The sequence below is a fragment of the Geobacter sp. DSM 9736 genome, assembly GCF_900187405.1.
In the GTDB taxonomy this organism is placed as follows: Bacteria; Desulfobacterota; Desulfuromonadia; order Geobacterales; family Geobacteraceae; genus DSM-9736.
The window spans coordinates 1,609,551-1,724,893 of sequence record NZ_LT896716.1; the positions used below are offsets into that span (position 1 = coordinate 1,609,551).

Here is a 115,343-nt window from a genome sequence, read left to right on the forward strand (position 1 = left end):
GGCACGACTGCAGGCGATGACGTCGATGAAAGCGGCGCAGGAGCGGGAGGAAGTTTCCGCGCCTACACCAGCAGCCGCACACCATCTTCCGGCAACAGAAACCACCGCACCGGCACCGGCGGCTTTTGATAGTTCGCTGAAAACACATATTCTGGCAAGTGGGATAAACCAGGCCTTTCGGCATCCGGCCGAAGGGCCTGCCGCACCCTCTGCGGCATCGGAAGCTGCCGGACCTGAATCTCGTCAATTACCTTCTCTCCTTCCGCTTCTTATCCGGCAGAATAATTATCTCTAGAAAAATTATTAGTTAACGATAAGATGTGGAGATTCCCGTTAAGGAGGTCCTATGCCCCCCGATGAAACCACTAAAATCAACCCGTGGCAGATGGTACTCGCGCAGATCGAAAAAGCGGAAAAGCACCTGGATTGCAGTCTGGACATGCTGGAGAAGCTGCGGCATCCGGAACGGGCCTTGCTCGTATCGGTCCCCGTGCGGATGGACGACGGCAGGATCAGGGTGTTCAAAGGATTCCGGGTCCAGCACAGCACGGTGCGCGGTCCTGCTAAAGGGGGAATCAGGTACCACCCAAGTGTCGACCTGGACGAGGTCACCGCGCTGGCAGCGTGGATGACATGGAAGTGCGCGGTTATGAACATCCCGTTCGGAGGCGCCAAAGGTGGGGTGGAATGCGATCCCGCCGAGCTTTCTCCGGGAGAGCTTGAACGGCTGACACGGCGCTACACTGCCGAGATCTTGAGCTTCATCGGGCCGGACAGGGACATACCCGCTCCCGATGTCAACACCAATTCCCAGGTAATGGCATGGCTGATGGACACATATTCGATGCAGATCGGTCACGTAGTGCCGGGGGTGGTCACCGGGAAACCCCTTGCTATCGGCGGCTCAGAGGGGCGAAGTGAGGCAACGGGGCTTGGCGTGGTGTATATGGTGCTGGAAGCCGCACGCAAATTGGGAATGGATCTATCGCATGCAACGGCAGCCGTTCAGGGCTTCGGCAACGTAGGCAGTTCCGCCGCACGCAACCTTTTTCGTGAAGGGGTCAAACTGATAGCGGTCAGCGAGAAGAACGGAGGGTGCTACTCACCCCACGGCCTGGACCCGTTCCAGCTTCAGAAGCACTACGCCGAGACCGGCACTCTTCATGGCTTTCCCGGCTCCGACCCTATCGGCAACGATGATCTGCTTGCACTTCCCTGCGACATTCTGGTGCCGGCTGCCCTTGAAAATGTCATACACCGGGAGAATGCGGGACAGGTAAAAGCGCGGATGATAGCCGAAGGAGCTAACGGCCCCGTCACGCCCATCGCTGACGAAATTCTCCGGGAGAAGGGGGTCTTCATCATACCCGACATCCTTGCCAATGCGGGAGGAGTAACCGTTTCCTACTTCGAATGGGTTCAGGACCTGCAGAATTACTTCTGGGACGAAGCGGAAATAAACAAGCGGCTGCGGCAGATCATGACTGCATCATTCAAGAAAGTCATGGCGATAGCCGAGGAGAAAGATGTTGATAACAGGACTGCGGCTCAGATCCTCGGGATCGGACGGGTTCTGGAAGCAGCCCAGTTACGTGGTCTCTACCCCTGAATCGATCTGAGATGAACGAAAGGACAAACTGTGAAGAATCGCCTTTTCCTGCTTTTGGTACCCATCCTCGCCACATTGACCGGATGTGCTGCTCTCGAAGATAGCCATGTAATGCCGGAACGTGAAGTCTGGCAGATGCATCCCGCAGGCAATCCTCCCTCGAACCGTGCAGAGCGGGTGGCAGTGGAAGTTGCCCGGAACGGACGGCAGCCGGTGAAAAATAGCGGCATAAAGGGATATTTCGAGAACGAGGAACGTGGCTGCGCCGTCATTGCCGTCGAGGAGGCCGTGCTCGACCAGAAGAATGTCGTGAAGATGACCCGCTACCTGGTCCGGGACAATCGCATCCAGGGAGAATCGTACCCCTCCTACATAACTCCGGTAGATAAAACACGGGAAGGGTTTGCCCGGGAGGTCGCCCATCAGGCACGGGACGGGAGGCAGCCCGACATCCCTCTTCTTTACGAGAGCAAGTACAGCTACTCGCCACGGTACGACGGGTTCTGCTCCGTCACCGTTCAGGAGTACGATATCCAGCGAAATCCCGTGGCTACCTACACCTTCGACGTCTGCGAAAACTAGCGGTTATTCAACAACCCGTTTCTTCAAAAGCTTGTTCAGCCGGGGAGAATATTTCTACCCAGGACTGCAAGCATTTCCTCGTGAATGATCGAGTTTGAGGCGACTATCCGGTGATTGTAAATTGAATAGGTTTCGCCCGAATAGCCAGTCACCTCTCCACCCGCCTCTTTCACCAGGAGCTGTCCTGCAGCCACATCCCAGGGCTTCAGCTTGCACTCCCAGTACCCGTCCAGCCTCCCGGCAGCGACATAGGCGAGATCGAGGGCAGCGGCCCCTGCCCGACGGATGCCTCTCGCCTCCATGTGAAAGTTGACGAAATTCTCAAAATTGTTTTCGTTTTCCCGTGTGCGGTCATAGGGGAAACCCGTGGCCAGAAGAGTGTTCCGGATCGGTCCCCTGCCGGAGACCGAGATGCGGCTGCCGTTAAGAAAAGCCCCCTCCCCCTGTATGACCGTAAAGAGCTCGTCCATCATCGGGTGGTATATGACACCCATCCCGACAGTTCCCTCGATCTCCAGCGCGATGGAGACGCAGAACCAGGGAAAGCCGTGGGCGTAGTTGGTGGTGCCGTCCAGAGGATCTATGATCCACTTGTAAGCTGACTGCTGTGCCTGATGGCCGCTCTCCTCCGCAAGGATATCGTGATCCGGGAAGCTGCGGCTGATCCGCTCCGTGATAAGCGAATCGCACATCCGGTCCACCTCGGTGACGAGATCCGTCGCTCCCTTGAAGACAATATCGTGCTCCAGCCAGAGCCTCTGCCGCTGGAGCCCCCCCGCCTCCCGAGCCGCATCAATAGCGACTTCCAGATACTGCTGCATTATTCCTCCCGCAATCATTCGATCAGGTGTTTGTCTAGTGCCGGCAAGCACAGACACCAGTTTGCAGATAGCATGCTCGCCCCATTTTGCCTATTCAAAAAAAAATTGCGACTTCATACAAATACCATCACGACAGGTTCTCGAAGCCAAAGCATTTGCAGCGCCAACAAAAGAAGGCCGCTCATACTTTGATCTGAGCGGCCTTCTTTTGCTGAAGCGTAGTGCGTGCTACAACTGCCCGAGGTTGCTGAACTCCCGCCATTCCAGGTAATACTTGGGGCGCAGGACGAAGTCGTAGAGGTTCTCCATGATGTTGAAGTGCTTTTTCTCCTCCTCTGCCAACTTCAGCAGCAGAGACCGGTTATCCGGGTCCAGCTCCTTTTCTGCGAGTCCTTCGTAGAGCCGGACGCTCTCCGCTTCGATCTCCTTGGCATGCTCGTAGGCATTCAGGTCTTCCTTTATCTCCCTGAGGAACTGGTCTCCCTTGAGGTCAGCAAAGACATTCCTGGCATCTTCGAGAACAGTGGTATCAGCCATCACCGCCCCTGTACCCGCCTGAATATCCTTCACCACATCGTAGTGTTTCTGCTCGTCCGCGGCAAGACGGGAAAATATGGCTTTGAATCCCCCGATACTCGTGCTCGCCGCCAGCTTTTCATAGTATGCCTTCCCGTCCATCTCCATCTTCAATGCAAATTCGAAAAGGTCCATATTCCCTCCCCTGCTTCCTGGTAACTGTTGAGAAATTCTACCAGAACAGCCCGGTCTTGCAATGAGAGGGCTACAGCTTCTTATGGCAGCTCAGACAACTGACGCCGGTATCGTTCCAATTGACCGGTATGCCGAAGTGACATGCGATGTTGGCGCAGTTGCCCGCATTCCAGGTTGCTGTGGAAAGAAGCTTCTTGCTGGTGTCGAAAGCAGTCGCGCCGTTTTTGTAGTTCCCGCCGTTACGCCTCCACTCCTGGCCTGTATAGCTCGCAAAACTGGTCGGCCTGAGCTGCGCCTTGGATACAATTGCAATATTCGCGAAACTGACCTCCACCACGCCGTTGACGTGCCTGCCCCGGTTATTGATCCGCGCCGTCTCGGAATAAGAGCTGTGACAGCCTGCGCAGGCGGTGTTCCGGTCGTTGCGGGGATATGTCACTGTAGCGTTGTGGCAGGTATGGCAGTTTATTGTAGTTGCCTGAGAGGAGACGCCGTGGCTTACGTTGCCGCTGCTTCCCGGTTCAAGCCGACCACCTTTGCCGGTGTAGATATCTTCCGGATGAATGCCGACGACGTGTACGGCATGAGCCGCTGACCCTGGAATGACGCTGTTGGGCGAATTGCCGTGACAGCAGGCGCATCTATCACCCGTGAATGCTCCACCGTACCATTCGGGAGTAGAAGCGTAGGCCAGATCGGGGAGGTAGCCGTTACTGTGGCAGTAGAGGTTGAGGCATTCGACCCTGCTGCCGGGAATGGAATCCGCCGTAGTCCCCCCGGCTACGCCGGCTACCCCTGCAGTCGTAATGCCGGCGCTGTTTCTGCTGCGAAGCAGGCTCACACCCTGCCCTGCGACCGCAGGACGGAAATCGAGCAGCACTTGTCCGTTTCCGTGATTGCCGTTGGCTACTGGATGGCAGTTGCTGCATCCGAACTCGTATCTGCCGGTGATGTCATCCCCGAAGGATCGGTTTGCGGTGTATCCGTAGAAGAGGGGCCTCGTCCCCGAGAGATGCTTGGCGTGGGCGCCCTTCAGCTTGTTCGTCGGATGACACATGTCGCAGTGGCGGGCCTCCCCCCACTGCACAGGAACACCGGAATGGCAGGCCACGTTGGTACAGGTTCTGTTGTTCCCCCACTGCGCCGCTCCCCCTGCCTTGGCGGGGTTGAAGTTCACGTCGATGGATCCGTCCAGATGGCTGCTGGAACCGATGCGTATGGAAGTGCCGGTCGTAGTGGTGAGGGTGTGGCAGGTGTCGCAAGTGGAGGCTCCGCTGGTGCCGACATGGTAGAAGTGGCTGTTGGATGTGGCCCCACCGACACCGACACTGGCATAGTTCGGCTCGCCGGCGACGCTTGTGAAGGCCGCCCCGTCGGCTACCGTCCGTGCGCCATGGCATCCCTTGCAATCGTCGATCGGGGCCCCGGCGCTCCATGTTCCGGGATCGGTGAAACGGCCTTTCCCGTCACTGTGGCAGTAGAAGCTGCTGCATGCTGCGCTTCGTCCTGCCCTGCTGCCGGAATAGTCAACGAACTTGTTGACATGCAGCATCCTGTCCTTTATCGACCCCTCTGCCGCCACGGTCTTTGCATGACACTCGGCACAGCCGAAGTTGGTGCCGAGATAGCCGGAGTTGTCGGTATGGGCGGTATGCCTTCCCGAAAGGGTGCGACTCGCGGCGTTACCATGGCATCCCGTGCAGTCGGAAGCGAGCGGACCGCTCCCCCATGTGACGGTCCGGTATGTGGGCAAGCTCTTGCCGTCGCTGTGGCAGTACGTGGCGGTGCACTGGCCGAACTGGTTGTTTAGGCTCGGCAGGTAGTCGTCTACAGGTCCGCTGTAGGCCCCCCCGGGAACATTCTGCGGATCTCTAAGCTGCATGATCAAAGGACGTCTGCCGGCGCTCGTGGCATGGGCAAACCTGGCGCCGGAGGTGTGGTCAGCGTGGCACTTGCGGCACTGGGTCACCCCGCTGTAATATGTTTCGTGACGGGAGTGACTACCATCGGCCCCCCCGGCGTACCCGGGAGCCGTCCCTGCAGGAGGAGCCCCGTGACACTTGTCGCAGTCGTTGTCGTTCGGGTCTACGTAGCGAAAAGGAGAGCTTCCCCAGAGAGGAGTATCCGATTCGAAGTGGCAATTGACGTTACTGCAACTGCCCGGAATGGGGAGGGCTGTCTGGTTCCTGAAGGCAACCTCAAGGCCCCCGACTTTATAGCGGCCTCCGGCAGGAGATTCGTTGACGCTCGCCCTGAAACTGATCCTGCCGTCGAGATGCCCGGTGGTATACCCGGCAGCGTCATGACAAACCGCACAGTTGCTGATGGCAGCCCCGGCAGGCTGATGAGTCCGGTGATTGCCCCTGAACGCTCCTGTATGAGGGTCCCGGATCTGACTGTCCAGTGGAGGCATGTCGTGGCACGAAGCGCACGTCATAGCGTATTGAGGCGCAGCTACACTGGAAACGGGCAGAAGTGAGCCCATCAGCAGCACCCCCCCCAGCAGTATCCTCGATGTCATCACGTTATTGATCACGGTGTGTCTCCATCGCCCAAATTCCGATTTAATGCCGCTACGACACCGGCCGTTCCGTCTACCACGGGGTCTTCGTGTTCCACATCTGATCGGCTGAGTTGTTCTCATGACAGGTGAAAGTCTTGTTGTTGTACCAGTCGGCGTTTTCGCCAACGTGGGCCGAATAGCTTCCCGGCTTCCTGCCTGAACCGTACCCCGTTTCGCGGTAACTCCCTGACGTGACGGGATTGGTATTGGCAACCATCCTGCCGCGATGTTTAGAATCCAGACAGTTAGTGACCATAAGCCGCGGGAGGCTTGCATTATGCGGAGCATGACACTTGGAACAGGAATAGCTGTGCTGCGCCGTCGCGTTGGCCGTCTTCCACCCCTTGACCGACTCGTGAACCCGGTCCTTGCTCTTCCAGACGTGGTTCGTGCCGTTGGTCAGCTGCTGCTTCGGATGACACCTGAGGCAGAGCCCGGCAAATTGTTCCTGCGTTTCCACGATTTTGTACGAAGTGGAGTTCATGGCGGTGTTTCCTCCGGGACCGAAGGTGTTCTGGTCAATCCTGTAGGAGTTCATAGCGGCCTTCTGTGCATCGAGCTTCGCCTGGCTCCTGGTGGGTCCCTCGTATTCCCCGGTATACCCGATGGCCCCTATGGCTACGTAGTTCTGGTTATCAGCCGGCGAAACATCTTCCTTGTAGGGAGAAGATAGCCATGTCCCCTTGAGGAGCGGCACCGCATATCCCTGATTGGCACCGAGGGAAGGGCTCACGCCATGCGGGTCGTGGCAGGGGGTACAGAGACCGCCGACGGCATGAGATGAAGTTCCCGACAGAGCCGTCGAAGCTCCGAAATGTCCGCCGTAGTTGGGCGTGGCCTTGTACCCGTAACGGCTCTGTCGTGGGAAGGTGCCGGAGCCGAACCGGGGGGTATCCATGTATCCGAGGATCTGTTGTACGGCTCCGAAGGTGGAGTTGTATCCCCACGGTGTTATTCCGGCAGTGGCATTGAGATGGCAGTCGAAGCAGAGGCCGGCGCCGGGATTGTAAAGGTTGTGGTCAGCAGCGGAGCCGCCGGCCATGGGCTTGTAGGTCATGGAATACCCGCCCTTTCCGGCCGCGGTATCCTTGAGGATTCCGCCGTTGACGGTGGCGCTGGCATAACTGGTGGTCGTTCCATCGATGGAGGAACCGTGCGAGTTGTGGCAATCGAAACAGAGAACGGAGGCGGACCCGTTTCGGCTGTCGGTCCATTTCTCGCTCGTGTCCCAACCGCCGTGGTTGGCTACGGCGTTTCCATGGGCAGAGAAAGCCTTGACCACAGTGTTTTTACGAGAGATGCTCGCACTGCTGTATTTTCCCCAGCGGGTAGTGCCGGTGTTGCCGTAGCGGGCGGCAATGCTGTTGCCGTCCCATGCATAGTGCTTCGGCGTCTTCCCGTCGCCGAAAGGGGTCGTACCGTTTGCTGCATCGCTGTGACAACCGAGGCAATGGGTATTGAGTTTGGCTATTTCGGCCCGCGTGCCGTTGGCGACATACCGGATTGTAGTGCTCCCTACTGCATAGCTGGAGGGCCGGACGCCACCGGTGTAGACCACCAGATCCACGGCAGCTCCGGCGGTACGCTGATGGTAGGAGGAATTGATGGTTCCGTCGCTGTTGGCCTCCCAGTGGCACTGGTAGCAGTGCTCGTTGGTAAGCGTCACCCCCTGCACGTGGTGGGAGTTTCCGCCGAACTGGGGCGAAATGGCGGCACGGCTTCCCTGTGCTCCGGCATGGCAGCCGAGGCAGGGAAGAGAGTAGTCGATGCTTCCTCCCCAGACAGCGTCCCTGCCGCCGTGGCAGGTGATGTTGCGGCACGTCCCGTACGGACCGGAGCCGGCGGCATGACTCCCGGCAGAGTAGGTGGTACCGGCAAGGGTGCCGTCGAAAGCGATGTCGATGGTCTGGTCGGCATGCTTGACGGATCCGCTACCCGCGCCAGCGTGGCAGGTGCCGCATGCATAGGAATTCGCGTGTGTCGAGTGGCTTCCCGTGGCGGCAGGGTCAGTGGCCATGTTTTTGTGACAGCCGCCGCACCCTGGGCTGGGGCCTCCCCATACGGGAGACCTGAAGCCGGAGGGGGCGCCGATGCCGCCGGCCCCCTGGACATTGCTGTGGCAGTACACGTTGGTGCACGACCCGAAGGAGGCGCTGGGAGCCGTATCTCCCGTGGTGCCGCTGGAGATGTTCCGGTATAGCGCAGAGGGACCGAAACGACGATCAGCGGTATCGAGTCGCCACTCCACGCTTCCATTTACGTGATAGTTGTTAACCTTCTCCCCGTGGCATGCGGCACACGCCATGGCGAGTCCGCCCGGTCCGGTCCCGGCATGCCGGGAATGGGACCCTGTTGTTGCGTACGTCGCTCCCGTCACCCCGTGACAGGTGCCGCAGGCCACCTCGCCGTAGCCCATCTCCCAATTCGGTTTGGTGTTGCTCCCTCCTGCCATCGGCGGCTTAGTGGAGGTTCCCCCGCCGTGGCAATATACGTTGACGCAGGTATTGAGGAGGGCAGGATTGGTGGTCCGTCGCATTACGGTTCCGGCGTTGGACGAAACGTACCTGTTGTTGATTATGGTGGAGTAGCCATAGAAGGTGCCGGTGGTTACCCTCCCGCCGTAGGCTTTGAAGCCGATCTCTAACGTATAGCCGGGCATCGTCGGGTCGTAGTTGTCATGGCAGACATAGCAGTTCCCGTCGATGCTCGGGTTGAGCTGGTGGGCGTTATGGGCTCCCGCATTACCGGGTGAAAGCGCCTTCAGCTCCGGCTTGGTCATGCTCGCCATGTCGACGGGAGGGCGGCCGTGGCAGGTGAAGCACCCGTCAACGACGCCGTTCACGTGGAGCGAGGGGTTGTTGAATGTGATTCCGTCGGAGTTGAGGTTGTTGTGGCAGTCCTTGCAATCGGCAGGAGCCTTGTTGTAGTGGACGTATCCCGGCCCCGGCGAACAAGGGGGGTACGAATGACATTTGGAGCAATCTCCGGCAGTACCGTCCAGGAGCACGTCGTTCCACTTCGGAGCTCCCGCAGTTCCGAGACTTCCCCCCTCGTCGACGCAGCCGCCGTATGCTCCCTTCCCGGTATTGGAGTCCATGCCTGCGCCGTGGCACCAGAGGTTGTTGCACGTGCGGGTCGAGTAGTCGTACCAGGGTCTGCTAGTGTACCCGTAGAATATGCCTGCAGAAGCAACCTGATCGAACCCTACCTCTGCAGGGAGAGCCGAATCGATGTGCTGCGGGGTATACGGCCCTCCCGGCTCGATGTGACACTCACTGCACTTCAGAGAACTTGCATACGCGTAAGGTGAGGCTTTAACATGCTGGTCGTGAGACCCTACATGCGGCTCAGTCTTGCCGGTAGGGCTTCCGGGACCACGGGTGTCGTAGAAGGCACTGGTTGCCGCAGATCCGTGGCATTTATCGCAAAGCGGCAGCTGCGATTCGGGCTCCCACCTGACGACGTCACGGCCGTGACAGTTGCTCGCACTGCAGGTACCGTAGCTGCCTGACCCCGGTACCACTTCGGTACCCCTTGAATACCGGGTATTGGCGGCAAGCCCGCCGAAGAGAAAATCTATTCGCTGGTTTCCGTGCCTGTTTGCATTGGCATCACCGCCATTGCCGTGGCAAATGCGGCAGTCGAATTGGGTCACCGGATCTTTAGCATGCTGGCGGTGGGCACCGGTGGGGCTGGCGCTGACTGCCATGTCGTCGTGACAGCCTCCGCAATCGGCAGTATCTCCCCAGCGCGGGGAAGCGTAATAGGTTGGACCGCCGGTGCCGTTGGCGGATTGGACGTTACTGTGGCAATAGAGGTTCGTACAGGTGCCGTAGCCGGCAGGGTCACCGGGAGCGAGGCGGCCGGTGGTGCCGCTGTTGCTTCCGTTATAGGCCGCAGTCGAGGATATTGCCGACAGATTCCACTCGACCTGACCGTTGATGTGGAGGGTGCTGGTGGAATAGTTGGAATAGGTCCCGTGGCAGGTCCCACACTTGATTCCGTCGCTTTCGGCGTCGGTCCCGGCATGCTTTCGGTGACTGCCGGAAGCGGGAGGGGTATCGCCGGTGGCATCGTGGCATGTCCCGCATGTTTTCTGGCTTATGCCGATCCAGGATGGTATCGAATTCGTGCCGCCGCTCCCCGGCCAGCCGTGGCAATAAACATTGCAAGTAGTGGTATTCGGCACCTTCACAAGTGTTGTTCCCGGAGCAGCAGACCAGAGGTAGCCGTTGCTAAGGACATCGGTGCCGGTGAAAAGCGTGCCGTTGGTGACGCTGTTGTTAAATCCGGGAAAGTTGGCACCGTTGATGATGAAGCCCATCTCGATGAGCCCGTTGCGTCTGGGGGTGGAAGTGGATGCATGGTTTCCGTTAGCGTGGCAGGTGGCGCACCCCATGTGGTCGCTGTGCCTGGCATGGGCCCCCGCATTCGGGGCATAGGAGCCAAGGGCATTGGTGGGGGGGAAGGCCAGGTTGCTGAAAGAGGTCGGTGGATTTCCGTGACAGTCGCTGCACTGGCCTCCCACAGCCTTGAAACCTATGCTGTGAGGGTGGCAGACCATGCAGTCCTTACCGTTGTTGTGGTCCTTCCAGGCAGTCTTTCCGGCACTGTACTGGTGGAAGCGTGTCTTGTGGTGACAGACCTCGCATATGTTACTGGAGGTAGTCCCACCCCGCAGGTCGTTACCCAGCATGCCAGTCGCAACATTGGTGGCAGCCGTAATGACGGTGAACACAACAGGACGCTCCCCGGTCGGGGTCTGGATGGCGGAAGACACTTTCTTGATATTGGTGGTTCTCCCCTTGCTGTGGCATGTGGCGCAGGTATAGTCGGTACCCCAGGTGCCGTATTTGAGCTGCCCGAGGGTGAGGCTGCTGTGTAGGAGTTCGGAGCTGTCGTTGACCATCGCCGTGACGGGAACGTCAGTCGTGACCGTTGGATGACCCGACGAAGTCACGCGAATCGAGAGGGAGTTAGTCGCCCCCTGGACAGCCGAGGGTTTGGCTGTCATCGTCAGGGTGGTGGTTGCTCCGTTTCCGTTGGGGGAGAGGTTCATCGTTGAGCTTGCGAGTACCGAGGGTATTATGAAACTGCCGGCATTTTCAGTACCGACAAGGGAGAGAGCAAAGGTCGCGGGAGAGCAGGCCCCGGTATCATTATTTGTTACCGATACCGTATATTCCGCCTGACCGCCGCTCTTGACGAACTGGCCGCTGGGCATCACGACTATGGAGGGAGTATTGTTGCAGACGTTGGGGATCGTCGGGATGGCCGAACTGGTGGTGCCCCTGCTTACGTTGTTCACCGTGTCGGTAGCACACACACGGTAGCCGTAGTGCTGGCCGGGGGACAGGCCGTTTTCGGTCGCGCTCAGGCCGCTACCCTGGTAGACCTGCACTCCCGAAGAACAGTTGGCCGGAGCCGGCGCATTGGCGATGCCGCGTACGACAGTGTACGCCCTCGACGCGTGAAGCCCGCTTGAGTCGGACGCAGGGGTCCAGGAAAGCTGTATCTGGCCAGTGACGCTGCCGGGACTCGCTGTAATGATCGGATTCCCGGGGGCCTCTCCATCAAGCGTAATCGTTGCGCCACTTGTGTCTTGAAGAAGGAGACCGTACTTCCCCTTCACATGCGTGACTGCAGTAACCCGTCCGGTAACTGGTATAACCGTAGTCACGCCCTCCTTCGGAGTCATCCTGACATAGCACTCGGTGGTGGTCGTTCCGGCAATGAGCCCCGACGTACTGATCCGCCAGTCGTCGCCGATGCTCGGTGCGGTAAGTTCGCCGTAAAGCCTACCGCTGACCCGGTCCACGATTTCGAGTCTGGCTATCTTTTTCGATACCCCCGCCGGGAGGAGGCTCACCGTCACGGTGTTGATCGTATCGTCGCTCCCACCATTGATCCTGACGCCGAATGCATCGAGACGCGTGGCAGTGCCCCCGGATGGGAGCACAATGTTGGGGGGTTCAGAAGATCCGTTGGTGACGGTGGTGGTGGGAACTATGTTGATGGTAGCGGAGGAGATATCCCAGTTGGAATCGACCGTAACGCTCCCGCCGACAGACGTGACTAGTCCTGTAAGGATTACGTTGGTCTGTGGATTCTGGTTTATGTCGTATGCCACGAGGTAACGGCGCAGCGTTCCGTTGACAGTCTCGGAAAGCCCCGAGATGGTAGCGCTGTTGCCGATGAACGTACCTGAACCCAGAAATGTGTCGGCAGGGTCCAGTTCGCCAAGCGTACCGGCATCTGAATACAGCTTTACAGCCGCTACGTTGCCGGCCGTGGTGGTGGGTCCGCCTGTCACGGTCACGCTTGAAATGGTCTGCACCCCCATGGGGGCGGACAAAGTGAAGCTGTCGACAACGTTCCCGGTGGACCCGGCAAGGACGTCGCTGCCTATTACTATGGAACCGTCCCCGATGTTTATGCCGGTAGACATCTCGGCGGTTTCTTCCACCACCAGATTCGAGTCGACCGCACCACCGAGGCCTATGCCGCAGCTCGACCTGCTGACCCCGATCTGGATTCCAAGGCGGGACCCGGCCGGAACGTCCTGGAATGTCTGCCCCGCCAGTGAAATTGTAGCCGTCCTGTAGGTGGAAGTGTTGTACCTGGTGGAGACAGGGGAATTCACCCTGGTGCCGTCCGGCTTCACGTAGAACATGGTAAGGGTGAAGGTCCCACCCCCGCTGACCGAACACCGCGCCCTCATCTTGAAGGAAACCCCCTTCACCTGCGACTGTTTGGTGGCGTATCCGGGACCATTGAAGTAGAGCGTCAGGAATTTAGGATTAGCAGCGCCGGAATAGTGGTATGTACCGGTAGATACACTCGTGCAGGTATGGGAGGGGAAATTGAGGAGCCCCACTAGGCTCGTCCCTGCGGAATTGGTGACGGAGCTTGTTATGCAGGCCGAGTTGGTGATGGAGGGTCCTCCTGTTTCAGGGCGGACGAGTGGCGTGCCGGTATCCCAGTCTGCTGCATATTTCCGTGATACAGCCGTTCCCGCGCCGTATATGGTAGGCATGCTCGACGAAGTGCTCCTCACGTTGGTGACGGCAACGCCGCTGTTAACGGTGAAGTAGGAGTCGTCGACTATGCGCCCCCCTATCGTAGTGAGAGTCGCGGCGTTGCCAGCTATGGAAAAGGTGATGAAGTACCTCTGCGGGACGGCGGAAAGTGCCTGCGGCGCTGAAAGCGCATAAGCTGAGCCGTTCGGCTGCGTGAAATTGAATGGTCCCCCGATCTGCATGTCGCTGGCGACGTCGAAGAGGCCGTTGTTGTTGGTGTCCTTGTAAACGCTGTACGATACGTCTGCGAGGTTCTGGTTGCTGCCGATCTTATCCAGTTTTCCCCCTGTCCAGGTTGCATTGGTGTTTGAATAGAGGTCAAAGCGGAGCATCGCCACATGCCCCTCTCCCAGCAACACGGAACTAAGCGCTCCGCCGTTATAGTCAGCCAGATTTGTCACGGTGACGGTGTTGATGGCTGAGGCTGCCTCCGTAACGGTAAAATAGGAATAGGTCGTGGAGCGCCCCCAATAGAGTCGTGCTTCCGAATTTGTGCTTGTCATCCTGCACGAAATCATGACCTTGAGTCGGTGATTCGCAGGAATGGTCCGGGCCGATTGATCCCCGAAGGTGAGCGAAAGGGGGGCAGCGCTGTATGAGTGGGATTCGTCCGTCCCGGTAGTGGACCAGAGAAGTACACCGTTGCCCGCAGCACCGGATGGATCATAGGAATAGACATCGGCTTTCCAGTAGATGGGATTGGATGTCCCGTGATTGTCGCGGGTGCCGATTCTAAGTGACGGAGCGGACAAGGTTTGGGAGGTGGCATAGGCAGGACCGTACACCGTCATCAACCGCTGCCAACTGGTGGACGAAACGGCCGTGACGTACCTTTCGGTGTTGTAGGTGCCGGTCCGCATGGAGATCATGCCGTTGCGGCGAACCTCATCATCCGTATAGCCGTCTACACCAAGATACTGTGGGGAGCTGTCGAGGGTGAAGTAATAGGTATTGGTCGCAGAATCCGAAACAAGCGGCGCAAGCCATACGAGAGACAGTGTGAGAAGCAGCGTGCATGACAGGGTGAGACATAGCCTGCCTCGCCAGCCCATCGCTTTCATATGTTTTTCAATCCGTTTTCCCATGGAAACCTCACTTCGACAGGGTGCTCATTGCATAGCAGCATGCATTCGCTTCGCACCCGATACGCGCGTAATGCCTTGCTGTGGCTTAAACCGGAGGGACTACCAAACCACGCGAGAATGCACAATCCATACCCTTAAAATAAAATAGTCTAATGTATTGATTTAAATATAAAATACAATAATAAAAATTATTAAATGTATCGGCGATCCAGCTATCTCGACGGCTGAATCGCGCAGAACGAGCTAGCGCGGATGTATGAGACTGGGCGAGGGGTTGGCAACATGCCGGAGGCGGCGAAGTGGTATCTGCGCCATGGTCGAGGCCCCCCCTGAGAATGCTCATTGAGAAGTTGCGGGGGGGAGTTTCTTGAGTATAGTATTGAGTGTAACTAATTAATCAAGAGGGAGAGTGTGCGATGAAACGCCTTATGACGCTCGCGATGGCGGTACTGCTATCAGGAGGAATCGCGGAGGGACAGGAAACACTCCAACAAAAGGCACAGAAGCTCTTCAAGCCCATACCACAGAAACCGGCAATCAAAAAGGGTGACGCAGAGGAAACTAAACTCCGGCTCGGGAAAATGCTTTTCTTCGAGCCGCGGCTTTCGGCATCGTTTCTCATCAGCTGCAACACCTGCCATAACATGGGGCTCGGCGGCGCCGACCTTCAGGAGACTTCGGTGGGACACGGATGGCAGAAGGGACCGCGGAACGCCCCGACTGTATTCAATGCAGTCTTCAATACAACACAGTTCTGGGACGGGAGGGCGAAGGACCTGGCCGAACAGGCTAAGGGGCCGATCCAGGCGTCGGTGGAGATGAACAACAAGCCGGAGCAGGTCGTGGCGACCCTAAAGAGCATACCAGATTATGCGGCGCTCTTTCAGCAAGCATTTCCGAAGGAACAGGACCCGGTGACGTTCGACAACATGGCTGCCGCCATCGAGACATTCGAAGCGACCCTTCTGACGCCGGACAGCAGATTCGACAAATTCCTGCGCGGTAAAAAGGATGCGCTCGATTCGATGGAACAGAAAGGCCTCGCCCTTTTCATGGAGAAAGGCTGCGCCGGCTGCCATAACGGCATCAACCTCGGCGGGAACGCGTACTTTCCCTTCGGCGTAATCGAGAAGCCCGGAGCTGATATCCTGCCGCCGGGAGATCCAGGGAGATTCAAGGTGACAAATACGGAGAAGGATCGATACGTCTTCAAGTCCCCTCCCCTGCGGAACGTTGCACTCACCCCACCCTACTTCCATTCCGGCAAGGTGTGGAAACTTCAGGACGCTGTTACGCTGATGGGATCGGCCCAGCTTGGAGTGAAGCTTCAGCCTGGAGAGGCTGATGCGATAGCCTATTTCCTCAAGACGCTCACGGGATTGCAGCCAAAGGTCGAGTACCCGATCCTGCCTGCCAACTCGCCGACGACGCCGCTCCCGCAGATTCAGTAATACGGGAGTGAAGTCATGGTTGTCTCGGCGGCTGCCGGTCCGGACTAATGGAGAGAGCGGTTAATCCTTCACCAGTTCTACCAGCGTCGCCCCCCATCCACCGGCATCCTCACCGGCAAGCCGGAAGGAAGCGACCAGATGTGACCGGGAGAGTGCCGCGTGGACCGTACGGCGGAGAGTTCCCGTACCTTTGCCGTGAATGATCCGCACGGAAAAGATGCTTCTGGCCCGGCAGGCGGTGATATACTCGTGCACCAGATCCGTCACCTCCTGCGGCCGGAAGGTATGAAGATCCAGAACACCGTCTATGGGCATGACGAACGCATCCTGATCCATTCCATAGTCTCCTCAATGTGTGCTGCATGGTAGCGTGCAGAACCGCCCATTGCAACCCCTTCCGCCGTATCGGGAGCAGATACACCCGGCGGAAGCGAAATAGCCAGCCAAGATATTCGCGGAAGCAGACCCCTTCCTGTTTTTTACGGTATCGGAATGACACTTTTCTTGACAATGAAACCTACTTAACACTATAGTAGGCGGAATTTTTGATCGGACGGGACCACTCGAGGATTTTCAGCCGTGCGAAAGTACATTTTCCTGTTCCTGCTACTGGGATGGTCGGCCGGCGCCTCCGCTTTCGTCTACGAGGCATACAACGGCAACGTGGAGTTCGATCACCGTTTTCACCGCGACAAATTCGCGTGCAAGGAATGCCACAGCGGCCCGCCGGGACATATGGAATTCGACCGGGAGTCCGCTCATACCTTCTGCATCGGCTGCCACGAGCGCAAAAAGGCGGGTCCCATCAAGCACTGCGCCGAGTGTCATAAAGTATCTTGAGAATCTCCCGCTTCCGCGGGTTGTCTGCTATATCCTAACCGAACATACACACCAAGGAGGGAAACAATGAAGGGAATAAAACGTTTCTGGTTCATGGCCATGCTCTGTATGTCCCTGACCATGCCAGCTCTTTCGGGAGCGGCGGAAGCTCCGGCAGCGAAGCCGGCTCCGGCAGCGAAACCGGCAGTCGTCCTGACCAGCCAGGATTGCGCCAAGTGCCACACCAGCGAGCCTGCCGACATTGCAGCTGCCGGGGCGAAGCATAAAAACGTCGGATGTACCGACTGCCACACCGGCCATCGTCCGTCATCGAAGAACAACATCCCGCAGTGCAGCATGTGCCATAGCGGCTCCCCCCACTACAAGCTCCCGAGCTGCAACGGATGCCACAAGAACCCGCACCGTCCTCTTGAAATCCAGTTCGGCAATAAGGTCACCGATCCGTGCCTCACCTGCCATACCGAACAGATCAAGCAGCTTAAGGCTAATCCGAGCAAGCACACAGCTCTTTTCTGCTCCACCTGCCATAACGTTCACGGAAAGATCCCGGCCTGCACACAGTGCCATAAGCCGCACCATCCGCAGCAGACTGCGGCCGAGTGCAAGAAGTGCCATAAGGCACATCAGCCTACGGCAGTTACCTACGGCAGCGACTTGCCCAACAAGGACTGCATGGGATGCCACAAGAAGGCGTACGACCTGTTGGCTGCAACAGCCACAAAGCACAAGTCCGTTCCCTGTGTGAGCTGCCATAAGGCCAAGCACAAAATGATACCGAAATGCCAGGATTGCCACGGCACCCCCCACGCTGCCAGCATGATGAGCAAGTTCAGCAAATGCGGCGACTGCCACAGCACCGCCCACGACCTCAATCGCTTCGAGCAGAAGGCAGCTCCTGCCGCCCCTGCCCAGGGCAAAAAGAAGAAGTAATTAATCTAAAGCGCACGACGGGAGGCCTGCAGGCGCGAGTTTGCAGGCCTCTTTTATTTCATCGCCTCCTCACCTGCCGGCTCTTGACAATTCACCCCCCTGCATTACCCTTAGCAATGCTTCGCAATAGCTACAATTTTCGGAGGAACAATGATCGGAACCGAGATCCCTCTCACATGGAATACCACGCCTCTCTATCCCTCGCCGCAGTCACCGGAGCTTGAAAAGGCCTTTGCCGATGCAGCGGCAGCAGCAGGAGCGTTCCGGGAGAAATATGCTTCGCGAATCACCCGACTGGATGCAACTGGCCTGCTGGCTGCTCTACAGGAATACGAACGGCTCCAGGAGACAGTAGCGAAGCCACAGCTCTACGCCTACCTTCTGTTTGCAGCCGATTCCGAAGACAGCTTCAACAAGAAGCTTTCCCAGCGCGCATCTGAGTTCGGGAACCTGATGACCCGGGAGCTCCTCTTTTTCGACCTTGAGATAATGGAGATCTCCGAAACGGAATTTGCAGCTCTCTTAGCCGATGGGTGCCTTGAAAATTACAGTTATTTCCTGGAGAGCGTCAGGAAGTTCCGCCCTCACACCCTGTCGGAGCGAGAAGAACAACTTCTCAAGCTGAAGAGCATGACAGGGACGGAGACACTGACGCGGCTATTCGACGAACTTTCCGCTTCCTTCCGGTATCGGATGGAGATGGAAGGCGAGGAGCGGGATTTTACAGGGGAAGAGTTGCTCGGGCTACTCCACCACCAGGATCCAGGAGTGCGGGAGCGCTCATTTTCGGTCTTCCTCCGGCGGCACGAGGAAAACGGCATCACCTTCGGCACCATTCTCAACACCATCGCCCTCGACCACGCAAACGAGCTTGAACTCCGCAACTACCGCCACCCGATGGAACCCACCAACATCGGAAACGATCTGCCTGAAGAGATCGTGAACCGGCTGATGTCGGTATCAGAAGATAATTATCCGCTTGCACGAGAATATTTCCTGCTTAAGGCAGATCTCCTCAAACTGCCGAGACTTAAAAATACCGACATCTATGCACCCGTAGCTCAAACCGACCGTCGCTTCACATTCGACGAATCGCGGAAACTCGTACTTGCCGCGTATGACCTGTTCAACCCTGAATTTCGAGAAATAATAGAGCGTTTTTTCACCGAAGGCAGGATCGACGCAATGCCGCGGACAGGAAAGTCGGGAGGGGCGTTCTGCATGGGCATGACTCCGTCGCTTTCCCCTTACGTGCTACTGAACTTCACGGGCAATCTCCGGGATGTGGCCACCATGGCCCATGAGCTCGGCCACGGTCTTCACTTCGTCCTCGCCCAGGAACAGACCATGCTCAATTATCACGCCCCTCTGCCGCTGGCGGAAACCGCTTCCGTTTTCGGGGAGATGCTGCTGACCCGCTACCTTCTTGAAAAAGAGGCTGACAAAAGCATCAAGATAGCCCTGCTGTGCGCCAAGATCGAAGACATCATCGCAACCACCTTCCGGCAGAATGTGCTAACACGGTTCGAGGAAAGGGTTCACCTGGAACGCAAGGAGGGGCTTCTCACTTCCGAGCGGATATGTGAGCTCTGGTGGGAGGAAAACGGAAAGCTGTATGGAAATTCGGTGGACATGATAGAACCCTACCGCTGGGGATGGAGCTATATCTCCCACTTCATCCACACGCGATTCTACTGCTACTCCTATACTTTCGCCGAACTGCTAGTCCTGTCGCTCTACCGTAGCTACTTGGAGCAGGGAGCCGCCTTCATCCCTACCTATCAGGGTATCCTGCGAAGCGGCAACTCGCGTTCCCCTGCCGAAACCCTCCAACCTGCCGGCATCGACCTGGCAGATCACGCATTCTGGCAGAAAGGTTATGACTTTCTCAAGGACCTGATTTCGCAGCTCAGACAGCTCCTTTAAAGAATTCTTGGCACAGGGGCGGCGGCTAAGTCAACGATCTGACTCAAGCCGCCGTTATCCTCCTGTTGAACAATTTTGACACCCATCAGTATCGCGCCCCTTCTGAAGCCGATCTTCACGGAATTCGCCCACCTGCACCGGATCCGGTCCGATGGACACACCAGCCTCCCTCCAGGGCACACAAGTTGCTTTCACTCAGACGATGCCGTTCTGCAGCCGTCATTGGCCAGCAATCGGCTCAAGCACTTTCGTTTCCCACAGAGGAGGAAACATGAGGCTCATCAGCCTTTCCATTGCTTTTGTACTGCTGGCTTGCGGATGTGCGTCCCAGCTTCCCGTGCCGCAAAACCATCCGCTCACCTTCCAGAAAAAACTCCGCTCTGCTCACCACTGGGACGTCATTGCAGACGATGTCGCCGACCGGACCCGTGCTTCGTTACCGCCATCTGAACGCGGGCCAAACGGCAAGCCGCTCTACATAGCGGCACCGCCTGAAAACACCCCATTCAACAGGGCATTCCACAACTTTCTCGTGACACGCATGGTTAATCGGGGCATCCCTGTAAGCAGCAGCAGGGATAACGCTCGAGAGATCCGGTACGAGATCCAACTCGTCCGCCATAACAGCAGCCGCTACACACATATTCCTGGCACACTGACAGCCCTTGCAGCCGGGGTTTCCGTCATACGGGGTCTTTCAGATGCAGGATCCTGGGCTATACCTGGTGCTCTTGGGGCCGCGGGGCTGGCCGACTTCGGCTCAGGCCACTTTGCCGGCTGGCCGACCGCAACGGAGCTCATCATCACCACATCGATCACGGAAGGCTCCACCTATATGCTTCGCAAAACGGATGTGTACTACATATATGACGCCGACACGGATCTTTTCGTGGAGGCGCTGGAAAGGCCGGTCAAACAATGGCAGATAGTCGGAAAATAATCGCGCTTCTGGCCCTCGCTGCCCTGTTCGGCACCTCCGGCTGCTCAGTCCTTCCACCAGTCGAATTCGATCCGGCAGTGAACCGTAATGCCGCTGACCGGCTCGTTCCCGCTACCCATCAAGCGGTGGATCGGTTGCTGACATCCTTTATCCCCGGAACAAGTCTGGCCGCTAACCGACCTGTAATCGTCGCGACTCTCGTCAACAATGATGATCTGAATGGTTCACGGTTCGGAAGACTTCTGTCGGAACAGATCGGAACGCGGCTGACACAAAAGGGATATCCAGTTATAGAACTGAAACTGCGGGAGGCAATCTTCATGAGACAGCTGGAGGGGGAACTGCTCCTATCTCGTAACGTACAGGACGTATCTCTCAATCACAGCGCGCAGGCTGTGCTGGTAGGGACCTACACGGAGGCGCGGGGCTTCGTGTACGTGACGATGAAGATCGTGGAACCGGGCGAGAATAAAACCATAGCGGCACATGATTATGCACTGCCCCTAGACAGGACGGTCAGATCGATGCTGACCAAGTACTGAGGAAGGTAAGGCTGCAGGTTGTGGCATTGAAATGCGAGAACTGAAATAGCAGCGCGATCAACCCAGAGTGAAATATATTGTGGCTCCCCGGTCGGTTTCCCCTTCCGCCCAGACCCGCCCGCCATGCCTCTGAACGACGCGCTGCACGATTGCCAGTCCGAGACCCGGCCCGGAGAGCTCCTCGGAAGGATGGATACGCTGGAAAGGTTTAAAAAGTTTCGTGGCAAACTTCGGGTCGAACCCCACTCCGTTGTCGCGGACGAAGTACACGGTTTTCCCTTCATTGCGTGCTATTCCGAACTCAATGCGAGCGTTTTTTTTATGAGATGTGCATTTCCAGGCGTTTCCCACAAGATGTTCCACGACCAGCTTCAGGAGCCCGGGATCTCCCTTCACTACTATTCCGGGAGCGACAGAAATATTGGCTTTCCGGTCCGGAGCGGCTGCTTGCAGCTCTGCTGCCACCGACTGCACCATAGCCGCGAGGTCGACATCCTGGCATATCATGGCACGTCGGCTGATCTGGCTCAGGTTGAGCAGTGCGTCGATGATCTGCTTCAAGTCCCGGCACGTCTTCCCGATCCGTTCCGCATAGAGCTTCCCCTGATCATCAAGTCGGTCAAGGTACTCATCGATAAGAATGTTGCTGAATCCCTGCAATCGTGAAATCGGACCTCGCAGGTCATGGGAAACGGCATCGCAGAAGTCGTCCAGCTCCTTTTTCGCAGCTTCCAGTGAGGCGCCACGCTGGATGATTCGGAATTCCAGCTCGGCGTTGAGCCTTCTGGCCTCCTCCTCTGCTGTACGACGCTCCGTGATATCCTCAGCGATCCCTAAGAAACCTGAAATGGAACCCCCGGGACCTTGCACCGGAGTCAGGTCTAACTGCTTCCAACGATTCGTCCCCTCATTCCTGCACGGGATCTCGCCCCGCCAGGGACTACCACTACTGATGGATCTGGAAATGCTCCTGAAAAGATCGGAAAAGCGGTCCCCTGCCTCGACGGATGCGATGTCACGCCCTGCCGTTTCTGCCTCACTGCAGCAGGCGAGACTGTAATAGCGTGAATTAGCGAAGCGAATGGTGCCATCCGGTCCCGTCAGCACTATCCCATGTGCTCCCTGCTGCAACGCCAGGGTAAGGAGGCTTCCCTGCTGCAGCTTGTCTTCCTGCCGAACCGAAGCGTGGCATGCATCCAGTGCCGCAGTAATACGTTCCGGGTCAGCGGGCTTTGGAAGATAATGCCGAACACCCATTTCCATAGCAGACAATATAAATTCGGAATCCATGCAACGCGTCACAACCACTACCGGCACCGCGCCATCTTTAGCCCTGATTTGACGCAACATCTCGAGACCGCCAAGAACGGGAAGGTCGAGTTCCGTAATGACAAGATCGGGCTTCGTCTCTTCAAAGATACGTAGCCCCTCTTGCCCGTTCTCCGCAACATGAAGAAGGTATCCCATCCGGCTCAGGAGCTTTGCAGTCTGAGCAAAGACAGCCGGATCGTTCTCAATATAGAGGAGCGAGTATTTGGTTTTTGACTCGGGTCTCTTCATCTTGGGTCGCCTGGAGAATTATCCTACGCCATTGTAGATCAGCGATCATGAGTCAGCACATTGCATACCAGAACTACCATGCGCCGCAGAACACCCTCAACGTGCTTCAGCAGCGGATCGAGCGACCATCCCCGCATTGCATGATTCACCGAAGACGGTGATCCAGTGATCAGTTCATCACTTCGCTTGTTCAAAAATCGGCTTGTTGTTTAGCCAGTCGTGAAACCGGATGGATGCTCTTCCCAGGAAGGGGGGGAGTGGAGAGACGCGGTAATTCCGGTGAAGACTTAAACTGCTGCATTTGACAGCTACCGCTCCTGATCGTTCCTCCGGCAGACCGGTGAGCCTTTTCCCGAGGAAACGATCTGGAGGCAGTACCTGTAACAACCTTATTTCAACTTCATCAATGAAACCTTACCATCATCGAGATCATATTTCGCGCCTACGATCTTGACCTTGCCTTCCTTCACCAATTGCTTTAGAACGGCAGACTGCTTGGTCAGGCTTTCAGCGACGAGCACAACGTTATCGTCAATTGCCGTTTCGACCATTTCCGATTTGCTCCTGCCTGCGGCTTCTTTTTTAGCCTGCTTCACCGCAGGTGCAATTTTTTTCACAATCTCGCCGATATTTCCTTCCGGCTTTCCTTTGGCATCCACCGCCGCGGTGACGGCTCCACAGCGTTCATGCCCCAATACGACGATGAGCGGAGAATTTAGATGCTCGGCAGCATATTCGATGCTGCCGAGAACGACCGGGTCCGGTACATTGCCTGCGACACGCACCACGAAGAGCTCGCCTAGCCCCTTATCGAAGATGATCTCTGGAGGAACGCGGGAATCCGAGCAGGAGAGCACGATGGCGTACGGCTGCTGACCTTTCGCGAGGCTTTCCCTGGCTTTTAGATCACACAGTTTCTGTCCTGTCATCTGGTTCTCGATGTACCGCTTGTTGCCCTCCATCAATCTCTGAAGAGCTTCATCCGCGGATATACCTGCCGCTCCTGCAGCAAATGCGAGCGCTCCTGCTGAAAACAAAAAACCAGCTGTTATTCCGAGAGCTTTGGCTGCCTGACCCATAACTCCTCCTTTGTAAAATTTGAGAACTATTATTAACATTTTCAAACTTTAGATGTCAATACGTTTTCTTCTTAACATTATTATCTGATCCGCACCCGCAGGCGCCCTGCCAGGTCGTCGATGAACTGGCGCGCTCCTCGGCCGCTTCGACGGCCTCCGTGCAATGCCCATCGTATCGCCTCTCGGCGCAGTTCTTCAAACGGTACAGGCAGGTTCAACGAACGGGCGTACTTCTCGACGATGGAAAGAAATGTCTCCTGGTCGAAGGTCGAAATCCCCAGTGTCAGCCCGAAGCGGTCCGAGAGCGCGAGCTTTTCTGAAACCGCCTCTTCAGGATGAATCTCTCCTCCCCCGATATTGTCCGACATCGGCTCAGGGAGTAGATGGCGCCGGTTCGAGGTGGCATAAATCAGAACATTCTCCGGCCGCTCTTCCAAGCCGCCATCGAGAAGGGTCTTCAAACCGCGGTAATCTTCGCCTTCACCGAACGAAAGGTCGTCGCAGAAAAGGATGAAGCTATAATCCTGCCCCCTGAGCCCCTTCAGAATTGCCGGCAGGCTCAGAAGATCCCACCGCTGTACCTCGATGAACCGCAGACCGCGAGGGCCGAACATCTTCAGCAGTGCCTTTACGCAGGACGATTTGCCATTTCCCCGCTCTCCCCAGAGAAGTACATTGTTGGCAGGATACCCGGCAACGAACTGCTCGGTGTTCCTGACCAGTTCGTCGCGAATGTGATCAATGCCTACCAGGTCATCCATCTGGACAAGATGGGGGTGCTCCACAGGCACCAAATACCCCGAGACTCCCTTACGTTCCCACCGAAAGGCCCAGTACTCGGCAAATGTAATCGCGAGATCCGGAGCTTGGGGGAAGAGCTGTTCCATGATCTTCTCCCCCCGGCTTACAAGGCGCTCCAGGTGCCCGGCTACTTCCAGCAACCCGGCGAGTGCAATCGACGTCTCTGTCTGCTGCCCCTCGGGCATCAGCGGACCTTCTCCTTCGCTTTCTTGAAAGCTGCCTCGCTTCCAGCAGAATACGAACGGGGCTGAAGCTTGGCAATCTCCTCCTTCACCTCTTTTATGCGGTCAGTAGTGAGTGGGTGGGACGAGAAAAACTTCGTGAGCAGGTTCGGGTCCTGATGATTCATCTTGTCGAGCTTCTCGAAGAACTTCACGATTCCCTGGGGGTTGTATCCCGCCTTGTGCATGGTTTCAACGGCAAGGAAATCCGACTGGCTCTCCATCCCCCGGCTGTATGCAAGGGAGCCCGCCTTCCCGAAAAGGGATGTGGCCAGCTGCGTCAGGAGTCCGGGGTTCTGCCCGAGCACCAGCTGCAGGAGCAGAGTGTACCCGTACTGCTGCGTGAGCTGTCTTGTTGCATGGCGGGCGACTACATGGTTTATCTCGTGGGCAACCACTCCCGCGAGCTCGTCTTCAGTGTCAGCAGCCTTAAGGAGGCCGCTCTGGACGTAGATGTGGCCGCCGGGTACGGCAAAGGCGTTGACGCTGTCCTCCTGCACGACCTTGAATGTATAGTCGAATTTGACCTCGCGCGCTCCGGACAGCAGCTTTTTCCCCAGCGAATCAACGTAGGCCTGGACCTCAGGGTCCTTCACCAGTGTGTACTGCTTCTCGATCTCGCCGGCGAACTTGTCGCCGAGCTGCTTCTCCTGGTCGATGGAGATCAGGTTGAATCCCTGGATGTTGGACTTGCTGACAGCGCAGCCGGAACCGATTCCAGCCACCATCAGCACGCCCAACATCATAAGCATTCGCCACTGTTTCATGGGTCACCTCGTCATGTCTTTCAGTCCTGTTTCAGGGAGCACTCGCGCTCCCATGCGCCATAGCCGTCGCCGGAAATATTCCAGAAGGATTCGATCCGCGATTCGTAGTATGCAGCCTCCGAACACTCAGACTCTATTTTCTCCATGCAGGAAGCGGCAATCCAGCCACGGCGGTGAAGAAACCGGTAGAATTCCCTTATCCCCTCCAGATGGCGGCCGAGTTCCGTCATGTTAGGCTCCAAGGTTGAGACAATATACCAGTTACCCGCGAACTGCCGCACTGTCCCGAGCACCTCGGTGAACAGATTCAGCTGTTTGATAGACACAAGAAAATCGCGCACGAAATAGTCGGCGCTTCCGGCAAGTTCGGTGGCACGCGAGGGAGAAAGGCCATCATCTAGGAGCTGATCGTAAAAATTACGGAGCAGTTCCTTGCACAGACCATCCACACGCAGCTCGTCGTCCAGGGTTCCCAGGGCGAAATCGCCCTTCTCTATTTTTAGTTCTGCCGCCACCACTCCCCCTATACCATGCCAGGATGATGCTCCCAGTCGTCGCTCACCTGTTCAGACGTGGATCCAGTGCGTCACGAATTCCCTCGCCGACGAGATTGTAGGATAAGACCGTCACCAGAATGGCCAACCCCGGAAACAGGGAAAGCCACCACGCGAACTCGATATAGTCCTTCCCAGAGGTAAGGATATTACCCCAACTCGGATCGGGAGGCTGTACGCCGATACCTAAAAACGAAAGGGCCGATTCCGTCAGTATCGCCCCCGCCACTCCAAGGCTGGCGGAAACGAGCACCGGAGACATGGCGTTGGGGAGAATATGCCGGAAGATGATCCGGAAATCGGAGGCACCCAGCGCCCGGGCCGCATGCACATAGTCCCGTTCGCGAAGCGACAGGACCTCAGCACGAACGAGCCGCGCAACCCCCATCCACCCCGTAAATCCTATGATCATCATTATATACCAGATGGATGGCTCAAGCATGGCGATGACCGCCAGGATCAGAAAAAATGTGGGAAAGCAGAGCATGATGTCCACGAGCCGCATCATGATTGAGTCGATCCATCCCCCGTAATATCCTGACACGAGTCCAATCACCGTACCGATGACCACCGCAATCCCGACAGCGACGAATCCGACCTTCAGCGAGATGCGGGCTCCGTACACCACACGGGTAAAGACATCGCGTCCCAGTTCATCGGTACCGAACCAATGGTCGGTCGACGGGGGAAGCAGAACGTGGTAGGCATCGATCGCTCCGGGATGATAGGGAGTTATGAATGGTGCGAGAAAGGAAATAAGGAACAGGAGCAGTATGACCACAGCCCCTGCCACGGCAAAGCGGTTGCGGCGGAACCTCTGCCAGTAGATGGCCAAAAGGCTGCCGGGACGCGAGGTATCCTGCTTCACTCGGATCTCCCCCTCATTTCTGTCCATGCCTGATTCTAGGATCGGCAAGAGCATAGCAAAGATCCGCCAGCAGGTTTCCGATCAGGGTCAGGAACGCGCCGATTACCAAAATTCCCATCACGAGAGGATAGTCCCGCGCCATGACCCCCTGGTAAAAGAGCTGCCCCATCCCGGGGATGGCAAAGATCGTCTCGAAGATGACGCTTCCCCCGATGAGAGCCGGCAGGGAAAAACCCAGCAGGGTAATCACCGGCAGCAGCGCGTTTCGCAGGGCGTGGCGGTAGATCACTGCCCGCTCCGAGAGGCCTTTGGCCCTGGCCGTGGTTATGTAGTCCTGGCGGATAACCTCCAGCATGTTCGAACGCATGTACCGGGAAAGCCCAGCGAGGCTCCCGAAGGTCGCGACCCCAATGGGCATCACCAGGTGCTTCGCCTGGTCCCACAACTGCGCCCCCCACGACAGCTTCTCGTATCCGAGGGAGTGTAGCCCCGATATCGGGAGCCAGCCGAGCTTGACGCCGAACAGGTACATCAGGAGGAGTGCCAGCCAGAAAGTCGGAACTGCGAAGCCGATGAATACAAAAACGGTGATTCCTTTGTCGGCCCAGGTATCGCGGTGGGTCGCGGCATAGATGCCGATGGGAATGGCCAGCGCGAATTCGAGGATCAGCGCGATGATGTTGAGGCGAAGCGTTACCGGGATCCGTTCCTTGATCTTGTCGATCACCGGCCTGTTGTCGGGAGCGAAAGAGCGGCCGAAATCGAGCTTAGCCATCTTTCCGAGCCACGTTAGATACTGGACATGGAGCGGCTTGTCGAGGCCGTAGAACTTCCTCAGCCGCTCACGGCTCTCCGCAGAAACCTTCGGGCTCATATCGAGCTGCATCTCGACCGGAGCCCCCGGTGCGAGATGGATCACGGTGAAGGTGATAAGCGTAATGCCGATCAGGAGCGGACCCAAGGTCAGCAGTCGTCTCATAAGATAGGAAAGCATCAGTATACCTGCTCCGCCTTCGGAACGTACCACTTGATGATGTTGTGCGTCAGCCCCTGGGGCGCCGGCTCAATCCCCCGGATGCGAGCGCTGACAGCGGGAAGAGCATCCGGCACATACAGAAAAGTATAGGGTTGATCGTAGGCGAGTATGTCCTGGATCCGCCAGTAACAGCGCCGGCGCTCCTCCTGGTCGAAGGTGCCGCGCCCCTTTTCGATGAGGCGGTCAACCTCAGAGTTTCGGTACCCGATGAAGTTCAGCTCCTTCGGCCCCGTCTTGCTCGAATGCCATACATCGAAGATATCCGGATCCTGGCCCAGGGTCCATCCTAGCAGGATCGCATCGAAATCTCGCTTGTCTATAAAGTTCGAAATAAGTGAGGCCCACTCGATAACCCGGATCTTCACGTCAATGCCCACCACCCTCAGGCGCTGCTGGATGATCTGTGCCGCCTTGAGCCGCTGCTCGTTCCCCTGGTTCGTAAGAATTGTGAACTGTAGCGGCCTTCCATCTTTTACAAGGACCCCCTGGGCATTTTTGCTGGTCCAGCCGGCTTCGGCCAGCAGCCGCATCGCCCGCTGCGGGTTGTAATCGAAGTCCCTGATGTCGGGCTTCCAGGCCCAGGTCCCTGGTTTGTAGGGACCTCTGGCCACCTGCCCCATTCCGAGCAGGACGCCGTGGACAATTTCATCCTTGTTTATCGCCGAAGTAACGGCCTGCCTCACGCGGCGATCGGCGAAAAGGGGATTCTTCAGATTATACCCGAGGTAGGCGTAGGAAAAAGCGGGGTAGCGATACTTGTTGAAACGTGAGCGGAATTCGGCCGTGTCGGTCTGGCGGGAGTACTGCACGGGAGAAAGCCCCATCATGTCCACTCCCCCGGCCTTGAGCTCCATGTACATGGTGGAAGTATCGGGGATGATGCGGTAGACGATCCGGGAAAGGAATGGCGCCCCCTCAAAATACTCGTTGAACGATTCGAGCGTCAGCTTCTGCCCCGGCACCCACTCCTTAAAAACATACGGACCGGTGCCCACAGGCTTTCTGGACAACTCGCTTTTCGTTATGTCCTTCCCTTCGAGCAGGTGAGCAGGAAGAACTGCTGCACCCCATGAGGCAAGGGCAGGAGCGAAAGGTTTGACGTAAGTGACGCGGATTGTGTATGAATCGGGCGCTTCGACCGATTTTACCTGCTTGAAATCTTCTGCGTATGCCGTAGGTGTCGCGGGGTCAACGGTGACACGATAGGTATACATGACGTCGCGCGAAGTAAAATCCTTCCCGTCGTGCCACTTTACCCCCTTACGAAGCCGAAAAGTGATGACAAGGCCGTCTGCAGAGATATTCCATGTCTCGGCCAGGTCTCCGACCAGCTTCAGATCCTTGTCGTACTTGACGAGTCCGTTGAAGACATAGCCGGCAACATCGTGAGAGGCGCTGTCTGATGCAAGAAGGGGGATGAGATTGGAAGGTTCTCCGATGGAGCCGAGAACGAGGGCGTCACCATGGGCGGGGGGGCCGGCAACCCGGCGGACGGGGGGAGAGGATGTCTCTGTCCGTGTGCACGCCACGAGAAGTGCCAGCATCAGAAACAAACAGACAATCCGTCCTTCCCTCATTTGTCACTTGTCTCCGCCTTGATTTTCCGGATTTTCTCGGCCAGATCCTTCCGGTCAGGATCGAGCTTGAGTGCCTTTTTGTACAGAGGGAGCGCCTTGCGGTGATTTTCAACGGCAGCGTACGCATCGGCCAGATGGGCGATGACGGTGGCATCGTCCTCAAGCAGCTCGACCGCCCGCTCCAGTTGCACTATGGCCTCGTTGTAACGTTTGAGCTTATAGTAGACCCAGCCGAGGCTATCGAGGATGAAGCCGTCGTTGGGACGAAGGCTCACCGCCTTCCTGATGTACTGAAGGGCCTCCTCCAGATTGGTTCCCATTTCGGCATAGGTATAGCCGAGGTAGTTGAGAGCTTGCGCGTCGTCGGGAACCAGTTGGATCACCTTCTTCATGCGAAGGATCGACTCGTCACGCTTCCCAAGCTTGTCATAAAGGATGCCTATGCGGAAAAGCAGTCTCGATTCACTGGGGAATCGGCCCTCTACGCTCCGGAGAGTCTTGAGGCCCTCTTCATACTTCTCCATCGACTCATAGAGGCCAGAGAGGAGCAGGTACGGCTCGACCCGCGCCGGGTTTGAAGCTATCGCCTTCTCCAGGAGCGCAATCCCCTTCTGCGGCTCCCCCTTCTCCTTATAGATGAAGGATATCTGACCTAGCGCGTCGAAATAGTTGAAAGCGGTTTCCGGTATGCGGGAAAAGTGCTCCAGAGCATTATCAAGGTCACCTTTTTCTTCATAAGCAGTGCCGAGGTAGAAGCGGATCTGCTGGGCTTCCGGCTCCAGCTTCAGTATCTCGCTGAACTCGCGGATGGCATCATCGAAGCGTTCGAGCTCGAGATATATGAGGCCGATCTTGCGCCGGGCGTCCATGCCTCCTTCCCCTTTTCCCATCTGCCCCTGAAGAAGGGAGAGGGCCTCCTGAAGGCGGTTTTGCTGGATGTAGAGCTGGACCAGGTGCTGCTGGACGTTTGTATTGCTCGGGTTTACTTCTAGAAGGTTCTTGTAGGCGGCAATGGCGTCATCGTATCGCCCCTGCACCTCCATTGTAATGGCGAGGTCGATCAGGGCCTGCTCGAAATCAGGTTTCAACTCCACAGCCTTCCGGTAATACTGAACCGCTTCCAGAGGGAGCTTCATCTGATCGTACGTCTTGCCGAGATAGTAGTAGCCGATTGCAGAATCCGGCACCGCAGCGACGAGTTCCTTCAGCGTATTGACCGCCTCTCCATACTCGAAGAGCTTCACGTATGAGATCGCCAGGTGCATGTACAACTCCTCTTTGGAGGGGTCCAGTTCCTTGGCTTTCCGGTAATAGACGATTGCTTCCTTATCCCGTTTGAGCCCCGCAAGAAGGTTTCCGGCGAGGGTGTAGGCTTTCAGATTCTTCGGATCGAGACTCACCGTCGTTTCGGCCTCTCTCAAAGCATCCTCGATCCTGTTCATCTTCAAGTATATCCCAGCAGCAGCAAGATGAAGGTGAGGAGCGTCGGAATCTGCCTGGATCGCAGCCTGCAGCAGCGCGAGTGCACCCTCGTTATCACCTTCCAAATTGTGCAGCCGGGATTGAGCATAGAGATACATGTTCCTCGAATCCACTATATCGACCGACGGACCGGCAGAAGCGCTTCTTGTTTGTTGAGGACCTGATGCACAGGCAGCAAGCAGTTCGAGCGCGGAGAGTCCGGCCACGATGGATACTAGAATCTTCATGAGGGTCCTTGAGAACGGAAAAAAATACCAGCCGCCCCGAAAGAATTGCCAAAGGCAATTCCTTCTGCACGCCCGGTCACTGACGTTTGCCCAAAAGCGATATACCGTTGTTTTAGAAGGAGTTCCGGCACCTGAAAAGCTAGCATAAAACAGCTGCACGGTCAAATATTTATCTCTTGCGGAGACAGCCGTTTATGATATGGTCTTTGTACGCCAATCATGCGGGCAAGGCGGCATAATGAACCAGGCGATGATCAAAGCCCTTCTCCGGACACAGGCCTACCCTGAGCCTACCCGTTCCGTGCAGTTGATTCAGACTCACGTCTCTTTCCTCTTTCTCACCGACGAGCATGTCTACAAGATAAAGAAGCCGGTCGACTTCGGCTTCCTCAACTTTACCACCCTCGACCGGCGGCGGTTCTATTGTGGAGAGGAAGTCAGGCTGAACCGGCGTCTCTGCCCCGATATCTACTTGGGGGTCGTCGAAGTACGTGATTCGCCGGAGGGCCCCACAGTGGGGGGGAGCGGGGCTGTGATAGACTATGCGGTAAAGATGAAAAGGCTCCCGGCGGAAAGGATGCTGGATCGTCTGATAGAGACGGGTAAGGTTTCAGAAGAGGACATGAGGCGGATCGGACATGTGATCGGCGCCTTCCACCTTAGAGCGGAGCGCAGCCCTAATATCGGGGAGTACGGAACAGTTGCCGCAATACGGCGCAATTGGCAGGAAAACTTCGAGCAGCTTGCCCCTTTTACAGGAGAAACGGTGAGCCGGGAGGACCTGCGTCTCATCCGGGATTGGGTGGAGCAATACCTCGACGAGCAGATGGAGCTTTTCCAGGCACGGGTGGCGGGCGGCTTCATCAGGGACTGCGACGGCGACATCCACCTCGAAAATATCTGCCTCACCGATCAGGTCAACATCTTTGACTGCATCGAATTCAACGATCGCTTCCGCTACTCCGACACCGCCGCCGACATGGCGTTCCTCGTGATGGACCTGGAATTTCATGGAAGGTCCGACCTTGTTACTCCCCTCGTCCAGGAATATACCGCCACCACAGGTGATCCGGACTTGATGCGACTGCTCGGATTCTATTCGACATATCGCGCGGTGGTGCGGGGAAAAGTAGAAAGTTTCCGGCTCAGGGATCCTCAGATTCCCGGCGAAGAAAAGGAAGCTGCGCGAAGGAAGGCGGCCAAATATCTCCATCTTGCCCGCAATTACGTACTCAGAAGCCGCCTGCCACTCACACTTTTCGTTACCTGCGGGATAACGGGAACCGGCAAGAGCACGGTGGCCGCTGCACTGGCAACGGAATTGGACCTGGAAATTTTTACGTCGGATATCGTACGTAAACAGCTGGCGGGGATGCCTGAAGTCCGGCATGTTTACTCCCAGTATGGAGATGGCATTTATACCGAAGCGTTTACCGAGTCCACCTACCGGCAACTGATGCACCTTGGAAAAGAAGCCCTTGCACGGGGTCGGAGCGTTCTCATCGATGCAACCTTCCGCCGCAAATCTGACAGGAGCATCTTCAGAGCAGTGGCTGGGCAATCCGGGGCCAGGTTCTTCATCATCCACACTTCATGCCCGGAAGACACGGCTCGACAGCGGCTCGATGAGAGGGCTGAAAAGAAAGGGGGCGTGTCGGACGGACGCTGGGAGATCTATCACCTGCAACGACAGGAATTCGAGCCCCCCGGAGCAGATGAAGCAAACCTTATTTTTATCGATACAACGTTACCGATTGATGATATTCTTAAGCACATTCTTCGGGAGACGGGGCTCGTATGACGCAACGCCGCACCCTTAAAAAACGCCTCCTACGCCGGATGTGCCTGACAGAATCGTGGGTGATCTTCTTCATTCTCGGCATCATCATGATGAACTACCCTTTCATCACCATCTTCAACAAGCCTTTCCTGATATTCGACATACCTCTCCTTTTCCTCTACTTCTCCATCGGCTGGCTGGTGTCGATACTTGTCATCTACTTCTTCACCCGCGCGATAGGCTTCTGCGAAAACGACCGGAAGCAAAGAGGAGACCAGCTTTGAAGCTGGGGATCGAACTGGTTGTAGGGGTTTCACTCCTCTACATATTCCTCCTCTTCCTCGTAGCCTACTATGCCGACCGGAAACGGGAACTGGGGCGGAGCATCATAAGCAATCCCCATATATATTCCCTTTCCATCGCGGTCTACGCGACCTCCTGGACCTTCTACGGCAGCGTCGGCAAAGCTGCCACCACCGGGCTAGACTACCTGCTCATCTATCTGGGACCCTCACTGGCAGCATTCTCCTGGTGGTTTCTGCTGCGCAAGATCGTCCGGATAAGCAAGGAAAACAACATAACCTCCATTGCCGACTTCATCAGTTCCAGGTACGGGAAGTCGCAGTGGCTGGGGGCGCTCGTCACCATAATAGCGATCCTTGGGATCATGCCCTACATCGCACTTCAGCTCAAGGCGGTCTCGACCACTTTCGACATAATCTGCGGATATCCAGCTCTGCAACTCGAGGCCCACGGTGCACCCGCAGTCACTCCCCATTCGGATTTCTTCACGGCCCTGATTCTCGCAATATTCGGCGTCATCTTCGGTGCAAGGCACCTGGTCTCCTCTGAAAGACACGAAGGGCTTGTGGCAGCCATTGCAGTGGAATCGGTTGTAAAACTCGCCACGTTTCTGATCGTCGGCTTCTTCGTCACCTTCGTCATGTTTGACGGCTTCACCGACATCTTCTCAAGGATACAGGAGCGGGGGGACCTCATCGTCCGCCTCACCACAATAGGTCAGAACGTCGACGACTCCTTCGTCAGCTGGTTCACGATGCTGTTTCTCTCGATGGGAGCGGTTATGCTTCTCCCCAGACAGTTTCATATAATGGTCATCGAGAATTCGGATGAGGAGCATATCAAGGAAGCAATGTGGCTCTTCCCGGCTTACCTCTTCCTCATCAATCTGTTTGTGATGCCCATCGCACTCGGCGGAATCATCTACTCGGGAGGGAGCCACGGCGCCGATTACTTCGTTCTCAACCTCCCTCTCAACACCGGCCACCGCTGGCTCGCCCTCCTCACCTTCCTGGGGGGCTTCTCGGCGGCGGCGGGGATGGTAATGGTGGAATCCATAGCAATCTCCACCATGCTCATGAATCATCTCCTCATGCCCATCGTAGTAAAACTGAAACCACGGGCGTGGTTCCCCCTGCTTCTCATAAACCTGAAACGTTTCGGTATTTTTCTCGTCGTTTTCCTCGGCTACCTCTACCACAGGATCGTGGGCGAGACATACATGCTGGTAAACATGGGGCTCATTTCATTTGCCGCTGCTGCCCAGTTCGGACCCGCCTTGGCCGGGAGCCTCTACTGGCGGCGGGGAAACAAGGCCGGCGCGATCACCGGGATATTCCTCGGCTTCCTAGCCTGGTTCTATACGCTCCTCATCCCCTCCCTCATCAGTTCAGGTTGGTGGCCCAGCAAAATCCTCGACCATGGGCCTTTCGGAATCGAGCTCCTGCGCCCCACGGCACTCTTCGGACTCACCGGCTTCGACATCTGGACCCATTCCCTATTCTGGAGCATGTTGTTCAATATCGGAGGGTATCTCGCCTGCTCGATTCTGCTGGAACAGGATGATACGGAGCGGGAGCAGGCAAAGAAGTTCATCGACGTATTCGATCCCCAGAAAAACGGGATTGCATGGGAGACGAAGCGGCTCTCAAAACCTATTACCATCATGCAGTTCGTAACCCTGATGTCGAAGTTCATAGGCGAGGCTCAGGCTCACGCCGCCATAGCCGACTACCTCGGTGACAGGGAGATCGACGAAAAAGGGAGCGTTTCTGAGTTCGAACTCCCCAAACTGAAGCGATTCATCGAAAAATCTCTGGCAGCTTCGGTGGGCGCAGCGGCAGCAGGAGCAATAGTTGAAAGCTATCTCTCCGACCTCGGCTCGAAGATGGAATCGGTCTACGACATCTTCAGCACCGTTCGCTCGTCCCTGGCGGAAAGCCGCGAGGCTCTATACGTACGGCTGCGGGCATCGGAGATCATGAGCAGGACCACGGATCTCCAGACCATCATGGACGATCTTCTCGGCCTTCTCTTGAACGAGTTCAAGTTCGACCTTGCGATCATCCGTCTCATAAACAAGGAGGGAATTCTCACTGTGCAGAGCTACCGGGGAAGCGAAGCCCGGAGCATTACCGAGAGCGACTGGCTGCCAGAGATAGACACCTACATAGGGGAGGCATTCCTCTCCAACAAGCCGCAATTCATAAACGACACGGCAAACATCACCAAGCCCCGCTCCCGCGAGATCATGGAGAAGGAGGGGATCAAGTCCTTTGCCCATATCCCCATCGCAAGCGAAGGATCTCCCCCGACCGGGGTGCTTTCGGTATTTTCGAAGACAATCATCGGCTTCTTCACCGAGCCCTTCATCAGGCTCCTCGGAAGTCTCGCGGGACAGCTCGCCCAAGCCGTGAAAATCGACTCCGAAATGAAGGCGCGAGAACAGGAACGGCAGCAGAAGGAAAAGGCACTGCTGGAAAAGGCACGGGTGCTGCGGGACATGGAGCTGGCAAAACAGATACAGCTATCGTTACTGCCGGCCTCCCCTCCGGAACTGCAAGGCATGCAGTTGGCCAGCACCTGCGTGCCCGCTACTCATGTGGGGGGAGATTACTACGACTTCTTCCAGCGCGGCACTACTGTACTGGATGCCGTCATTGCCGATGTCTCGGGGCATAGCGTGGGAGCCGCTCTCATAATGGTCGAAACCCGAAGCGTCCTTCGAGCCCAGTTCCGCTTCACCGACAGCACGAGCGACATCCTCGCCGTCCTGAACAACCTTCTTTACGAGGATCTGACGAGGGCGGAGCTTTTCATCAGCATGTTCTACATCAAGTATGACGTAAGCACCCACGTCCTCACCTATTCGAGCGCCGGCCATAACCAGCCGATCCTCTTCCGACACGGACAGCTCGCCTGCAGCGAACTTGACGCGGAGGGACTTATCCTCGGAATCAAGAAGGATGTCGTTTTCGAGGAGAAGACTATCCGGCTGCAAAAAGGAGATGTGCTCGTGATCTATACGGACGGCATCACGGAGGCACAGAACGAAACAGGGGAACTTTTCGGCTCCACGCGGCTCTGCGAGATCATTTCGAAGGTTCACGATCAGCACCCGGATGTGGTTATCAACCGAATACTTTCGGAGGTAACCAGCTTCTGCAGCGGGCATCCGCTTGAAGACGACATCTCGCTTGTGGTGATGCGGATCGTCTGACGCCGTCCTGGAAGGAAGTGGTTGTGCCGGATGAGATATTGCTATATAAAAAGAATTGTGAGTAATTTTGAATTCATACGTACAGGAGCAACCCCATGAACCTGACACTGGAAAATAAGCACGAGATCATGGTTATCTTCGTGAAGGAAGAGCGGCTCGACGCACATAACTCGGGAGAGCTGAAAACAGAAATGCAGCGGCTGTTCGCCGAGGGAAAGAAGAATGTACTCGTGGACCTGAAAGATGTGCGTTTTATAGACAGCTCCGGACTCGGAGTTCTCGTATCTGGATTTAAGAACGCTATATCGCATCAGGGGAACCTGAAGCTGTCGGCACTGCAGCCCCAGGTGAAGTCGATGTTCGAACTGACAAGACTGCACCGCGTATTCGAGATTTTTCCATCCACGCAGGAAGCGCTCGAAAACTTCTAGCGGAGAGACGCATGGACAAGAACGAAATCGAAGTCGACATCAAGGTCCCGAACCAGACCCGCTATCTGAGCCTAATCGGGCGTATCGGCGAGGATGTCGTGAAGGAACTCGACCGTTACACGGGAGACCGGGAGACGCTCGCCTATCACATCAACCTGGTTCTTACAGAAGCCATGGTAAATGCGATCAAATACGCCAATGCGGACGACCCCGACAAAATGGTGCACATCTATATCAACATCAGCGACAGCGAGCTCGTAATCAAGGTCTTCGACAACGGGCAGGGGTTCGACATCAACTCGATTCCGAAACCGAATTTTCAAAAACTGGAAGACCGCGGGCGGGGCATTTTCATCATCAAGTCCTTCATGGACTCGGTCAAATACAGCAAGATCTGCGACGGAAATGTACTGGAAATGTCGAAAAAGCTGCACTAGCGGCGATTTATACCTTCCGTCCCCCGTGCGCATGCCGGTACGACCACCAAACCATCACCGCTCCTACGATCACCATCGGCAGGCTCAATAGCTGCCCCATGGAAAACCTTTCCACGACGAACCCGAGTTGCATGTCAGGCTCCCTGAAGAATTCGACGAAAAATCGAAAAAGCCCGTAGAATGCCAGAAAGAGCCAGGATAGAACTCCATACGGCGGGTTCTTCCGCATCACAAGCCACAAAATGGTGAACAGCACCACACCTTCCAGCAACGCCTCATAAAGCTGGGAAGGGTGGCGCGGCACGCCCCCTCCACCAGGAAAGACGACGCCCCAAGGCACGTCTGTAGCCCTGCCGTACAATTCCCCGTTGATGAAATTGCCGATCCTACCGAGGCCAAGGCCAATGGGCCCCGCCATGGCACAGAGATCGGCGACGGCAAAAAAAGCGACCTTCTTCTTTCGGGTGTACCAGAGGGTGGCGAGGATGGCGCCAGCGAGTCCCCCATGGAACGACATTCCTCCCTCCCATATGGCGAACACTTTGAGCGGATTCGCAAGGTAGAAGGCAAGGTTGTAGAAGAGAATATATCCGGTCCGTCCCCCGAGAATTACCCCGAGAGCACCCGTAAAGAGATAATCGGCCACATCCTCGCGGCTCAGGGGGAGCCCACGTCGCTTCGCCCCTGCCGAAATTATGAAGTAGGCAGCAATGAATCCTATGATGTACATGAGCCCGTACCAGCGAAACTCAAGAGGGCCGAGGCGAAGGAATACGGGATCGATATCTGGATACGCCATTGCTGCAGTTACCTCCTGATAAAGATGAGTGGGGGACTCTCAGGACGAAAGCCGCGTTACGGTAGCAGCAATCATCCAGTGTGTCAATCTCCCCCAGGTACTGCAGAGCTGGGCAGGACATACGGCTCCACGGCCTCCGTCACCGTCTGCTGAAGTTACAATCATACAACTAACTGCCTTGCCAGGAGGGCTGTAGGCACCCCTCGGCTGTATATCAAATATTTCCTCAAGCTCCCTTGGCGTGATCCGATACAGTTTCACAGGTGCAGCTTTCCGCACCACCTCTTATGAGGCCGCTCTTTAAACGCTCTGGAATTCAGGTATGTGACGTTGCGACGAGCCTGACGACTTTATGTTGAAAAGCTCCGGGTCCGGATGCGGTGTGCGCCCCAAGGGGTGCCTTAAGCATCTTCCCGGACTATGCTTGACGATGGGTCAGCATCTCTCGCCGGCACTACGGAAACCCCGGAGCATGCGGATTGATGCCGCACATCCTCCCTACCTCGCAGCATCAATTCAAAAAGCCCGAAGGCTCATTTGCCTTCGGGCTTTCTTTATTGCCGAACATCAGCAAGGACTGGTGTTATCGGCGCAGGTCCTCGGGAACCCTCACTTTGGTAGCTGCCGCATCGAGAAGATCCAGCTTTCCCCTGAGGCCGAGCACCTGTTTTTCGATGTTCCTGATGGAATGTTGCAATGTCAGGTACTCCCGGCGCGACATTCTCCCCGAATCCGCGAGTTGCTTCCGGGTATCGGTCAGCAGGGATTCAGCAGCCTTGAGATCAGTCCGGATCGAAACGAACTCGTTTCTCCAGGCGGCTCCCTCACGGTCGCCGAAGACTTTTTTCTCTTCCTGCCGCAAAGCAGGCACCTGCTCATGGCTTTCAGACTGAGGCAGCGGCGCACCGGCATCGGAAGAGGCAAGCACTGGAGAAGCCGGAGGCGAAACATATCCCACTCCAAAAGTTTTCGCCCTTTTCCTGTACTTGGCAGGTATGCGCCCCGGGTCCTCCGTAAAATTGATGGTCCCATGGTCGTCCACCCACCGGTATGTCTCTGCGCATGCCGAACCAGCCCAGAGAAGAGCCGCTGCGACCACTGCAAATCTGAACGCCCTTCCGAACCTTGCGTTTGAATCCGCCGCTACCCCGGAGGCCATTGAAGGCTCCTTCCTCCAAGCAGGTGGAAGTGGATGTGGAATACTGACTGTCCCGCCCCGGCATTGTTGTTGTTGACGATCCTGAAGCCCTCTTCGGCAACACCCTTCTCCCTGGCCAGACGTGCCGCAACCGTAAAAACCCGTCCGATAAGCCCTTCATGCTCTTGGCGCATATCGAGCGAGTTCACTATGTGCTGCCGGGGAATCACCAGCAGATGAACCGGCGCAACCGGGGAGATATCCTCGATCGCAATGACCAGATCGTCTTCGTATACTTTCTTTGCCGGGATCTCACCGCTAATTATCTTGCAGAAAATACAGTTGTCCATTCGGCTCCTCCTTCAAAATTGTCGATGTTATTCACTACCGGCACGCTGGAGCCAAATGAGGAACTCCCTGTTCCCCTTCGGTCCTAGAATGGGTGATTCCACGACACCCTTCACCTCCAACCCCAGCTCAACAGCCAGCTCCCGAACCTCTTCGATCACCCTGCGGTGCTGGGCGGAATCCCGGACGACTCCTCCCTTACCTACCTCGCCGCGTCCGACTTCGAACTGGGGCTTGATTAGGGCTACGATACAGCCCTCGCCGCCGATCAGAGGAAGAAGTGCCGGAAGAATCTTGTTCAAGGAGATAAAAGAAGCATCCACCACCGCCATATCCGGGAGTTCGTGAAGCCGGTCGGGCGTCAGATATCGAATATTCGTCTTTTCGAGATTCACTACCCGCTGGTCCTGGCGAAGCTTCCATGCCAGCTGCCCGTAACCCACATCCACCGCATATACCTTACCCGCTCCCCGCTGCAACAGACAATCTGTAAAACCGCCGGTGGAAGCTCCGACATCGATGACTGTCCTTCCGGTAACGTCGAGCCTGAAGTCGTTGAGAGCCTTTTCAAGCTTCAACCCTCCCCTGCTGACGTAAGGGAGGATCTCCCCTTTTATCCTTATGTCCGCATCTGGTGCGACCGCAGCCCCCGCTTTTTCGGCACGGTGATCGTTTACGACGACGAGCCCAGCCATGATAAGCGCCCGTGCACGTTCGCGAGACTGAACCAGTCCTCGATCAACAAGCACCTTGTCTAGCCGCTGTTTTCCTATTGTCATATCGTATCCGGGTGTTGGGCCACCTGAGTCTGGCGATATTCATAGAGCTTACTGTCGCTGAGGAGCTGCAAGCGAACGATCAAACTTCAACCGCAGGGCAGTCATGACCTCATCGGCGCGCTATGGTAGCCCGAATGCCCATGCTAATCAAGATTTTCATAGTGGAGCAAACATTCAGAGGTCGCCGGCTTCGTCATCGCTTAACATCGCAGTTGACAGAATTCAGCTCCGAAATTAAAGTGGGACATTTTCATTCTCATATCAGGGAAAATGCATAATCTGCGGAAGAGAGGCAATGGAGCATGGCGGCGAAGGGTAGGAAAAAACTCCTTTTTGTTGTGGTTGTTGTATCGCTCGTGATTGCCGGCTTCGGTATCGGCCTTCGCCTGTGGCGCAGCGAACGGATCACACCGACTACCGACTACCTGAAGCTGCTGACCCAGGTAATGGCGTTCGTCAAGAAAAACTACGTAGAGCCGGTGGAGGACAAGAAGCTGGTCGAGAGCGCCGTGACCGGAATGCTTGCTTCCCTCGATCCGCACAGTGCCTACCTTCCCCCCGACTCGTTCAAAGAGATGAAAGTCGAGATGTCGGGCTCCTTCGGCGGCCTCGGCATCGAGATCAGCATGAAAGACGGAAAACTTACCATCATTTCCCCCATCGAGGATACCCCTGCTTTCCGGGCGGGGCTCAAACCGGGCGACCATATCTACCGGATCGACGGCAAGGATACTCATGGAATGAGCATCACGAAAGCAGTGAGCCTCATGCGTGGAACAAAAGGAACGAAGGTCACCCTTACCATTGTAAGGGAAGGAGCGCCCAGGCCGCTCGTGGTCCCTCTCGTGCGTGACATCATCCTGGTGAAGAGCCTCAAATCACGATCACTGGAGCCGGGCTTCGGCTACATAAGGATCTCCCAATTCCAGGAACGGACAGGAGAGGACTTCGCAAAAGCGCTTGAAACGTTACGGCAACAAAACGGTACTTTGCGGGGGCTGATCATAGACCTTCGCAACAATCCGGGAGGCCTTCTCGACCAGGCGGTGAAGGTAGCAGACAGATTCATCGGGGAAGGGTTCAGCAACGGCGTTGTCGTCTACACGAAAGGACGGGAGAGCTATTCGCAGAACAGCCTCAGCGCCAATGTCGGAGAGAAGGAACCATACTATCCTATTGTAGTGCTTATCAACGGCGGCAGCGCCAGCGCCTCGGAAATCCTCGCCGGCGCTCTCCAGGACCACAAACGCGCCGTCATCATGGGAACCCAGAGTTTCGGAAAAGGCTCCGTACAGTCGGTAATGCCGCTTCGAAACGGAGGTGCGCTGAAACTCACCACTGCCCGTTACTATACACCGAGCGGCCGCTCGATTCAGGCAAAAGGAATAGTTCCTGACGTTGTGGTAGCGCGCCTCGACCTCAAAAACGTTCAGAAGAAAGATGAACCGGACATACGCGAAAAGGACCTGAACAACCATATGTCCGAAGGAGCTGCAACTCCCGCTCCGCCCGCGGAGGAGGCGCCTGTAAAGAACCTCAAGAACCTGGAGCTGGGAAATGATTACCAGATGCTTCGAGCGCTGGAACTCCTCCACGGGCTCGACGCTATGAACCGCCTCAATCTGAAGAAGCAGTGATCAGACAGTTCAACAACGTGTTCAGAAAAGAACCATCCTCCCATTGAATTACATTTTCAATCCGATGTGACACTTCCCCCGTACGCCCCTGCAGTTGGGGCGTCTTCAACTTTTTCCATCAACAATACTGGTTGTTGGTATCGTCCTTGTAACAGGAAGTAAACAAACGCTACTTCCCGAGCACGAGGTCAATCATGGCACAGAGATATCTTGACCCTTCCGAACATCACCCACAATGCTCCTTTCGCCTTGTGTCGCTGGTACGGCGTCACTGCGGTCGGAAGACCACTACCTTCATGGCTGTAGCGATAGATGACAACATGGAAACCCTCAGGTTTTTCCAGGAAAATGTCCAAGAGGTCATCCATAACGTAAAACGGATGAAGGAACTGGAAGCAAACGAGCGCCATACGGCACATGCGAAGCGCGGGCTCCAGGAGTAGACCGCGCTATTAATAGGGGAAGGCCACCTCCTCCTTTCCCTATCTTTTTTTTGATGAAAGGCCGGGAAGATTTCCCGGCCTTTCTGTTTATCCGGAAAACCTGGAACACTTTCTTTCCTCATGTTACAGTGAGCGCCATGATCGCCCCGGCTCCCTCGGAAAATCACCCCCACTGCAACATTCTGGTCATTCTCGGCCCCACGGCCTCCGGTAAAACGAGGCTTGGTGTCCAACTGGCCCGCACTTTCAAAGGAGAGATCATCTCCGCTGATTCACGGCAGGTGTATCGGGGTCTCGACCTGGGTGCGGGAAAGGACCTGGGAGAATATGGGGAGATTCCCTATCACCTCATCGACATTGTCGACCCGGGGACCGAGTTCAACGTCTTCGAGTTTCAACGCCGGTTCCTTGAGGCTTTCGAAAACATACGCGAAAGGGGCCTCCTGCCGGTACTTGTCGGAGGCAGCGGCCTCTACCTGGAAGCAGTCCTGAACGGCTACCGGATGGTGGAAGTCCCTGAAAACGAGAAGCTTCGGAGGGAACTGGCGGAACTTTCCATGGAAAAGCTCGCGGAGCGTCTGCGGAGCACGGGTCAGCGTCTTCACAATACCACGGACCTCATCGACCGTGCACGGTTGGTTAGGGCCATAGAAATAGCGACACACGATCCGCACACCCTGCCCCGTTCCCTTGGACTTCACCCGATAACGTTCGGAATTCACTGGGATCGTGGTGTCCTGCGAGAACGCATCACCACTAGGCTTAGAGAACGAATGGCCGCCGGTCTCATCACGGAAGTGGAAACGCTTCTGGCTTCGGGGGTAAGCCATGAAACGCTTGACTTCCTCGGGCTTGAATACCGGTTCATAGCTCGTCATCTACGTGGAGAATTGAACAGGAACGACCTCTTCCAGAAACTGAACAGCGCTATCCATGACTTCGCGAAGCGCCAGGAAACCTGGTTCCGCCGCATGGAACGAAACGGCACCGCCATCCACTGGCTTTCGGGAGGAGACGATCTGCTGGACCAGGCGCTGCAAGTCCTGCAAAGAATGGGGAACATAAATGCCTGAAGCAGGTCGTGCATCCAACGGCCACCGTCTGGAACGTTACCAGGCAACCCGCGGGATACGGGGCCCATGGAACCTGGAAGGCACTGCCGCCACCGGCTTTGACGGAGTGGTGGCTATCCCTGCCCTCGCGGAAAGCAAGTATCTTTTTGACACACTCTCATCACTCGCGGGGAACCCTCCCGATATACTTAACAGATTCCTTGTAATGGTTGTAGTCAACCATCGGGCCGATGCTCCCCTCGGCGACAGGGAAGATAACAGAATAACCCTGGAACGGCTGCGTAAAGGAGACCACGGGGGAATCCCGAATCTCGCGTGGGTGGACGCCTGCTGCAGGGGGAAAGAGCTTCCGGAAAAGCGCGGAGGAGTCGGGATGGCACGAAAACTCGGCTTCGACCTCGCCTTCTGCCGGCTCAACCTTGACCAGGACCCGATCCTAATCGCCCTGGATGGCGACACCATCGTCCGCCCCGATTATCTGCCGGCTGTCCTGGACCACTTCATGGCATCGCCCTACGGGGGCGCCGTCATCCCCTTTCGGCATCAGGAAACCGACATGCCGCAGCGACAACTGGCCATCCACCGATATGAGCTGTTCCTGCGCGCCTACGTTCTCGGGCTTTCCCTCGCCGGCTCCCCTTATGCCTTCCATACAGTCGGCAGCGCAATGGCATGCAGGCTATCCGCCTATCTTAAAGTAGGAGGCATGAACGTCCGTAATGCAGGGGAAGATTTCTATTTCCTCCAGCAGCTTTACAGGACAGCAGGAATATCAGAGGTCAAGGGCACGGTCGTCTACCCCTCCCCCCGCCCCTCCCATCGCGTCCCGTTCGGCACGGGACGCAGCGTTGCGCGTCTTCTGTCGGAAGAGCAGGATGCCGTCCGTTTCTACCCCGCACCCTGCTTCCGGATACTGGCCGGGTGGCTGTCGCTGGTTGAAGGGCATCCGGATGCCCCGGGTGATCTCCTCATGAGACGTGCGGCGAAAATTTCCCCGGATTTGCCCCATTATCTCGATGGAATCGATTTTCCCGAGACTTGGAAGCGGCTGCAACGTAATCACCCGACTCAGCAATTTCTCCTGAATGCTTTTCACGGCTGGTTCGACGGGTTGCGGACAATGAAGCTCATACATTATCTCACAGCCGGCCCATTCCTCCGCTGCGAGCCGGAATGTGCACTTCCCGATCTGTTCCGATGGGCGGGCCTTCCCCCGGTCTCGGGTATACAGGACCAGCTTGCCATCCTGCGCAGCCACCAGCTGGGAAAGCTCGACGTTCCACTGGTACCACCTGTCATGGTCTGTAGCCATGTTTGCCCTTGAGGAACGTCCCTGTTTGTGGAATAGTTAACCAGCGTCACCACTCAACCCTGGGAACGAAGCGAGCGATGTATCAGGAATTTTACGGCTTCAAGGAAAAACCGTTCACCATTACCCCGAACCCGCGTTTTATCTTCCTCAGCAAGCATCACCGTGAAGCCTTTGCGCATCTGCTCTACGGTATAGATCAGCATGCAGGATTCATCGGACTGATCGGCGAGGTAGGCTCGGGGAAGACGACGGTGCTGCGCGCGCTTCTGAACCAGCTCGCCGATGATCGTTACAGGACCGCCTTCATCTTCAATCCGTGCCTCTCCGCCCATGAGCTCCTACGCTCCATAAACAAGGAATACGGCATTCGGGGCGAGGGCTTGAGCATCGCTGAACTGCACGAGGAGCTCAACAGGTTTCTACTGACTGAAAATGCCGCTGGTCGGACTGTGGTGCTCGTAATCGACGAGGCCCAGAACCTGGAAAGCCAGGTCCTGGAGCAGATACGCCTGATCTCGAACCTCGAGACCGAAACCGACAAACTGATCCAGATCATTCTCGCAGGGCAACCCGAGCTTGGGTCCCTCCTGGAACAGCCCAGGCTGCGGCAGCTTGCCCAGCGAATCTCCGTAAGGTATCAGCTTCTCCCGATGGACCAGGAAGACACTGGAGCCTATATCGCTCACCGGCTGGAAGTTGCCGGTGGCTGGCGGGCGGCCGAATTCGCCCCCCGGGCGGTGAAACTCATCTATAACTACACCAAGGGATTGCCGCGCCTCATCAACATCGCATGCGACCGCGCCCTTCTCATCGGCTTCACCGAAGAGAGCAGGACGATCACCCCGGCTATTGCCGCCGAAGCGATCCGGGAGCTCACCCGGAGCAGCTCAGGTATGCGCCTGCCACGAGGCAGAAAGCTCGCGGGACTCCTGTTTCTCCTCCTCCTGACTGGTGCCGTGTGGTACGCCGGAACGCGAATCGAATCGGGCAAGGCATCCTCTTCCGAGCATGAGCGATCTCCTGCGGCTACAAGAGATGCAGCCCTGCCTGCATCCTTTGTTTCGGCGCAACAAGCAAAGTCGGAACAGTCGAGCGCGATAGCCGCATTCAACGTACTCGCTGCACTATGGCAGGCTCCCCCCGTCATCGGGTTCACCGGAGGCATCGACTCCAGGACTCTTGAAAAGCTGTCCGCGGAGCGAGGTTTGAGCGTCCTGTACTTTACGGGAAACATCGAGCGCCTCCTGAGTTACGACGCGCCGGCACTTCTGCAGGTTTCGGTGCCGGGACTAAAGGAAGGCCGCTTCGTTGCAGTTGCAGCACTTGGGAAGGGCATGGTGCGACTGGAAGGCACAGGAGGTCCCGTTACCGTAACAAAGGAGCAACTACAAAACCTGTGGAAGGGGCAGGCCTACCTGCTCTGGAAAAACGTCTCGGGAGTACCCCTTCTTCCTTCTGCCGGGACACGGAGCGGAGGAATCATGCGCCTCCAGGCGCTGCTTCGGAACGCAGGCGCCTACACCGGCCCCCATACAGGTGTGTACGACGCGCCTACCACTGCTGCCGTGAAGGCCTTTCAGAAAACGCAGGGGATAACGGTGGACGGAAAAGCGGGAGCCGAAACACTTCTTTTCCTTCACCGCGCTGCGGGGTATCCTCAACCACGTCTGCAGAAGGGAGCACGCGAAACATCATGAGCTCCATCCTCAAGGCTTTGAAGAAACTGGAACAGGAGAAATCGACCCGTAAACCGCACATGCCGGACCTTGCGGGAGCGGTCCTGAAAGGGGAACGCCCGGCAGGGCCCCGTCGATGGCTTATTCCCGTAGCCATGTCCATGGTTGCCGTAGCAGCTGCTGCCGTGACCTACTTCGTAATGAAACATATCCCGGCTCCACTCACGCAGCCCGCGACCATCGCTGTTGCGGTGCCGTCTGCCGCGCCTTCTCCTGAGGCGGCAGGCGTACTGCATGCCGTTCCCGCTCCGCCGGATAAATCTCTGGCCGTTCCCCCGTTACCGGCAAAATCAGAGAAAGTACCTCCTCGTGCGGCCAAGGCAACGACACATCTCGTAACCGACTCTCTGAAAACGGGATTAAAGCCTGCAGCTCCGGAACCTTTTGCAACACGCCCCCGGGAAGGTGTCACCATGCAGGAGCCGGCGCAAACCATTTCGGTTGCAGCGACGCCACAGAAGAGTGATGACTCCCCCAGCATCAGGATAAGCGGCATAGCCTGGCAGAAGGACAGCTCAAGCAGGTATGCCGTGGTAAATGGAAGGGCCGTGGGAGAAGGCGCCATTGTAGAAGGTGCGAAGGTAGAGGAGATATTGCCGGACAAGGTCCGCTTCTCCAGCGGAAGCGGAACGTTCGAGGTCCATCTCGGCCCGCCCGGCACTTAGAGGCGGTCAACTTTTCACACAACCTGCCCGCCGCCTTGACATCCCAGCTCGCAACACCTATTCTCGACCGATGGAAGATTTGCCGCAGAATGAACAGGCGTGGGAAGATCTCTGCAAGCGCTGCGGACGCTGCTGCTTCGAGAAGATAGAGGATGATACCGGCGCCATCTTCTTCACCTCCACTCCCTGCCGCTACCTTGATGTCGTCACGCGGCACTGCAGAATTTACGACAAGCGGTTCGCCGTAAACCCGGAATGCGTCAAGCTCACCCCAGAACTGGCGGCCACCCTCCTTTGGCTTCACGACGGTTGCGGCTACCGGAACGGCCGCAAGAAGTGGAAGGGAAAAGGGAAGCGTAACCGGAAGGAGAAAAGATGACCGAGGAAGAAGCGAAGCACCCCAAACTTACACTAATCAAGGGAGGCGTGCCTACGACACATGAATTCCTTCAACTGCCGATCCCGGAGAAGATAGGATTGCTGCGCCACCAGCCTGCAAGGAAACGGCTTGAACTTCTACTGTCCGACCCGGACGCGAAGCAGGTGGCAGCACTCATGCAGCCTCAGGAGATTTACTGGCTCGTGAAGGAACTGGGGGAAAACGATGCGGCCGAACTGCTGGAACTGGCCACTGCGGCCCAGTACTCCTTCATGATCGACATGGAGGTATGGGAAGAGTCAGCGCTTCGGACCGACGTTCTTCTCAAGTGGCTCGGCTACCTGATGGAGGCAGGAGAGGACCGCCTTCTCGCGCAGCTCTCCAGCCTCGACCTGGAGCTAATCCTCTTGCTCCTAAAACGCGAAATTGCGGTCGGAGGAGGAATGGGAGACCTGGTCAACGATGAAATCCGTCTCGCCGACTGGGACCACAGTTTCGACGGCATTTACCATATCAGCTTTCTTCGCTCCGACACCGCCCGGGTGGTCGGAACGCTTCTCGACATCATCTACCGCCACGACCAGCCGCTCTACCTCTCCCTCATGACCGGAGTGCAGAACGAGGTCGAAACGGAGCTGGAAGAACTCTGCTACCAGTTCCGTACCGGCCGTATGGCCGATGCCGGTTTTCCGAGCAGGGAAGAAGCCGTGGCCATTTACGCGCTCTTAAACCCGGATCATTTTGTAGCGGCGGAGGACAAGCTTCTTGTAAACGAAGATGGTGCAGAAAATCTTCCCGAACCACTAGCAACCGGAGACACACTGCTCCAGAGGGCGCTGGTCCGGGTGCGGTCTTCGGAACTGTTGCGGGAGCTGAACTATCTCATCAACAATGCTCTCGTGGCGGAGCAGGCATCGTTCGCAGACGGAGCGGCAATCGAGGCGGTGTCTCGCCGGGTATACGGCTACCTCAACATCTCCCTCGAATACTTCGCCGCAGATGATGAGAAAAGAGCGGGAACCATCCTTGTCGGCGAGCGGCTGAAGAGGCTCTTCCAACTTGGCCACAGCATCGTAGTCAGGCTCGGGAAACGTGCGGGCACCCTCTCCAGCGACAATTACGCTACCAACAAGGCGATCCTGGGCCTCCGGGAGAAGATGCCGCGCTTCTACCGCGGGCTCGATCCGGATCTGGTCGACGGCTACCGGGAATTCGAAAGCATGTCCGACGTGAGGATCATGGACGAATTCCTTCGAAAGCTTGAAGTGTAGCGGCTACTGGCCTATAATTCATCATGCTCGGGCGCCCGCCCCTCCAGAGCTTGAGTTTTTATCCCAGAGGCTGTATACAGCGCCGGAGTTTTCTGCTATCCTCCAGGCGATGGAATCTGCCCGGCCCTCTCAAGAAATGCCGGAAATGACCGATTAAAGGCTTACTGTTCGACTTTTTATTCCATACCTACCCGGAGGTGACGTGTTATGACAGATGAAGAAAAAGGAACGGGGATCGGAACGGTGGTACTCTCGTTTTTCACGGGAGCGGCACTCGGAATCGGGCTGGCCTTGCTATACGCGCAGACCCGCGATGAGAACGGCGACGCCGAATGTGAAGAAGGGCCCCTCTTCATCTGATACCGGTTGCACCTCTTTTGCATCATCCGTAGCGAGAGGAAACGATCCTCTCGCTACCACGTTCCCTTCATGCATTTCCCACACAGCCTCCCTTGCGAAGCCGCACAGCCAGCTCATCCATCGATCCCCATTTTTCCTTTTCCTTTGCCATGCCTTGGTCACTGCTGCATAATGAGGCATTTCGCCAGGAGTCGTCCATGGAATATGGTTTCATAGCAGTCGGCATCGTCATCGGAGCCTGCGCAGTCTGGCTTGCACTTAGGAAAAATGGCAAAGAGCAATTGGATAAAGGGAAGCTCTTAATGCAGGCCGAACTGGCGATGGTAGCCGAGCGCCTGCAGGGGAAGGAAGAGCAGCTCTCCCAGGCGAGAGGGGCATGCGAGGGCCAGGCTGCTGAACTTATCCAGCTCCGCCATGATCTGAAAAACGAATCGGACCGTCGCGCAGCTGCCGAGGAGAAATGCCTTCGCATTCCCGATCTGCTGAAAGCCCTTCAGAACCGTGATGAGCAGGTGGAGCTGAAGTCACGGGAAATCTCGGAACTGAAGACACAGGTAGCCGAGCTTTCGACGGTCCTCGCCAAGGAGCGGAAAGGGGCCGCAGAAAAACTCGCCCTTCTCGACGAAGCTCATCACAAGCTTTCCGACGCTTTCAAGGCCCTCTCTGCTGAGGCACTACGGTGCAACAACCAGTCGTTCCTGGAACTCGCCCATGCATCCCTTGAAAAATTTCAGGAAAACGCTAAAGGGGACCTGGAACGCCGGCAACAGGCCATAGACCAGTTGGTGAAGCCGGTCAGGGAATCACTGGAAAAGGTAGATGGAAAAATCCAGGAACTGGAGAAGGTCCGTTCTTCAGCTTACGCCACACTGACCGAGCAGTTGAAATCTCTATCGGTGACCCAGTCCCAGCTGCAGGCCGAGACTGCGAATCTCGTTCAGGCGCTGAGGACCCCGACGGTGCGGGGACGGTGGGGAGAGATCCAGTTGAAGCGGGTTGTAGAGATCGCCGGAATGGTACCGTACTGCGATTTCGTCGAGCAGGAAAGCGCCTCCGGGGACGACTGCAGGCTGCGCCCCGATATGGTTATCAAGCTTCCCAACGGCAAGAATATCGTGGTCGATTCGAAAGCTCCCCTGCAAGCCTATCTGGAATCGCTGGAAGCGTCAGAAAGCGACCTGAAGGTTTTCAAGCTCAAGGAACATGCGCGGCACATAAAGATGCACCTGACCAAACTGGGGGGCAAATCGTACTGGGAACAGTTTCAGCCGACCCCGGAGTTCGTTGTGCTTTTCCTTCCCGGCGAAACCTTCTTCAGCGCAGCACTGGAGCAGAACCCCGGCCTCATCGAATTCGGAGTCGAGCAGAAGGTCATCATCTCCACCCCCACCACCCTCATCGCGCTTCTGCGCGCCGTAGCTTACGGATGGCGCCAGGAGCAGATCGCAGCAAACGCACAGCAGATCAGTGAACTGGGCAAGGTGCTTTACGAACGCATCGCCACTCTGGCCGGCCACTTCACCGATATGCGGAAAGGCCTCGATCGGGCAGTGGAATCGTACAACAAGGCTGTCGGAACAATGGAGTCCCGTGTTCTGGTAACCGCCCGGAGGTTCAAAGAACTCGGTGCATCCACGGGTAAGGACATCGAAGTCGTCGAGGCCATAGACAAGGCTGTCCGAACCCTGGAGAGTGAAACTCAGGTGTAACCCAGCGCCATTTTTCCACTTGCATACCCTGTTTATCGATGATATAAGGTTTACTCTCGAATGCCGAAGTGGTGGAATTGGTAGACACGCAAGATTCAGGTTCTTGTGCGGGCAACCGTGTGCTGGTTCGAGTCCAGTCTTCGGCACCATAAAGCAGTTGAAATCACGTCCTAACCTTCAAGGTTCAGGGCGTTTTTTCGTTTCAGCCCCCTCCCCCCACTCCCTTTTCCTGTATTTCCCTTGATGTTGCCATAAGAGAGACCCAGAGGCCCCGCAGCTTGCCGAGCAAAAGACTTGTGCGCCAGGAGGCGGCCCCCCAGGATTGAGAATCAGGCGTGGTTGATTGTCCTGTGATGGGAGGTAGAATTTTATTAGTACAAACCATTCCGATGGGTTCATATGGGACCGCTTGCCCGCCCCAGTCTTCTACGGATTCTGCCGTTTCTAGCCATTGCACTGCTTTCGGGTGCTCTGGCTGCATGCGCTGCCTTCGAAGATCTGAGAAACAGGGCTTCACTCCTCGCCGGGTCACTCACCGGCTTCAAATGCCTCGTGGCATCGGTTGGCCCGTGCTTCCCCTGCGGCATCAAGGCATCCGACATTACCATGTGCTCCACGTCAGGGATACCACTGTTCCAGGCAAAGGAGCTACGTACACAGGTCAATCTGCTCCGTTACCTGCACGGGAACACCAGACCCGGTGACCTCTTCGATACCCTTTACGGTGATCAGGTAAAGCTGACCCTGCTCCGGAATGAACGGGGAGAGTGGGAGTTCCCCCGGATTCCTACTCCGCAGAGAATCCGCAGTTCCGGACAAGAGGGTAAAGCTTTTCCCCGCCGGTTGTTGTTCACGAACGTCACCATCCTGATCAAAACAGCGACAGGAGAGTCAATGAGCTTCTACAAGAGCGTGGAAGCCGAAGTTGGTCCCGGCAGAGAATCCGTACGGCTGAAGCTCTCGGGAATGAACAAGTCGGCGACGATAACGTTCACCAGAGGAGCAGTCAAACAGTACGAACTGCAGGCGGACAACTTCTCGACGGCACTCCTTGCGCCGGTATCTACCTCCCCTCTCCCCTTCGAAAAACTCGTGGTAGACGGCAATCTGAAAGTCGCCACGAGTGACGATAAAAACTTCGCCATCGAAGGGAGCGGCAAGGTCACGGCCCGAGGCCTCAGCTGCCCGGTCGTATCTTCCGGAACGATAGATGCCTTGAGCCTCCCCTTTGACCTGAAGGGTAATCTTACCGGCTCCGGAATCGAGAGCCTGGCCGCAAAAATCAGCTTGGGAGGTGAAACCGCCATTGTCAGGGGGAGCATGCGGGGATGGAAAGAACCGGTGGTGGATCTGACGGTGGCCTTTCAGAATTTCTCCTATGACAGGGCAATCTCTGCCTTACCCCCATCACTTCATCCGGACCTGCCGGTTATCAGGCTCTCCGGCAGTATGACGGGGACGTTCAGGATGCATCTGGACACGGCGAATCCCGACAGCCTGGACTACAGCTACTCCGGCCGCACAGACCGGCTGGAGATCCTGGACCTGGGACAGGAGATCGACATCAATCGCCTCAGGGGCCCTTTCCTCCACAACGTAAGGATAAGGCCGGGAAAACAAACCACGATACTGCTCAGCCCGGCTAACCCGTATTTCACGCCCTACCATAATATCCCTTTCTCCCTCAAAAGCGCGGTGATGGCGACGGAGGATTCGGGTTTCTTTTCCCACAGGGGGTTCAGCACACGGCATATCAGGGGCTCGTTGATTGATAACCTGAAAGCCGGCAAGGTCGTGCGTGGCGCCAGTACCATCTCCATGCAGCTGGCAAAAAATCTTTTCCTGTCGACTGAAAGGACGTTGAGCCGCAAACTGGAGGAGGCGCTCATCACCGTGGCCCTCGAGCAGAACCTCGACAAGAAGCGGATAATGGAAATCTACCTGAACATTATCGAGTGGGGGGACGGCATTTACGGCATAGGCCAGGCCTCGCACTACTATTTCGGCAAGAGCCCTTTCGAGCTGTCACCGGTGGAGTCGGCCTTTCTCGCATCCATAATAGCCCGTCCGAGAAACTGGCGCCCGGATCCTCTTCCCAGGTTGGGCCAGGGGTGGCGAAACTACCTACAGGTCATTCTCTTCAAGATGTACCAGATGGGAGGGGCAGATTTTGAAGATCTGCTCTACGCAGGGGTTTTTGAATCGAGCACTGATGGGCTGAGCGAAAGAAACTGGGGCAGGCCGTGAACGGAAAAGTACAAAAACCCGCCCCTACAGCTCTTTTATCCCGCCATACCTCCCATTTTTGTACAGAGCGGACTCGAAAAACCATGCGGCCGGGATAAGCTGGAAGAATGGATATACGACAGGCTTTCCAGATAGAGCCGGAAACATCGTCGCTGCAGTACTGAAAGCTTCCTTGTAACTTCAGGAAGGCTCATGATTTTGTCCGGGAACAGGTCGTAGGATCAACATGTTTTCGTAGAGTCACCTATGATGATCGAGCACCCCGCCATATACCCGCTGACCGAAAACAACGAACTTCTGCTGAAAAACGTCCGTCCCCCTCGATGGGAAAACCCGGAGCCGGCGCCGATGTACAATCTCGTGGTGATCGGGGCTGGAACGGCCGGCCTCGTTACCGCCGCCGGAGCCGCAGGACTCGGAGCAAAAGTGGCGCTGATCGAACGCGATCTCCTGGGGGGTGACTGCCTCAACGTCGGCTGCGTCCCCTCCAAAGGTTTGATTCGTGCCGCCCGGGCAATGCATGATGTCGCCACTGCCGGTGAGTTTTCGATCACTGGGGGAGAGCGCGCCACCAACGATTTTGCCGCGGCAATGGAACGCATGCGGCGAATAAGGGCGGGAATAAGCCCCCATGACTCAGCCTCCCGATTCAGGGACGAACTTGGGGTAGATGTCTTTTTTGGTGAAGGCAGTTTTACAAGCCGGGATACTGTCGAGGTCGGGGGGAGATCACTGCGTTTCAGAAAAGCCGCTGTCTGTACGGGGGCGCGGGCGGCAGCCTCCCCCATCCCCGGCATGGCGGAAATCGGTTACCTCACCAACGAAACGGTCTTCTCCCTGACCGAACTGCCCGCAAGGCTTGCCGTCATCGGGACAGGGCCCATCGGATGCGAGCTAGCCCAGGCCTTCGCCCGGTTGGGGAGCAACGTTACCATGATCGGGCACCAGAGTGACCACATCCTCCCCCGTGAGGACCGCGACGCCGCAAAAGTCGTCCAGAGGGCCTTTCTCCGGGAAGGAATCGAGCTCTGCCTTCCAGCCCAGGTTCTTCGCGTCGGGCAAAAGGAGGGGGGCAAGGTTCTGACCATTGAAACAGAAGAGCGGACGGCCGATATCGTCGTCGATGAAATTCTGGTAGGGATCGGACGTGTCCCCAACACGGAAGGGCTCAATCTTGAGGCAGCCGGCATCGCCTTCGACCCCACGCGTGGTGTCACGGTAAACGAGAGGCTGCAGACTTCCAACCCGCGGGTGTACGCTGCCGGCGACATCTGCTTTCCCTACAAGTTCACCCACACGGCGGACGCACTGGCTCGCATCCTGATTGCGAATGCCCTCTTCATGGGGAGGCGTAAGATCTCCGCACTGGTTGTGCCCTGGTGTACCTATACCGATCCGGAAGTGGCCCACGTGGGAATGTATGAGAAGGAGGCGAAAGACAAGGGGCTCGACGTGATGACCCTTACCGTCCCGCTGGCCGATGTGGATCGGGCACTTCTGGATGGAGAGACGGAAGGCTTCGCCAGAGTGCACATCAAAAAAGGAACGGACAGGATACTTGGCGCCACTATCGTTGCCCGTCATGCGGGAGAGATGATCAACGAGATTTCTTTGGCAATGACTGCCGGGCTGGGTCTTGCAGCCATCGGGAGAACCATCCACCCCTATCCCACCCAGGCTGAAGCAATCAAAAAGCTCGCCGACGCTTACAGCAGGACCCGCCTCACCCCTTTTGTCCGCAAACTGTTCCGTGGCTGGCTGAAAATCATGAGATCAGGAGGGTAAGAGGTATGAACAAAAGGATTGCTCTATGCTTCACGTTCTGCATGCTCTTTCTGGGGGGCCTGGCAACAGGATTAATCCATGCCTGGGGTTCCGAGCCATCATCGGGCGGACGGACGACCACCGAAAAAGCCACCTTCGCGGGAGGATGCTTCTGGTGCATGGAGGTCCCTTTCAACAAGCTCGACGGGGTACTCTCGGTGACGTCCGGCTATACAGGCGGTCACAGGAAAAACCCTACATATGAAGAGGTCTCGGCGGGAGGGACCGGCCATGCAGAGGCGGTGCAGATAGTATACGACCCGTCAAAGGTCAGGTACGAGAAGCTCCTCGAAATCTTCTGGCACAACATAGATCCGACGGCAAAGGACCGCCAGTTCTGCGACATCGGAAACCAGTACCGCTCCGCAATTTTCTACCATGGGGAGAAGCAGCGACAACTGGCTGTGAAATCGAGAGATGAGCTGGCGAGGACGAAGCCTTTCAAGGAACCCATCATCACAGAAATAACGCAGGCCTCCGAGTTCTACCCTGCCGAGGAATACCACCAGCACTACTACAAGAAGAATCCGATCCGCTATAAGTTCTACCGGACGACGTGCGGCCGCGATAAACGATTGAAAGAGCTATGGGGGAGCAAGGCGGGGCATTGATCCTTTGGTGATATCGAGGGTGAGAAGATGAGCTCCGGAACCAGCAGGTGGATGTGATTGGACGTTACTCTGCATAGTTGGGGACTCGCAGGGCCAAAGCGTTTCTTCGCCTCGAAGAGCCAGGACTGCCACCGGCGCCTGTCCTTAGGGAACCCTTTTTGTGGCACCGATGGGTGATGTGCTATACCTGACCAGGAACGTATTGTCGGTTTGCTCGTGCCATGCTTACAGACTCGCTTTTAGGGGAGAAATGCAACTTTAAAGGTGAAATACGTGGCAATAATTCCTTTATTCTGCATAAATTCAATTAGTTGCCGTGGTCCGACCCGATGCGGGTCGGCTGCGCTTCGGAGGAATTCAAGGTACACCTTACTTGATCCCCCGTCCACCTTCAACAACACCCCCGATTCCGGCCCATACCCTCTCTACTTACCCCCTCGTCTTCTTCCTCGCCTCCAAACGCGCCTTCGTCATACGCTCCCGCAAGCCCCCTTCCTTCAGGAAAGCCTGCTCCAGCTGCTTCAGCTGCCTATCAAGCAAGTAGTTCGTCTGGTGAATCAGGCAAATGATTATGTTGGCCACAATCTCAGGGGGGCGGGTTTCCACAAAGGACTTATAGGTCTCATAGGACTCATGGGTCCCATGGGACTGTTCTCTCCCCAATCTTCGGACATACTGCGCCTCTCTGCTCTCTTTGTCCCAAAGATTCGCGCCCCGTGTCCTCAGGAAATCCCAATAATCCGCCAGCAGCTCTTCAAGGCTCGCCCGCGCTACGTTGGTCAGCTTTATCTCGGTTTCCTTCGAGGTAGCAGAAGCCATGCTCCCTTCGATGATGTTCTGCTTGCCGGACCGCGCAGCCTGGACCATCTGGTCATGGGTGCGTGAGCGACGGTCGACGAATCGCTCGCAGAAGGACACGGTGGCGTCGTATACAATCTCCGCCTTCCGGTAGGAGAGCAGTTTCTGGTAGCCGCCATGCGGCGGGATGAAACCTTCGGTCATTGAAAGTCTCCTCCTGGAAGGACTATAAAACCGAGCCGAACGCCCCCTGCTTTCTCCGCCGGCCTCGGTGGCTACCGTCGAGGTGCGTATCCAGAGGAAACAGCCCATTCGGACCGGGCATCTTTTCAGTTGTGGATGAAAACTCCGCTTCGTAGCACTGCATGAGCATGTCGAAAGCAGCTCGGTTATCATCATCAATGGGGACGATCCTGATCATCTTTCCTCCTGTTCTGCACCGGAAACAAAAAGCCGCCCTCCCTCACGGAACAAGCGGCTGATGTAGGCCCTCCATCTCAAGTCGAAACTATGCAGTTAATACTCCCAAACAGATGCAGGGTCAACAGAAGAAATATGCGGACCGTGTACATACTTGGGAGCGAAACGAATTGTCCCGGACAACCCAAAAATAAAGCGCCCCGGTTTCTGGAAACGCTCTGCATTCATATTCAGTTTTCTCGTCTAGATATCAGAACATGAGCCACGGCAGTCCCATATGTCGTAACAGAAACTCGGTGTTTGCTTCAAACGCAAGCGACATTCACCAGATTCGTCGACATCACGATCAGGGCCTTCTGCTCATTCTGCCGAGCACTTCGGCTAGGTCGCTCACGCGATACGGCTTTGTAACAGCTTGTAGGAGGTCAACAGCAAGAACGATCGCAGTTTTTACACTGGTTCCACTCAAAACGAAGGACGCAGAGTCTTCTATGATACGCTTAACGGATGTGACCTTCTTGACCGGCTGGCTCAGCGGCATGACTAAAGACAAACAGAGCCGCGACAAACAGTAAAGTTCTTGTTTGCATCCTGTTCCTTTATTGAAATAAGGGGTAAATTGCCTGATTCGGCAGATAACTTCAAGAAGAGTTTTTCTTGTGGCAGGAGCTGGAACCGTTGACACAGTGCTGGTAACAACGGGAGAGATAAGTGAGCAATACGCTTGCAATAACAGCCGCAGGTTCAAGAATTCACAGGCAGCTCGATCCTGAACTCCGCTCCTTCATCTGTATTACGCACGGTCAGCCTCCCCCCCATCTGAGTCTCGATCATGTTCTTCGACATGTAGAGCCCGATCCCGGTTCCCTGGAGACCCTTTGTGCTGAAATAGGGTTCGAAAATCATCTCGATGACGTTATCTGGAATGCCTCCCGCATTGTCCCGTATGGTAATCACCGCCGTCCTCCTCTCCACTGTCGAAGAGACAACCAGCCTTTTGCACTCGATGCTGCGTTCGGAGAAGGCATCCCGGGCATTGTGGAGAATGCTGAGAATTGCCTGGCAGAACTCGTTGAAGTACCCGGAAATCTCGACATCATCAGATGTTGCGATTTCCAGTTCTATCCGGCACTCCCTGAAGCCGTCCCGCACCAGGGAAACCGTCAGGTCCACCGCCTCCTTAACGCTGAACCTTGATTTTTCAGTGTTAGGTCTGAAGAAGTTACGGAAATCGTCGATTGTCCGCGACATGTAGTTGATCACCTTCATCGCTTCGTCCGTACTTTCCTGGAGGAGGTCCCTGCGGAGGTGTCCCGTCTCGAAATTGAGAAGCACACTCTGGAACATGAGACCCAGGACATTGAGCGGCTGGCGCCACTGGTGTGCGATGCTGCTGATCATCTCCCCCATGGCCGCAAGCCTGGTCTGCCGGATCAGCATCTGGTCCTTGTGCCGAAGCTGCTCCAGCGTCCGGAGGCGTTCCGCCGTTTCCCGCTCCAGATCCCCATATGCCCTTCGCAGTTCCTCATTCTGCTCATTCAGTTTCTCCTCTATCCTCTGTCGGTTAGCTATTTCGGCCCGGAGATGTATTTCGGCCATCACCGCTGCAGCCAGTTTTTCCACTACGGATACATCCTCAACCGTCCATTGCCTCGGTTTGGAATCGATGACGCAGAAAGAGCCGAGTACGTATCCGTCGGATGTAACAAGGGGAATACCCAGGTACGCGATCACGTTCAGATCCCGTATCGCCAGATTGTCCTTGAAAAGCGGGTGATTCCGGGCATCCGTGATGAGCAGGGGCTGCCTTGGAATCCGGTTGTACTGGCAGAACGAGTGCGACAGGGCGGTCTCCCTCATCGAGGACCAGGGCTCGGGCAGCCCCAGGCAGCTCTTGAAGAACTGCCGGTTCGCATCGACCAGAGACACCAGCGCTGTCGGTGCGCTCACGAAACGCGCAGCCAGCCAGGTCAGCCTGTCGAATGACTCCTCGGTGGGGGTGTCCAGTAACGCCACTGCCTTCAGGGCCGCAAGCCGCCCCGGATCGGCTACATGTGCCGCAAGATCGCAATTGTCCATTCATCCTCCGATAAACCCGCGTCGTTCTTGTGCAGAAGGTGATCTGTTACTCGGATTCAGTTTTTTTCTTTCGAAGAAGAGACAACACTGTTTTTATGCCGCGCTCCACATCCAGCGGCTTCGTCTGATAGATATCCATTCCGGCAGACAGGCATCTTGCCTCGTCTTCGGGAAAAGCATGGGCGGTCATCGCCATGATGGGTATGTGTCCGGCCCCGCTCTTCTCTTTCTCGCGGATGATACGAGTTGCGGTAATGCCGTCCATTTGGGGCATTTGGACATCCATGATGATCAGATCGTACTCCCCCCCTTCCCATTTCTCCACGGCCTCACGCCCAGTCCGGGCCAGATCCATCTCCAGCCCGTGGTATTCGAGCATGCTCCTGAGAAGCTCGGATGCGAGGGGATCGTCTTCCGCCACCAGGATACGCACCCTCTCCCCGCTTCGATGCACCGGTCCGGCAGGAACCGGACCCGGTTCTCCCGGCATCGACGTCGGCTCCTCCCGCAGCGGAACCGTGAAGGAGAAGGTGCTTCCCACTCCCTCTTCGCTCTGCAGGGTTATTGCTCCTCCCATAACTTCTACGAGCCGTCTGCTGATGGCGAGGCCCAGCCCGGAACCGCCGAACCTGCGGGTGTCCGAGGGATCAAGCTGCGTAAAAGGGCGGAAAAGGTGCCCTACCCTGTCGTGTGGAATTCCGATGCCGGTATCGGTAACGGTGAATTTCATGTCGACTGTTCCGCCGGCAGCCCGGGAACCGACAGCGACTGACAACGCCACCTTCCCCTGCGGGGTGAATTTCACCGCATTACCCAAAAGGTTCACCAGCACCTGCCTGAGCCGTACAGCGTCCCCCGCAAGACGTTCCGGCACATCATCGGCGACGGACAACAGGAGGGAGACGCCTTTGCTGCGCGCTTCCACTACGAACAGCTCGACGACATCGGAAACAGCCTCGCGAATGGAGAATGACTCTTCCTTGAGCAGCAGCTTTCCGGCCTCCACACGCGACAGGTCCAGAACATCTTCTATTATGCGAAGAAGGGAGCGTGCGGAACGATCGGCCTTGGCGAGCATCTCTTTCTGCTCGGTGGGCACCTCCCCCGCGTACCCAGCCATCATAAGCTGGAGAATCCCCAGAATCCCGTTGATCGGCGTCCGGAGCTCGTGGCTCATGTTGGCGAGAAACTGCGATTTTGCACGGTTGGCGGCTTCGGCGGAAACTCTGGCCTCTTGCAGCTCCTCCTCGTATTTTTTCCGGGGAGTGATGTCCAGAGCAATCCCATGCATGCCGAGAGGGAGCCCCCCCTGATCGTAGAATCCCCTTCCTTTGCTTAAGACCCACCTGAAGGAGCCGTCAGGCAGGCTTACACGCATCTCCATATGGTAATCGGCATGATCGCGCAGTGCGTTCGACACCGCAGCATCCACCGCTTCCCGCTCCTCTTCGGCTATGGCATTCAGGAATGAATCATAGGTAACTGTGAAGTCAGGGGGAAATCCGAACAGCTCTTTGCACCGCGTGCTCCAGATCAACTGATCCGATTTCAGGTCCCAGTTCCATGTGCCGATTCCTGCTGCGGAAAAAGCAAAGCGCAATCGCTCCTCGCTCTGTTTGAGTTCCTCCTCCGCCTGTCTGCGCTCCCTTATATCCCGGGCTACGGCAACCCCGTACAGCACATTGTTGAAGGAAACCAGCCTGAAGGTGATCTCCACCGGGAACCCGTTGCCGGAACACCTCGTGAGTGAAGACTCGATGACCTTCTCGCCGCTGCCGGCTTCCCCCGAAGAAACGGCTCCCCTTAGTGCTACGACTGCGTCATCGGGGAAAAAATCTTCCATGTGCGCCGACAGGAGTGTCTCCCGCAGACACCCCATCTCTCTACAGGCTGAAGAGTTGACATCGACAATGCGAAGTGAGGAGGCTTGAAACAGAAAGATGCAGTCACGCGTCTGATCGAGAAGCGCCCTGAAGCGCTCCAGTTCGTCGAGCTTCTGCTGGAGCTGCGGAAAGTACGTCTTACGCACCGAACGCTCGCCGAGACCGATGATCTTCTCACGTTGCGCGACCCAATCCGCCTCGTCAGAGCGCTTTTTCATAGACCCCCTCAACCTCCTCTTTCCGGGGGCGTCTCGGATTCGTGAAGAGACAGGGGTCCTCCATGGCTATTTCCGCGAGCCGTGGCAGGTCCCCTTTTGAGACCCCCAGTTCTGAGAGACGATGGGTGCCCCCACCCGTACCCGCCACACTTTTCAGTCTTGAAACGAGAATCGTTTCGACATCGTCGTGGCTCATCCCGTTCAGACGAATCCCCATCGCCTCCCCCACGTGCCGGTATCGCTCCGGCACGGAGGAAAAATTGAACTCGACAACGAATGGAAGGAGCAGCGCGTTGCACTCGCCGTGGGGCGCGTCGAACATGCCGCCGACGGCATGAGCCATTGCATGCGTCATCCCGAGGCTCGTATTTGAGAAAGCGAGTCCCGCGTGAAGGCTGGCCATCATCATTCGGCCCCGGCAGTTGATGTTGCGGGGGAAGTCCAGAGCTGCCTGAAGGTTTGAAGCGACGGTTCCGACAGCCTGCAGCGCGTGGAGATCCGTTATGGGAGCGTGGGCCGTCGAGACGTATGACTCTACTGCATGGCACAAGGAATCCATGCCCGTATGGAAGGTGAGTTCGGGCGGCATGGAGGTGGTGGTGACCGGATCGATCAGGGCGGCATCGGGAACGATGATCTTGCTGATGATGGCGAATTTCTTCCGCCGCTCCCGGTCGGTTATTATGGCGAACTGGGAGACATCTGCGGCAGACCCCGCAGTGGTCGGAACACATATCAGAGGAGGAATGGCCATGTCGACTCTGTCCACCCCTTCGAATTCCGCAATATGGCGGCCCGTGGCGGTGACTATGCCTATCCCCTTGGCGCAGTCCATGGGACTTCCCCCCCCCACGGCAACAATGCTGTCGCACCCTTCGTGCCTGAAAATGCGAGCCCCCTCCTGTACCTCCTCCGCCTTCGGGTTGCTGGTCAGCGAGGTAAAGAGCGAAAAGTGAAGTCCGACATCTTCAAGAGCATTGAGGACGTCCTGGGTCCAGCCGGCCGCAACTACGCCAGGGTCACTCACTACCAGTACCTTGCGTGCTCCAACATTAAGCGCATATCTCCCGGCTAGTTTCCTGGCTCCCACACCGAACACGAACTCCGGTGCCACGAATTTCCGCAATTCAAGGTCGGCAGTTTCCATCGCCTCCTCCAGCTGCAACGTATTATTCAAATTTTATCACTGCGAGACTAAAACCATAGTGAAAGGGAATGGATACGTCTTGGAATCGACGAGAATGGAAAACGGCACAACAGGTAACGTATTGAAGTTCAGAGGAAGGGAAAAGATGGCGTCTCATGCTGAACGCCGAAAGACGGCGCTGAAGAGAACTCCGGACGGAGAACAGCAGGATGGTCGTGGGTGCTCTATGGAGCGACGGCGTCACTCTTTGTTATAATTTCCATGGAATCTCGAAATTCTTATGGAGGAGGAGCTATGGGAGGATTCAGAAGAAGAATCGGCGACAGCCTGTGGCACTGGTCGACATCGTGTGCCGACTGGCCGAAAGAACAAGAGTCGGTACACCTCCACGAAGACGAGTACCCGGAGCGCCGTTGCCCAAAGTGCGAAGCATCGAGCCTGTGCCGATTACCCCCCTCCCCTGCGGGCTGATTAGACAACGGCCGGTTGTCGAATCGGGCAGCCGGCCCCATCAGTCCTTACGTCTCCTCCCGATCTATCCATCTCCGCGTATGAGGCCGGCTGAATGCCCTCATCTCCTCAAGAGCCCGTTCCGGCTCGTACTCCACGATAATGGAATTGCGGCTCGCAGGCTTAAGGAATCCTTCATCTACGCAGTGGTCGATGAAGGCAACCAGATGGTCGTAGAAGCCACCGACGTTGAGAAGAGCGAAGGGCTTCGCGTGCAGGCCGAGCTGACTCCAGGTGGCGATCTCGAAGAACTCCTCCAGAGTCCCCAGCCCACCGGGAAGAGCGGCGAATCCGTCGGAGAGTTCGGCCATGAGTGCCTTCCGCTCATGCATTGAACCCACCACATGAAGTGCCGTGAGTCCCCGGTGCGCCACCTCCTTCGCCTCCAGTGCCCTGGGAATGACGCCGATCACCTCCCCTCCTGCAGCGAGGGCTGAATCGGCAAGCGCACCCATGCAGCCCACATCCCCCCCTCCATAGACCACCCCGATCCCCTCCCCGGCCAGCAACTCGCCGAATCGGCGTGCTGTTTCCAGGTAAAGAGGGTCTTTGCCGGTGCTCGACCCGCAAAAAACGCAGATTCTCCCGATTTTCAAAGGTACTCCTCGAAGTAGTCCAGATCCTTGCTGAAGGTCTCCTCCAGCTTCCATAGTGAAAGAAGCGCAACTGCCATGCAGAGTGCACCCACCGCGAGAGCTCCGGCTTCAAGCCCAAGAACCTTGCGGCTTTGCTGGAAAAGGAGCGTGATCGGAACCACCATGCCCCGTACGAAGTTGGGAACGGTGGTAGCCACTGTCGCGCGGAGATTCGTCCCGAACTGCTCCGCGGCCACTGTTACGAAAATCGCCCAGTACCCGCTCGCGAAGCCGAGGAAGGTACAGATCACGTAAAATCCTGCGGGGGTGGTTGTCGTTCTCAGAAAGTAGAGAGCAATGCCGGCAGCCGTCAGCATGAGGAAGATGAAGACCACTTTCTTCCTGCTCCCCAGCCACTGGCTTAACAGGCCACTGGCGAAATCCCCGAAGACGAGCCCGAGGTAGCAGTACATGACGGCATTCCCTGCGGAAACCGCCCCCTCCACGCCTAGAGCTTTTGCGAATTCGGGGGAGAAGGTGATGAGAATACCGACTACGAACCAGGTGGGGACCCCGATCAATATCGAATTAAGGTAACGGAAGAAGCGGCCGGCACTGGTAAATAGTGCGAAGAAATCTCCCTTGCGCACCTCCTTGGACGACATCTCCCGGAACATCCCGGATTCCGCGACGCTTACCCGCAGCACCAGGAGAAGCATGCCGAGTCCCCCCCCTATGTAAAAGGCATTTCGCCAGTCGAAGTTTGCCGCGACGAAATTGGCGAGAATGGCGCCCGAAACTCCTACAGACGCCACGACCATGGTGCCGTAACCTCGTACATTTTTGTGGAGAACTTCCGAGACCAGAGTGATGCCCGCGCCGAGTTCTCCCGCGAGCCCTACACCGGCTATGAAACGAAGGATCGCATACGCTTCGAGAGACGTCACCATCCCATTGGCAAAATTGGCGAGAGAGTAAAGAAATATGGAGCCGAACATGATCTGCAGCCGCCCCTTGCGGTCCCCCAGCACCCCCCAAAGAATTCCCCCGAGCAGCATTCCGGCCATCTGCATGTTCAGGAGAAATACGCCCCGGTCGATCAACTCCTGCCCGGACAGGCCGAGGGACTTGAGGCTTGGAACCCGCACGATGCTGAAAAGGACAAGGTCGTAGATATCGACGAAGTACCCTAGGGCTGCGACGATGACCGGGAGCGAAAAGATAGCTCCTCTGGCGGAAACATTCCCCTCGTGCATGACTTACCCCTCATGAAGATGCAAAATCGAGTAAATCTACCACAGCAGAAAGGATGGGAACAGAATTTTCCGTTGTATGGAAGAAGTGGTTGCCGGAAGGAATCGTGAGGGTTGGACGGATACGGCCCCCTCACACAGGGGCCGTACCGCAAACATGTCCATTATTGATCTGTATCTACCGAAGGTGCGGGAGTGTGACTCAGTGATGAACTCGTTTTTCCACTTTCCCTACCTTGTCCTGAGCTTTTCCCGCCACCTTCTCCGCCTTCCCCTTTGCTTCGAGTTTCGGGTTTCCCACAGCCTTACCGGCTGCTTCCTTGGCCTTGCCCTTAGCCTGATGAAGCTTCCCTTCAGCCTGGTCCCTGGTGCCTGGTTTCATGACTGTACCCCCTTTCCAGTGGAAGTTGACACTTCAAGTACCGGATACGAATTAAGTGAAGTATATCCTAAGCTAGTGGCGAGACAATCCGGAGAGACTGAAAACGGCTACACACCACAGGCGTCTGCCTTTAAATCTACCCTCGCCTGTTCAATTCGAGGATGCATCAGATAATGATCCTGAATTCCGCGCCATCCGGAGTATTGCGCACGGTGAGGCGGCCGTTCATATTCTTCTCGATAATTGTCTTTGACATGAAGAGGCCCACACCGGTCCCCTTCTCCGCCCCTTTCGTCGTAAAGTAGGGCTCGAAGATGCGGTCCATTATCTCGGGGGGAACTCCTCCGGCATTGTCGACTATAGTCACCACGGCGCTCCCCTCTTCTTCGGCGACCGTCACCGATATCTGCGGGTTTTCGGGAGACCGCTCCACCAGCGCATCCCTGGCGTTGTTCAGGATGTTTATCAGCACCTGGGAAAATTCGTTGGGGAAACCTTGTATGCCGGGATTCCCCCGGCTCGAATACTCGATACGGATTCCTTGATTCCTGAGACTCTCATAGAGGAGTGAAATGGTCTTTTCAACCACCGGGCAGACGCTGAACTGCTGCATCTCTTTGTTGGGTTTGAAAAAGTTCCTGAAATCGTCGATGGTACGCGACATGTGATTGATGAGCTGCATCGACTTCTCCACCATGGCCTGGAGAGTGTCACGGGTCAACTCGCCGAACTCCAGGTGCATCGGCAGTCCCTGGACGAGAAGGCCCAGGGTGTTCAGCGGCTGCCGCCACTGGTGGGCGATATTTCCGATCATCTCACCCATGGCGGCTTGCCGGCTCTGCTGGAGAAGGAGACGCTCCTTTTCCCGCAGATCGTCAACTGCCTCCATACGCCGCTCCATCTCCGCTTTCAGGGCCTCTTCCGCCAGCTGCCGTTCCGCCACCTCCCCTTGAAGGGCATGGACCGTCTTTGCGAGCTCCGCTGTCCGCACGTTCACCTGCCGCTCAAGTTCAATCTCGGCCCGGCTTTTTTCAGTGATCTCATGGACGTATCCTGCGATCCCGATTACGCGCCCCTCTTTATTTCGCCACGGTGTGTAGGCAGCCTCGAATACTCGCTCCACCCCCAAAGTCAGGGTGATGTCTACGCCTACTTGCTCCTCACTTTGCAGAACCCTTCGCTTCAGCTCCGTAAGGTATTGCGCGTCATCGTGAGAGAGATAATCCCAGTCGGTTTTCCCGAGCAGTTCTTCACGACGAAGAGGGGGTATGGCTTTACCGACCCATATGTAGCGTAGTTCCAGGTCCTGGATAAAAATGGCGTCGGGAGAACTTTCCGCAACGAACCGCAGCAGTTGCTCGCTTTCCCGTAGAGAATCCTCAGCCCGTTTGCGCTCCGTGACTTCTACCCTGCGGCGGACCTCCTCCTCAGCCCGGACAAGCGCTTCGTTCCCGGCAGATGCCTCCTGCATGGCTTCCCGTATGGCGGGAGCGAGCCGGGCAAGATTGCGGTATGAAACTATGTCAGTGGCCCCTTTTTTTACAGCCGCGACCGCGTCTTCGACGCCGATTTCATCGCAAAGGAGAATGAGCGGGCAATTGACAGCTTTGGGCTGACCCACGGATGGATCAAAGTCAGCCAGCACGAGATCCGCGTCGGCTGACCGGAAGGATGCGGCATAATCTGCGACGCCCGCCACCTCCGCCTTCAGGTCCGCTACTTCCAGCTCATGCCGCACAAGCTCAGTAGCAGCCGGATTACGATGCAGATGCACTATTCTAAGAGTCATCCCGGCTCCTTGCGCAGACCAATAAAAAGAAGAACACTAATTAATATATTTAAACAAAAAAATCAATGTTGATTTTGTTCTGCTGACAGGGGAAAAAGCATTGGAAGAAGAGATGCGAACGGGGCGGGGAACGCGAGGTAAAAAGGCTGCCGGAGTTCCGGCAGCCTCCTATGCATGTAAAGGATCAGCCTTTTGTGGAAGCCTTCCCCTTGCCCTTCTTAACCCGTGCATTTCTAGCCTGCACGAGCGCAGTGATAAGTCCTTTTTCCTCGGCGATGCGTCGTTTCGACTCGCTGAAGCTGGATGCAGTGAGGGATTGGGTACGGGGGATGCCGAACTGCTTCCGGTAGTCTCGCGGGGTGATGTCATGTGCTTTCTTGAGATGCCTGGTGAGAGCCTTCATCCCACCCTTGCCGCATATCATGCAGATAACCTCGTTTTTGCGGAAAGCCTGCTTGAGCGTAAGTGCGGGTTTGACTTCCGCCTTTTCCGTCGCGATAGTTCCGCCAGATTCGAGGACTTTCAGGGCACCATGGACTTTCTCGATTTCCTGAATCAGCTCTTCCGTTGTCAAAGCGGTTGACGATGCGTGTGCACTGACGATTTCCGATACCATCTCCAGTAATGTAGCCATAGACATTCTCTCCTTTTTTATTGTAGTGCCTCGTCGGCCAAAGTCATTCCCATTCTGATATATCCTCGACCCGATGCCGAAGTAACTTGAGGCATAGTTGTAAAGTTTTTTTACATAAATGTAAAATAAATTTACACCCGCGAACAAAAAAAATATTGAATAAGGCCCACGACTAAGACCTTTCCCCTTACCGTTCTCCTGTCACTGAACTCACGGATATACACTCAGGACGGATTGGGTTATAGTGAGCCAAGAAAAGGCGCGGCTTTATGCACCAACCGACCATAGATAAACCACACCGGGAGATATGGATGAGAAGCGAAGGGGAGCAGAAATTAAAGGCTGGTGGTGATGCAGATTGCCTTTGGAGACAGGCGAACCTTCTCGCCGTCATAACGATCGTCTATAACATAGGCGAAGGGGCTGTCTCAGTATGGTTCGGAATTGCGGACGAAACCCTTTCACTCTTCGGCTTCGGGGTAGACTCATTCGTTGAAGTGATGTCAGGGATCGGGATCTGGCATATGATCCGCCGCATCAGGTCGAGCGGCGGGGAATCCCGCGACAGGTTCGAGCGCGGCGCGCTTACAGTCACAGGGTGGGCTTTCTTCATCCTCGCCGGCGGTCTTGGCCTCTCGGCACTGCTCTCCCTGTTTCAGTACCACCACCCGGAATCGACACTCTGGGGCGTCGTCGTTTCCGCCGTCTCCATTTCGTTCATGTGGCTGCTGATCCGGTTCAAAACGAAGGTAGGCAGAGCCCTGGGCTCGGACGCGATCCTCGCCGATGCCGCCTGTTCCCGTGCATGCCTCTACCTCTCGCTGGCTCTGCTTGCCGCGAGCCTGGGTTATACCCTTACGGGGATCGGCTGGTTCGACTCGGCAGGCGCGATCCTTATCGGGTCGCTGGCTGCGCGGGAAGGGGTGGAGTCCTTCAGAAAAAGAAAAGGCCTTGCATGCGGCTGCAGCGGAACATGCAGCAATGCGTGACCGTCAAACATTCCTGCATCGAAGAAAAAACCAGTAACATTCAAGACATGGAAACCAGGGGACCGTCAATATCATGTCGGATTGCAGAAATATTACAAAAAAGTGGATTATTCTTTGACGCTTCGGTTAAATGCTTGCTGCTGAGGGCTCTCTATCAACATCAGCTGTGGATATGATTGTTGAAAACTCCTCCTGCTCCTCTCCAGTGAATCAAAAAGACATGGAATGTAGCAAAATGCACAAAAAATAGTCATATTTTTTTGACTTATTTTGACCCGGTCGGAGACCTCATCCCGGCAGTACCGACGCCTCCGAATTGCCGGCAAAAAACGCCGGAATGCGGGGAAGGCGAGTCAAGCCTTCCCGACCCTCAGAAGGCCCACCTCCTACTCTTCATCCTTTTCCGGCAGGTCGCAGGAACATTTATCGGGGGTATTGTGACAGCCTACACAGAGGCCGTTGGACAGATCCCGCCCGCATTTCACGCACGACATGACTCCCATGGGGCACCTCCTCTCTCGCAAAGTCGCTATTACAACTTTACCAGAGGTATGGGGAATGGGAATCAGGCTGCTCGCGTTGCCGCCATGATTATCCTGCGAAAGGTAAAGAAGACCGGAGTAGTGGCCCAGACTTGCCCGAGCTTCTCCCGGTAGCGAGCCATGAACGGGTCGTGGAGGTCGCGTGGGAGGCGCTCGTAATAGGGGATGAGGGTCGTTCCTGCAGTCCAATCCGCCACTGCGCCCGAATCGGGAAGAAGGTGCGGATACACCTTTTCCAGAACGGTAATATCGACCGCTCCGGCATCATGAAGGATTTCGGCATAACGATCGATTTCCAACACGGGGGAGCGACGGACCCACCCGGAGAGAGCGGTTTTGAAAGGCTCTTCCTGTGCCGTCTCAACGATCAGCGTCTGTGAGGGATGCCTGTGATTGGCGGGAAGCTGAAGGGCTAGCTGCCCACCCGGCCCCAGGAGGTCCAGCAACGAGGGAATGAGGCTGGGATGGTCCTCGATCCAGTGGAGCACGGCATGGGAAAAGACCAGATCCCACCTGCCGGTGGTTTCGCCGACGGTCTGCCGGGCAAATGAAAGCCCTGGCCGCTCCCATTGCGATGCACGCTGGAGCATCTCGGCCGACGCGTCGATTCCGAGGACGGTGCTGCCGGGGAGCCTGTCCGCCAGGCGGCGCGTGAGTTCCCCCGTTCCGCATCCCAGGTCTATCACCGAGAGCCCCTCCCGGACCCGTATCAGGGCTACTAGATCCTCGAAGGGGGCGAATCTTTCCTCCTCAAATTCAAGGTACTTCTCAGGGTTCCAGGCCATTGCTCCTCCTCGATAGTGACGACTACCGTCGCTTCCTCACCTTGTATTTCTTGACGAGCTCCACCGGATGGTACGACAGCTTGGCTTCGCGCAGGTTCTGCTCCCCCAGGTCCTGCTCCCGGTTGACGAAGGTGCAATGCGTGAAAAGGAGCCGGCAGAATTCCCGGTTGACGAGCTGATAGAGCCCTTCAAGAAATGGATCGGCTTTTTCGAAGTGGCAGACGGAGGTATCCCGGCTAAGCTGTTCCCCCAGGGCGAACCCCTTTACCTCCCCCCCCACGAGGGCCACGACACCTTCGAGCCGCAGTCTCTCGGCCAGTTGAAGCGCTTCCATCGCCGCCTCCACCTCCATGATGAAGGAGGGGCTTTCGACCTCCTGCCTTACCCTGCGCCATTCCTGCAGAAGCCGGCCGCATCCTTCCGCAAAGGAAGCTGTGTAACGTTCGATCTTGCACTCGTGCCGGTTGAGGAAATAGTTGATGCGATTCTTCTTCTTGTGGAACCTGTTACCCGGCAGCTCCGCCAGATCGGACCGCAGGTATAGGTAATCGAAATCGTCGCGGTCCTCCACCGGTTCCAGACCTTCATAGACAAGTTCCTCAGCCAGCATCCTCTCGTCGACGCCGTACACCGCGACACCTTCATCCAGCAGTGCTTTCAGCCCCCCCCGCCGGTCTGCGCCGAGGGGAGGAAGCACGTACTCATCCCCCCCATACCCCCTCCCCCGAACGATAACCGCTTCTCCCAGCCGGGAAACCGAGTAACTGTGGGCTTTGCGGAAGAGATACAGGTTGGCGAAGGTAAGCTCGGAAATTCGCGGCTGGAAATCGGCGAGGAGAGGGTCGAACAGTTCCTTGTCGCCGAGATCCAGTTCCCGCGAGTCGGGATACCGCGGTATGCTGATCATGAGCTGTTCCCTGCGGGCCGAATTTGAAAACATGAATGAGCATACCCCGCGCAAACCTCAAAATCAACCGGCAATGGTTTAGCCGAAGAGGGAAACGGTGGGGAAAAGGACGTTTTCCCTGTTGACTTCCTGACAGAATATTCTAAAGTTAATTAGATTTTTATCATGCAAATTGCTTTCCCCACAGGCGCCCATGCCGACTAACAGGACACCAAACAGGCTGCAGGCCCGGGACATCATTCGAGCGATCCCTTTTTTTCGCGACCTTCCGGAAGCGGAATTCGATGAGATCGAACGTGTGATTATCAGGAAGAGAATCGCACGCAACCAGATCGTCCTCTTCGAGGAGGACACCGGCAACTTCATGTATATCATCTTCTCCGGCCGGGTCCGCGTAGTCCATTTAAGCGACGACGGAAAGGAGCAGATCCTGGCAATCCACAAAAGGGGGGAATACTTCGGCGAGATGTCCCTCTTCGACGGCAAGACCTCCCCCGCCACCGTCATCTCGATGGAGGAAACAGAGGTAGGGCTTCTTGCAAAACCTGACTTCCAGCGCATAGTCTACCGTAACGCGACCGCCCTCCACCACTTCATCGGAATGCTCTGCGACCGGCTGCGGGAGTCGTGGCTCATGCTCAAGATAATGAGTTTCGCCGACGCCGAGCAGCGCGTAAGGGCGGTTCTCAAGAACATGGGCGCCCTCTACGGCACCAAGGAACAACAGGGGGTGATACTCGCCCTGAAACTCACCCACCGTGACATCGCAAATTACGCCTCCGTCTCCCGGGAAACCGCCAGCCGCCTCCTCAGCAAATTCGTAAAATCGGGAGAGATAGAAATCCTCCGCAACAAGTTCATCCTCCTCAAGTCCCGTTTCCTCGACAATCTCCACGCATTGTGACGGCCGTCACACATTTCCCCTCCTGGTTGCATTATCATGCCACTGCCCATTAACCTCACCCACATGCCGTCAGACTGCCTTTTCAAAACAGATTGCACATCTGTTTGAGCCGGCAATCCCTGTCCAGTCCGAAATAACAGATTCTGCCTTTGCAATTTAAAGTGGGTGCCCCAACGGAAACGACAAAAGCGACATCCGTGTGACAGGTGTCACACCGTTTTCGAGGTTTTTCCCGTATTACTGATGAAAACAACGGAGCGGGACGCTTTTCGGAATGCCGAAAGGCGGGCGCCGTCCCAGTGATACACGACAATACTAAACCATCCGCGAGGATGGGGCGGAAAGCCTACAGGGTCTCACCGAGACAGCCGGGTTGCCGAAATATCATCTCATGATGTTACGGTCCCGGTTTTTTTATGGGGCATGATGATCAGCTAACCGTCCGACAAGGACTTTTAGATATTTGACGAAAAAGGCAAACCACTCCGAAAGGGTGGGACGCAAAGCCACTGGCCTGACTCCCGAAAACGGGAATGGCGGCAAGGCTGCCGGCAAATGCACTCCTTCTGTGCATTGCTCAGCCAACAGGAAGGAGTATGTCAATGGATTCATTCAGCACACATCAGCAGCATCATCAGGTTACATCGACCCGGAGCAGCATCAATAGAAGCATGGCATTCCTGTGCGGATTGTCGCTGCTCTTCTCAGCAACACTTTCCCATGCCTCGCAGGTAACACTCTACTGGGACGCACCCGCAACGTATGCCGACGGCTCGCCGATAACCGATCTGGCAGGTTACAAGGTCTACGCGGGCAGCTCTTCGGGCAACTACGACCAGCCCGTGGACGTCGGCAATAAAACCTCGCATACCGTTACGAATCTTCCCGATGAGGGGACTCATTACTTTGCCGTAACGGCTTATGACACAAAAGGGAATGAAAGCGGTTTTTCCAGCGAACTGGCACAGACTTTAGAGCCGACACCCGAGCCGGCGCCGACGCCGACGCCGGAGCCTGCACCAACACCAGAGCCGACGCCGGCTCCGACACCCGCCCCCGAACCGACGCCGGTCCCTGACCCTACGCCAGCTCCAGTGGTTAAAGGCATTGCAAAAGGAGACGTCAATGGCGACGGAGTGGTCAACATGCCGGACGTTCTCGCGACATTGAATGCGATCACCGGTACCCAGGGCTTAAGTGCAGAGCAGACAAGCAGAGCCGACGTATGGCCCCTGGACTCCAACGGCAAGCCGGCAGGAGACGGGACGGTCACCATGCAGGACCTTCTGGCAATACTGAAACGGGTCATTCAACCCTCCAGCTGGTAAAAACGGTTGTCTCGATAAAAGGAGAGTTTTACAGATGTCCGACGTACAGATCAGCACTGTCCGCAACAAACAGACCAGGCGATTCGTCTCGCTGGCGCTTCTTTCAGTCCTTCTGCTGAACTCGGTGCTGCAGTATCCGGAAGCTCATGGCGCCCAGACGACGCTCACATGGGACCACCCGGCTAATCCGGACGGGACCCCTGCGGCAAACGTAGGCGGCTACAAAGTGTATCAGGGAAGCATTCCTGGAAGGTATTCCCAGAACATCGATATCGGCAATCAGTCCACCTTCACGGTAGATCTTGCAGAGGGAACGACCTACCTTGCAGTTACGGCCTATGATGCCGCAGGAAATGAAAGTCCCTATTCCAACGAAGTCAGCCGGACCGTTTCACCCGGAAGCACCGGGAGCGCTCCCGGCATTTCCAAAACAGGCTGGCGCCTTCTCTATGCCGACAGCCAGGAGCTGAGTGGGGACCCTGGAGCAGCCATCAACGCATTTGACGGCAAAACCGATACGTTCTGGCACACGCAATGGATGAACGGCAACCCGGCGCCCCCCCACGAAATCCAGATCGACCTGGGGCAGAGCTACAACCTTACGGGGTTCTCGTACCTCCCCCGCCAGAACAGCATCGAGAATGGCCGGATCGCCAGGTATGAATTCTATGTAACCGACGGGGCAGACTGGAGTACCCCTGTCGCTACAGGAAATTTTTCCAACGACCTCTCTCTGAAGATGGTGTCGTTCCCTGCCAAGACGGGGAGATACATCCGGCTGCGCGCCCTGTCGGAGGTCAACGGAAACCCCTGGACCAATGCAGCGGAAATCAGCGTCACAGGCACCCCAGGCACCGGCACTGTGACCTCCTACACCCTCACTGCAACAGCGGGGATCGGCGGATCGATAAGCGCGGTCGGCAACACCGCCATAAGCCAGGGCACCAACCAGACATCGACCATAACCAGTGTTTCGGTCAACCAGGGCAGCAGCCAGACCTTCTCGATTACACCCGACACAGGGTACCGCATCAGTGATGTAAAGGTTGACGGTGTATCGGTGGGCGCGGTAAGCAGTTACACCTTCAACAGCGTGAACGCCGGCCATTCGATAGCCGCGACATTCTCGCAGGTCTCTTCACCTGCGGTCCCGCAAACCAACTGGCGGCTCGTATATGCCGACAGTCAGGAACTGGTTGGTGATCCCGGGGCGGCGCTCAATGCCTTCGACGGAAAAAACGACACCTTCTGGCATACGCAGTGGATGAACGGTAACCCCGTGCCACCGCATGAGATCCAGATAGACCTTGGTCAAACATACAACCTGGACGGGTTCTCGTATCTGCCGCGTCAGAACAACATCCAGAACGGCCGTATCGCCAAATACGAATTCTACGTGAGCAGCAACGGCACAAACTGGGGAACTGCAGTGGCCGCAGGAACCTTTGCCAACGATCTGACACTGAAATCTATCGGGTTCCCCGCCACGACCGGAAGATACATCCGCCTGCGGGCACTCTCCGAGGTGAATGGTAATCCGTGGACCAACGCTGCCGAGATCAACGTGACCGGCACCCCTGCCGCCGCAGGCATCCAGAGCTACGCGCTGACTGCAAGCGCAGGAACCGGAGGCAGCATAACTCCTGCCGGGACCACGACAGTAGCCGGCGGTAGTTCCAGGACCTATACGATCACACCAAGCGCCGGATACAAAGTGGCCGACGTAAAGGTGGATGGAATCTCGGTCGGCGCAGTCACGAGTTATTCCTTCAGCAACGTGACCAAAGACCACTCCATTGCCGCATCCTTCAGCGCGACTTCCGGCAGGGTCGTCTTTGCCACCAACTGTGGAGGAAGGCAGTTCACCGACTCGAACGGAGTCGTCTACCAGGCGGATACACGCTTCACCGGAGGCGCCACCAACAGCACTGCAACCGCCATAAGCGGAACCGTAGATGATCCGCTCTACCAGAGCTGGCGTTACGGAAACGCCACCTACAACGTGCCCGTGAGCAACGGCGACTACATGGTTACCCTGAAGTTTGCCGACTACCACACCTCTGCAGGGAAGCGACTGTTCAACGTGGCGATGGAAGGAATCACCGCTATCTCCTCCCTCGACATCTATGGGAAGGCAGGAAGTTCTTACAAGGCATACGACGTGACAATACCGGTCACTGTGAAAGATGGAGTGCTTACCATCAGGTTCACAAATCTCGTGGATCAGGCGAAGGTCAATGCCATCGTCGTCTCCACGAAATAAGAAAGGATGGAAAAGGTAATGAATTTGTACTCGAAAACGACGGAAAAACCGATATACTCCGGGAGATCAATTATGAAAACTTCGATGCGTATATTCCCCCTGCTGATAGTTTCGCTCATGCTCAACGCCGTAATGGCTTCGGCAAGCTGGGGGGCCACCTTTTACCTCGCCCCCAACGGCAACGACACCACAGGTGACGGCAGCCAGAACAGACCGTGGCGCTCCCTCTCCTACGCCTGCTCACGGGTAACGACCCCCGGCGACACCATTTACATCGGCCCGGGTAACTATACCGACAACGGCCGCTGCAACCTTGCAGTTGGAGTAAGCATTGCCGGTGCAGGATCGGGAACCACAAAGATCACTTCCGCTTATAACGGCGGAATGGGTACGGGCTATATTTTCCGTGATACCCAACCGACGAATCCGCTCATGCTCGGCAACAACGAGATCAGCGGTTTCACCCTGGACGGCAGCAACAAAACCCTGATGACAGGTGTCTTTATCCGCGGATCGAGCAACCTCAGCATACACGACATGAAGTTCCAGAGCATCAAGGTGAGCGCCATCTGGATCGAAGGATATTACAACTGGTCCAACCACGAGACGACTCAGCCTCCTGCTTACGCGAAAAACGTAGCAATATACAACGTAGAAACCTATGACACGACCTCAGAGGCTAACTACGGCTGGGGAGACAGGCTCGGCGCATTCTTCTTCGGCGCACTGGAAAACGCCCAGATATACAACATCACCATCAACGAGGCCATGGCTTCCCGCGGCACCGGGATCAAGGCAGTATCGGGCTGGCTCAAGAACTTCAAAGGGTATAACTGGAATATCAAGACCAACGTTGAAAACGGCGATGCTTTCGTATTCGAGATGTATAACTTCCTCGGTGACTCCGAGATCTACAACTGCGTCTTCAACCACGCGCTCTCCCTGAACAGCGGTCCGCAGACGCCTGTACAGGGAAGCACCTGGAACCTGAAGATTCATGACACCAAAACCGACTTCTCCGGGTTCACCAGAGGGGCACTGGGTCACGAGCTGTCCCATAACCACCTTGACTTCTACAACAACTATATATACGGCAACAGGGGACGCGGCGCGGGCCTCTGGACCACCAACTACCTGACCGCCGGTTCCGTAACAGGATGGAGATTCCGCAACAACATCGTACAGAACTGCTCCGCAGGAGGCCTGACCATCGACCGCGGAAACCTCTACAACATTCAGGTGTACAACAACATCTTCGACACGATGTCCAGTTCGCCTTACGGCGGGTATGGCATCAGCACTGACGGGTTTAACGGTCAGCTGTCAGGAATGAAAATCCAGAACAACGTGTTCATGAACTGTGCTGCCGCACCGATCTATCTCACTGCAAGTGTGACTAACGCGCTGATCGACCATAACATTTTCTACAACAACGGCAACGGCAACAACGTAAACGCAGCAAGTGCAAGTACTATTCAGTCCAACAACATCAAGGGCACGGTCCCCGGCCTCGTCTACTCCGGCAACAGGCCGGACCCTTACTACCAGTTGAGCAAGAGTTCCAACCTTCTTGACGCAGGCGTCGACGTAGGTCTGCCCTACTCAGGAAAGGCACCGGACATCGGAGCAATCGAGTACCAGGCCTTTCCTCCCCCGAGGAACCTGCGCTTGACTCCGTAACAAGTTAAAACCGAAGAACCCCTCCATGGCACATGCCTGGAGGGGTTCTTTTTTTCCCGCAATCTTCAGGGAAGGCTCCCTATCTGTTTCCTGTGTATCTCCATCAACGTGCGCTGTATACCCGCATCCCGAACGTTAGCCAGAAACTTCCTGCAACCCAGAGAAAGCCGGCGCAGTCTCTGCGGTTTCCCGTCAACCCCTCCCCCTTTCAGGCTCGCCCGGGCCCGCATCACCTCCCGCTCGTAGAGATCGACCCTTCTGCTTTTCTGCGCTTCATGAAACCTGAAGCACGAGAAGACCTCATCCATCCTGACGGGGTTCCTGATTCTGGCCATCCGCAGCCACAGATCGTAATCCATGGCATAGTGGTACTCCGGATTTACACCTCCGCACTCTTCGTAAAGGCGCCTTGAAAAGAAGGTCGCCTCCTGGGGAAGGATGTAGATCCCGTAGTACAGGTCATTGAAGTCGACAGGTATAGTGACTCTTTTCCGAAGCACGTTATCCATCGCATCGATGATGTTCACATTGCCGTAGACAAACTCGTGCCCTGCTTCATAAGCCGCAACTACCTTGCTCAGCGCACCTGGAACATACATGTCATCGGAATTCAGCCATGCCAGAATATCGCCCGTTGCCAATGCGAACCCCTTGGCTATGGCGTCGGCCTGCCCCTTGTCTTTCTCGATGATCACGCGTGCTCTCGACCTGTACCGCTCCAGTATCTCGGCAGAGCCATCGGATGAACAGGCATCCATTATGATGTATTCCAGGTCCACAGGTTGACTGAGGACACTTCCGATGGTTCGTTCCAGGAACTGTGCCTGATTGTAAGATGGCGTTATCACACTGATCTTAGGCATTTTCTATTCCTTCCGGGGCTTATTCGGTGCTGTCTAGGCATGCATTACCCTGTACGACCGCCTTCTTCTCCGCAATCTTTTGCCGGAATGTCTTCAGCCCTTCCAGCCTGCCCCGCATGGCAGGCAGGAGATGATCTCTCAGGGTTAGCCCACGCCCCAAGCACATCCCGAGAATGTATGTCGCAACCCCGGGACATCCCCAGGTCCCGCCGAGGAAAAAATAGATGAAAAAGCCGATTTTACCGTACCAGCCGAGATGCTTCATGCAGATGTACGTAAGGTTGTGTGCATACATGTAGCATTCGTCGGCGTTCCACCCACGCCTGACGTCAATGTGGCGGGGTGCGGGGTAATGGTCGATAACCACACGCGGGTCGTAGTATGTTTTGTAGCCCTTCTTCTTTACGTTCAGGGCGATATCGGTCTCGTACGAAATGGCCGATCCCCCGTTGAGAACCATGTCTATTGCTTGCTGCACCGCTTGCGTTCTATAAGCCATGTTCCCGCCAAGAGGGCAATCCGCTTCAAGCAAATGGGGGGTTCCAGGAGAAGGTCCACCATAAGCCCCCGACCGGCCAAACCAGGAGAACCTTCCCGGTTCCATAACTACCGGGGGAGCATTCGGCTCCACATGATTCAACACCTTCCCCGCGATACCGCCTATTTCAGGGTCCCGGAAGTCGTCCCCCAGATGCTTCAGCCAGCCCGCGACCGGAATTGCGTCATCATCAATGATGCACACCACATCGCAGGTGCATGCTTCTGCTCCGGCTATCAGCGGAGGGAGATGCCCTTTTTCATAGACCGCGGCCCTCGTAAGCCGAGCCGCAAGTGGCGATAACGAAGCCCACAGATCAACAGCCCGTTTCGTAAGATCGTCGTCATGCCTCACGGCCACGATAACCTGATCCGGAAGCCGCTCCTGCCCCGATAACGCATGAAGAAGCTTGCTCACCTGTAAAGGGCGATTGTAGGTAGGTATAAGTACTGCAACCGTAGGTCTGTTCATGCTCCGTCCTCTCGTGTGTGGGCTACGGAAGATGCTGCCATACCGCGTGGCTTCCTCACCAGATGAATGCCGCGATGAACCTGAATCTGCTGATCAACCAGGCTCCGGTATATCTCGTTCAGACGATCCCCGATCCCCTGCCAGCTATATCTGTCTTCAACAAATCTGCGAGCGTTGGCAGCCAGTTTTCGACGCAACTTCTCATCCGTCAGGAGTTCGATCGTCCACTGCGCAAACTCTTCAGGTTCGTCTGCTATCAAGATGTTGCTGCCATGACGGACGTCGATTCCCTCGGCCCCTATGGAAGTAGATACGACCGGGCATCCGACCGCCATCGCCTCCAGTATCTTTAGCCTCGTCCCGCCCCCCGCACGCAGCGGCACGGCGGCGACCGAAGTGTCGTGATAGTATGGAATCACGTCCGGAACATTTCCCGTCACCTCAACCCCCGGATCCCGGGCAAGGTCCATGAGCTCCCTGCTCGGGTTCCGCCCTATGATGCGGAACCTGACACCCGGCTTACGTTCCCGTATCAGGGGGAATATCTCCCTGTAAAAATAGAGAGCAGCATCGTGATTCGGCATGTAATCCATTGTGCCGAAATAGGAAACGGTCTCCTGGGGTTTGTTTTTCTCCCTGAAGCTGATCAGTTCCGTGTCCACACCATTCGGCACCACCGCTATGTTGGTGCCGTTGGTTGCTTCGGTTAGAGTCAGACGGTCTACATCCGACATCACGATATTCAGGTCGCTTCTCGACACCAGGTACCGTTCCCATCGTCTCAGCATGAAGAGATCGAACAGAAGCATCGCCTTTTTGTAGGGATTTTTTTCGATCGCAAAAAATCTCTGGTACTTCCTGGAATCAACATCATGGAAAGTAACTGTAATCTTTGCGCCGGTACTCCGGCTGAAGTCATGATTGCTTACGATGTAAGGGTCGTCAAAATGAACAAGGTCGAACTCTTTGGCAGCTAAAGCGTTTTGCAGAGCCTGCTGCATCTGTTTCGATTTTACGTACTTGACGCACATCGGTGGCTGTCCGGCCAAGAGGTTTCCCAAAATGAAAGGAATCTGCTGAAGCTTCGGACGGGACTGAAAGGAGACGAGCTGAACCCTCTCCAGAAAGCTTTCCAGAACCGAACGCGCCTCCCTGCACTCGGTTTCCTGTCCGTAACATAGCAGGGAAACGGAATTGCTCCGCGCTAGCCGCTTCAGCAGGTTGAAGGTCCTTATCTTGTAACCGGCATTCAGTGGGTACGGTATCTCACGGCAGACCGCCAGTATCTTCATAAAAGGATTTACCTCCGTCGAAAAGTATCCCGACATATCTTGCAAGACGTCATTCCTTTACCGGCCGGAGCCCGGAAGCGGCATCGGCGCCCCTCGGCTCGGTAAGCCGTCTGTACAGGTTTTCTGTCTCCCGAAACATGGACTCCTGAGAGTATTGACGGACTACGAGTTCCCGAGCATTTCTGCCAATAGCTGCACGCCTTTCAGGAGCTTCCACCAGATTTCGCATCTCCTGCGCCAAATTGTCCGGATCTCGCGGCCGTACCAACACTCCCGTTTCCCCGTCCACGACTATCTCCCGGTTGCCGTCCACTCCGGTTGCGATTATCGGCAGACCAGCAGCCATTGCTTCCAGAATGCTGAAGGGCAAACCTTCGAACAGCGAGCTGTTGACGTAGATATCCGATGCCGAGAGCAGCTCAGGAATGTCGGATCGGGCCCCGGCAAATATCACCTGACCCTCTATGCCGAGCTGTAAAGCCAGGGTCTTCAGCTCCCGGAGAAGCGTTCCGTCGCCAATCAGCAGGAGTTTCACGTGCGGGTGCCTCGCGACCAGCTGCTGCATTGCCGAAAGCAGATATTCGTACCCCTTCTGTTGCTCCAAACGGCCTATACTGCAGAAAAGAACGGCATCATCCGCCACTCCGAAATCCGAACGCACTCTCCGTGCCTGCCCGGTATCTCCGAAATTGAAACGCGCTATGTCGACCCCGTTGTAGATGCAGCATATCTTGTCCTTCTCGGCCGGGTAGTTGGACTCAAGCGATCGGGCACTCGCCTTCGAAACCACAATGGAGGTATCTACGATACCGAAGACGATGCGCCACACAAACCAGTCCCACATGCTTTTACCGACGAGCTTGCCCCGCCATGAACGCGGATAGGTAAGGTTGGGAAGATGGTTCGTAACTGTCACTGCCGGAGTACCCGCGCAGAATGCTGCCGCCAAAGCCGTGCGGCAACTGGAAGGATCGGGAAGGTTGGCGTGGATCATATCCGGCCGCAGAGTGCGAAAGATCTTCAGATAATGCCGGAACAGCGCTGCCGGTCTTCGGTAGTGCTCCGGCCGGCAGGGTATGAATGCAGTCGGAAGCTCGGCGTAGAAACGGGAGTGTGCATCGTCATCCGGGTGAGACAGATAGGTGTCATGGAACCGGGAGAAGTACCCCAGAACCATCTTGAGATACTTTTCGGCCCCACCTACTGCGTTCGATTCATCTACATACAATATCCTCAGGCGTCTGCTCGTCATCACGTTCCCTTCCCGATCAGATGCCGCAACGTTACCGTACGTTGGCAGGCTGCGTGTTCATGCGGATGATTCTTTTGAGGTTGAGCAGGTCCTCTCCTCTGATGACCGTTGTGCCGGCACAAAGAACGAGATAGAGCGAGAGCGCGGCCAGCCCCGGAAGCAGGGAATTGCCCAGGACCGAAAGAAGGGCGCAGCAGATGCCGTAGGCTGCAATTGGTTTAATGTATTCCATCGCCTTGACGTCTATGCCCGCTCTCTTCAGAAACCAGAGGTTGACCGGATTCGAGACGGTCCGTGCGAGAACGGAGGCATACGCAGCCCCGATTATGCCGAAGCGCGGGATCATGATAAGGTTGGCCGTCAACGTTACCGCAGTATCAACGATATTGATGATTACCGGCAGCTTCGAATATCCCGCCGATACCAGGGAGGTCCCCAGCACATAGCCGATCAGCCCTATACTCATCGCAAGCATCAACACCGAGAGAACCGGCGCGCACTCGATGTACTTTGCCGAAAAAAGCAGGGTCACAATCTCCTTCTGGAAGACCGTCGCGCCCAACGTCACAAAAAGGGTCGCAAAGGAGATGAGCCGCAAGGAGTTGTTGAGAACGCTTTCCGCCTCCGACATCCGTTTCTGATCGAAAAGCTCCGCCATGTTCGGAAAGAACACGGACCGGAAGGATTCGAACATCTGCCTGAACGCATCGGGCAGTTTCATGGCGGTACCATAAAGGGCGACACTGACCGGAGCGAGGAGTGCTCCTATGATGAGGGTATCGAAGCGCATGAAAATAAATGACAGAACGTTATTCAGCCCCAGCGGCAATCCGAAGCCGAACAGCCCCTTAAGTAGTTTCCTGTCCCCCCTGAAGCTCAGCCCCATGCCGATTCCCCTGATCTGGTAAACAATGGAGAACACCAGTGCGACTGCACGGGCACAGACCAGACCAAGTATCCCGTTCCCGAGAAACACGATCAGAACAATAATCAGAATAACGTTGGTGACACTGGCAAGCATCTGTGCATAGGCCATCTTCCTGTAGTGATGGAAGCCCTGCAGCATGGAACTGAACAGCAGGTTGTAACTCTCCAGAAGAAACAGCAGGGGGATGTAAACATAGAACTCTTCCAGTATCTCCGACTTGAAGAGGAAGGTTATCTGGTTCCTGCACAGGAGGATCAGCGCTACGGCTGCAATTGCGATAGCAGTCCTCATAACCATTATTGTATTTATTACTGTTTGCCGCTCCCCTTCCCGGCTCACTGCCAGAAATTTTGTAGCCGACAGATTAAGCCCCAGGTCCCCTACCATGATGAGGCTGTAGACAATCGTCTGCATGAGAAGGAATACGCCGAACTGCTCTTTGGGTATGTATCTGGCGGCAATCCCTATATTCATGAAACCCAGAATCAGTGTAACAAGGGTTCCGAAGCCGGTCGTCAGTATTCCTTTTATGAATCGTGACAGATAGCCTTCTTCCATCTGGTCTCCCGGCATTACTTAAAAGTTGATTGTGCCGCTGCCCGCATCGGTCCCGCTTCATCGTCAGCGACAATCACTTCAGTAAGCCCCGCCGTTATCGCTATAGTTATTATTGAAAACCACTGCATCAGGACCGGGTTAAAGAAAGTCATCGGGATCATGCCTATACCACCCAGAATGAATCCGGTAGCGGCACTTTTAAAAAACGGGTCCTGAATCCGCCTGACGTTCCGAAGCCCCCTGATGAGGAAGCCGAAAAAGAACCAGAGAAAGAAGGACAACCCTATGACCCCCATATCCTTCATGAACCAGAGATATCCGTTATGAACATAATGTGTAATCAGATCTTCGTCGCCATAGATCTGAGGACGGTAGCTGTTTCCGAGACCGATCCCAAGGAGCGGGTGTTGAGCGATGGCTTTGAGCGCATACTCGTTTTCAAGTCGCCGGTCCTCTATGGGTCCGCTCTGCGTCAGTTCGGACCCGGCAAAAAGAGAGGTGAATCGCTCGCTTATCGAGGCGGCAGTCTGGCCGTATCTCCCCCCCAGGCTGACAAAGAGAACTGAAGTGCCGACTAGAAAGACCACTGCCCCCACCAGAAGGGGAATCAGCCTTTTTCGCTCTTGCCTCGTAACCAGCTTCATCAGGATCAGCGCCGAAAGGATTATCGCTACCCAGTAGACACGGTTGTACGTCAGAAGCACGCCGGCTCCCAGCAACAGCGCCGCGTAGAAGTGCCGGTTACTGAGCAGCGGCTTCTGCCGTGCCATGACCAGCAGACAGCCGGTGACGATGAAAAATGAGTAAATCATTGTCTGGCCCGGAGGGAGGATACGAAGCGCTTCGTACTGGGAATCGAATGTTCCTGCCTGTTCGACACGTCCCGGCATCAACTGCACTGCATCGCCGACGACAGCCTGGACAACCATCGCGATAGCGACGAAGACCGCTATGGAAAGCAGTCCCTTGATCAGGAAGAGGGCCTGCTTTTTGGAGCGTATGTGGTTGGTGATCACGAAAAAGGCAAGATAGTAGGTAACACTGCGCAAATTGCGAGTAACCGTGGCGAAATCGACGCCGAAACGTGTGAGGGCAAGTACGGCAGATACCAGTGCTGTGCCGAAAAATAGCAGAAGGGGAACATCCAGAGGAGTCCTGATGATTCTGAAAGTCCTGCCCGTGAGGCTCTGATAGGGGATCTTGCACAGTAGCGCAATGAGCAGCAGATCGGAAATGTGGAGGCTGCCGACCCCGATCGGTATGAGGGGCAGACTCTCTTCGAACAGGATGCTGGCAATAAGAACTACGATTGTAAGGATGCCTATTTCCGGCTTGGCCACCGAGTAATACACCAGGGCAAGCCCGGCTATCGCCAGGATGGAAGCAGGAAAAGGCAGCATCACGGCGTAAAGCCCTGCCAGAATACCGGCGAGCGCATACCCCACTACCGACAGATCCCACCAGGATCTATTTCGAGCACCGACAGTATTGTCCATGATCTTACCTACTACCCGTTGGGGTTGGATTGCTGGATTCTCCGTCTCTCCAGGAAGAGCTGAAAGGGGAAATGAGCGATGAACACCGGGAAGCGCCGCAGCGGCCTCTGACAGATCCGGACGATGGCGCGTGCCGGATCGTTCCTTATCTCCGAACCCATCCGGTAGAGCCACTGCAGCCCCACCTTCTGAACGATGCGCGGCGGGACCTTGATGTCTCCGATAAACCACCTGAACCCTGCTCCGATTCCGACCATGATTCCTTTCCTTATCTTCGTGTGGTGCTCCATCATCCACTGCTCCTGTCTGCCGCCTCCGAAGCTGACCCAGATGATGTCCGCCCTCGAAGCGTTGATCCGGTCGATGATGTCCCGGTTGTCCTCCTGAGTGAACTCGCGGAACGGTGGGCTGTATCCGGTTATCTGGAGAGCGGGATTGAGCTGAAGGGCCTTTTCTATGACTCTGGAGATGGTCTGTTCAGTGTCCCCAAGCAGAAAGTGCCGGAAAGGCTGTTTCTCCCGGAACAGCCCAACCATCAGGTCCATACCCGACACCCGTTCGATGTTTCTGCATCCTACGAGACGCGCAAACCAGGCAAGGGGGGTGCCGTCGGCGATGGAGAGAAGCGAGCCGTTTATCGCCTCCTTCAAGCTCCTGTCCTTGGTGGCAGCAATGACGTTACCCACATCCGTAACGCATACGTACCCTTTCCGCCCCTTGCGCAACGACCGGCTGATGGTCTGAAGAGCCGAACCGTAATTTACGCTGCTTATCTTTACGTTCTTGAACTCGACGTATTCAATACTCATTCTGTAGCCGCTCCTGTCGTGTTGGATGTACGAGAACGCTTAACGCGCTGCAGCAGTTTCGCTGCCGGCACCGGTAAAGCCGTTCCCGTAGCCGTTTGCAGATCGTGTGCAGCCGCTGCTTACTGGGTGCAGCTTACCGCGCTCCTGATGCAGTGCTGCCGGAGGAACTTTCCGGCTTTCTTCACCCGCTCCGTTATTACCGCCTCCGGAACCTTCGGCTCGATTTGCCGCGCCGGCGTGCCTTCCCTTTCCCGATAGCGGGAAATTGTGACGGCGTGAAGAGGTAGCCCCGCCATCTGCTCCAGAGTCTGTTCGAATTCACGCTCCGTCTCCGAAGGGAAACCGACCATGATCTGAGTGTCGATCTTCAGCCGCGGGTTGCCTGCCTTGAGCGCAGTGAGGGCGTTGCCGATGGTCGCGCTGTCATTGCCCCGGTTCATCAGGGAAAGTATCCGGTCACTCCCCGACTGGAGGGGGCAGAGAATAGTGGAAAAGTTGCGGTGCCGCAGCACTTGCTCCAGCTCCTTCCTGTACCGGATGACCCATGAAGGCTTTATCTCCCTGACATGTAGACGCAAGGTATTGCGAGCATTGTCCGCAGTCCCGCTACGCTTCTTCTGCGCCTCCGCGAGAAGAGCAGCGAAAAGGTCCGGCAGCCCGGTTCCTCTGTCCTGGCCGTATGCTCCGACATCATCCCCCAGTATCGAGAAATCACGGTATCCTGCCTCTATTCCGCGGGCGAAATCCTCCACGATCGCGCCGACCGGCTTGCTCTGCACAGGTCCGATGGCGAAGCGCAGCGCACAGTAGCTGCAACTGCCGAGGCACCCCCTGCTAGTTATGAGGTGATAGCGGGGGGGAGAGCCCAGGTACTTGTTCCGTACATATCGTGCCGACCCCTGCAGAAGCGCCGCGGCCCCACCCTTGCCCGCAGTCTCACTTGCGTAGATTTGCCTCTGATGCCGCAATAGATTGGGGTCGGCCACCTCTGCAAAGGGGTGAGCTATCTTCGGAAAATGGCTGTCCACCTTCTCGAAATCCGCAGGCGCGATGAAGTCGTAGTCGAACTTTCTCATATACCTGCTGGGAGCTACCACCGGCAGACAACCGTACACGACCACCTTGCCCCGGCAGCTCCGGTAAGAGTCGAGCAGCTTCAGCGACGCTTCCTCCTCCTCCTTGCGAAACGCGCAGGTGGTGACCAGGATGTAGTCGGCCTGGTCGGGACCGGGAGCAAAGCCGTAACCGTTCTTCTCGAAGTACGATCTGAACTTGAGGGCATCGAGCTTCCTGCGGGTACAGCCTCCGCTTTCGATATAGACGTTCATGGTCTCGTCCCCGCTCCCCGCCACCGCCCGGCAACCGGCGGCAATTTCGCTCCTCCGGGAGGTTTGCCGAAGAACCCCCTCGATTCCTGCGGCCAGCTATGCACAGGCACCGGCTATCCCGTGGTCCCCGCTCATCCCGATCATCTCCCGGTCCGCACTTCCATCCTCCCGATGCAGACGCTCCCTGTACCATGCCGCGACCTCGCGCGGGAGCGGGTTCCAGAAACTGTCCCCGTACGAGCTTTTGACATGCTCGAGCAGGTCCCGGTACAGACGCGCCGGGTATTCCTCATAGGTATGCCTCTCGTCCCTGAAGTTCATGTAGTCGGGATGGGTATTGAGCAGCACCATCCCGCCTTTTTTCACGACCCAGTCGAGCTTGCGCTTCCATGTGTCGATATTCTTCTCCCGGAAAAGAACGAAGAGGGTGAAATCCTGTGGGAGCGTGTAGGGCAGCTCCACGTAGCCCCGCCCCTCTTCTTCCCCCTCGACGATGAAGGGAAAGATAGTCCCCATCCCGTCCGGCTGCGGTTCGAAGGGATCGGTATCGAAGGTGGAAGCGTCGTAACTGATGTCGAGTCCGCGGAGCCATTCCAGGTTGTGGTACATGCATGGGGAACGGAAACCTACCGACTCCCATTCGCGAAGGTACCTGTTGATACGGACCGCCTGCCGGTTGAACTTGACCCTGGACTCGTACATCTCGGCGTTGTGGTAAAGCCCGTGCACCCCCACCTCGAACCCGTTGTCCCTCAGACACCTCCGCAACTCGGGCAGGACGACATACTCCCCCGCGACCAGGTTAAAGGATGAAACGAAACCGGACGCCTGTTCGAGTTTCATCAGATCGAGGCACCTGTCGTGCCCCCGCTGCGTATCCACATCATGGGTCAGGACGAAAGCGAACCGCTTTCCTCCCGGCCATCCGTTCCACTGCTCCGGAGGTGTAGCCGAATCAGGGTCGATGGGCCACACATGCCTGTTGAGCCGCCGCTTCGCGGTAGCGAATACCCTGCGGACCATCAGCTGCACTCGGCGCGGCATGTACCGCTTGATCGGGTAGTAGGCGTTTATGAACAATCTGTTTCCCGTCATCCGATATCACCCCACATGCCGGTACAGATACTTCCCGATGGTTTCGAGAACGGGAATGGGAAGGCGCGCCATGATCCTGGTGCAACCTGCCCCTGCGCTGCCGCTGTCCGTTTCGAAAACCTCCCGCTGAAGATTGAACCGGTAGTAATTGACCGTCTCCTCCCTGCTCCCCCACCCGTTCTTGAACTGACGCAACCCCTCGTTGCCGGGCTCTGTCCTGCCGAAGGAGAATGAGGAAAAGCCCTCCTCGCTGTAGGAGCGCATGGCTTCCCACATGACGAGGTTGTTCCCCCGCAGGTGCTGGTAGCTCGGATCGGACGCACCGTACTTGTAAAGAGCGCGGTCTCCGAAGTGGACGAACACCGCACCCGCGATGCAGGTGCCGCCATGGTACGCCAGATACACCCTTCCCATCCCCTGGGCGATCACGTTCTCGTGCAGTCTTTCGAAGAAAGCCTGGGGCTGCGGCGGAATCCCGTGCTGCCTTCTGGTGATGCTGTTGAGCCGGCAGAATTCCGAGAGAGCCAGTGGCGAAGTGCCCCGTGTGACGGTGACTCCCTCCTTAACCGCCTTCTTTATGTTGCGTTTGGTGCTGTCGCGAAGCGCCGCATATGTCTTCTCAGGTCCCTCGGATATGTCGGTCGTGTGCAGGTAATGGAAGCAGAAGCAGGGATTCCCGGCGAACATGGAACTGTCGCCCCGGAGTTCCACATATTTCCAACCGGCACTTTTCCCGTAGCCTATCGCCTCCTGCACCACCCCCCTTAGCGGCTCCCCGCGACCTATGAGCTCGCAGTAATCGGAGAAGGGAAGGGACACGCCCCGGTTGCCGCTCAGGAAACTGCGTATCTCCATCACGGGCAGGAGCGCTGTAACCCGCTGCTTCTCCTGCGCCATGAAGTAGACCGGATTGAAGCCGTATGACTCATGCAGTGTCCTGGCCCAGTTCGCCGAATGAAAGAAGGAGTAGCACCCCGTCTCCAGGACCATGTCGTTCCAGTTTTTCGTTTCCAGCGGATTGATTGTTTTCATTGGATACCCGGCTTAAAAGCTGCGAGCAGGCAAGATGCGGCCCTGCCTAACGGATGCAGAGGAACGGAGGAAACGGAGAGTGAATCAGGTCGGCAGCAGTCGGTTTACCCTCTCCGTACCTCCGGGGTTTGAGTGTCACGCGTACTTGATCAGGCTATCTTGCGGCAGTCGCGAGCGGCGAAGTAATCCTTGATAGTCTCAGCGACATATTCCACCTGGCTTGCCTCCATCTCCGGGAAGAGCGGAAGGGATACGAACTCCTCACCATGCCGCTCGGCGACGGGAAAGGAGCCTTTCCCGAGTTGCAGCGAGCTGTATGCCTCCTGCAGATGGACCGGAACCGGATAGTGGATGCCGCAGCCGATCCCCTTGGCGGTGAGTGCCTGCATGAAGCTCTCGCGATCCTTCACCCGCACTGCGAAGATGTGGAATACATGGCGGACGTACTCCATCTCCCGTGGCAGGACAACCTCCTCGACCCCCTGGAGAAGAGCGCAATATCGCTTGGCGTGGGCACGACGCTTCTCGTTCCAGGCATCCAGATACTTCAGCTTCACGCTCAGCACCGCCCCCTGAATGCCGTCCATCCTGCTGTTGACGCCCACCACATTGTGGTAGTACTTCTGGGACTGGCCATGATCGCGCAGCATCTTTATCCTGTCGGCCAGCTGCGGGTCGCCGGTCACCACACCGCCGGCTTCTCCGTAGGCACCCAGGTTCTTTCCGGGATAGAAACTGAAGCATCCGGCGTCACCGATGGTACCGGCAACTTTACCTTTGTACGCCGCGCCATGAGCCTGGCAGGCATCCTCTATGACATAAAGGCCGTGTTTGCGGGCGATGGCCATGATCGGGTCCATATCGGCCGGCTGGCCGAAGAGGTGCACCGGGATGACCGCCTTGGTTCGGGGAGTTATGGCCGCTTCGATAAGCTGCGGGTTCATCGTGTAACTCTGCTCGTCCACGTCGACGAACACCGGATCGGCGCCGCAGAGGCTGATAGCCTCCACCGTTGCGATAAAGGTGTTCGGCACGGTTATCACCTCGTCTCCCGGCCCTATCCCGAGACCCAGAAGCGCCAGCCAGAGTGCCTCGGTGCCGCTGCCGACACCGATGGAAGCACCGCAACCGCAGAAGGAAGCAAACTCGTCCTCGAACTGGGATACGTATTTGCCGCCGGAGAAAGCGCATGCCGTAATCACCTGCTGCATCGCATCGTTGATCTCACGCGAGATCGTCTGGTATTGAGCCTTGAGATCAAGGAATGGAATATTCATACGCTCTCTCCTTCTCGATGTTTTTTTCCTGCCTGTTGAGTATACGTGCCGGGTTTCCCGCTACCACGGCCCCCGCAGGCACATCCTTGGTTACTACGCTCCCCGCCCCGACAATGGCATTCTCACCGATGGTTATGCCGCACAGGAGAGTGGCGCTGGAACCCACGGAAGCCCCCTTCCTGATGTAGGTCATGCCGCATTGCCAGTCCGCCTCCGTCTGAAGACTTCCGTCGGTGTTGGTTGCACGGGGATAGAGGTCATTGATGAAGGTGACGTTGTGTCCGATGAAGACGTTGTCCTCGATGATCACCCCTTCGCAGATGAACGTGTGGCTTGAGATCTTGCAGTTGTTGCCGATCCTCGCGTTCTTCTGGATTTCGACGAAAGCCCCTATCTTGGTGTTGTCGCCGACCTCACAGCCGTACATGTTGATGAACTTCGTCAATTTGACGTTTTCGCCGAGTTTTACGTCATCGGCAATGCACAGGAATTCGCCCATCTGCTGCTCCTTTTCATTTCATGGATTTAACGGGTGCCTGGACAGCCTCTCCACGGACGCTTACAGGTAAACCACCTCGCCACCCCTCTTGAGGGATTTAATCGTAGATTGAAGCATGCGCACGATCCGCAGCCCCGCTTGGCCGTCGTTGATCGGCGTCTTTCCGTTGATGATGCAGTCGATGAAGTAATCGACCTCGACCTTCAGCGCTTCGTTCTGCTCCACCTTGGGAGCCCACATGTCGCCGGAACGGTAGCTGACGCGCATGTCGTAGGAAGCTTCCTGGCCGAATGTTTCCACTCCACGGTCATAGATCCTGATCTTCTCGTCCGGAGCCAGGTCGTTCCAGACAAGCATCTTCTTGTCCCCACCTATGAGAGTGGTTCTTATTTTCACCGGGGAGAGCCAGTTCACATTGATGTGGGCGATCAGGTTATCCGAGAAGTAGAGGGTGATGTATGCCACATCCTCCAGCTTGCTGTGAAAATGGGCGGTGCCGCTGGCCATGATCGCCACGGGCTTCTTGTTGATGAGATGGTCCATGATTGAGAGGTCGTGGGGCGCCAGATCCCAGACCACATTGACATCTTTCTGGAATAGTCCGAGGTTTATGCGGATCGAGTCGAAGTAATAGAGGTCTCCCAGCACATTCTCTTCGATCAGCTGCTTGATCTTTCGCACCGATCCCGTGAAGAGAAAGGTGTGGTCGACCATGATCCTGAGGTTCTTTTTGTCCGCCAGTTCGATGAGTTCCTCGGCCTGGTTTATCGAAGCGGTGAAGGGCTTCTCTATGAAGATGTGCTTCCCGTTCTCCAGAGCGACCTTCGCCAACTCGTAGTGGGTCGAGACGGGAGTCACGATCACTACCGCATCGATGTCCGGCGACCTGAGAATCTCGTTGCAGTCGGAAGTGGTATGAATCCCAGGATGTGCTCTTCTCGCCCTCTGCAGGGCGTTGTGCTCCAAATCGCATATGGCTGCTACCTGGGTTTCGCCGTGGCCGATGAAATTCCGAACCACATTGGGACCCCAGTAGCCGTAACCTATGATTCCCACGCGTATCATACACACCCCCTTTTTTATCGAAGAATTCAGGAGACGGAAGTCAGGAGTCAGGAGCCGGTCGTCGCTCCCGAACCTAAAGGGGTCATTCTGAATTCCGGTAGTTGTATTGGATGTCAGTAAGCTCCCCGGCATTTAAGTACTGCCAGCGGCGTTTCGAGAAGTATCCGTATGTCGAGCCACAGCGACCATTCACGGATGTATTTCAGATCCATCCGCACCATCCCGTCGAAGGTGGTAAGGCTTCGCCCCTTCACCTGCCAGAGCCCTGTGATCCCGGGCTTTCGTTTCATGAGCCGGTTGCGGTGCCACACATCGTAATCCTTGAACTCGTAGAGGATCGGCGGACGCGGCCCCACCAGCGACATCTGGCCTGCCAGCACGTTGAAGAACTGGGGGAGTTCATCGAGGCTCGTCTTGCGAAGGAACCTTCCGAGAGGTGTTATGCGGGGGTCGTTGGTTATCTTGAAGACCTTACCCTCCCCCTCCTTGCCGTAGCTCTTACCGGCCATGAGCTGGCTGATGTACTCACGGTGAATGCGATCGTCGCTGTTGACGTACATCGAACGGAACTTGAGGAAGGTGAATTTCCTGCCGAACTGGCCGATGCGCTCCTGCCTGAACAGGACCGGTCCGCGGGAGGTCAGTTTTATGAGAAGGGGAATGCCGAGGAAAAAGGGGAGAAACAGGATAATGCCGACAATGCTTCCGGTAATGTCCATCAGCCGCTTCACCACATCGGAAAGGTCGACGGTTTCCTCTTTACCGGTTTCGGGATAGAAACGGGAGTTGATGAAATCTTCCGGCTTTTTCACATCTAGTTCTTCCGGGAAGATGTGACAGGTGATCCTGATGGTCGCCATCATCTCGGGCGTGAGGGCCTGCAGGAGATTCTCGCGTATCTTCTTGTGGATCGAATCTAGAGAGGATTGCAGTCCTCCTTCGTCAAGGGCGGTGAAAACGACGCCGATCTGACGTTCGTACCGGTACCACCCGCAGATGTCGATATCACGAATTGAAGACGCCAGCGCCGGAATGATCCCGTACGGGCTCCTCTCCCCCCCGCTGCGGAATAGCTTCTCCACGTCGAACAGCATCAGACAGATCGGCCTTCCCGTCCGTTCGGTCCGCCTGCGCTCCAGAGAGAGCATTTCGTGGAAGCAGCACTCTGAGTAAAAGTTGCTGGCATGGCCAACAACCGGCACGTCCCTATGACCGGCTTCGTATCCTTCGGGCACATCTCTTCCTGTCCGGAATTTCAGCAGTTTCATGGTTGTCACCCTGTGGAATCGGCTATTTGACACCCTGTAAAGCTTATTCAGCGGAAAAGAGACTTCAGGCTACGGTTGTGCCGCAACCGGCTATGCTACAGGTGCCGGTAGAACGACTTAGGAATGTAGTAGCGCCGCTTGTTGAGCACCATTCCTATGATGTTTCCTCCATTCTTTTCAATTTTGGCCTTCACGCTCTCCACGACCTGCCAGCGTGTTTTTTCAGCTGCGACCACAAGCACTACACCATCGGCGCTCCGGGTAATGGCAAGGCAGTCGGGGGAACTGGTAGCGGCAGAAGAATCTATGAGAACGAAATCGAACTTCTGCTTCAGTTCAAGGAGAAACCGGTTCGCCACCGGAAGGTTGTAGATGTGTGACGGCAGGGTTGCATCCTGCGCTATAGGGGAGAGGAAGAGGTTGGGTACGCCGGCATAGCATATCCCCTTGTCCACCGGCTGGCTCCCCTCGACCACATCCTTCCAGCCGTGCTCATGGGCGATCTCGCAGAACAGATGCTGGGTCGGACGACGGTGCGCCGCATCCAGAATGAGAACCGTCTTGCCGAGCTTGGTGGCCAGCAGCTTTGCAAACTCCCGAACGATGGTCGAGACCCCCTCCCCATCCACCGACCCGATGAACTGGATGATCTTGCGCGGGTAATCGGCAAGGGAGTGAACAATACTCTGATAGAGGCTTACCATCTCCTTTTCGGCATCCAGCTCCACCGAATCGGCCAGGTAATCCTCCGGCATGGGGATCTCGGGAATCCTCCGTTTCTGCAACGTCACCGGTTTCTGCTCTTCTACCCTTCCCTGCTCCTCACGGACCGGCTGGGTAGGCAGTGGCCTCTTCTTCTCCCGCTGTGCCTGCTGCAACGCTTCGTATATATTGCTCATTGTCGTGTACCTGATGCCTTTCTCATGGTGTCAGGGAAGAAGCCCCTCTACTGCGGCTTTCCAGATTCCCAGCGCTCCAACCGCAACAACAGATGAAACTATGAGAATTGTCATCCAGCGGGGGAAACCCGCTTCCTCCTTCTGCTCCAGGTCCGCCACGATCTCTTTTACCGTCTTCGCCTCGATCCGCTTCTGCTGATATCCGAACCCCGAGATCATGCAGTTGTCGCACAGGACGTTGATGAGACGCGGAATCCCCTCGGCGTGCCTGACGATCAGCTTGAGAGCGCCCCGGGTGAATACCTCCACCTCGCCCCCCGCGGCTTTGGTCAGCCTGTGGTTGATGTAGTCCATGCTCTCGTTCTCGTTGAAGGGCTTGATGACAGCCTTGATCGCAATTCTTTGCTTCAGCTGGCGAAGCTCGTACGACTTGAGCTTCTGCTCGAACTCAGGCTGCCCGCTGAACACGATCTGGATCAGCTTGTCTGTGGAGGTCTCAAGGTTCGACAGCATCCGCAGGTTTTCCAGTGTCCGCAAGGGCATGTTCTGAGCCTCGTCGATGACGAGCACCACGTTCCGGCCACTCTTGTAGTAATCTATCAGTATCTGGTGAAGCCGGTTGACCATCTCCACCACATCGTCCGATTCGGGTGGGTGCCCCAGATTCTGGTAGATGGTCTGCAGAAGCCCCTTGAATGATATGTTCGAGTTGAAGAGATAGATAATCTTCGTCTGATCGTTATCCACCTGATCCAGAAACGAACGGAGTATCGTCGTCTTTCCCAGCCCGACCTCGCCGATTACCGCTACGAATCCCTTCCGCTGCTCCACTCCGTATATGATCGAAGCCAGCGCTTCCTTGTGAGCGTTGCTCAGGAAGAGGAACTCAGGATCGGGAGTGATGTGAAACGGTTCCTTCACAAGGTTGTAAAAGTTCGTGTACATGTCTTCCTTTTCGAGAGTCTGGAGACCGGTTCCAACCATCGGAAATCCTGGCTCCCGCTCCTTTCCTATTCCTTGTACGGAATAACCGCCAGCACGGGAAGCTCCAGGCGCTTCTCCGCACTTCCCGGAGTCGAGATGGTCTGCGAGACGTTCTCGGTGAGCAGCGCCAAGGCGAGTGCCGCTATCAATCCTATGACCATTCCTATCATCAGGTTCATCATCTTCTTGGGCGAAACGGGCTGCAGAGGCGGAACGGCGGCTTGTATCACGCTTATGTTGGCGAGCTTCCGCTTGTTCATGTCGTCGGAAATCCGCGCTTCCTCAGCCTTGTCCCTGTAGGTCAGGTAGTTCTTCTCGTTGCTCGCCACTTCCCGCTGAAGGGTCTGCAATTCCTTCTCTCTCAGGTCGAGTCTTTTTATCTCTCCGTCCACCTGTGCAAATTGCGACCGGATGGTCGACATTTTCGCCCGTTCGGCACTAAGATCCGCCTCGGTCCTCAGGAGCTCAGTCTCGACCCCCTGGTAAATCGGGCTGTTGGATCGGGATTTCACCCTGTTGTCCTGTTCCTGCTCCTGAAGAAATCTCTCTACCGTCCGTATCTCTTCTCTATTGTTCTGGACCAGGGGGCTTTCATCCCGGTACCTGAGCATCAGTTGCTTTTCGTTGAGCTGCAACGCCAGAAGCCGCGCCTTTGCCTCAGTGATGACCCTGTCTCTTTCAGTCGTTGTAAAATGCTCATTGCTCTGAGCAACCGTCTTGAACTGGGTTCTCACCGTGGCAAGCTTCTTCTGAAGCTCGTCTGTACGGTGCCTGCTCGCCTTGTAAGCCATGTCCAGGTCGGTTCTTTGCCGAAGCAGCAGCGTTCGCTGCTCCTCTAGGGAGTACACGCCATTTTGCTGCTTGTAGGCCTGCAGCTTGTCTGCGGAGGTCCTTAGCCTCTGCTCGACCTCTGCAAGCTGCCCTTCGAAGAAGGAGGACCTGGGATCACTGAAGACCTGCAGATGCTTCTCCTTGAAGAGCTCCACGAGCAGGTTGACCGCTACCGCTGCGACTTTGGGATCTTTATGCCGGAACTTTACCTCCACCACATTTGACTTCCTGACCGGCTCAGCCTTCAGGCTCTCCTTGAAACGGGCCACAGCAGCGTCTATCGGTTTCATCTCCGCTGGAAGCTTCTTTTTCGCCAGGTCCGGATATATCTTCTCGACCGTAAGCGTGTTGATCACTTTCGCCAGCAGATCCGGATTAGTGAGAATGGCGATTTCGGAGTTGATGATCTCCTCCTGACGGAGGTTGAAGTTCACGGGATTGTTGTCACCGAGGTCCGCCCTGTTAAGATGCTCGCGTCCGATCTTCATCATGACGCTGGTTTTGGCTTCGTACACCGGCGTTGCCAACATCGTCGCAACCAGCACCGTCAGGACTACCGCCAGGAAAACCACTACGATCTTGACCTTGTGCTTGAACAGGATCGCAAAGAAGTCCCGTGCGCTGTTATTAGGCCGAATTTCAGGTTCCATCACTGGATAGTTGACCATAGATGCTCCTGTCACTGTTCTTTGGGCAATAGTTCACTGCTGCACCCGCTACATGCGACTACCGCATGCGGCGGGGGCTTTTCAGCCATGGTGTCAGGTCGCTGCTCCTTCCACCATGGCTGCGCCTATGGAGCTCCTAGTTGATGCCCCAGCCGACACCGATGGGGATCGGAATGTTCCTGCGAAGGTATTGGTCCACCCAAACGTTCACGTTGGCAATTTTCGAGCGGGGAACGACGACGATATCATGAGGCAGAAGAGTGATATCCTGGCCATGATCGGTACCTTCTATGGCATCTTCCAGGTTCACTATGATAGTCACAGGTTTCGACTGGCCGTTCTTCCTGATTACCAGCACTTCGTCAAGCCTCGCGGTTTCCTTCATGCCGCCCGCCTGGGAGATGGACTGGAGTACCGTCATAGGCCCCGGAAGCGGTACTACGCCGGGGCGGAAGACCTCTCCGTCCACATACACTCTCTGATCGTTGAAGGTGCGGACTATGACTGCTACTTCCGGTTGTTTCAGCTGCCCTGAGTAGGAAGTACGCAGCTTCTCCGTCAACTGGCCCGGCGTCATCCCTGCAGCCATCAGCTCATTCACAAGCTGGAGGGAAATCCTTCCGTCCGGGCGAACGACAAGCTGCTCGTTCAGCTCAGGGTTATAAAAGAATTTGATGTCCAGTTGGTCTCCCGGTTGAATCCGGTACTCCTCAGCAGGAGCGGCCGACCTGACCTTGGCTGCTCCTTCCGTCGAATAACGCATGACGGAGGGTGAAGCACACGAAGTGACAAAAAACACGAGAAACAGCCAGATGAACCGTAGCCCTCTCATAAGCTCCCCTCTGCACCTGTTTTTAATAAATGAAGCCAAAATGTCTCAAATAACATTCTAATTTGTTATTTTTTATTAAAATATTTTATTCTTGAAAATTATAGCAATGGTCAATGGGCTGTCAAGGAAGCTGGTTTTTTTTCAGGTGAATCCCCGGGGTCTATATATTTCAGGGGGGGCACAAGGTGGGATAAGAATGGTGGATTCAACAAAAATGCCCCTTTGCGGGGCATTTTTGTTGCTGTTGCGAAATCTGCCAATTAGCGCTTTGTCAGCCGTTTTGGAGCCTGAGTCAGGTTCCCCGGAACAAAGTTCTGCAAAATAGTGTCCATGGCCGTCTTGCTAAAATTATATCCACGTTCCGTGCGAGGCATGTTGGCGTATCTTACCTCCCCCTGTTTCAGCTGGCCATTGATAACGCCGAAAATCATGTCCTCGCCCGGCTCGAGCCAATCCAATCCATATGCTTCAAGGCGCATTGACACGGGAATGCTCAGGATGAGGACGTTTTCGCTCCCTATCGTTTTCTTTGTCCACGAGCCGCTCTGCTGGAGCTTGGTCGGTCCTTGGTAGAAATCGAGAACTCCAGTCGTCCCTGTTCCAGCCAGAGCTGCACGCAGGTACCTGCCTACATATATACCCCGTTCCTGAGACGAAGCAATACCTATCAACTCATCGATGGATGCAGCAGCCCAGGGAGAAGAGTAGGTACTGCCAGACCATATCGAATACTCGTCCTGATTAGCCGTGAAGGTCATCTTGTAGACAGCAGCACCGGGGCCGAACGTAGTGCCGGGGGTCACGGAAATCCCTTCGGGTTCGACAAATGGAGCTACCAGTTTCCCTGCGACATCTATTTTAGCAACCCGAATGATCTCTGACCGTCCGCTCTTGGTAAGGGTCCACGTTGCGGTGCCGTCAGTATTGAACTTGAGGGTCCCGGCTGCTGCGCTGTCGTCTTCGAGAACCCAGCCGGCAGAAGTCAATGTATAGTCATCGCTTTCTTCAGTGCTCTCAACCCAGCTTCCTCCGGTGTACGTAAAAAACGATTCCGTAAGGGCGTAGCTGCCGTTTTGCTGAGCTCCTAGCTTGACAACGCCGTATTCATAGAAGGAGTTATCGTACTCTTTAAAGATCTCCATCCAGTAAAACCCTTCACCAGCAAGAGCGTCCTGGAAAGAACTGACCGTAGCTGTTGTGCTGGCCTGTGCAATCTGCTGCTGGAGTTGTGTGGCATCAGAGGTCAGCCGGGTCGTCGGAACCGCAGCAGCAGCAATGGTTGTTGCATTGAAGGTGCTATTTGTTTCTACTTCTTTGGTGATGGTCGGCAGTTGGGCCACCACTTCCTGGACAATCACTTTTATTATTGCATTCAGATCGGCTGATGGTGCCGCCACTCTTATCGCTTCTATATTGTTACCGACGGCAGTGGCCACAACTTCGGCTACCTTCTGGATCCTCGCGTACTCCTCGCTTGCGCCCTTTTTCTGCACGAAGTTATCGAACAGGCTGACGCTCGTCGAGGTTATGCCAAGGTTGGTTTTTACCACGTTCTCCGCCTGTTCAGCTGTCATCGTGGGATTCGTCTCGATCTGGCTTTGAACGAGCGTAGTGATCGGGCTGACAAATTCAGGTTTCCCCGCCGGAGCAGAGAGCACATACGGCTTTTCAACCGCCCCCCGCTCCTCGTCTACAGCCCCGACCGGCACCTCGACCACTATCGGATAACTGGCAACATCGGCGCTGCTCACGGCAGTCAGAGTGTAAACCCCGCCGTCCCCCGTGGTCGCCTTAGGTTCCCCCTCGTCCCACGTCTTGTTGCCGTTCTTGTCGAGGAACACTACGGCACCTTTCAGGTAACCGTCAGCAACGACGCCGCTTACTGTCGAAGGGGAACCGGTCCCTCCCCCACATCCGGATAGCCCAAGTGCGCTAACAGCCGCTACACCCCACAACCATCTCCTCAATGCAATTCGGTGGATCATCTATTCTCCCCCTTCGAGTTTTGTGACCGATATCCATCAGCATAGATAACGCGCCGAATAGGAATACAATCTTCGGTTATACGCTGGAGTATCGGCTTTATTTCTGCATGCCTTAAGCGTTTTCATGGAACCGGAGAGGATATCCGATGGGGTCAATGCTGAAGTTTCGTGGGGGAAGAGGCACGTAACAGAAAGCAGTTGAAGGGATTAAAAAGTAAATGCTTTAGAACCGCGCGATCAGCGCAACCCCTCCCGCGAGCACAGCAAGGTTGCATGCTGCCGAGATGCCGTGCAGCTTAGCAAACTCGCGGCGCAGCGGATGATCTTTCGATGTGGTTTCGAAGGAGGGAATGTCCTTTTTCAGCGCGGCAGCCCGGGGTTCGATGTAGAAGGCCTGGAACGCAGTGAGCGAAAGCATTACAAGGAGTAATGCCGCAGTGACGGTTAACATCCTGCCTCGTGCAATAATGGCACAGGCCAGAGCTACGACGCCGCATGCCAGACCCCAACGGAAATAGGTGGGAAACACCGCTCCGACGATCTGCCCGGCATGGTCTCGCCCGAAGGTCTTGAACAGCATTGGAGTTACCGCAAGCGTGAAGAGCGCGACACCCCCGGTCCAGAGGGCGACGGCAAGCCGGTAGATTGTGGCAGCGACGGGCATATTCGCTCCTTCCAGTAACTTGATCACTCATATTGTTGCAGCAATGTGAGGATACGCAACTCAAGTCCTCAATAAACGAGTGCGCCTGCCTCTTCAAGGGCGGTTTCCAGTCCTGCCAGCTTGCCTGCATCGAAGTTGAGGTAACTCATCTCCTTGAGCCGTGCTGTTTCAAGGCGTGGATTGGGATGAAGGCTGAGGCCGATCCTGCTGGACACGGAATTGACGAGCCTTGCGATGATCAGGATGAGGTCATCCACCTCGCACTCGGCGTCATGGTGACGCCCGACCACCTTGCAGAGGAGTGGGGGCATGCGCCAGTGCTCCATTAACTTTTCCCCTTCCTCCACATGCATCTCCTTGAAAACGTCGAGAAGAGTTTCTTCCTCCAACGCAGAACGGGCAACACCCGACCTGCTCAACTTTTCCAGAACTTTGAGCAGATAAAGCTTTCCGATATCGTGCAAAAGCCCGGCCATATAGGCCTGGTCGGCCATCCGGCTTAATCCCGCCGAGACAGCTGCCCAGCGGCAACCGACAGCACAGGCATGGCTGTGTTGCCACAGTTTGCGCATGTATCGATTGATTGTTTCATTGTCGGAGACGTGGACGCTGGCCTGGGACGCGGTCATGGCTATGTTGGCCACCTGCTGCGCACCGAGCCGAACCACGGCTTCGTGCATGGTTGACACCGGCTCATTTCCTCGGAATGCAGGCGAATTGGCCATACGGAGCACCTTGACGGCGATGGACTGGTCCTGATTGGCCAGATCTATAACCTCGTCAATGGTAAATTCGGTGCCGCTAAGCATGTACACGAGCTTAAGGGCGATAGGATGAAAGACCGGCAGATCTATCGGGTAGATCGACAGAATTCTGCGGATGGCAAGTGAAACCGGCATATCTCCCCCTGGGGACAACATTACATATATTCATGTGCACCGGACCTACAGGTCGGAGCATATCCATATTTTCATGAATCATGCCACATAATAATAAAATAAAAGGTAGTAATAACAGTGGCTTGTATAGAACCAACCGGCGCCGGAGCCAAAATTTCGACTATTCATGTCAACTCTGCGTAACCGGAGCGAATGTATCTATAATCCAGCGGGCAATACTACGCCTCGCAGGAAGGGACTCGGGCATGTCCTCTGTACAGAACCACCGCGCCTCTTCAAGCTCCCCCGGATCGGCACGCAGATCCCCTCCGGCGTAATCGGCTACGAACCCCGCCATCAATTGGCTCGGAAAAGGCCAGCACTGGCTTCCGACATACCTGATGTTTTCCACCTCTATCCCCGCTTCTTCCCGGACCTCGCGGCGGACACACTCCTCCAGTGATTCTCCGAAATCGACGAAGCCCGCGATGAGGCCGAACCTGCCCCTGCTCCACTCCGGCTTCCTGACGAGGAGGAACCGGCTACCGCGCCTGACGAGGACTATCACGCATGGATGAATATGCGGAAAATGCTCATGACCGCAATTTCCGCACTTGTTGCCCCAGCTTGCGCTGATTGCCTTCATGTCCGGCGAGCCGCAGCGGGAGCAATGCGCGCTGTGCCGTTGCCAGAATAGGATCTGATGAGCAAGTCCGCCTAAAGTGAGGAGCCGGTCGTCAAGCCGGTCGGCAACCGCATTGAAGGGCTCTGCAAGGTAAGGCGCAGGCACCTTGACCCGGCTCGGAAGCCTCATCACACGAACAGGTTTGCCTTCCCACTTTCCTATATAGATAGATTTCTTCTCCCCTGCGAACTCGGGAGGCAGATCGTTTTCCGGAAGCCGTAACTCCTTTCCTTCGGCCTCTACAATCAGCGCCCCACCCTGTATTACGACCCACACCCCGGGAGAGCCGGGATCAGCACTGCCGGGCAGCGCAGGAGAAAAACAATCAGTGATGACGGTGCTGTTGAAGGGCAGGTTGACTGCCGTCGGGTAGGTATTCATTTATTCCTCCTGTGATGTTCGAAGAATAGCCAGCTTCCTCCCCCGACGCAACAGCATCAAATAAAAAGGCGATCCGAAACTGGATCGCCCCTTGGTGCTAGCCCGCAGCAGCTTGTCAGGCTGCCATTTCCACCCCTTCAAGCATGTTCTGGGCGAAGAGTTTTTCCAGGTCGAGTATGATGAGCAGCTTATCGGTTAGCCTTCCCACCCCCTGGATGCAATCGGAATCGAATCCTTTCACAGCGTCGGGAGTCGGAGATATCTGCTCTTCTGATAGCTTGATGACCTGCGAAACCTTATCCACTATTATTCCGATGGTCACCCCATGCAGAGCAACCACCACGATTCTTTTGCTCTGGCTGTCGATTTCGGCGCCTTCCATGAGGTGAAAGCGTTTCCTGAAATCGATTACGGGAATTACTTTTCCCCGCAGGTTGATCACTCCCTCCACGTAGTCCGGAGCGTTGGGCATAAGTGTTATCTCCACCATCCGGATGATCTCCTGCACCTTGAGAATGTCCACGCAGAATTCTTCATTGCCGACGGTAAACCCTACCATGTGAAGAACCCCGTTCGTACCAGCTCCGATCTGTTGTACCGCCATGTCAACCCCCTGAAAAACGTTGTTGGCTGTTTTGATAGTCACTCTTATCGGTGAACGAGACCGTGACTTTAATGTTCCAGCAAAAGACCCTATGCTGCAAGCTTGAACTGGTTCACCAGCTTCTGCAGGTCATCTGCCAGATGAGCAAGCCGGGAAGCGGCATTAGCCGAGCCCTGAGCATCACGAGCCGTGTCGTTCACCACTTCGGTTATCTGCAGTATGTTGCCGCTGATCTCACCTGCCGTGGCATTCTGCTGCTCGGCAGCCGTAGCAATCTGGTTCACCTGCATGGTTACTGAATCAATCTGGGTCAATATTTCCGAAAGAGCATCGCAGGATTTGGCTGCCTCCGATGACCCGGACTGAACCTCCGTCACCCCCTGTTCCATGGCTTCCACCGCACCCTTTGTTTCCGTCTGGATCGCCTTGATCATTGTACTGATTTCCTTGGTTGCCCTGGTCGTCCTTTCAGCCAAGGCCCGCACCTCGTCCGCGACGACGGCGAATCCCCTGCCCTGCTCTCCTGCACGGGCTGCTTCGATTGCCGCATTGAGGGCAAGGAGATTGGTCTGGTCGGCAATGTCCTCGATGGTACCGACAATAGCGCCGATCTGATCCGATCTGCTTCCAAGTCCCTCGATGGACTTTGAGGACGTTTCCACCTGCTCCGCAATCCGTGACATCATCATCACGGTTTCCGACACGACCGCGGCTCCGGTCATGGCACATTCGTTCGCCTGTCGGGACCCTTCCGCGGCATCCGAACAGTTTCGCGCAATATCATTGCACGTTGCCGCCATCTCCTCGCTTGCCGTGGCAATGCTTCCAGCTTGCGCAGCCACGCGCTCGACCCCCGCCGCCATATGCTCTGCCGAGTGATTGAGCTCGACGGCGGCTACGGAAAGCTCACGGGCAGCGGCTATGACATTGGTCAGCGTCATGTTCATGTCGGAAAGCATCTTGTTGACAGAGTGCCCAACTTCCCCGATCTCGTCCGCCCCCTTGTCATCTACACGCACCGCTATGTTCCCCGCTGCGGCTTCCCCGATTATCATACTCATCTCTTTAAGCTTTTTGATTCTGCCGCCGAGAACCAGGCGAATCAGAAACATGGCGGCTAAGATAGCCACGACGGCCACTACGCTTATCATCAGGACAAGATGGTTGAACGATGCCAGATAGTCACTTTTCTTTACGCCCACGAAAAGAACGCCTACGGTCCGTCCACCGGCATCCTTTATCGGATCGTACGCAGTGAAATACGGGGTGCCAAGAATTGGAGCCTCTCCGCGATACTTCTTCCCATACTTGATCACGCTTTCGTATGCAGGCCCCTGCAGCTTCGTGCCGACAGCCCGTGTCCCGTCCGGCTTCAGAACATTCGTAGTAACGCGGGTATCCCCCATGAAGACAGTGGCAACCCCCCCAGAGATCTCCTTTATCTTGTCGGGAAGCTCGTAATTGCCGTTCAGCACATAATCACCCGCCATCAACCTGTTATCTACGATCCGGAAATCCTTCCCCTTGTTCCTCAGCAGTTCCCAGAACATGCTCATCCGGGCTTCCTGGTCCTTGGCAGCCTCCTCCGCCACCTGTTGGCGAAATGCTGCCAGGGAAACGAACGCCGTGGCCGCGACCGTCAATACCAGCATCAGAGTGGTATAGATGGTGACCTTCATTCCGAGTTTCATAATCCCTCCTTCGCGCAATGCGCTCCCGGGCCATCGGCATCCGGGCCGGTTACTTTTTTCGGTCACTCTGTTTATAACTTTAGCTGGTTTGTGCTTCCGACTTCATGCAAATACCTGAATATTTGCTCCTATCTTCTCTTTTACCCATCATGCAAACGGGAATAGGTATCATCGCCAACGAACCAATCCAAATACCTGTTGATTTCAGACAGTCTGTTTTTGTATCGTGTGAAGTCCACACGAGGAGCAACGGCTATGAAAAACAGATTACCGGCGGAATGGGAAGTTCAGGACGGCGTGCTGCTGGCATGGCCCCACGAGGAGACGGATTGGGCCGGGATCCTGCAGGAGGTCGAGCCGGTCTTTGTGGAGCTGGTGCGGCAGATTGCGCTCACCGAACAGGTTGTATTGGCAGTGGCGGATAAATCGTATGTCGACAGGAAGCTCAGAAAGGCTGATGTCGAAATGCAGAACGTCCGCATGTACCGGGTGGCGAGCAATGACACCTGGAGCCGGGACTTCGGACCAATAACGATACGCCAAGGTGACGGAAGCTTGCGGCTGCTGGATTTCGGCTTCAACGGCTGGGGTCTGAAGTTCGCCGCATGCCACGACAACCTGATCACGAAGCGCCTCAGCCTGCTGGGAGCCTTCGGAAAAGTCCCCGTGACAGTGCCGGGAGTGGTGCTGGAGGGGGGAAGCATCGAGAGTGACGGAGCAGGAACAATCCTTACCACGGCGCAATGCCTGCTCAACGAGAACCGCAACCCTCACATGTCGCGGCTCGACGTGGAAGAACTGTTCCGGAGGCTCCTTGGCGCCGAGCAGATCCTGTGGCTCGAACATGGATACCTGGCGGGTGACGACACCGACAGCCACATCGACACCCTCGCCCGGCTCTGCCCGGAAGACACTATACTTTACGTAAAATGCGACGATCCCTCGGACGAACATTACCCAGCTCTCACAGCAATGGAAAAGGAGTTGCGGGAGTTCCGCACGCGGGACGGGGAAAGCTGGCGCCTGATACCCCTCCCCTGGCCGAAAGCCGCGTTCGACAGCGCAGGAAACAGGCTTCCGGCTACTTATGCAAACTTTCTCATCATCAACGATGCGGTTCTAGTCCCGACATACCGGGACCCGAGAGATAACGAAGCGCTCCATGCGGTTGCAGCCGCCTTTCCCGGACGCCGCATCGTGGGGATTGACTGCCTTCCCCTGATCCAGCAGCATGGTTCGCTCCATTGCGTCACCATGCAGCTTCCGAAAGGAGTATTGCCGTGAGCAAACTAGTGATAGGGCTCGTACAGCAGGCCTGTTCTGCCGATCGTGATGAAACGGTGTCACGCACCATCGGCGGCATCCGGAAAGCCGCAGCGGCCGGAGCATCTCTTGTCGTTCTCCAGGAACTGCACACCGGTCCCTATTTCTGCCAGACCGAAGAAAGCACGGTTTTCGACCTGGCTGAGAGCATCCCGGGCCCCAGCACCGAACTCTTCGGAAGCCTCGCCAGAGAGCTCGGGCTCGTCATAGTCACTTCCCTTTTCGAGCGCCGTGCGCCAGGCTTGTATCACAACACTGCGGTCGTCCTGGAAAAGGATGGAAGCATAGCCGGCAAATACCGCAAGATGCACATACCAGACGACCCTGGATACTATGAGAAGTTCTATTTTACACCCGGTGACCTGGGCTTTGAGCCGATCCGGACATCTGTGGGTGCTCTGGGAGTGCTCGTCTGCTGGGACCAGTGGTACCCGGAAGCTGCACGCCTCATGACTCTGGCCGGAGCGGAGATGCTGATTTACCCCACCGCTATCGGGTGGGATCCCTCCGACGACCGGGAAGAACAGACCCGCCAGCTGGAGGCCTGGGTAACCATCCAGAGAAGCCACGCCGTCGCCAACGGCACGCCGGTCGTAAGCGTCAACAGGGTCGGATACGAAGCTTCTCCCGGCGGTTGCGGCATGGGGCAGAAATTCTGGGGGAACAGTTTCGTGGCGGGGCCTCAAGGGGAGATGATCTCCCGAGGAGGAGAAGAAGAAGAGGTCGTCATTGCAGAAATCGACCGGCACCGCACGGAAAAGGTCCGGAGGATATGGCCGTTTCTCCGGGACCGGCGGATCGACGCCTATGGCGACATAGTGAAACGGTACAGGGATTAATAAACAGGGAAAGTAAAGGGAGAAGTAGAGAAAATCGCTTTCCTTACCTCCACCTTTACCTCACCAGAGGCACTGTCATGGCCCTCCAAGAAAAGGAGCTTCTCGAAGCTCTCTCCAGTTCGCGCATTCTCGCGTCCATGATCACACCGGCGGTGCTGATTTCCGCCTGTGGAACTCTTATTTTTTCCACATCCGCCCGGCTCGGACGCATCTTCGACAGGGTAAACTCTATGAAGACCGAGGTGGAAGGTGTCCTGGCGGGGAAACTGTCACATGCGGCAGAGCGTATGGAGTTTCTGAAATCACAGCTGGAGAAGCAGCGGGTACGCGCCGGGCTTATCCAGAAAGCTCTTGCCGCGCTCTATACCGCCACGGCACTCTTCGTCGCCACAAGCCTGGCCATTGCTTTCAACACCGCCTACGGAAGCCCCGACACGAGCTGGGTCGCCACAGCCATCGCTCTGTCCGGAGGCCTATTCCTTTTCGCCGCCAGCGCGATCCTCCTGTATGAAAGCAGGCACAACCTGACGTTCATCAATCGGCACCTGGACTTCATCGATTACCTGCAGAAAAACTACTCTTCGAAATCGGCGGGCGATACAAGTCCTCTCAGTAGTGAGGGGGAGGTTCCTCCTCGTCCGGCGCCCTGACCAGGGACGGAAACATCAGCACCATCTGCCCCTTCAAAAGGCCGATCTCATTCTGAAGTGCCTCCAGTTGCTGTTGCTGGCGCACCACCACCTCGTTCAACTCCTCAACTGTCCGCTCCTGATGAGTCAGCTGAATCTCCAGTTCCGTCACACGCTCAGCTACATCTCCGTCGCTTCCCTCCGGAATCGAAGCTCCTCCCCCGCCCTGCTTTCTTCGCACCGCCAGTTCGTAAAGCTCCCCATACTTCCGGGCCGCCTCCTCCCAGGTGAATCGCTCCGCCATGGCATTGTCGACGAGACGGTCGAACGCGCCACGGCGGTTGTACCAGGTATCGACAGCCCAACCGATGGTATCGAACAGCGCCCCGGCGTTCAGGTGGTGGAACTTGAATCCGTTACCGGAAAGACTCTGTTCATCGAAATTCTCTACGCTGTCATCTAGCCCGCCCGTAGCTCGTACGATGGGGAGCGTTCCGTACCCCATGCTGTACATCTGGCTGAGCCCGCACGGCTCGAACGCTGACGGCATTAGGAACAGGTCGCACCCGGCTTCGATCCGATGTGCAAGTGCGTTGTCGTAGCCAATGCGGCACGCAAACTTGTGAGGATAACGCGCTGCGACATCGCCGAAGAAGAAATGCGCCCACGGCTCCCCTCCCCCCTGCATGACGAACTGCACATCGAGGTCAAGAATCCGATGGATCGCCTCTGCGAGAACATCGATTCCTTTCTGCTTAACCAACCGCGAAACCATGCCTATCAATGGAACGTCACGCTGCGGCAGCCCCAGTTCCCTCTGCAATTCCAGCTTGCAGACCTTCTTGCCGCTCAGGTCCTCCCTGGAGTACCTTGCCGGGATGTGTACATCCACCTCAGGGTTCCACTCGCCGTAATCAACTCCGTTGAGGATGCCATGCAGATCGGAACTGCGTTCTTTCACGACCTCTCCCAGCCCCCAGCCGAACTCCGGGCTCTGGATCTCGCGGGCATATCCGCGGCTCACGGTGTTGAGGAGGGTCGCGTGATAGATGCCACCCTTGAGAAGGTTCACCTGACCATCCTTCTCCAGGCCTAGAAAGGTGAAATGTTCCCACCCCACGCCCAGCACATCCATGGCACCTTCATAAAAAGTCCCCTGGTGCTGCATGTTATGGATCGTAAGTAAGCTCGCTGCGGCGCCGACGTACGGATTCCGGCGGTACGATGTATTGAGGAGCACAGGGATCGCGGCGGTGTGCCAGTCATGGGCATGGATTACGTCGGGGATGAAATTGATCATCCGGCACAGCTCCAAGGCGCCTTTGCTCAGGAAGATGAAGCGGTTGTCATTGTCAAGGTAAGCTTCGTTATTGACTTCGTAAAGGCCGCTGCGGCCGTAGAACCCTTCATGATCCAGAAAGTAAACAGGCACGTCGGTACCCGGTATTCTCCCTTCATATACCGAGCAGTACATGTCGCCGATTACTCCCATCGGCACAGTCAACACCCCAGGAAGTTGCCTCAGCCCGAACCGATCCCGGTCGACGCAATAGTAGCGGGGCATCACCACCCGCACATCGCAGCCCAGGCCTGGAAGATATTTCGGAAGTGCTCCTACAACGTCCGCAAGCCCCCCCTCTTTCGCAAAGGGAACCGCTTCGGATGCAGCCAGCAGAATATTTAGACCCATTGCCACCTCTCAACCGAGTGATATTTTCCCAACTCCAGCCCCGAGAACGGGATGAGCGGTCAGACGACCCTGATCATGAACTCGGGACAGGAAGCGGCACAGTATCCGCACAGGATGCAGTCATCCTCATTCACCTTTGCCTTACCCTCAGTGACTTCAAGAGCATTGTTGGTGCATGCGGGAACGCAGAAACCACAACCCTTGCAGAAACGTTCCATGATGACCAGGCGGCGGCGCCGGCTTTCGAGCTCCTGCCATACGGATTCGTCGAGTGACTGCCCCGAGAACAGTGCAACGTTCCCATCGATCTCCTCCTCCGACAGCATCCCGACTGCTACAGCCCGGACCCCCTCAAGTCCCAGTACATAGCGGAAACTTGCCCTCGCTTCTCCGATCAGATTACCGCCTGCCAACGCCTTCATGGCATAAACACCCTTGCCGGCCAGTGAACACTCGGCAATCGCCACGGCCATTTCCTTCGCGCTTCCGTCCAGGATGCCCATTCCGGTGCGGTTTATAAGGGGGTGAATCAGCTCTATCTCCGGAAAACCGGCTGCCTTTTTGACGGCACAGATGTAATGGGACGAGAGCCCCACATGCCGGATAAGCCCTTGTTCCTTCATGTGCAGAAGCGTTTCCAGCACCTCCGCCCGTTCTGTAAACGGGTCGGCGATTCGTGCACCATGCAGGAGAACTATGTCCATGCAATCCCGGCCAAGTTCACGCAACGCCTTTTCAACATGAAGCCGTGCGGTCTTCCCGTCATTTGCGTGTGTCTTGGTCGCGATGCATACGTCGCCCCGGTACCCATTGAGACCGGCCTTGATGTGACCATAGGTATCATACAGCTCGGCGGTGTCCAGCATGCTGACGCCCGCTTCCAGCGCGTGGCGGATGAGCCTGCCCCCCGCCTCTGGCGCCAGTTGCGCCTGAAGGGGGCCAAGAGGGAGGGTGCCGTAAACGAGAGGTGAAATGCGGAGTCCCGTAGCCCCAAGAGTAACCTGCTTCATGGTTCTCGCTCCTTATCAGGAAAATGCAGAGCAAGTCTACGGTAACCATTGGAGTAAATCAAGGAGGGCGTTGGTAACAGGAAGAGGAAATTGCGGGGCCGAAGAGAAAAGAGGGGGCAGTATTGCTGCCCCCGTCGGAGTGACCTACATGTTTACTATCGCCTCTGGTTTGCTGTCTTTACCGGACCGTTCATCCGTATTGCTGCCGCAAACTCCATCCAGAAAATAAGGTATATGGAAATCATCAGGGAGAGACCTATGTTGGAATTTTCAGGCCCCATGGCCTTCGCCAGAATCGGGGATGCGAATCCAGCACCTAGGGTTCCGGTAGCACGTTCGAGCAGGTAGAAGACAGGAAGTGTGAGGGCTGTGCCCGCAATCATAATCGCAATGCCGCGCCCCCTCTTCACCCAGTACTTGGGGGAGAACCCGAACATCCGCATGAAGATCACGACGAAGATTATCCATACCGAGTAATCTACCGCGGCATCAGGAAGAGCCAGTTTGTTCTTTACTAGAATGACTTCAAGTACCGTTACTGCCGCCAGTAGTGTGAACATCCAGGAAAACTTCTCGTTGGCTTGCGTCTGCCAGTTACGGCTGTCGGGTGCTATAGATTCCTGTGCGGAATGGGTATGAGTTCCCAGCGCCGAAAATAGTATTGCGAACCAGATCCCGGCATTGTGGAACAGCAGCGAAGCATGATTGCCTGCAACGTTGGCAATCCTGGCCATAGGATCCCTGGCAAAGTCTGCCGCTATGCGCATGAGGAAGAGGTTGACGATGATGGAGCAGGTCATGATTACGGTAATGGTGAAAATACGGCGAGGAAGCAGATAAGGATCAACCCGGTCCGGGAATCCGAGTATGAAGGCAAACCAGATCAGAAACATTATGAGCGGGATCCCGAAACAGATGCCGTAGACCGAATTCCCGGCAAAGTCACCGTTCTGGGCATAGATGAGGTAGTTGTTGCTGGGATCGGCATCGGTGTTGGCAGCTTTCACCACGTCCTTAGCCGCCTTCTTCACATGAGGAAGCAGCCCCATGAAGTACCACCCGTGGTCCCCCTGGGTTGTATCGACAACCCAATACTGGTCCCCCATCATCTCGTCAAGCCCTTGGAAAATGCGCATGGAGAACGTGGCACATAGTGTCACAACTACCAGCAGCAATATGATATTCGAAATTTTCATCGGCATGGCTCTACCCTCCGTAGACAGGTTGGGGTACTACAGTAGCAAAGGCAACTGACCGCCTCTAGCTTTGTGCACAGGGATTAATACCGCTCTACTCCTTATGCGTTGTCCAGAACATGGAGACTGCATTGGCAGCAAAAAGACCATACAGCCACATGGTGTTCCAGGCGGGACCCGACCAGTGACTTCCCCTTCCACCTCCCACAACTCCCGATGCGACGACAATTCCTATCATGGCAGTAAAGGCGACCATCGCCACTGCACGGAGAATTGCACTGTTGCGCCAGGTATGCCGCTCCAGCTCCTCTATCCTCGACAGTAGTTCAAGCTCTTTTTCGCTCATCTCTCTTCTCCTTTACCAATGAAATAAAAACGAAAACGGTTGCGGTAACCAGTGCAGACGAAACAAACAAGGTATCGTTGAGATGCAGAGTCAAGTTGTAGATCATGACGGCCTCCGTTAGATTTTCACCATATCGAGCAACCCGGCAGGGAACCGGTCCGACAATTCCTGGTATTTGAGACATTCCTTGTAGCGGCAGCTGCAGTAGCGGATGATCATGTTAACATCATGAGGAGAGATGTATCCGCAGCCGACATCGCAGTAGTCGTCGTCTTTCCCGTAGAAGGGGCAAACTTTTTTATCTGCTGCCATAAAGACCTCACACCCCATCAAGCCGCGTCGAAGTTTCTTTTCCTTTTCTTCCTCACCTAAGCGGTTGTTTACAGTAAAAGCAACCACCATACCAACAGAAAACTTTCAGAGAAAATATAACGATTTCGGTGGCTTGCAAAAGCAGGTTTTGTATAAAGACTGCATTTGAGGCGGGTTGGTTTTGCAGTTATGCAAAACTGGACCTCCTTTAACCCAGCCACTTTCCAATTAACGGGGCGCGCATCGGCAGTTAAAGCAAAAAAGAAGTGATTTCGAGATATTACGTGCAGGAGAACAATAAGAAGACCCCCCTCGCAAGGATGCGAGGGGAAAAGAAGGGCATTTGCAAGAATGCAAAATGTGAATAGCTTCAGAAGATCAGGAAAAATCCTCCCGGCGGATGTTATATTTCTTCATCTTGCGGTATATGGTAGCCATATTCATTCCAGCTTCGCGGGCGGCCGCATCGATGTTGCCTCGATTCTTCCGCAGGAGCCCTTTGAGGTAATCAACCTCGAAACGGGAAAGTGCACGGGCATACTCCCCCTCTTCACCCTCCGCATCGTGTAGCGGAACGTTGTCGGCCTGAACTTCTATGAACTGGGAAAGGACCGGAAGCGTTATGTAATCGCTCCCTTCCATGGCCACCGAAGCCTCCACAACGTTCCTCAGCTGCCTGATGTTGCCGGGCCAGGGATAGCAGCATGCTGCATCCATGGCCTCCGGCGCCAGGCCTTTTATCGCAGTTCCGAACTTCTTGTTCTGCAACGTTATGAAGTGGGCCGCGAGTAAAGGAATGTCAGCTTGGCGTTCCCGCAGCGGAGGAAGGTGTATGTTGACGACGTTGAGCCTGTAATAGAGGTCTTCCCTGAAGGTGCCCGTCTTCACCGTTGCCTTCAGGTCGGAGTTGGTGGCAGAAAGGATGCGGACATCGACGCGGGTGGGGGTTGTTTCACCGATGCGGAGAAATTCCTGCTCCTGCAGAAAACGGAGAAGGGTCTTCTGGACATTCATGGGGAGGTTGCCGACCTCGTCGAGAAAGAGTGTCCCGCCATCGGCAGCCTCCAGAAGGCCCTGGCGGTTTTCCAGTGCACCGGTAAAAGCCCCTTTCTTGTAGCCGAAAAGCTCACTCTCAAGAATCGATTCAGGGAGGGCTCCGCAATTGATCGCAATGAATTTCTTGTCTCTGCGAAGCGAGTTGTAGTGAATGGCCTGAGCTATAAGCTCCTTTCCCGTCCCCGACTCCCCGGTGATAAGTACCGACGTATCACGAATCGCTATCTTCTCCACACGCTCCAGTACCGACTTGAGCCCTTCGGATGCACCGATGATATTCTCGAACCTGAATTTACCGACTAGCTCCTCCCGCAGTTCGCGGTTCTCCTCGAGAAGCTGCGTGTGCTGCAGCGCGTTCTTAACCCTGTAGAGGAGCTCTTCCGGCTCGAAGGGCTTTGTAAGCATATCGTAGGCGCCTTTGCGCAGCGCCTGAATCGACATTTCCACCGTTGCATAGGCGGTAATCATAATGACGGGAATATTGGGGTCCTTCATCTTGACCCTCTGGAGTACTTCCAGTCCGTCCATCCCCGGCATCTTGATGTCGGTCACCACGAGATCCCACTGCCCCGGAGTGAATTCCTCCACTGCTTCAAACGATCTGATAAAGGCTTTGACGGCGTAGCCGTGGTCGAGAAGGACCGCCTCCATCATACGGCAGAGGCCTTCCTCGTTGTCGATCAGCATTATCCGTTTCTTGTTGCTCATTCGCTGCTCCCGGTATCGGCGTAATATCTCTCCGCTGCATTCACCGGCAACCTTACGGTGACGGTAGTTCCCTTTCCGACAAGGCTTTCGATCTCGATCTTGCCTTGATGTTGCTCGACAATCTGTTTCGTTATGGCCAGTCCAAGGCCCGTGCCCTTTGGCTTAGTCGTGAAGAAAGGTTCGAAGATGCTTTCAAGATTCTCCGGAGGTATTCCCGCGCCATTGTCGCTGAATACCATCTTCACGTACCCCTCCATTAGGTCCGTCTTCACGACCAGCCGCCCGCCCGATTGCATCGCAGCTCCGGCATTGAGGATGATGTTGATGGCGACCTGACGCATCTGATCACCGTCAACCGATATCAGCGGAATGTCAGGCCTAAACTCCTTCACAACCGACACGTGATGCATGTCGGTATGGTTCGCGGCAAAATCCACGATCTGTTCCAGCAGGGTATTCATGTCCGTCGGCTCGAGGGTCGGCTTCGGCATTCGCGCATAGCTCAGGAGATCCTGAACGATCTTGCGGCAGCGCTTGCTCTCCCGCTTGATTTCGTGGACGTACTTGTAGTTCGGGTCCTGTTCGTCCAGCTTTCCCTCCAGGTAGCTCGCGTACCCGAGAATTACCCCCAGGGGGTTGTTTATCTCGTGGGCGACACCCGACGAGAGAATGCCCAGCGACGCCATTTTTCCCTGCTGCGCCAGGTTCGCCTCCATCTCCTTATTGTGTTTTATGATAGAGGTCATCCGGTTGAATGCAGAGGCAAGTTCCCCCAGTTCATCGTTTGTATCCACCACCATCCGCTCGTCCAGATATCCCCGCTTAACCTTCCGGATAACTTCCATCATGTGGCTGATCGGGTCGGTCAACACCTTGGAAGCGAGAATAACGAGGGCTATCGCAGCAATGCCGATTACCGCAGAGAGCAAAATGATGCTTGCAGTGATGCGCCCTTTGATCTTGTTGGCTTCCCGGTAAAATTCATCCTCGTAGGAACCGACGGCAACGATCCAGTCCCAGGGCTTGAAATACTCGTATCTGACGATCTTCATCCGTGGCCGCGGATCACTTACGTTCTTCCATGGGTAATGAATCCACCCCCGCTTGTTGCGGCACATCTCCCTGATGAAATAATTTCCGCTGAAGTCGCGGGCATTGAAGATGTTGGTTCCCTCCTGATCGGGATGAATGACCAGGTTCCCCTTGCTGTCCATGCAGAAAATATAGCCGGTGTCCCCTACCATCTTTCCCTTGATCTTCGCCTTCAGCTCCGCAAATGACCTCTGCTCGAAGTTAAGGTCCTCGTAGGTTTCGTCGACATACCCCCCTGCTGCTATGATCCAGTCCCATTCCCTGAAATAGCGGTAGGCGACGATTTTTTTCCTCGGGAATCTGTCGCCAAGGACGGCGTTGCGCCACGGATAGATGATATAGAGAACCTGCCCCGGCTGGGACTTGAGGGCGTTCTCGCACATCTGCCGGATGAAGTAACGGCCGTTCTCATCCTTTTCATCAAAAACATTCTCTCCTTCACGAGCGATATGGACTTGAAGGTCTCCCTTCGTCGTCATGGCATAAATGTAGCCTGTCTCTCCGACATTTACCTTCTTGAGCGCTTTCCGTGCCTCCCGCTTTGCCGTCTCAGGATCGATGCGGCCGGTACGCAGTTGGTTCTGCTCGGCCTGTACGAGGTTATAAGAGAGATTCACGAGGGTGGCCAGTTCCATCGTGAAGCTTCTCTGCTTGTCCTGCTTGTACACCTGAAACTGCTGATAGTGGGAATTGAGAAGGTCGATGGTAAAATCGGCCATGTGTTGAAGGTCGTTCTTACTGGTAAGAGTGATGCCGCGATATGCCTGGCGGGTGGAGATACCTCCGACCACTATCCCCACGACCAGGATGGGGACTATCACCAGTGGCAAAACCAGCACCAGCATTTTCCACCGGAGTCGCAGGTTGTTGATGAAGCTGAAAAGATATCGGTGCATGTTTGGTCCGAACTATAGGAAATGCGTGATTTTATGGAATATTACTCGAAAAATCCAGAGAATTTTGCAGATATGCAAAAGATACGCAAATGGGCAGACGGGAAGCCCGCTCCGTTGACTTGAGGGGGTGCTTGGCTATACTGGACCTGACCGTTGCCGAGCCCCCTTGAAAGGAGAGTGTGCAATGAAAAGGCTACGATCGACTCTTCCAGTATTACTACTCGCCGCCGGTTTAACGGCTTTTGCCGGCTGCGCGTCTACCCCGCAACGGGAAAGCACCGGAGAATATGTGGATGACGCCGGAACCACCGCAAAAGTGAAAGCAGCCATCGTGCAGGAAACGGGTATGAAATCCATGTCGATAAATGTGGAGACATATCGAGGAGTAGTTCAGTTAAGCGGTTTCGTCGATACCGAAGGGGACATCAGGAAGGCCGGTGAAATTGCCAGTCGGACCACTGGTGTAAAGTCCGTCATAAACAACCTGGTTATAAAGCCAACGGACAAGTAGATCTTCAGAAGATGTCAGAGCCCCTC

The 115,343-nt window shown here is 56.0% G+C and carries 97 protein-coding genes, 1 tRNA gene, 1 pseudogene and 2 riboswitches (1 of these 101 only partly in view); of the genes and pseudogenes, 37 read left to right on the plus strand and 62 right to left on the minus strand.

Annotation, left to right across the window (positions count from 1 at the left end):
- The 3 genes from CFB04_RS07330 to CFB04_RS07340 all read left to right on the plus strand — a co-directional run.
- Positions 1-129: the 3' portion of a hypothetical protein gene (locus CFB04_RS07330; protein WP_088534665.1), read on the plus strand. The gene continues 309 nt to the left of window position 1, outside the view; only the last 129 of its 438 coding nucleotides appear in the window; the start codon falls outside the window, past its left edge; its stop codon occupies positions 127-129.
- Positions 130-346: 217 nt separating this feature from the next.
- Entirely contained in the window at positions 347-1,609 is a 1,263-nt protein-coding gene (locus CFB04_RS07335) for a Glu/Leu/Phe/Val dehydrogenase (protein ID WP_088534666.1), read from the plus strand.
- Between the two features lie 30 nt (positions 1,610-1,639).
- Positions 1,640-2,191 (plus strand): hypothetical protein, encoded by a 552-nt coding sequence (locus CFB04_RS07340; RefSeq protein ID WP_088534667.1) that lies wholly within the window; start codon positions 1,640-1,642, stop codon positions 2,189-2,191.
- Positions 2,192-2,226: 35 nt separating this feature from the next.
- Here CFB04_RS07340 and CFB04_RS07345 read toward each other — a convergent pair whose 3' ends face one another.
- The 4 genes from CFB04_RS07345 to CFB04_RS07360 all read right to left on the minus strand — a co-directional run bounded on the left by CFB04_RS07345 (position 2,227) and on the right by CFB04_RS07360 (position 14,450).
- The gene (locus CFB04_RS07345; RefSeq protein ID WP_088534668.1) at positions 2,227-3,012 is read right to left on the minus strand and encodes an inositol monophosphatase family protein; all 786 of its coding nucleotides are present in this window, start codon (positions 3,010-3,012) and stop codon (positions 2,227-2,229) included.
- A gap of 228 nt (positions 3,013-3,240) precedes the next feature.
- Positions 3,241-3,723, minus strand: coding sequence for a ferritin family protein (locus tag CFB04_RS07350; RefSeq protein WP_088534669.1), 483 nt, complete (start codon positions 3,721-3,723; stop codon positions 3,241-3,243).
- A 70-nt stretch (positions 3,724-3,793) separates the two neighbouring features.
- A complete protein-coding gene (locus tag CFB04_RS07355; RefSeq protein WP_172825456.1) occupies positions 3,794-6,259 on the minus strand; it encodes a CxxxxCH/CxxCH domain-containing protein in 2,466 nt (821 codons plus the stop codon).
- A 58-nt stretch (positions 6,260-6,317) separates the two neighbouring features.
- On the minus strand, positions 6,318-14,450 hold the full coding sequence (locus CFB04_RS07360) for a CxxxxCH/CxxCH domain-containing protein (protein WP_088534671.1): 8,133 nt from the start codon (positions 14,448-14,450) through the stop codon (positions 6,318-6,320).
- A 416-nt stretch (positions 14,451-14,866) separates the two neighbouring features.
- Between CFB04_RS07360 and CFB04_RS07365 the strand changes: the two genes are divergently transcribed.
- Positions 14,867-15,901: a cytochrome-c peroxidase gene (locus CFB04_RS07365; protein WP_088534672.1), complete on the plus strand. Its 1,035-nt coding sequence runs from the start codon at positions 14,867-14,869 to the stop codon at positions 15,899-15,901.
- Positions 15,902-15,961: 60 nt separating this feature from the next.
- Here CFB04_RS07365 and CFB04_RS07370 read toward each other — a convergent pair whose 3' ends face one another.
- Positions 15,962-16,237: a Smr/MutS family protein gene (locus CFB04_RS07370; protein WP_088534673.1), complete on the minus strand. Its 276-nt coding sequence runs from the start codon at positions 16,235-16,237 to the stop codon at positions 15,962-15,964.
- 243 nt (positions 16,238-16,480) lie between these two features.
- Between CFB04_RS07370 and CFB04_RS07375 the strand changes: the two genes are divergently transcribed.
- From CFB04_RS07375 to CFB04_RS07395, 5 genes are all read left to right on the plus strand, one after another.
- Entirely contained in the window at positions 16,481-16,741 is a 261-nt protein-coding gene (locus CFB04_RS07375) for a cytochrome c3 family protein (protein ID WP_088534674.1), read from the plus strand.
- A gap of 66 nt (positions 16,742-16,807) precedes the next feature.
- Positions 16,808-17,671 (plus strand): cytochrome c3 family protein, encoded by an 864-nt coding sequence (locus tag CFB04_RS07380; RefSeq protein WP_088534675.1) that lies wholly within the window; start codon positions 16,808-16,810, stop codon positions 17,669-17,671.
- Positions 17,672-17,821: 150 nt separating this feature from the next.
- Positions 17,822-19,597, plus strand: coding sequence for a M3 family oligoendopeptidase (locus CFB04_RS07385; protein ID WP_231934426.1), 1,776 nt, complete (start codon positions 17,822-17,824; stop codon positions 19,595-19,597).
- A gap of 271 nt (positions 19,598-19,868) precedes the next feature.
- Positions 19,869-20,537: a hypothetical protein gene (locus CFB04_RS07390; RefSeq protein ID WP_088534676.1), complete on the plus strand. Its 669-nt coding sequence runs from the start codon at positions 19,869-19,871 to the stop codon at positions 20,535-20,537.
- Positions 20,516-21,079, plus strand: coding sequence for a FlgO family outer membrane protein (locus CFB04_RS07395; RefSeq protein ID WP_157698749.1), 564 nt, complete (start codon positions 20,516-20,518; stop codon positions 21,077-21,079). Before CFB04_RS07390 ends, CFB04_RS07395 begins: the two co-directional genes overlap by 22 nt.
- A gap of 57 nt (positions 21,080-21,136) precedes the next feature.
- Here the strand turns inward: CFB04_RS07395 and CFB04_RS07400 are convergent, their stop codons facing one another.
- The 9 genes from CFB04_RS07400 to CFB04_RS07440 form a co-directional block, all read right to left on the minus strand.
- Entirely contained in the window at positions 21,137-22,639 is a 1,503-nt protein-coding gene (locus CFB04_RS07400; RefSeq protein ID WP_088534678.1) for a response regulator, read from the minus strand.
- A gap of 389 nt (positions 22,640-23,028) precedes the next feature.
- Entirely contained in the window at positions 23,029-23,718 is a 690-nt protein-coding gene (locus CFB04_RS07405; protein WP_088534679.1) for a carbonic anhydrase, read from the minus strand.
- An 80-nt stretch (positions 23,719-23,798) separates the two neighbouring features.
- Positions 23,799-24,704, minus strand: coding sequence for an ATP-binding protein (locus CFB04_RS07410; RefSeq protein WP_088534680.1), 906 nt, complete (start codon positions 24,702-24,704; stop codon positions 23,799-23,801).
- The gene (locus CFB04_RS07415; RefSeq protein ID WP_088534681.1) at positions 24,704-25,507 is read right to left on the minus strand and encodes a M48 family metallopeptidase; all 804 of its coding nucleotides are present in this window, start codon (positions 25,505-25,507) and stop codon (positions 24,704-24,706) included. Before CFB04_RS07415 ends, CFB04_RS07410 begins: the two co-directional genes overlap by 1 nt.
- Positions 25,508-25,527: 20 nt before the next feature.
- A complete protein-coding gene (locus CFB04_RS07420) occupies positions 25,528-26,022 on the minus strand; it encodes a hypothetical protein (RefSeq protein ID WP_231934427.1) in 495 nt (164 codons plus the stop codon).
- A gap of 43 nt (positions 26,023-26,065) precedes the next feature.
- The gene (gene opp4C / locus CFB04_RS07425; RefSeq protein ID WP_231934428.1) at positions 26,066-26,929 is read right to left on the minus strand and encodes an oligopeptide ABC transporter permease; all 864 of its coding nucleotides are present in this window, start codon (positions 26,927-26,929) and stop codon (positions 26,066-26,068) included.
- A gap of 13 nt (positions 26,930-26,942) precedes the next feature.
- Entirely contained in the window at positions 26,943-27,923 is a 981-nt protein-coding gene (locus CFB04_RS07430) for an ABC transporter permease (RefSeq protein ID WP_088534684.1), read from the minus strand.
- Complete coding sequence (locus CFB04_RS07435; protein ID WP_088534685.1) at positions 27,923-29,542, minus strand: peptide-binding protein; 1,620 nt, start codon at positions 29,540-29,542, stop codon at positions 27,923-27,925. Before CFB04_RS07435 ends, CFB04_RS07430 begins: the two co-directional genes overlap by 1 nt.
- Positions 29,539-31,251, minus strand: a complete 1,713-nt coding sequence (locus CFB04_RS07440) for a tetratricopeptide repeat protein (protein WP_088534686.1) — start codon at positions 31,249-31,251, stop codon at positions 29,539-29,541. Before CFB04_RS07440 ends, CFB04_RS07435 begins: the two co-directional genes overlap by 4 nt.
- 238 nt (positions 31,252-31,489) lie before the next feature.
- On the opposite strand from CFB04_RS07440, the gene CFB04_RS07445 reads away from it, so the two are divergent.
- The 5 genes from CFB04_RS07445 to CFB04_RS07465 all read left to right on the plus strand — a co-directional run bounded on the left by CFB04_RS07445 (position 31,490) and on the right by CFB04_RS07465 (position 37,419).
- Positions 31,490-33,052, plus strand: a complete 1,563-nt coding sequence (locus CFB04_RS07445; RefSeq protein WP_088534687.1) for a bifunctional aminoglycoside phosphotransferase/ATP-binding protein — start codon at positions 31,490-31,492, stop codon at positions 33,050-33,052.
- The gene (locus CFB04_RS07450; protein WP_088534688.1) at positions 33,049-33,315 is read left to right on the plus strand and encodes a hypothetical protein; all 267 of its coding nucleotides are present in this window, start codon (positions 33,049-33,051) and stop codon (positions 33,313-33,315) included. Before CFB04_RS07445 ends, CFB04_RS07450 begins: the two co-directional genes overlap by 4 nt.
- Positions 33,312-36,551 carry a SpoIIE family protein phosphatase gene (locus CFB04_RS07455; RefSeq protein WP_088534689.1) on the plus strand — a complete coding sequence of 1,080 codons (3,240 nt, stop codon included), beginning with the start codon at positions 33,312-33,314 and terminating at the stop codon, positions 36,549-36,551. Before CFB04_RS07450 ends, CFB04_RS07455 begins: the two co-directional genes overlap by 4 nt.
- Positions 36,552-36,646: 95 nt before the next feature.
- A complete protein-coding gene (locus CFB04_RS07460; RefSeq protein ID WP_088534690.1) occupies positions 36,647-36,982 on the plus strand; it encodes an STAS domain-containing protein in 336 nt (111 codons plus the stop codon).
- A gap of 11 nt (positions 36,983-36,993) precedes the next feature.
- Complete coding sequence (locus CFB04_RS07465) at positions 36,994-37,419, plus strand: ATP-binding protein (RefSeq protein WP_088534691.1); 426 nt, start codon at positions 36,994-36,996, stop codon at positions 37,417-37,419.
- 7 nt (positions 37,420-37,426) lie between these two features.
- Here the strand turns inward: CFB04_RS07465 and lgt are convergent, their stop codons facing one another.
- The 4 genes from lgt to CFB04_RS07485 all read right to left on the minus strand — a co-directional run bounded on the left by lgt (position 37,427) and on the right by CFB04_RS07485 (position 40,483).
- Positions 37,427-38,218 (minus strand): prolipoprotein diacylglyceryl transferase, encoded by a 792-nt coding sequence (lgt, locus tag CFB04_RS07470; RefSeq protein WP_088534692.1) that lies wholly within the window; start codon positions 38,216-38,218, stop codon positions 37,427-37,429.
- Between the two features lie 583 nt (positions 38,219-38,801).
- Complete coding sequence (locus CFB04_RS07475; protein WP_088534693.1) at positions 38,802-39,377, minus strand: DUF4124 domain-containing protein; 576 nt, start codon at positions 39,375-39,377, stop codon at positions 38,802-38,804.
- A complete protein-coding gene (locus CFB04_RS07480) occupies positions 39,362-39,706 on the minus strand; it encodes a histidine triad nucleotide-binding protein (RefSeq protein ID WP_088534694.1) in 345 nt (114 codons plus the stop codon). Before CFB04_RS07480 ends, CFB04_RS07475 begins: the two co-directional genes overlap by 16 nt.
- Before the next feature lie 27 nt (positions 39,707-39,733).
- Positions 39,734-40,483 carry a TlyA family RNA methyltransferase gene (locus CFB04_RS07485; protein ID WP_088534695.1) on the minus strand — a complete coding sequence of 250 codons (750 nt, stop codon included), beginning with the start codon at positions 40,481-40,483 and terminating at the stop codon, positions 39,734-39,736.
- A 302-nt stretch (positions 40,484-40,785) separates the two neighbouring features.
- On the opposite strand from CFB04_RS07485, the gene CFB04_RS07490 reads away from it, so the two are divergent.
- The 14 genes from CFB04_RS07490 to msrA all read left to right on the plus strand — a co-directional run bounded on the left by CFB04_RS07490 (position 40,786) and on the right by msrA (position 55,750).
- Complete coding sequence (locus CFB04_RS07490) at positions 40,786-42,120, plus strand: S41 family peptidase (RefSeq protein ID WP_088534696.1); 1,335 nt, start codon at positions 40,786-40,788, stop codon at positions 42,118-42,120.
- A 194-nt stretch (positions 42,121-42,314) separates the two neighbouring features.
- Positions 42,315-42,563 carry a hypothetical protein gene (locus tag CFB04_RS17875; RefSeq protein ID WP_157698750.1) on the plus strand — a complete coding sequence of 83 codons (249 nt, stop codon included), beginning with the start codon at positions 42,315-42,317 and terminating at the stop codon, positions 42,561-42,563.
- A gap of 137 nt (positions 42,564-42,700) precedes the next feature.
- Positions 42,701-43,636 (plus strand): tRNA (adenosine(37)-N6)-dimethylallyltransferase MiaA, encoded by a 936-nt coding sequence (miaA, locus tag CFB04_RS07495; protein ID WP_088536740.1) that lies wholly within the window; start codon positions 42,701-42,703, stop codon positions 43,634-43,636.
- Positions 43,629-44,960, plus strand: a complete 1,332-nt coding sequence (locus tag CFB04_RS07500) for a glycosyltransferase family 2 protein (protein ID WP_088534697.1) — start codon at positions 43,629-43,631, stop codon at positions 44,958-44,960. Before miaA ends, CFB04_RS07500 begins: the two co-directional genes overlap by 8 nt.
- Before the next feature lie 65 nt (positions 44,961-45,025).
- Positions 45,026-46,645 (plus strand): ExeA family protein, encoded by a 1,620-nt coding sequence (locus CFB04_RS17880; protein WP_157698751.1) that lies wholly within the window; start codon positions 45,026-45,028, stop codon positions 46,643-46,645.
- Positions 46,642-47,349 (plus strand): general secretion pathway protein GspB, encoded by a 708-nt coding sequence (locus tag CFB04_RS07510; RefSeq protein WP_088534698.1) that lies wholly within the window; start codon positions 46,642-46,644, stop codon positions 47,347-47,349. Before CFB04_RS17880 ends, CFB04_RS07510 begins: the two co-directional genes overlap by 4 nt.
- Before the next feature lie 70 nt (positions 47,350-47,419).
- Positions 47,420-47,728 (plus strand): YkgJ family cysteine cluster protein, encoded by a 309-nt coding sequence (locus tag CFB04_RS07515; protein ID WP_088534699.1) that lies wholly within the window; start codon positions 47,420-47,422, stop codon positions 47,726-47,728.
- Positions 47,725-48,999 (plus strand): DUF6178 family protein, encoded by a 1,275-nt coding sequence (locus CFB04_RS07520; protein ID WP_088534700.1) that lies wholly within the window; start codon positions 47,725-47,727, stop codon positions 48,997-48,999. Before CFB04_RS07515 ends, CFB04_RS07520 begins: the two co-directional genes overlap by 4 nt.
- A 207-nt stretch (positions 49,000-49,206) precedes the next feature.
- Complete coding sequence (locus tag CFB04_RS17885) at positions 49,207-49,359, plus strand: hypothetical protein (RefSeq protein WP_157698752.1); 153 nt, start codon at positions 49,207-49,209, stop codon at positions 49,357-49,359.
- A 197-nt stretch (positions 49,360-49,556) separates the two neighbouring features.
- Positions 49,557-51,068 (plus strand): DNA recombination protein RmuC, encoded by a 1,512-nt coding sequence (gene rmuC, locus CFB04_RS07525; protein WP_088534701.1) that lies wholly within the window; start codon positions 49,557-49,559, stop codon positions 51,066-51,068.
- A 62-nt stretch (positions 51,069-51,130) separates the two neighbouring features.
- Positions 51,131-51,217: transfer RNA gene (locus tag CFB04_RS07530), tRNA-Leu, on the plus strand.
- Positions 51,218-51,467: 250 nt separating this feature from the next.
- Complete coding sequence (locus CFB04_RS07535) at positions 51,468-53,315, plus strand: biosynthetic peptidoglycan transglycosylase (protein ID WP_088534702.1); 1,848 nt, start codon at positions 51,468-51,470, stop codon at positions 53,313-53,315.
- A gap of 249 nt (positions 53,316-53,564) precedes the next feature.
- Positions 53,565-55,100 carry a mercuric reductase gene (locus CFB04_RS07540; protein ID WP_088536741.1) on the plus strand — a complete coding sequence of 512 codons (1,536 nt, stop codon included), beginning with the start codon at positions 53,565-53,567 and terminating at the stop codon, positions 55,098-55,100.
- A 5-nt stretch (positions 55,101-55,105) separates the two neighbouring features.
- Positions 55,106-55,750: a peptide-methionine (S)-S-oxide reductase MsrA gene (gene msrA, locus CFB04_RS07545; RefSeq protein ID WP_088534703.1), complete on the plus strand. Its 645-nt coding sequence runs from the start codon at positions 55,106-55,108 to the stop codon at positions 55,748-55,750.
- Between the two features lie 38 nt (positions 55,751-55,788).
- On the opposite strand, the pseudogene CFB04_RS18525 reads toward msrA, so the two are convergent.
- The 11 genes and pseudogenes from CFB04_RS18525 to CFB04_RS07595 all read right to left on the minus strand — a co-directional run.
- Positions 55,789-55,928 (minus strand): annotated as a pseudogene (locus CFB04_RS18525) (transposase); the annotation flags it as partial.
- Between the two features lie 251 nt (positions 55,929-56,179).
- Entirely contained in the window at positions 56,180-56,752 is a 573-nt protein-coding gene (locus tag CFB04_RS07550; RefSeq protein WP_088534704.1) for a four helix bundle suffix domain-containing protein, read from the minus strand.
- A gap of 22 nt (positions 56,753-56,774) precedes the next feature.
- Entirely contained in the window at positions 56,775-56,969 is a 195-nt protein-coding gene (locus tag CFB04_RS07555) for a hypothetical protein (protein WP_088534705.1), read from the minus strand.
- A 743-nt stretch (positions 56,970-57,712) separates the two neighbouring features.
- Positions 57,713-59,047 carry an ATP-binding protein gene (locus CFB04_RS07560; RefSeq protein WP_088534706.1) on the minus strand — a complete coding sequence of 445 codons (1,335 nt, stop codon included), beginning with the start codon at positions 59,045-59,047 and terminating at the stop codon, positions 57,713-57,715.
- A 46-nt stretch (positions 59,048-59,093) separates the two neighbouring features.
- A complete protein-coding gene (locus tag CFB04_RS07565; protein ID WP_088534707.1) occupies positions 59,094-61,148 on the minus strand; it encodes an ATP-binding protein in 2,055 nt (684 codons plus the stop codon).
- Positions 61,132-62,295: an alcohol dehydrogenase-like regulatory protein ErcA gene (ercA, locus tag CFB04_RS07570; RefSeq protein WP_088534708.1), complete on the minus strand. Its 1,164-nt coding sequence runs from the start codon at positions 62,293-62,295 to the stop codon at positions 61,132-61,134. Before ercA ends, CFB04_RS07565 begins: the two co-directional genes overlap by 17 nt.
- Positions 62,296-62,813: 518 nt before the next feature.
- A complete protein-coding gene (locus CFB04_RS07575; protein ID WP_088536742.1) occupies positions 62,814-63,395 on the minus strand; it encodes a TIGR00730 family Rossman fold protein in 582 nt (193 codons plus the stop codon).
- Between the two features lie 2 nt (positions 63,396-63,397).
- The gene (locus CFB04_RS07580; RefSeq protein WP_088534709.1) at positions 63,398-64,636 is read right to left on the minus strand and encodes an MFS transporter; all 1,239 of its coding nucleotides are present in this window, start codon (positions 64,634-64,636) and stop codon (positions 63,398-63,400) included.
- Between the two features lie 199 nt (positions 64,637-64,835).
- Positions 64,836-65,015 carry a CsbD family protein gene (locus CFB04_RS07585; RefSeq protein WP_088534710.1) on the minus strand — a complete coding sequence of 60 codons (180 nt, stop codon included), beginning with the start codon at positions 65,013-65,015 and terminating at the stop codon, positions 64,836-64,838.
- Positions 65,016-65,181: 166 nt separating this feature from the next.
- Positions 65,182-66,804 carry an ATP-binding protein gene (locus tag CFB04_RS07590; RefSeq protein WP_088534711.1) on the minus strand — a complete coding sequence of 541 codons (1,623 nt, stop codon included), beginning with the start codon at positions 66,802-66,804 and terminating at the stop codon, positions 65,182-65,184.
- Between the two features lie 184 nt (positions 66,805-66,988).
- The gene (locus tag CFB04_RS07595; protein ID WP_088534712.1) at positions 66,989-67,438 is read right to left on the minus strand and encodes a MucR family transcriptional regulator; all 450 of its coding nucleotides are present in this window, start codon (positions 67,436-67,438) and stop codon (positions 66,989-66,991) included.
- Between the two features lie 311 nt (positions 67,439-67,749).
- Between CFB04_RS07595 and CFB04_RS07600 the strand changes: the two genes are divergently transcribed.
- Positions 67,750-68,427, plus strand: a complete 678-nt coding sequence (locus CFB04_RS07600; RefSeq protein WP_088534713.1) for a cation transporter — start codon at positions 67,750-67,752, stop codon at positions 68,425-68,427.
- A gap of 565 nt (positions 68,428-68,992) precedes the next feature.
- Here the strand turns inward: CFB04_RS07600 and CFB04_RS07605 are convergent.
- Together CFB04_RS07605 and CFB04_RS07610 are read right to left on the minus strand one after the other, a co-directional pair.
- On the minus strand, positions 68,993-69,754 hold the full coding sequence (locus CFB04_RS07605; RefSeq protein ID WP_088534714.1) for a methyltransferase: 762 nt from the start codon (positions 69,752-69,754) through the stop codon (positions 68,993-68,995).
- A gap of 22 nt (positions 69,755-69,776) precedes the next feature.
- On the minus strand, positions 69,777-70,661 hold the full coding sequence (locus tag CFB04_RS07610) for a DUF2156 domain-containing protein (protein WP_369833252.1): 885 nt from the start codon (positions 70,659-70,661) through the stop codon (positions 69,777-69,779).
- A 193-nt stretch (positions 70,662-70,854) separates the two neighbouring features.
- On the opposite strand from CFB04_RS07610, the gene CFB04_RS07615 reads away from it, so the two are divergent.
- The 4 genes from CFB04_RS07615 (at position 70,855) to CFB04_RS07630 (ending at position 76,836) form a co-directional block, all read left to right on the plus strand.
- Complete coding sequence (locus CFB04_RS07615; RefSeq protein ID WP_088534715.1) at positions 70,855-71,565, plus strand: Crp/Fnr family transcriptional regulator; 711 nt, start codon at positions 70,855-70,857, stop codon at positions 71,563-71,565.
- Between the two features lie 304 nt (positions 71,566-71,869).
- Positions 71,870-71,946: riboswitch (cyclic di-GMP riboswitch) on the plus strand.
- 83 nt (positions 71,947-72,029) lie between these two features.
- Positions 72,030-72,118, plus strand: a riboswitch (cyclic di-GMP riboswitch).
- A 49-nt stretch (positions 72,119-72,167) separates the two neighbouring features.
- Positions 72,168-72,893 (plus strand): dockerin type I domain-containing protein, encoded by a 726-nt coding sequence (locus CFB04_RS18050; RefSeq protein ID WP_088534716.1) that lies wholly within the window; start codon positions 72,168-72,170, stop codon positions 72,891-72,893.
- Between the two features lie 34 nt (positions 72,894-72,927).
- Complete coding sequence (locus CFB04_RS07625; RefSeq protein WP_088534717.1) at positions 72,928-75,156, plus strand: discoidin domain-containing protein; 2,229 nt, start codon at positions 72,928-72,930, stop codon at positions 75,154-75,156.
- 72 nt (positions 75,157-75,228) lie between these two features.
- Positions 75,229-76,836 carry a right-handed parallel beta-helix repeat-containing protein gene (locus CFB04_RS07630; protein WP_088534718.1) on the plus strand — a complete coding sequence of 536 codons (1,608 nt, stop codon included), beginning with the start codon at positions 75,229-75,231 and terminating at the stop codon, positions 76,834-76,836.
- A gap of 65 nt (positions 76,837-76,901) precedes the next feature.
- Here the strand turns inward: CFB04_RS07630 and CFB04_RS07635 are convergent, their stop codons facing one another.
- The 24 genes from CFB04_RS07635 to CFB04_RS07750 all read right to left on the minus strand — a co-directional run bounded on the left by CFB04_RS07635 (position 76,902) and on the right by CFB04_RS07750 (position 103,709).
- Complete coding sequence (locus CFB04_RS07635; protein WP_088534719.1) at positions 76,902-77,699, minus strand: glycosyltransferase family 2 protein; 798 nt, start codon at positions 77,697-77,699, stop codon at positions 76,902-76,904.
- A gap of 19 nt (positions 77,700-77,718) precedes the next feature.
- On the minus strand, positions 77,719-78,708 hold the full coding sequence (locus CFB04_RS07640; protein WP_088534720.1) for a glycosyltransferase family 2 protein: 990 nt from the start codon (positions 78,706-78,708) through the stop codon (positions 77,719-77,721).
- Positions 78,705-80,000 (minus strand): glycosyltransferase family 4 protein, encoded by a 1,296-nt coding sequence (locus CFB04_RS07645; RefSeq protein ID WP_172825459.1) that lies wholly within the window; start codon positions 79,998-80,000, stop codon positions 78,705-78,707. Before CFB04_RS07645 ends, CFB04_RS07640 begins: the two co-directional genes overlap by 4 nt.
- A 49-nt stretch (positions 80,001-80,049) precedes the next feature.
- Positions 80,050-81,252 (minus strand): glycosyltransferase, encoded by a 1,203-nt coding sequence (locus CFB04_RS07650; RefSeq protein WP_088534722.1) that lies wholly within the window; start codon positions 81,250-81,252, stop codon positions 80,050-80,052.
- Between the two features lie 31 nt (positions 81,253-81,283).
- On the minus strand, positions 81,284-82,738 hold the full coding sequence (locus CFB04_RS07655) for a flippase (RefSeq protein WP_157698754.1): 1,455 nt from the start codon (positions 82,736-82,738) through the stop codon (positions 81,284-81,286).
- 14 nt (positions 82,739-82,752) lie between these two features.
- Positions 82,753-84,234, minus strand: coding sequence for an O-antigen ligase (locus tag CFB04_RS07660; RefSeq protein WP_088534724.1), 1,482 nt, complete (start codon positions 84,232-84,234; stop codon positions 82,753-82,755).
- Positions 84,235-84,245: 11 nt separating this feature from the next.
- Positions 84,246-85,043 (minus strand): WecB/TagA/CpsF family glycosyltransferase, encoded by a 798-nt coding sequence (locus CFB04_RS07665; protein WP_088534725.1) that lies wholly within the window; start codon positions 85,041-85,043, stop codon positions 84,246-84,248.
- 119 nt (positions 85,044-85,162) lie between these two features.
- Positions 85,163-86,371 carry a radical SAM protein gene (locus CFB04_RS07670; RefSeq protein ID WP_157698755.1) on the minus strand — a complete coding sequence of 403 codons (1,209 nt, stop codon included), beginning with the start codon at positions 86,369-86,371 and terminating at the stop codon, positions 85,163-85,165.
- Positions 86,372-86,467: 96 nt separating this feature from the next.
- The gene (locus tag CFB04_RS07675; protein WP_197692598.1) at positions 86,468-87,466 is read right to left on the minus strand and encodes a hypothetical protein; all 999 of its coding nucleotides are present in this window, start codon (positions 87,464-87,466) and stop codon (positions 86,468-86,470) included.
- 6 nt (positions 87,467-87,472) lie between these two features.
- Positions 87,473-88,498, minus strand: a complete 1,026-nt coding sequence (locus CFB04_RS07680) for a lipid II:glycine glycyltransferase FemX (RefSeq protein ID WP_088534727.1) — start codon at positions 88,496-88,498, stop codon at positions 87,473-87,475.
- Positions 88,499-88,647: 149 nt separating this feature from the next.
- Positions 88,648-89,775: a DegT/DnrJ/EryC1/StrS aminotransferase family protein gene (locus tag CFB04_RS07685; protein WP_088534728.1), complete on the minus strand. Its 1,128-nt coding sequence runs from the start codon at positions 89,773-89,775 to the stop codon at positions 88,648-88,650.
- Positions 89,756-90,274, minus strand: a complete 519-nt coding sequence (locus CFB04_RS07690; protein ID WP_088534729.1) for an acyltransferase — start codon at positions 90,272-90,274, stop codon at positions 89,756-89,758. The genes CFB04_RS07685 and CFB04_RS07690 overlap by 20 nt, the downstream gene beginning before the upstream one ends.
- A gap of 60 nt (positions 90,275-90,334) precedes the next feature.
- Entirely contained in the window at positions 90,335-91,339 is a 1,005-nt protein-coding gene (locus CFB04_RS07695) for a Gfo/Idh/MocA family protein (protein ID WP_088534730.1), read from the minus strand.
- Positions 91,340-91,452: 113 nt separating this feature from the next.
- Positions 91,453-92,607, minus strand: coding sequence for a sugar transferase (locus CFB04_RS18210; protein ID WP_197692599.1), 1,155 nt, complete (start codon positions 92,605-92,607; stop codon positions 91,453-91,455).
- Positions 92,608-92,702: 95 nt separating this feature from the next.
- Complete coding sequence (locus CFB04_RS07705; RefSeq protein ID WP_088534731.1) at positions 92,703-93,506, minus strand: CpsD/CapB family tyrosine-protein kinase; 804 nt, start codon at positions 93,504-93,506, stop codon at positions 92,703-92,705.
- Between the two features lie 30 nt (positions 93,507-93,536).
- Positions 93,537-94,490, minus strand: coding sequence for an ExeA family protein (locus CFB04_RS07710; RefSeq protein ID WP_088534732.1), 954 nt, complete (start codon positions 94,488-94,490; stop codon positions 93,537-93,539).
- 26 nt (positions 94,491-94,516) lie between these two features.
- Entirely contained in the window at positions 94,517-95,989 is a 1,473-nt protein-coding gene (locus CFB04_RS07715) for a GumC family protein (RefSeq protein ID WP_231934434.1), read from the minus strand.
- A gap of 136 nt (positions 95,990-96,125) precedes the next feature.
- Positions 96,126-96,821, minus strand: a complete 696-nt coding sequence (locus CFB04_RS07720) for a polysaccharide biosynthesis/export family protein (protein ID WP_088534733.1) — start codon at positions 96,819-96,821, stop codon at positions 96,126-96,128.
- Positions 96,822-97,081: 260 nt separating this feature from the next.
- Positions 97,082-98,806 (minus strand): hypothetical protein, encoded by a 1,725-nt coding sequence (locus CFB04_RS07725; protein ID WP_157698756.1) that lies wholly within the window; start codon positions 98,804-98,806, stop codon positions 97,082-97,084.
- 223 nt (positions 98,807-99,029) lie between these two features.
- Complete coding sequence (locus CFB04_RS07730) at positions 99,030-99,470, minus strand: DUF4149 domain-containing protein (RefSeq protein WP_088534735.1); 441 nt, start codon at positions 99,468-99,470, stop codon at positions 99,030-99,032.
- Between the two features lie 68 nt (positions 99,471-99,538).
- The gene (locus tag CFB04_RS07735; protein WP_157698757.1) at positions 99,539-100,369 is read right to left on the minus strand and encodes an HDOD domain-containing protein; all 831 of its coding nucleotides are present in this window, start codon (positions 100,367-100,369) and stop codon (positions 99,539-99,541) included.
- A gap of 169 nt (positions 100,370-100,538) precedes the next feature.
- Positions 100,539-101,414: an NAD(+) diphosphatase gene (gene nudC / locus CFB04_RS07740; RefSeq protein ID WP_088534737.1), complete on the minus strand. Its 876-nt coding sequence runs from the start codon at positions 101,412-101,414 to the stop codon at positions 100,539-100,541.
- Between the two features lie 115 nt (positions 101,415-101,529).
- Positions 101,530-102,018 carry a chemotaxis protein CheW gene (locus CFB04_RS07745; RefSeq protein WP_088534738.1) on the minus strand — a complete coding sequence of 163 codons (489 nt, stop codon included), beginning with the start codon at positions 102,016-102,018 and terminating at the stop codon, positions 101,530-101,532.
- Positions 102,019-102,107: 89 nt separating this feature from the next.
- Positions 102,108-103,709, minus strand: coding sequence for a methyl-accepting chemotaxis protein (locus tag CFB04_RS07750; RefSeq protein WP_088534739.1), 1,602 nt, complete (start codon positions 103,707-103,709; stop codon positions 102,108-102,110).
- A 255-nt stretch (positions 103,710-103,964) separates the two neighbouring features.
- Between CFB04_RS07750 and CFB04_RS07755 the strand changes: the two genes are divergently transcribed.
- The 3 genes from CFB04_RS07755 to CFB04_RS07765 all read left to right on the plus strand — a co-directional run bounded on the left by CFB04_RS07755 (position 103,965) and on the right by CFB04_RS07765 (position 106,521).
- Entirely contained in the window at positions 103,965-104,993 is a 1,029-nt protein-coding gene (locus CFB04_RS07755; RefSeq protein WP_088534740.1) for an agmatine/peptidylarginine deiminase, read from the plus strand.
- Positions 104,990-105,871: a carbon-nitrogen hydrolase gene (locus tag CFB04_RS07760; protein ID WP_088534741.1), complete on the plus strand. Its 882-nt coding sequence runs from the start codon at positions 104,990-104,992 to the stop codon at positions 105,869-105,871. The genes CFB04_RS07755 and CFB04_RS07760 overlap by 4 nt, the downstream gene beginning before the upstream one ends.
- Positions 105,872-105,948: 77 nt before the next feature.
- The gene (locus CFB04_RS07765; protein WP_088534742.1) at positions 105,949-106,521 is read left to right on the plus strand and encodes a DUF2721 domain-containing protein; all 573 of its coding nucleotides are present in this window, start codon (positions 105,949-105,951) and stop codon (positions 106,519-106,521) included.
- Here the strand turns inward: CFB04_RS07765 and CFB04_RS07770 are convergent.
- The 7 genes from CFB04_RS07770 to CFB04_RS07800 all read right to left on the minus strand — a co-directional run bounded on the left by CFB04_RS07770 (position 106,481) and on the right by CFB04_RS07800 (position 114,806).
- Positions 106,481-108,190: a SlyX family protein gene (locus CFB04_RS07770; RefSeq protein WP_088534743.1), complete on the minus strand. Its 1,710-nt coding sequence runs from the start codon at positions 108,188-108,190 to the stop codon at positions 106,481-106,483. The genes CFB04_RS07765 and CFB04_RS07770 overlap by 41 nt on opposite strands.
- 59 nt (positions 108,191-108,249) lie before the next feature.
- A complete protein-coding gene (locus CFB04_RS07775; RefSeq protein ID WP_088534744.1) occupies positions 108,250-109,200 on the minus strand; it encodes an aldo/keto reductase in 951 nt (316 codons plus the stop codon).
- 155 nt (positions 109,201-109,355) lie between these two features.
- The gene (locus tag CFB04_RS07780) at positions 109,356-110,402 is read right to left on the minus strand and encodes a hypothetical protein (protein ID WP_088534745.1); all 1,047 of its coding nucleotides are present in this window, start codon (positions 110,400-110,402) and stop codon (positions 109,356-109,358) included.
- A gap of 88 nt (positions 110,403-110,490) precedes the next feature.
- A complete protein-coding gene (locus CFB04_RS07785; protein ID WP_088534746.1) occupies positions 110,491-110,742 on the minus strand; it encodes a hypothetical protein in 252 nt (83 codons plus the stop codon).
- 117 nt (positions 110,743-110,859) lie between these two features.
- A complete protein-coding gene (locus CFB04_RS07790) occupies positions 110,860-111,054 on the minus strand; it encodes a hypothetical protein (protein ID WP_088536746.1) in 195 nt (64 codons plus the stop codon).
- 378 nt (positions 111,055-111,432) lie between these two features.
- The gene (locus CFB04_RS07795) at positions 111,433-112,818 is read right to left on the minus strand and encodes a sigma-54 dependent transcriptional regulator (RefSeq protein ID WP_088534747.1); all 1,386 of its coding nucleotides are present in this window, start codon (positions 112,816-112,818) and stop codon (positions 111,433-111,435) included.
- The gene (locus tag CFB04_RS07800; RefSeq protein ID WP_088534748.1) at positions 112,815-114,806 is read right to left on the minus strand and encodes a cache domain-containing protein; all 1,992 of its coding nucleotides are present in this window, start codon (positions 114,804-114,806) and stop codon (positions 112,815-112,817) included. Before CFB04_RS07800 ends, CFB04_RS07795 begins: the two co-directional genes overlap by 4 nt.
- Before the next feature lie 184 nt (positions 114,807-114,990).
- Here CFB04_RS07800 and CFB04_RS07805 point away from each other — a divergent pair, with 184 nt between their 5' ends.
- On the plus strand, positions 114,991-115,317 hold the full coding sequence (locus CFB04_RS07805) for a BON domain-containing protein (RefSeq protein WP_088534749.1): 327 nt from the start codon (positions 114,991-114,993) through the stop codon (positions 115,315-115,317).
- The last annotated feature ends 26 nt before the right edge of the window (positions 115,318-115,343 follow it).

Excerpts from the sequence above, each read along its gene's own strand:
- CFB04_RS07335 (WP_088534666.1), top strand. The coding sequence starts at position 347 with ATGCCCCCCGATGAAACCACTAAAATCAACCCGTGGCAGATGGTACTC.
- CFB04_RS07345 (WP_088534668.1), bottom strand. The coding sequence starts at position 3,012 with ATGCAGCAGTATCTGGAAGTCGCTATTGATGCGGCTCGGGAGGCGGGG.
- CFB04_RS07350 (WP_088534669.1), bottom strand. The coding sequence starts at position 3,723 with ATGGACCTTTTCGAATTTGCATTGAAGATGGAGATGGACGGGAAGGCA.
- CFB04_RS07360 (WP_088534671.1), bottom strand. The coding sequence starts at position 14,450 with ATGGGAAAACGGATTGAAAAACATATGAAAGCGATGGGCTGGCGAGGC.
- CFB04_RS07365 (WP_088534672.1), top strand. The coding sequence starts at position 14,867 with ATGAAACGCCTTATGACGCTCGCGATGGCGGTACTGCTATCAGGAGGA.
- CFB04_RS07370 (WP_088534673.1), bottom strand. The coding sequence starts at position 16,237 with ATGGATCAGGATGCGTTCGTCATGCCCATAGACGGTGTTCTGGATCTT.
- CFB04_RS07380 (WP_088534675.1), top strand. The coding sequence starts at position 16,808 with ATGAAGGGAATAAAACGTTTCTGGTTCATGGCCATGCTCTGTATGTCC.
- CFB04_RS07385 (WP_231934426.1), top strand. The coding sequence starts at position 17,822 with ATGATCGGAACCGAGATCCCTCTCACATGGAATACCACGCCTCTCTAT.
- CFB04_RS07390 (WP_088534676.1), top strand. The coding sequence starts at position 19,869 with ATGAGGCTCATCAGCCTTTCCATTGCTTTTGTACTGCTGGCTTGCGGA.
- CFB04_RS07395 (WP_157698749.1), top strand. The coding sequence starts at position 20,516 with ATGGCAGATAGTCGGAAAATAATCGCGCTTCTGGCCCTCGCTGCCCTG.
- CFB04_RS07400 (WP_088534678.1), bottom strand. The coding sequence starts at position 22,639 with ATGAAGAGACCCGAGTCAAAAACCAAATACTCGCTCCTCTATATTGAG.
- CFB04_RS07405 (WP_088534679.1), bottom strand. The coding sequence starts at position 23,718 with ATGGGTCAGGCAGCCAAAGCTCTCGGAATAACAGCTGGTTTTTTGTTT.
- CFB04_RS07410 (WP_088534680.1), bottom strand. The coding sequence starts at position 24,704 with ATGCCCGAGGGGCAGCAGACAGAGACGTCGATTGCACTCGCCGGGTTG.
- CFB04_RS07415 (WP_088534681.1), bottom strand. The coding sequence starts at position 25,507 with ATGAAACAGTGGCGAATGCTTATGATGTTGGGCGTGCTGATGGTGGCT.
- CFB04_RS07430 (WP_088534684.1), bottom strand. The coding sequence starts at position 27,923 with ATGCTTTCCTATCTTATGAGACGACTGCTGACCTTGGGTCCGCTCCTG.
- CFB04_RS07435 (WP_088534685.1), bottom strand. The coding sequence starts at position 29,542 with ATGAGGGAAGGACGGATTGTCTGTTTGTTTCTGATGCTGGCACTTCTC.
- CFB04_RS07440 (WP_088534686.1), bottom strand. The coding sequence starts at position 31,251 with ATGAAGATTCTAGTATCCATCGTGGCCGGACTCTCCGCGCTCGAACTG.
- CFB04_RS07445 (WP_088534687.1), top strand. The coding sequence starts at position 31,490 with ATGAACCAGGCGATGATCAAAGCCCTTCTCCGGACACAGGCCTACCCT.
- CFB04_RS07450 (WP_088534688.1), top strand. The coding sequence starts at position 33,049 with ATGACGCAACGCCGCACCCTTAAAAAACGCCTCCTACGCCGGATGTGC.
- CFB04_RS07460 (WP_088534690.1), top strand. The coding sequence starts at position 36,647 with ATGAACCTGACACTGGAAAATAAGCACGAGATCATGGTTATCTTCGTG.
- CFB04_RS07465 (WP_088534691.1), top strand. The coding sequence starts at position 36,994 with ATGGACAAGAACGAAATCGAAGTCGACATCAAGGTCCCGAACCAGACC.
- lgt (WP_088534692.1), bottom strand. The coding sequence starts at position 38,218 with ATGGCGTATCCAGATATCGATCCCGTATTCCTTCGCCTCGGCCCTCTT.
- CFB04_RS07475 (WP_088534693.1), bottom strand. The coding sequence starts at position 39,377 with ATGGCCTCCGGGGTAGCGGCGGATTCAAACGCAAGGTTCGGAAGGGCG.
- CFB04_RS07480 (WP_088534694.1), bottom strand. The coding sequence starts at position 39,706 with ATGGACAACTGTATTTTCTGCAAGATAATTAGCGGTGAGATCCCGGCA.
- CFB04_RS07485 (WP_088534695.1), bottom strand. The coding sequence starts at position 40,483 with ATGACAATAGGAAAACAGCGGCTAGACAAGGTGCTTGTTGATCGAGGA.
- CFB04_RS07490 (WP_088534696.1), top strand. The coding sequence starts at position 40,786 with ATGGCGGCGAAGGGTAGGAAAAAACTCCTTTTTGTTGTGGTTGTTGTA.
- CFB04_RS17875 (WP_157698750.1), top strand. The coding sequence starts at position 42,315 with ATGGCACAGAGATATCTTGACCCTTCCGAACATCACCCACAATGCTCC.
- miaA (WP_088536740.1), top strand. The coding sequence starts at position 42,701 with ATGATCGCCCCGGCTCCCTCGGAAAATCACCCCCACTGCAACATTCTG.
- CFB04_RS07500 (WP_088534697.1), top strand. The coding sequence starts at position 43,629 with ATGCCTGAAGCAGGTCGTGCATCCAACGGCCACCGTCTGGAACGTTAC.
- CFB04_RS17880 (WP_157698751.1), top strand. The coding sequence starts at position 45,026 with ATGTATCAGGAATTTTACGGCTTCAAGGAAAAACCGTTCACCATTACC.
- CFB04_RS07510 (WP_088534698.1), top strand. The coding sequence starts at position 46,642 with ATGAGCTCCATCCTCAAGGCTTTGAAGAAACTGGAACAGGAGAAATCG.
- CFB04_RS07515 (WP_088534699.1), top strand. The coding sequence starts at position 47,420 with ATGGAAGATTTGCCGCAGAATGAACAGGCGTGGGAAGATCTCTGCAAG.
- CFB04_RS07520 (WP_088534700.1), top strand. The coding sequence starts at position 47,725 with ATGACCGAGGAAGAAGCGAAGCACCCCAAACTTACACTAATCAAGGGA.
- CFB04_RS17885 (WP_157698752.1), top strand. The coding sequence starts at position 49,207 with ATGACAGATGAAGAAAAAGGAACGGGGATCGGAACGGTGGTACTCTCG.
- rmuC (WP_088534701.1), top strand. The coding sequence starts at position 49,557 with ATGGAATATGGTTTCATAGCAGTCGGCATCGTCATCGGAGCCTGCGCA.
- CFB04_RS07535 (WP_088534702.1), top strand. The coding sequence starts at position 51,468 with ATGGGACCGCTTGCCCGCCCCAGTCTTCTACGGATTCTGCCGTTTCTA.
- CFB04_RS07540 (WP_088536741.1), top strand. The coding sequence starts at position 53,565 with ATGATCGAGCACCCCGCCATATACCCGCTGACCGAAAACAACGAACTT.
- msrA (WP_088534703.1), top strand. The coding sequence starts at position 55,106 with ATGAACAAAAGGATTGCTCTATGCTTCACGTTCTGCATGCTCTTTCTG.
- CFB04_RS07550 (WP_088534704.1), bottom strand. The coding sequence starts at position 56,752 with ATGACCGAAGGTTTCATCCCGCCGCATGGCGGCTACCAGAAACTGCTC.
- CFB04_RS07555 (WP_088534705.1), bottom strand. The coding sequence starts at position 56,969 with ATGATCAGGATCGTCCCCATTGATGATGATAACCGAGCTGCTTTCGAC.
- CFB04_RS07560 (WP_088534706.1), bottom strand. The coding sequence starts at position 59,047 with ATGGACAATTGCGATCTTGCGGCACATGTAGCCGATCCGGGGCGGCTT.
- CFB04_RS07565 (WP_088534707.1), bottom strand. The coding sequence starts at position 61,148 with ATGAAAAAGCGCTCTGACGAGGCGGATTGGGTCGCGCAACGTGAGAAG.
- ercA (WP_088534708.1), bottom strand. The coding sequence starts at position 62,295 with ATGGAAACTGCCGACCTTGAATTGCGGAAATTCGTGGCACCGGAGTTC.
- CFB04_RS07580 (WP_088534709.1), bottom strand. The coding sequence starts at position 64,636 with ATGCACGAGGGGAATGTTTCCGCCAGAGGAGCTATCTTTTCGCTCCCG.
- CFB04_RS07585 (WP_088534710.1), bottom strand. The coding sequence starts at position 65,015 with ATGAAACCAGGCACCAGGGACCAGGCTGAAGGGAAGCTTCATCAGGCT.
- CFB04_RS07590 (WP_088534711.1), bottom strand. The coding sequence starts at position 66,804 with ATGACTCTTAGAATAGTGCATCTGCATCGTAATCCGGCTGCTACTGAG.
- CFB04_RS07595 (WP_088534712.1), bottom strand. The coding sequence starts at position 67,438 with ATGGCTACATTACTGGAGATGGTATCGGAAATCGTCAGTGCACACGCA.
- CFB04_RS07600 (WP_088534713.1), top strand. The coding sequence starts at position 67,750 with ATGAGAAGCGAAGGGGAGCAGAAATTAAAGGCTGGTGGTGATGCAGAT.
- CFB04_RS07605 (WP_088534714.1), bottom strand. The coding sequence starts at position 69,754 with ATGGCCTGGAACCCTGAGAAGTACCTTGAATTTGAGGAGGAAAGATTC.
- CFB04_RS07610 (WP_369833252.1), bottom strand. The coding sequence starts at position 70,661 with ATGATCAGCATACCGCGGTATCCCGACTCGCGGGAACTGGATCTCGGC.
- CFB04_RS07615 (WP_088534715.1), top strand. The coding sequence starts at position 70,855 with ATGCCGACTAACAGGACACCAAACAGGCTGCAGGCCCGGGACATCATT.
- CFB04_RS18050 (WP_088534716.1), top strand. The coding sequence starts at position 72,168 with ATGGATTCATTCAGCACACATCAGCAGCATCATCAGGTTACATCGACC.
- CFB04_RS07625 (WP_088534717.1), top strand. The coding sequence starts at position 72,928 with ATGTCCGACGTACAGATCAGCACTGTCCGCAACAAACAGACCAGGCGA.
- CFB04_RS07630 (WP_088534718.1), top strand. The coding sequence starts at position 75,229 with ATGAAAACTTCGATGCGTATATTCCCCCTGCTGATAGTTTCGCTCATG.
- CFB04_RS07635 (WP_088534719.1), bottom strand. The coding sequence starts at position 77,699 with ATGCCTAAGATCAGTGTGATAACGCCATCTTACAATCAGGCACAGTTC.
- CFB04_RS07640 (WP_088534720.1), bottom strand. The coding sequence starts at position 78,708 with ATGAACAGACCTACGGTTGCAGTACTTATACCTACCTACAATCGCCCT.
- CFB04_RS07645 (WP_172825459.1), bottom strand. The coding sequence starts at position 80,000 with ATGAAGATACTGGCGGTCTGCCGTGAGATACCGTACCCACTGAATGCC.
- CFB04_RS07650 (WP_088534722.1), bottom strand. The coding sequence starts at position 81,252 with ATGACGAGCAGACGCCTGAGGATATTGTATGTAGATGAATCGAACGCA.
- CFB04_RS07655 (WP_157698754.1), bottom strand. The coding sequence starts at position 82,738 with ATGGAAGAAGGCTATCTGTCACGATTCATAAAAGGAATACTGACGACC.
- CFB04_RS07660 (WP_088534724.1), bottom strand. The coding sequence starts at position 84,234 with ATGGACAATACTGTCGGTGCTCGAAATAGATCCTGGTGGGATCTGTCG.
- CFB04_RS07665 (WP_088534725.1), bottom strand. The coding sequence starts at position 85,043 with ATGAGTATTGAATACGTCGAGTTCAAGAACGTAAAGATAAGCAGCGTA.
- CFB04_RS07670 (WP_157698755.1), bottom strand. The coding sequence starts at position 86,371 with ATGAACGTCTATATCGAAAGCGGAGGCTGTACCCGCAGGAAGCTCGAT.
- CFB04_RS07675 (WP_197692598.1), bottom strand. The coding sequence starts at position 87,466 with ATGACGGGAAACAGATTGTTCATAAACGCCTACTACCCGATCAAGCGG.
- CFB04_RS07680 (WP_088534727.1), bottom strand. The coding sequence starts at position 88,498 with ATGAAAACAATCAATCCGCTGGAAACGAAAAACTGGAACGACATGGTC.
- CFB04_RS07685 (WP_088534728.1), bottom strand. The coding sequence starts at position 89,775 with ATGAATATTCCATTCCTTGATCTCAAGGCTCAATACCAGACGATCTCG.
- CFB04_RS07690 (WP_088534729.1), bottom strand. The coding sequence starts at position 90,274 with ATGGGCGAATTCCTGTGCATTGCCGATGACGTAAAACTCGGCGAAAAC.
- CFB04_RS07695 (WP_088534730.1), bottom strand. The coding sequence starts at position 91,339 with ATGATACGCGTGGGAATCATAGGTTACGGCTACTGGGGTCCCAATGTG.
- CFB04_RS18210 (WP_197692599.1), bottom strand. The coding sequence starts at position 92,607 with ATGAAACTGCTGAAATTCCGGACAGGAAGAGATGTGCCCGAAGGATAC.
- CFB04_RS07705 (WP_088534731.1), bottom strand. The coding sequence starts at position 93,506 with ATGAGCAATATATACGAAGCGTTGCAGCAGGCACAGCGGGAGAAGAAG.
- CFB04_RS07710 (WP_088534732.1), bottom strand. The coding sequence starts at position 94,490 with ATGGTTGGAACCGGTCTCCAGACTCTCGAAAAGGAAGACATGTACACG.
- CFB04_RS07715 (WP_231934434.1), bottom strand. The coding sequence starts at position 95,989 with ATGGTCAACTATCCAGTGATGGAACCTGAAATTCGGCCTAATAACAGC.
- CFB04_RS07720 (WP_088534733.1), bottom strand. The coding sequence starts at position 96,821 with ATGAGAGGGCTACGGTTCATCTGGCTGTTTCTCGTGTTTTTTGTCACT.
- CFB04_RS07725 (WP_157698756.1), bottom strand. The coding sequence starts at position 98,806 with ATGATCCACCGAATTGCATTGAGGAGATGGTTGTGGGGTGTAGCGGCT.
- CFB04_RS07730 (WP_088534735.1), bottom strand. The coding sequence starts at position 99,470 with ATGCCCGTCGCTGCCACAATCTACCGGCTTGCCGTCGCCCTCTGGACC.
- CFB04_RS07735 (WP_157698757.1), bottom strand. The coding sequence starts at position 100,369 with ATGCCGGTTTCACTTGCCATCCGCAGAATTCTGTCGATCTACCCGATA.
- nudC (WP_088534737.1), bottom strand. The coding sequence starts at position 101,414 with ATGAATACCTACCCGACGGCAGTCAACCTGCCCTTCAACAGCACCGTC.
- CFB04_RS07745 (WP_088534738.1), bottom strand. The coding sequence starts at position 102,018 with ATGGCGGTACAACAGATCGGAGCTGGTACGAACGGGGTTCTTCACATG.
- CFB04_RS07750 (WP_088534739.1), bottom strand. The coding sequence starts at position 103,709 with ATGAAACTCGGAATGAAGGTCACCATCTATACCACTCTGATGCTGGTA.
- CFB04_RS07755 (WP_088534740.1), top strand. The coding sequence starts at position 103,965 with ATGAAAAACAGATTACCGGCGGAATGGGAAGTTCAGGACGGCGTGCTG.
- CFB04_RS07765 (WP_088534742.1), top strand. The coding sequence starts at position 105,949 with ATGGCCCTCCAAGAAAAGGAGCTTCTCGAAGCTCTCTCCAGTTCGCGC.
- CFB04_RS07770 (WP_088534743.1), bottom strand. The coding sequence starts at position 108,190 with ATGGGTCTAAATATTCTGCTGGCTGCATCCGAAGCGGTTCCCTTTGCG.
- CFB04_RS07775 (WP_088534744.1), bottom strand. The coding sequence starts at position 109,200 with ATGAAGCAGGTTACTCTTGGGGCTACGGGACTCCGCATTTCACCTCTC.
- CFB04_RS07780 (WP_088534745.1), bottom strand. The coding sequence starts at position 110,402 with ATGCCGATGAAAATTTCGAATATCATATTGCTGCTGGTAGTTGTGACA.
- CFB04_RS07785 (WP_088534746.1), bottom strand. The coding sequence starts at position 110,742 with ATGAGCGAAAAAGAGCTTGAACTACTGTCGAGGATAGAGGAGCTGGAG.
- CFB04_RS07790 (WP_088536746.1), bottom strand. The coding sequence starts at position 111,054 with ATGGCAGCAGATAAAAAAGTTTGCCCCTTCTACGGGAAAGACGACGAC.
- CFB04_RS07795 (WP_088534747.1), bottom strand. The coding sequence starts at position 112,818 with ATGAGCAACAAGAAACGGATAATGCTGATCGACAACGAGGAAGGCCTC.
- CFB04_RS07800 (WP_088534748.1), bottom strand. The coding sequence starts at position 114,806 with ATGCACCGATATCTTTTCAGCTTCATCAACAACCTGCGACTCCGGTGG.
- CFB04_RS07805 (WP_088534749.1), top strand. The coding sequence starts at position 114,991 with ATGAAAAGGCTACGATCGACTCTTCCAGTATTACTACTCGCCGCCGGT.